We start from the raw sequence: 113,638 nt of genomic DNA, 5'->3' as shown, positions 1-113,638 counted from the left end.
AGCTCGCCGAGGTGGAGCGGGCCACGGCCACCGCGCTGCGGATCAGGGGCGCCCTGCGGCAGCACCGGCGCCGCGAGCTCCAGCTCACCGCACTGTTCGACACGGCGGGCGACCTGGCGGCCTCCCGCGATCTGGACGACGTGCTGAAGGCGATCGTGCGGCGGGCCAGGATGCTGCTGGGCACGGACACGGCCTATCTGACGCTTCCGGACGAGGAGGCGGGCGACACCTACATGCGGGTGACCGACGGGTCGGTGTCGGTCCTGTTCCAACGGTTGCGCCTGGAACTCGGCGAAGGGCTCGGCGGCCTGGTGGCACAGACCGCGAGCCCGTACGCGACACCGGACTACCGCACCGACGAACGCTTCCACCACACCCGCAACATCAACGCCGGAGTCCTGGACGAGGGCCTGGTCGCCATTCTGGGCGTGCCCCTGCTGCTCGGCTCCAGCCGCGGCGGTACGGGGAAGGTGATCGGCGTCCTCTTCGCGGCCGACCGGGCGCCCCGGGTCTTCAGCCCCGACGAGGTCGCCCTGCTCTGTTCACTGGCCGCGCACGCCGCCATCGCCATCGACACGGCCCGCGCACTCGCCGACACCACCGCGGCCCTGGCCGAGCTGGCGGAGGCGAACGCGGAGCTGGCCGAGGCCAACGCCTCCGTGCGGGCGCACTCGGCGGCCATGCAGCGGGCCGAGGAGTCGCACGACCGGCTGACGGACCTGGTCCTGCGGGGCAGGGACGTCAAGGACGTCGCGGCGGCCGTCGCCGGACTGCTCGACTCCCCGCTGACCATTCACGACCCGGGCGGCCGCCCGCTGGCCGCGGTGCGCCCGGACGGCAGCGGCTTCGCCGCCGACAGCATGGACGCCGGGTGGCTGGCGGAGGCGGCCGAGGAGTCCCGTACGGGGGCGCGTGCCGTGCACCGCGACGGGCGGGTGGTCTGCGCGGTGCTCGCCGGGCAGGAGCTGCTGGCCGGGCTCGTACTGCACCGCGGGCGGGCGCTGGACGACTCCGACCGCCGGCTGTTCGAACGTTCGGCGGTGGTCACGGGGCTGCTCCTGCTGCTGCGGCGCACGGTGGCCGAGACGGAGAACCGGATCCGCGGCGAGCTGATCGCCGACCTGCTGACGGACGCCGGACGCGATCCGGCGGGGCTGGCCGAGCGCGGCCGCCGCCTGGGCATCGACCTGGACCGCCCGCATCTGCTGCTGGTGGCGGAGACCGGGGCGCGGGAGCGGCTGGCCCCGGCCGCCATGCGCTATCTGTTCGGCGGGGACATCCACGGAGTGAGCGCCGAACACGCGGGCGCGGTGGTGCTGTTGATCGAGGGCGAGGGGGACGGCGCGGACGCGGGGCACGCGGCCCGCTCGGCGGCGGCCCAACTGGGCCAGCTGGCGCAGTCCCCGGTCACCGTGGCCGGCGCCGGGCCGGCCCGGGGCCCCCGGGAGCTGGCGGCGGCGTACGGCGAGGCGGCGCGGTGTCTGCGGGCGATGCGGGTGCTGGGGCGTACCGGCGAGGGCGCGTGCGTGGAGGAACTCGGCTTCCTGGGCGTGGTCCTGGGCAACGCCCAGGACGTCGACGGCTTCGTGTCGGCGGCGCTGGGGCCGCTGCTGGAGTACGACGCGCAGCGCGGCACGCATCTGGTGCGGACGCTGGGCGCGTACTTCGCCGCGGGCGGCAGCCTGATCCGGGCCAAGGACGAACTGCACGTGCACGTGAACACGGTGGTGCAGCGCCTCGACCGGATCCAGGTGCTGCTGGGCCGGGACTGGAACGAGCCGGACCGGGCGCTGGAACTGCAACTGGCGCTGCGGCTGCACCTGTTGTCTGGTACACGGCCCGCCGGCACCCGCTGAAGGCTGTCCGCACGGCGGGTGTCCTACACTCCGCTCCATGAAGATCGCGGCTGCTTCCGTCATCGAGGACCTGGCACCGGCCGGCGTGCTGAGGGCCTCGGTCAACCTCGGGAACCCGGTCCTGGCCCAGGGCACACCCGCCGACCCGGCCGGGGTCACGGTCGACCTCGCGCGCGAGATCGGCGCCCGTCTGGGCGTGCCGGTGGAGCTCCTCTGCTTCGACGCGGCCCGCAAGTCGTACGAGGCGATGGCCACCGGCCGGGCCGACATCTGCTTCCTGGCGATCGATCCGGCCCGGGAGGCGGAGGTCGCCTTCACCGCCCCCTACGTACTGATCGAGGGCGTCTACGCCGTGCCGTCCGGCTCGGCCCTCGTCTCCGTCGCGGACGTCGACCGGGAGGGCGTCCGGATCGGGGTGAAGCAGGGCTCCGCGTACGACCTGTTCCTGACCCGCACCCTCCGGCACGCGACGGTGGTGCGCGGCGCGGAGGGCGTCGACGTCTTCCGCGAGCAGGGACTGGAGGCCGCGGCGGGCATCCGGCAGCCGATGACGGAGTTCGTCGCGGCCGATCCGGACGGAGTGCGGCTGATCGAGGACCGGTTCATGGAGATCCGGCAGGCGGTGGGGACGCCCCGGAGCCGGACGCCGGAGACGGTGCAATTCCTGCGGGACGTCGTCGAGGACCTGAAGGCCTCCGGTTTCGTGGCCGAAGCACTGCGCCGCTCGCACCGGTCCGATTCACTGGTGGCCCCGCCCGCCTGAGGGGGCGGGGGTCCGCACCCCCGGCCCCCTCACTCCTCCGGCGGGAACACCACCTCACCCGAGTCGGCCAGCGCGACCGTGATGGCCTCGACCGGGCAGCCCTCGGCGGCGGCGAGGATCCGCTCGTTGGCGTCGGTCTCCGGGTCGACGGGATGGGACTGCCGGGCGGTGTCCAGCCGGAACCCGTCCGGCGCGTGGTTCACGCACATCCCCGACCCGATGCAGACGCCCCGGTCGACCTCGACGCTCCACCGGTCCCCCATCAGGCCTCGCCCCCGTACCCGGCGGGCAGGTGGATCATCTTGTGCTCGAAGTACTCCCCGTAGCCCTCGGGCCCGAACTCCCGGCCCAGGCCGGAGTTCTTGTAGCCGCCGAACGGGCCGAGCATGTCGAGGCTGAAGGTGTTCACGCTGTACGTGCCGGTCCTGACCCGGCGGGCGATGTCGATGCCGCGCTCGGTGTCGGCGGTCCAGACGCTGCCGCTGAGGCCGTACTCGGAGTCATTGGCGATCTTCACGGCCTCGTCCTCGTCGCCGTACGGCAGCAGGCAGATGACCGGGCCGAAGATCTCCTCGCGGGCGACGCGCATGGAGTTGTCGACGTCGCCGAAGAGGGTCGGCTCCACGTACCAGCCGCGCTCCTGCGACGCCGGACGGCCGCCCCCGGTCAGGACCTTCGCGCCCTCCTCCTGCCCGATCCGGATGTAGTCGAGGGAGCGCTGCTGCTGGCGCTGCGCGACGAGCGGGCCCAGTTCGGTGGCGGGGTCGAGGGGGTCGCCGATCTTCAGCGCGCCGGCGGCGGCGGCGAAGGCCTCGGCGGTCTCCTCGTAGCGGGAACGCGGCACGAGGATCCGGGTCTGGGCCACACAGGCCTGGCCGTTGATCATCCAGGCGAAGGGCACGATGCCGGCGACGGCGGCGTTCAGGTCGGCGTCGGGGAGGATCACGGCGGCGGACTTCCCGCCGAGTTCCAGGGTGACGCGGGTGAGGTTGCGCGAAGCGACCTCCATGACGCGCCGGCCGGCGGCGACGGACCCGGTGAAGGAGACCTTGTCGACGCCCGGGTGCCCGACGAGGCACTCGCTCACCTCGCGGTCGGCGGGCAGGATCGACAGGACGCCCTCGGGCAGCCCGGCCTCGGTGACGATCTCGGCCAGGATGTAGGCGTCGAGGGGTGATTCGGGCGAGACCTTGAGGACGGCCGAGCACCCGGCGAGCAGCGCGGGAGCGAGCTTGGCGGCGGCGGTGAACTGGGGCACGTTCCACGGCACGACGGCCGCGACGACCCCGACCGGCTCCCGCCTGACGAGCAGCGGGCCGAGCGCCCCGTCCCGGCGTTCCTCGTACGGGAAGGTGCGGGCGACGGTGATCGCCGCGTCCCACACCATCATCGCGGCGAGGGCCTGCACCATGACGCTGGAGGTGTACGGGGTGCCGTTCTCCGAGCTGATGACCCGGGCGATCTCCTCGTACCGTACGGCGAACGCGTCCTTGATCCGCGTGACGACGGCGATGCGCTCGTCCAGCGACATCCGCGGCCAGGGCCCGTGGTCGAACGCCTGCCGGGCGGCGGCGACGGCCCGGTCCACGTCCCCCTCCGCGGCATGCGGCACGCGGCCGATGACCTGCTCGGTGTGCGGGGAGATGACCTCGATGACATCCCGTCCGAGCGGATCCACCAACTCCCCGCCGATGAACAGTTTTCCGTGTTCGACAAGCTCGCTCATGGCTGCTGCCTCCCGCGACGCGGCACGTGACCCGACCGACTGGCTGACTTCACATCTGACGTCTGCATCTACTGAATACCTGACTGCGTGTCAGAACTGATACCAGTTCCAGTTCCAGGAGTCCACGGCTGGAGCAAGGCCGGTCGAGCCCGGGACCGGGCGCCCGCCCACATCGGACCGATGCGGATGGTCGACCGGGGCTACCACTGGAACAAGTTCTCGTTACAGTGGACACGGCGCGTCGTGGCCGTACCTGCACGCCGCCGAGACCGCGGAGAGATGGGGAGTTCATGACGCAGGTGATCAACCACGGTGGAGGCGTCCACAGCATCAAGGTCCCCATCCCGGACAACCCGTTGGGCCACACCCTGGTCCATCTGCTCGACACGGACCGCGGCCCGGTCCTGATCGACACGGGCTGGGACGACCCGGAGGCCTGGGAGACCCTGACGGCGGGGCTCGCCACCGTGGGCGTGGGCATCGCCGACATCCACGGCGTGGTCATCACGCACCACCACCCCGACCACCACGGCCTCTCCGGCCAGGTCCGCGAGGCGTCCGGGGCCTGGATCGCGATGCACGCCGCCGACACGGCGATCGTCCGCCGCACCCGGGAGTCGGAACCGGGCACCTGGCTGGCCTACCTGGCGGCGAAGCTGACGACGGTCGGCGCGCCCGAGGACCACATCGCCCCGCTGCTGGCCGCCCGCGAGAAGGGCGGCCGCATGCGCACGCTGCCCGGGCTGCGGGCGGCGATCCCGGACCGCGAGATCGTGCCGGGCGAACTCCTCGACCTGGCGGGCCGCGCCCTGCGCGCGATCTGGACACCGGGCCACACCCCGGGCCACGTCTGCCTGCACCTGGAGGAGGACCACCCGGCCAACCTCCCCGGCCGCGGCCGCCTCTTCTCCGGCGACCACCTGCTCCCCGGCATCAGCCCGCACGTCGGCCTCTACGAGGACCCGGACGACGCCACGGCCGCCACGGACCCGCTGGGCGACTACCTCGACTCCCTGGAACGCATCGGCCGCCTGGGCGTGGCCGAGGTCCTCCCGGCCCACCAGTACGCGTTCGCGGACGCGGCAGGCCGCGTACAGGAACTCCTGGACCACCACGAGGAGCGCCTGACGGGCCTCCTCGCCCTGCTCGCCGAGCCGCTCACGCCGTGGCAGCTGGCCGAGCGGATGGAGTGGAACCGGCCCTGGGAGCAGATCCCCTACGGCTCGCGGAACATCGCCGTCTCGGAGGCCGAGTCCCACCTGCGCCGGCTGGTGAAGCTGGGCCGCGCCGAGGCGCTGGCGGGGAGTGAACCGGTGACGTACGTGGCGGTGTGAGGGAGACGCCGGCCGGGGGTCACACCGCGGCGCCGGTGTCCTCGCGCGGCCCCGCGGGGGCGGCCTCGGGGGCCCGGCCGGCCGGGGGCACCGTGGGGCGGGCGGCCTGCCCGCCGTCGGGCTCCGCGGCCGCGCGGCGGCGCGCCGCCCAGGCGGTCGCCACGAGTGCGAGCGCGACCGTCCCGGCGAGCGCGGGCCAGTACACGTAACGGTAGTTGGACTCGGGAGCCGTCGGCAGGTACGCGAGGACGTAGAGGAGGGAACTGGCCCCCAGGAGTCGCAGTTCCCGGCTCCAGGGGCCGGCCCACCGGCGGCGCAGCACGAGCACCAGCGAGACGGCGAGCCAGAACCAGCCCTGGAAGAGCATCGGCAGGTCGCGGGCGGCCCCGGTCACGTAGTTCCGCAGGGCGAATCGCAGCGTGTCGTTCAGCGGCTGCTCGCGCACCTCGGGGTGCAGGCGGGCGCCCGCGTTGACACGGGTGCCGTCCCAGAAGGTCTGGTTGCTCCGGAAGAGCAGCTTGGTGAAGACCCGGGTCCGGTACTCCGCGTAACCCTTCCAGTGCTTGGGCATCTGCTGCGTCCACATCCGGACGAGGACGTCGGCGCGCCGGTCCAGATACGTCACGTCGAACGGCCGGCTCTGCGGGAAGCACTGCAGGTAACCGTCGGAGGTGATGCCGCGCTGCCGGCAGGTGGTGGCGGCGGTGACGAGGCGGTCGCGCAGGTCCGCGTCCGCACCGGCCCGGTCGGCGGCGGTGCGCACCTGGTCCGGGGTGAGGACGTGGATGAGGTCGTCCACCGGGATCACCGCGTACACGCGGGTGGTCAACGGGTGGGTGGCCGCGTTCACGGCCATGCTGCCGGCCATCACCACCGCGACGAAGACACCGGTGGCGGCCAGCCAGCGGCGCCGGCCCGGGGCCGGCCATGCCGCGAGGACCAGCAGGGCGAAGACGGGGATCGTGGCGGGGATGCCGTTCTTGCGGACGAGGGCGGCGTACGTGAGGAACAGCAGGCCCAGCACCAGCAGGGCCCAGCGGGTCCTCACCCGGTCCCGGGGCAGCTCGCGCACGGTGAGCGCGATCGCGAAGACGGCCAGGAGCGCGTACGCCAGGTGCACGTCCTTCCACACCACGCCGGTGAGGTTCATGATGTGCGGTGCGAAGCCGACGGCCAGCACCGCGAGGGAGAGTCCGCGACTGCCGGTCCCCTTCCACACCAGCCGGGCGAGGACCCACAGCGTGCCCCACAGCACAGCGGTCTGCAGGGCGGCCATGACCGAGAAGTCCCCGGTGATCCCGATGAGGATCCGCCACGCGAGGGCCATGACCGGTGGGTGCCAGTCGTTCACCGGCTCGTCCCCCAGCGCCTGCCACAGCTGGGTGTTGCTGTCCGCGCTGAGGTAGCCGGGGTGGAAGACGGTCGCCACGCCGTAACCGCAGGCCGCCGCGACGGCCGCCAGGCACCAGGGCCACAGCGTGCCGTCCCTCCAGGCTCCGCGCAGCACGACAGTCCACCGGCGATCAGTTCCGGACATGTGGGCGAGGCCCTCCCAGCCGATGGTGACGGGTCGCGTCGCCGCTCGGCTGCGGGCCGGGAGGCAGCAGTCGAGGGACGGCACGGCGGGAATCTATAGGTACCGGACTCTCAGGACAAACCGGAATGATTAGCCACCCGCGCGCGATACCGGCGCACCCGGAACACCACGGTCCGTTCGCCCGGCCCACTCCGGGTGACGGTGAGAGCGCACGCGCAACCGCCCCATCGGGGTCGGTAGTCTTCGTGTTCGACCCCGATAACCTGTACGTCATCTGGAGTTCCCCGCATGCCTCGTTTCAGTGTTGTGATCCCCGTGTTCAAGGTCCAGGGATACCTCCACGAGTGCCTGGACTCCGTCCTCGGGCAGTCGTTCCAGGACATCGAGGTGATCGCCGTCGACGACTGCTCGCCGGACTCCTGCGGCGACATCATCGACGAGTACGCCGCCCGTGACGCACGTGTCCAGGCCGTGCACCTGCCCCAGAACGTGGGGCTGGGCCGGGCGCGCAACGCCGGACTCCAGCGCGCGACGGGCGACTACGTCCTCTTCCTCGACAGTGACGACAGCTACACCCCCGGCCTGCTGCAGGCGCTGGCCGCCCGGCTCGACGCGGTCGGGGACCTGGACATCCTCGTCTTCGACCACGTCCGCACGTTCTGGCACGGCAGGGGCGGCCCGAGCCAGTCCACGGAGCTGTTCGAGCGGGCGGGCACGGACGTCTTCCGACTCCAGGACCGGCCCGAGTACATCCATCTCTTCCTGGTGGCCTGGAACAAGGCGTTCCGCCGCGAGTTCTTCCTGGAGCAGGGTTTCCAGTACGCGCCCGGCCTGTACGAGGACGCTCCGGTCACCCAGATGGCGATGGTCACGGCCGAGCGCATCGGCTGTCTGAACAGGGTCGGCGTCGAATACCGCCAGCGCCGCCACGGCGCGATCACGAAGACGCCGGGCCGCAAGCACTTCGACATCTTCGAGCAGTACGAGGGCCTGTTCGCCTTCCTCGACGAACGCCCCGAACTGGCCTGGTCCAAGCCGATGCTGTTCGAGCGTGCCATTCACCACATGCTGTTCTCGCTCAAGCGCTCCGAGCGTGTCAGGCCCGCCGACCGCAAGGACTACTTCGGCCGCACCGCGGACTTCTACGCCGCCCACATCCCCGCCGGCTTCACCCTGCCCGGCGGAACGATGGGGGTGCACATGCGCGCCCTGGCCAAGCGGTCCTTCCGCACCTATCAGGCGACGGAGTTCGCCGCCCGGGTCAAGCGGGCCGGACCGAGGAAGGTCCTCGGGGCCACCAGCCGGGTCGGCAAGCACGCGGCCACGAGCCTGTCCACCTTCCAGCGCCGGCGCCCGCTGGATCCGCACCTCGCCGTCTACACCTCGTACGACGGCCTGCTGCCCTCGTGCAACCCGGCCGCGGTCTTCGACAAGGCCAAGGAGCTGGCGCCGCAGGTGCACGGCGTCTGGGTGGTCCGTGAGGATCTCGCCGGCCAGGTGCCCGCCGGCATCGACTACGTCGTGCCCGGCTCGCGCCGCTACGGGGAGGTGACGGCCCGCGCCACGTACTTCGTCAGCAACGCCGCCTTCCCGGACGACATCGCCAAGCGCCCCGGGCAGGTGTATCTGCAGACGCACCACGGCACGCCGCTCAAGCGCATGGGCATGGACCAGCAGGCGTATCCCGCCGCCGCCCAGGGCATGGACTTCGGCCGTCTGCTGGAGCAGGTGAACCGCTGGGACCTCAGCGTCTCCTCCAACCGGCACTCCACGGAGCAGTGGGAGCGCGTGTACCCCGGCACGTTCGAGTCTCTCGACGCGGGCTACCCGCGCAATGACCGCTTCTTCACCTCGACCGCCGAGGACGTCGCCGCCATCCGCGACCGGCTGGGCATCGCGCCGGGCAGGACCGCGCTGCTGTACGCGCCGACCCACCGCGAACACCACAAGGAGTGGACCCCCACGTTCGACCTGGCGCGCGTGACCAAGGCCCTGGGCGACGACTTCGTCCTGCTGGTCCGCACCCACCACCTGGACCGGGCGAACCCGCAGCTGAGCGACCTCGCCGAACAGGGCAGCGTCATCGATGTGTCCGGTCACCCGTCCGTCGAGGACCTCTGCCTGGCGGCGGACGCGCTCATCGCGGACTACTCGTCCCTCATCTTCGACTACGCCAACCTCGACCGCCCGATCGTCATCGACGCCTCCGACTGGAAGGTCTACAACGCGGTCCGCGGTGTCACGTTCGACCTGGTCTCCGGCCGGCCGGGCGACACCCCCGGAACCGTCGCGACCACGGAGGACGAACTCATCGACGCCTTCCGCAGCGGCCGTTGGCGCGACGCGGAGGCCACCGCGCTGCGCGGCGCGTTCCGTGAGCGCTTCTGCCCGTACGACGACGGTCACGCCGCCGAGCGCGTCGTACGCCGCTTCTTCCTCGGCGAGGACCCCGCCCCGGCGATCGTCCCGCCGGCGCGGCGGACCCCGGCGCCCGAGCCGTCCCGGGGCTGACGCGCCGCGGGTGGTCGGGGGGTCAGTCCTTGCGTCCGGTGACGGCCACGGTGACGCCGAGGCCGATCATCGTGACGCCGCCGATTCCGCCGACGAGTGAGAGGCGCCGGGGCGAGCGGGCGAACCAGTCCCGGCCGGTCGCCGCGAGCAGGCCCCACAGGCTGTCCGAGGCCAACGCGATGATGTTGAAGACCAGCCCGAGCACCAGCATCTGCACCGCGATGTGTCCCTGGGCGCGGTCGACGAACTGCGGCAGCACGGCGGCGAAGAACACCATGGTCTTGGGGTTGGCCACACCGACGGCCAACCCGTCCCAGAACGTGCGCAGTCCTCCCTGCGCGGCCTTCTCCTCGCCGGTGAACGCGGCCCGCAGGGAACCTCGTTGCCGCCACGCCTTGACGCCCAGATACACCAGGTAGGCGGCACCGGCCAGTTTCAGCACCGTGAAGACGAGGACGGAACGCTCGACGATCGACCCGACTCCGAGGGCCACGGCGAAGACGAGCAGGAACGCGCCCGTCGTGTTGCCCACGACCGTCGTCAGCGCCGCGCGCCGGCCCTGCGCCAGCGCCCGCCCGATCACGAAAAGCACGCTGGGCCCCGGGATCACGATCAGCAGGAACGACATCGCCGCGAAGGCGAGCAAACGGTCGGTGGACACCATGGGGCTCATGCAAGCACGGCCTCCGGTCGGTCCTCATCCCCTTTTTCCGCGTACGGGCGTGCTGTCGCCGAGGGACGGACGAGGCGGATCAGGGCGACTTCGGCCACACGTAGAGCCTGCCGCTCACCGATACGTCGTCGAATGTCCCACCGTCCATGTGCTCGATCAGGGCCATGGAGACGGCGCCTCGGTCTGTTACGGAGCACACGGCCGCGCCTTCGACGAAACCCCGGGCTTCGCTCTCGCTTCCATCGGAGAGCTGAAGGCCTCCGAAACCGGTCCCGGACGCGGCCTTGCAGGACTCGAAGGTCTTGGGCATGCCGGTCTGCAGGAGTCCCACGCGGGTGTTGGGCAGGGCGCGCAGTTGATAGTCGCCGAAGTCGTCGATGCAGCTTTCGGACGGCCAGTAGAGGAGTTCCGCTCCGCGGGGGTCCTTCACCACGCCGTCGCCGGATTCCACCCGGCTCATGCCGTCGTCGAGGTCGACGATCTGCTGTTCGGAGTGTTCGCAGGAACCCGGCGCGAGGCCCCACATGGTCTCGGTCGCCTCTGCGTACCCGGCCGGCGCCGTGAGGTCGACATCCGAGGTGGCCGAAGGGCTCGCGGACACCGTGTCACTCGAAGTCGCCGTGGGCGACTCGCTCTCCCCCCAGGCTTGGTCCGGGCTCGGCAGTGTGCTCGGTCTGGTTCGCGCGCTGCTGGAGGCCGGGGCGGGTGCCGGGGCAGGAGCCGAGACGGGCTCCGGGTCGTTGCTGAAGATCACCGTCGCCAGGATGCCGGCCAGCGGAATGGCGATCCCGCCGACCCACCATGCCCACCGGGGAGGATCCGTCCGCGGTGGATGAGGCGGAGAAGGAGGAGGGGTAGGGGGCGGGCCCGGTGGCCGGGACGGAGGAGGCGGAGGGAATCCCCCCGGACCTGTTGTCATGCCCGCCCCGCCCTTTCAACCAGACTGATTCTTAAGCCGGTTGTAGTTTAACGATCACTCCTCGAAAGAGCCATGCGCGTTTCGGCGCCTCCGTGGGCGGCCCCGGCAGCGGCCACAGAGGGCCATGCCGTCGGATGCCGGGGCCGCCCACACCGAGGGGCCCCGGGACCCGCCCGGTAGAGTGGGCTGGTCGTCATCATGTCCGTTCAGGGGGAAGCCGGTGCGAATCCGGCGCTGACCCGCAGCCGTGACCGCCCAGCCGGGCGGGAGTCGGAATGCCCTGTCCGTGTCGTGACCGGCTCGTGCCGTCGGGACCCCCCGGTGGCCGGCACCGTCGAGGTATACGGAGCCGGAGCCTGGTGCCTGTGTGTGCCTGTGCCCGGTTCCCCCAGGAGAGGCCCCGCCCGCCATGACCGTACGCCGCAGCGCAGCCGCGCTCGCCGCCACCGCCACCGTGCTCTGTGTGGCCGCAGCCCCGGCCGCAGTCGCCGCGCCGTCCCCCTCCCCCTCGCCGTCCGTGTCTCTGCCCTCGGGGCTGTACGGCACGAAGGACCCGACGTACGACGGGGTGTGGCGGCAGTCGCTGGCCTTCGCCTCGCAGCGGGCCGTGGGTGTTTCGCCCGCCGACGAGGCCGTCGACTGGCTGATCGGCCAGCAGTGCGACAGCGGGGCGTTCCCCGCGTACCGGCCGGACCCGACCGTGCGCTGCGACGCCAAGACCATGGTCGACACCAATGCGACGGCTGCCGCCGTGCAGGCGCTGCACGAGGTCCGCGGGCACGAGGATCTCGTGCAGCACGGGGCCTCCTGGCTGAAGTCCGTGCAGAACAAGGACGGCGGCTGGGGCTACACCGCCGGCAGCCCGAGTGACGCGAACTCCACCTCGATCGTGATCGGCGCCCTCGCCCGGGCCGGCGAGAAGCTCGACGATGTGACGAACAGCGAGGGCAGGACGCCGTACGACGCGCTGCTCACCTTCGCCATTCCCTGCGGCGGCAAGGACGGCGGCGCGTTCGCGTACCAGCCCGACAAGGCCGGCAAGCTCGTCGCCAACGGCGACGCCACCGCGGCCGCCGTGCTCGGATCGCTCGGCAAGGGGCTCGTCGTCGGCAACAACGCCGCGGTGAAGGACCCCACCTGCACCGGGGGTGACACCGTCAAGCCCGAGCAGGCCGCCCAGAACGGCGCCTACTACCTCGCCGGGGCCCTCAAGAAGACCGGCCACCTCGACTCGCCGCCGATGCCCGGCGCCGAGGACAGCGCCCCGCAGCCCGACTTCGGCAACACCGCCGACGCGGTCGTCGCCCTGTCCGCGGCCGGCCACAAGGACAAGGCCGCCGCGTCCGTGAAGTGGCTCGAGAAGAACTCCGCGGACTGGGCGAAGGAGAACGGCCCCGCCGCCTACGCGCAGCTCGTCATGGCCGCCCACGCCACCGGCACCGACGTCCACGACTTCGGCGGCGCCGACCTCGTCGCCCAGCTGAACGCGACGGGTCCCGCGCCCTCCACCGACAAGAAGCCGACGGCGAGCGCCACCGAGGAGGAGAAGAAGGACAGCGGCGACGGGGACGGCATCGGCGGTGTCTGGTGGTTCGTCGGGATCGGACTCGCCGTCGGCGCCGGCGCCGGGTTCCTGATCAGCGGCCGCCGCAAGAACCAGCAGCTGTGAGGAGCCGTCGGGCGGCCTCGGGCCGGAAGAGCGCACGCGCCGGACGGGCCACCGTACTGCTGGTGGTCCTGGGCGCCGTCCTGGCCGTGCTCGGTACGGGCACGGCCCAGGCGGCGGGCTACCGCTACTGGTCGTTCTGGGAGGGCTCCGGCAGCGGGTGGGCGTATGCCACCCAGGGGCCGTCGCTGGTCCGGCCGGACGACGGTTCGGTGCAGGGCTTCCGGTTCGCCGTGAGCGCGGACTCGCAGGACGCGGCCAAGCCGCGCCACGCCCCCGACTTCGCGAAGATCTGCGCGGACACGCCCGCCGAGGACGGCCGCAAGCGGGTCGCTCTCGTCATCGATCCCGGTACGGCCGCCGACGCCCCGGACGGGGAGACTCCCCCCGCTCCGCGGACCGCGTGCGCGCAGGTCCCGGAGGACGCGAGCAGCGCGGAGGCCCTCGCCTCCGTGGCCAAGCCGCTGCGGTACGGCAGCGACGCGCTGCTCTGCGCGATCTCCGGCTATCCGGACTCCGGCTGCGGTGAGCAGGTGTCCCAGGACTCGGGTGGCGGCAGGACCGCCACGGCCGACGCCTCCGCGCCCACGTCGGCCGGTGTCACCACCGGCGGCGACGGTGCGGACGGCGGCGGGCCGTCCGCCGGGGTCCTCGTCGGGGTCGGCGCCGTCCTGCTCGTCGGCATCGCCGCAGTCGCGCAGGCCCGCCGCCGCCGCGGATGACCGGCTCGACGAGCGGTGCGCCTGCGGATACCGCGGGCGCACCGGTGGACCGGGTCCGTGCCTGGCGCGCGCCCGCAGCCACCCGGAGCAACGCACTGCCCGCAGGCGCCTGGTGGCTGTGGGCGCTCGGGCTCGCGACCGCCGCGTCCCGTACCACCAACCCGCTGCTGCTCGGCCTGCTGGTCGGCGTGGCGGGGTACGTCGTGGCCGCGCGCCGCACGGACGCTCCGTGGGCCCGCTCCTACGGGGCGTTCATCAGGATCGGGCTGTTCGTCATCGGTGTACGGCTGCTCTTCTCCGCCTTCCTCGGCTCCCCGATCCCCGGCACGCATGTCGTGTTCACGCTGCCCGAGGTGCCGCTGCCGGAGTGGGCGAAGGGCGTCCGCATCGGCGGCCGGGTCACCGCCGAGCAGTTGCTGTTCGCCCTGTACGACGGGGCGAAGCTGGCCGCTCTGCTGATCTGTGTCGGCGCGGCGAACTCCCTCGCGAACCCGGCCCGGCTGCTGAAGTCGCTGCCCGGGGCGCTGTACGAGGCCGGGGTCGCCGTCGTCGTCGCGATGACGTTCGCGCCGAACATGGTCGCCGACGTGATGCGGCTGCGCACCGCCCGGCGGCTGCGCGGCCGGCCGACCGGCGGGGTGCGGGCCGTCCTGCAGATCGGGCTGCCGGTGCTGGAGGGTGCGCTGGAGCGGTCGGTCGCGGTGGCGGCCTCGATGGACGCCCGCGGCTACGGTCGCACCGCACAGGTCCCGGCCGCCGTCCGGCACACCACGAACGTCCTCACGCTCGGCGGCCTCCTGGGCGTCTGCGCCGGTACGTACGGGCTGCTCGCCGCTGAGGGCGCGGTGTACGGGCTGCCGCTGCTGATCGCCGGGCTCGTCGCGGCGATGGCCGGGCTGCGGCTCGGCGGGGCGCGTTCGGTACGGACCCGCTACCGGCCCGACCGGTGGGGGGTGCGGGCCTGGCTGGTCGCGGGGTCCGGTGCGGCGGTCGCGGTGGCGATGATCTGGGCGGGCAGTGCGGATCCGGCGGCGCTGCACCCCGGTGTCGTACCGCTGACCGCGCCCGTGCTGCCGCTGTGGCCGGCCGCCGCGGTGCTGATCGGGCTGCTGCCGGCGGTGGTCGCGCCCGTCCCGCCCACTCCCACGGGCTCGCCCGTCCCGCCTTCCCCCACAGGCTTCGAGGAGCAGGTGTGATCCGGTTCGACGATGTTTCGGTGCAGTACGAGGGCGTGGACCGCCCCACCCTGTCGGGCGTCGACCTGACCGTTCCCGAGGGTGAGCTGGTGCTGCTCGTCGGGCCGTCCGGGGTCGGCAAGTCGACTTTGCTGGGTGCGGTGTCGGGGCTCGTGCCGCACTTCACCGGCGGCCGGCTGACCGGGCGGGTCACCGTCGGCGGTCGGGACACCCGCACCCACAAGCCCCGTGAGCTCGCCGACCTGGTCGGCACCGTGGGCCAGGACCCGCTCTCCCACTTCGTGACGGACACGGTCGAGGACGAGCTGGCGTACGGCATGGAGTCGCTCGGCCTCGCCCCCGACGTGATGCGGCGACGGGTCGAGGAGACCCTGGATCTGCTGGGGCTCGCCGGGCTGCGCGACCGGCCGATCGCCACCCTGTCCGGGGGCCAGCAGCAGCGCGTCGCGATCGGTTCGGTCCTGACGCCGCACCCCCGCGTCCTGGTGCTGGACGAGCCCACGTCCGCGCTGGACCCGGCGGCGGCGGAGGAGGTCCTCGCGGTGCTGCAGCGGCTGGTCCACGACCTCGGGACGACGGTCCTGATGGCGGAGCACCGGCTGGAGCGCGTGGTCCAGTACGCGGACCAGGTCGTCCTGCTGCCGACGCCGGGCGCCGCCCCGGTGATGGGGGCGCCCGCCGAGGTGATGGCCGTCTCTCCGGTGCATCCGCCGGTGGTGGCGCTGGGGCGGCTGGCCGGCTGGGAGCCGCTGCCGCTGTCGGTCCGCGACGCCCGGCGGCGGGCCGCGGGGATGCGGGAGCGGCTGGAGGGTGTGGCGCCCGGGCCGGTCGGCGGTGGCGGAACCGGGAAGCTTCCCCCGCCGGCGCCCGCTCACCACCCCGCGCCGCGGCGCTCCGCTCTGGCCCGGCTGTTCGCCCGGCCTCCGCAGGAGGCACCCGAGCCCGTCACCGACGCCACCACCCGGGTCGAGCGTCTCGGGGTGCGGCGCGGGCGCGTCGAGGCGCTGCGCCGGGTGACGCTCACCGTCGCGCCCGGGGAGACCGTCGCCCTGATGGGCCGCAACGGCGCGGGCAAGTCCACCCTGCTCTCCGCCCTCGTCGGCATGGTCGAGCCGACGTCCGGCACCGTGCTCGTCGGCGGCCGTACCCCGCACCGGACACCGCCGCGCGAGATGGTGCGCCGCGTCGGCCTCGTACCGCAGGAGCCGCGCGACCTGCTGTACGCGGACACCGTCGCCGCCGAGTGCGCCGCGGCCGACGCCGATGCGGGCGCCGCTCCTGGCAGCTGCCGGGCGCTGGTCTCCGAGCTGCTGCCCGGTGTGGCGGACGCCACCCATCCCCGTGATCTGTCCGAGGGGCAGCGGCTCGCCCTGGCGCTCGCGCTGGTGCTCACCGCCCGTCCCCCGCTGCTGCTGTTGGACGAACCGACCCGTGGTCTGGACTACGCGGCGAAGGCCCGGCTCGTCGGGGTGCTGCGCACGCTGGCGGCCGAGGGCCATGCGATCGTCCTGGCCACCCATGACGTGGAGCTGGCCGCCGAGCTGGCCCACCGGGTGGTGATCCTCGCCGACGGGGAGGTCGTGGCGGACGGACCGACCCGGGAGGTGGTGGTGTCCTCGCCCGCGTTCGCCCCGCAGACCGCCAAGATCCTCGCCCCGCAGGAGTGGCTCACCGTGTCGCAGGTGCGCGAGGCGCTGGGAGGTGTCGGGTGACCGGTACGACAGGGCGCGGTGCGCGGCCGGTGCGGCTCGGGCCGCGGGCGGTCGCCGCGCTGGTGCTGATCAGCGCGATCGGGGTGGGGGCCTTCGGCTGGCCGCTGCTGGCCGGGCCCGATTCCGGGCTGGCGCACTCCCAGGACGCGCCGTGGCTGTTCGCCGCGCTGCTTCCGCTGCTGGTCGGGGTGGTGGTCGCGATGATCGCGGACTCCGGGCTCGACGCGAAGGCGGTCGCGATGCTGGGGGTGCTGGCCGCGGTGGGGGCCGCGCTGCGCCCGCTGGGGGCCGGTACGGCCGGTCTGGAGCCGATGTTCTTCCTGATGGTGCTGAGCGGGCGGGTGCTCGGGCCGGGCTTCGGCTTCGTGCTGGGCTCGGTGACGATGTTCGCCTCCGCGCTGCTGACCGGCGGGGTGGGCCCGTGGATGCCCTTCCAGATGCTGTCGATGGGCTGGTTCGCGATGGGCGCCGGGATGCTGCCGGGACCGGACCGGCTGCGCGGGCGCGCGGAGCTGCTGATGCTCGCCGCTTACGGGGCGGTGGCCTCGTTCGCGTACGGGACGGTCATGAACCTCTACGGATGGACGATCGTGCCGGGGCTCGGCTCGGGCATCTCCTTCCGGCCCGGCGACGCGCTGGGCGACAACCTGGTGCGCTTCCTCGCCTACTGCACGGCCACCTCGCTGGGCTGGGACCTGGGCCGGGCCGTGCTCACCGTCGTCCTGACACTGACCGTCGGAAACGCGCTCCTGAAGGCGCTGCGACGGGCCACGAGGCGGGCCGCCTTCGAGGCCCAGGTCACATTCGGGGGTCCCGGGGAGTGAGGGCACCCACAGGACCTTGGTCCTGTACGAAGCGGCTTAGGAGTCTCACAGGGCGGTCGCCGGACCCCGTTCCACCCGCTCCGACCTGCTATCGAGCGGTTTGAGGTGGTTCGGGACCTTCGGCCCCGGGTGCGAGGCGGGGTCGTACCGGGGGTCGTTGCGGTCGCCGAACGGCGCGGCTAACACTTGAGACGTCGCCGAGCACCGCAGCGTCCACCGGAACGGACAGCGGTCAACGCGCAACGGTCCACGCAGGATTCGGACCGGAGCACGCGACTCCCCCGTACCCGACGTTAGGTTCCCTGTGTCGTTCGCCCGTAACATCCTCGCCCGTCGCAAGTCCGCCGTCGCCGGTGCAGCAGTGCTGCTGGGTGCCTCCGGTGTGGCCCTGGGCGTCTCCCCGGCCATGGCGGCCACCACCGCCGCGCCGACGTCCGCTGCCGCGAGTGCTCAGGACACGGCGAAGCAGATGATCGGTGACGACGCGCAGTTCCAGTGCTTCAGCAACATCGTCAGCCACGAGAGCGGCTGGAACCCGAGCGCGACCAACGCCTCCTCCGGTGCCTACGGCCTGGTCCAGGCGCTGCCCGGCTCGAAGATGGCGTCCGCCGGCTCCGACTGGCAGACCAACCCCACCACCCAGATCAAGTGGGGCATGGACTACATGAACTCCCGCTACGGCAGCCCCTGTGGTGCCTGGTCCTTCTGGCAGGCCAACAACTGGTACTGAGTCCACCCGGACCGGAGCCAGTAGCGACGAAGAGCCCCCGTACACCGCACCCGCGGTGTACGGGGGCTCTTCGTCATACGCTCGACCAGCCCCTGGGCCATCCGGCGGCCTGTCCGAAAGATGTTGGGGACCCGTTGTCGCGCCTGCGTCCCCCCATTAACGTGCGCCCCGCAGAATCCGGTTCACATCTGACGCACCATCCGTGGCGACGACCAAGGAGTGCTCGTGACGCAGTTGTCGAGACGTACGCTACTGACCTCGGCCGGAGCGGTGGGCATGTCCGCCGCCCTCGGCACGCGGATCCCGGCGGTGGCCGAGCCGGCCCGGGCGGCGGCGGCGACCGCGGCCGCGCGGGCGGCCCTGGGGCGCCTGGTGGGCGGGCACGCCGACCAGTTCCGGCTCACCCTCCTCGATCCGGCGGACGGCGGCGACCGCTTCCGGGTCGGCGGTTCGCGTGGGCGCGTCGAGGTCGCCGGGACCAGTCCGGCGGTGATCCTGACCGGGGTGCACTGGTACCTGAAGTACGTGTGCGACGCGGTGATCTCCTGGGCCGGCAGCCAACTCGGCCTGCCTGCCGTGCTGCCCGCGCCCCGGCAGCCGCTGGAACGCGCGGCGACGGTCCCGCACCGGTTCGCCTTCAACGACACGTACGACGGGTACACGGCCCCGTACGCCGACTGGGCACGCTGGGAGCGGACGCTCGACGTGCTGGCCCTGCACGGCTGCAACGAGATCTTCCTGACCGTGGGTCAGGAGGCGGTGTACCACCGCATGCTGCAGGAGTTCGGCTACAGCGACGCGGAGGCCAGGGCCTGGATCCCGGCGCCGACCCACCAGCCGTGGTGGCTGCTGCAGAACATGAGCGGGTACGGGGGCCCGGTCGGACCGGAGCTCATCGCCCGGCGGGCCGCGCTGGGCCGGCGGGCCGCCGACCGGATGCGCGAGCTCGGCATGTCCCCGGTCCTGCCCGGGTACTTCGGTACGGTCCCGGGCGAGTTCGCCGACCGCAACCCCGGCGCCTCCGTCGTCCCGCAGGGCCTCTGGTCCGGGTTCCGGCGCCCGGACTGGCTGGACCCGCGCACCGACACCTTCGCCCGGGTCGCCGAGTCCTTCTACCGGCACCAGCGGGTGCTGTTCGACGACGTGCCCTCGTACAAGATGGACATCCTCCACGAGGGAGGCAGCGCGGGCGGGGTGGACATCCCCGAGGCGGCGCGCGGGATCGAGCGCGCGTTGCAGACCGCCCGGCCCGGCGCCACCTGGGTGATCATGGGCTGGACCGGCAACCCGCGCCCCGAGATGCTGGCCGCGCTCGACAAGACGCATGTCCTGGTCGTGGACGGCCGTTCCGAGCTGGACGAGTCGACGGACCGCGAGAAGGAGTGGGGGAACACCCCGTACGCCTTCGGCGCGATCCCGAACTTCGGCGGCCGGACCACGCTGGGCGCGATGGCTCCGTCCTGGACGCAGAAGTTCCCGGCCTGGCGGGACAAGGAGGGCAGCGCCCTGACCGGCACCGCCTATCTGCCGGAGTCCACCGACCGTGATCCGGCCGCCTTCGAGCTGTTCACCGAGCTGGCCTGGCGCGAGGAGACCGTCGACCGGGCCGAGTGGTTCGCACGGTACGCGCAGTTCCGCTACGGCGGCCGGGACGGGCAGGCCACGGCGGCCTTCGCCGCGCTGCGTGACACCGCGTACGACGTCCAGAGCAGCGACGGCCGCCCGCACGACTCCCTGTTCGCGGCCCGACCCGATCTGGCGGCGGTCAACGCCACGTACTGGGGGACCACCCAGCTGTCGTTCGACTCGGCGGGCTTCGACCGCGCGTTCGCCGGCCTGCTCGCGGTACGGGAACCGCTGCGCCGGTCGGAGGCGTACCGCTTCGACCTGACCGACTTCGCCCGCCAGGCACTCGCCAACCGCTCCCGGCAACTGCTGCCGCAACTGCGCGCCGCCTACGACCGCAAGGACCGGGACGCGTTCGCCGCGCTGTCCTCGCTGTGGCTGAAACTGATGCGGCTGAGCGACGAAATGACCGGCGGCCACCGGGCGTTCATGCTCGGCCCGTGGCTGGACGAGGCACGGCGGTACGCCTCCTCGCCCGCCGAGGCGGATCAGCTGGAACACACGGCCCGCGCTCTGATCACCACCTGGGCGGACCGTCCCGCCGCGGACGTGGGGAAACTGGCCAACTACGCCAACCGTGACTGGCAGGGCCTGATCGGCGACTTCCATCTGCCGCAGTGGCAGAGCTATCTGGACGAGATGGCGGACGCACTCGCCCATGACCGGACACCGAGGACCTTCGACTGGTACGCCGTCGAGGAACCGTGGACGCACGAGAACAAGGCGTACCCGCTGCGGGAGCTGAACGCGAGCGCCGTGCACCGCGCCGCGCGCCGGGTGTACGAGACGCTGTCCACCGCCCCCTACCAGGGCACGGTCACCGTCGAGGCCGACCGGGCCACCGTGGAGCCGGGCGGCTCGGCGGTCGTCGAGGCCGGCTTCCGCAACGTCAACGGGCTGCGGCCGACCGGCCCCGTCCGCTTCGCCCTCGCCGTTCCCGGCCTGGAGAGCGAGGCGCAGGGTCCCGTCGAGCAGGCCGGTGTGGAAGCGGGCGGCAGCACCGGGGCGAGCTGGCGGGTCACCGCGCCGCCGGCCGCGCCGAAGGACCCGCTGGAGCCGCATCCGTTCGAGCTGCGCACGGAGTACGGGCCGCGCGGGGAACGACCGGTCACGGCGGTGGTCCAGGGGCGGATCTACGTGGCGGGGCCGCTCGGCGCGGGCTGGCTGACGCACAACGCGAACGACGCGTCGTTCGGCCAGGCCGCCGGCCGCTTCGCCATCGACGGGGCGGGGAGCGACCTGTGGGGCTCGACCGCCCAGTTCGGGACGGTGTACAGGGCGGCGGCGTTCATGGACGGCGGGTGCGCGACCGTACGCGTGGACTCCCAGGAGAACACCGGCAACTGGGCGCGGGCCGGGATCGTCGTCCGCAACGCGATGGCGACGACCGGGTCCAGGGGTTTCCTGAACCTGGCCCTGACCCCGGCCAACGGGGTCGTGCTCTCGTACGACGCGAACGGCGACGGCACGCTGGAGAAGCGGGACTCGCTCCCGGGCGTCACCGGGCCGGTACTGCTGCGGCTGACCCGGGCCGGCGCCTCGTACACGGGCTCCTGCTCGACGGACGGCGGGAGGACCTGGCGGACCCTGGGCGCGGCGACGGTACCGGGGGCGGCGGCCGTCCAGGACGTCGGGTTCTTCATGACGGCGGCGAACGGCGGGTCCGGCCGTCGGGGCCGGGCGGACTTCAGCGGCTGGTCGCTGGAGGGCTGACCCGGTGGCGGGGGCCGCTTCGGTCGCGGCCCCCGCAAGCCGGACAGCCCTCAGAGGCGCTGGATGATCGTGCCGGTCGCCAGCGCGCCGCCCGCGCACATGGTGATCAGCGCGAACTCCTTGTCCCGGCGCTCCAGTTCGTGCAGGGCCGTGGTGATCAGCCGGGCTCCGGTGGAGCCGACCGGGTGCCCGAGGGCGATCGCCCCGCCGTTGACGTTGACCTTCGACAGGTCCTGGTCGAAGACCTGCGCCCAGCTCAGCACCACGGACGCGAAGGCCTCGTTGATCTCCACGATGTCGATGTCCTTGAGCGACATCCCGGCCTTGCCGAGCACCGCGCGGGTCGCGTCGACGGGACCGTCGAGGTGGAAGTGCGGGTCGGAGCCGACCAGCGCCTGGGCGACGATCCGGGCCCGCGGCTTGAGCTTCAGGGCCCGCGCCATCCGCTTGGACGCCCACATGATCGCGCAGGCGCCGTCGGATATCTGCGAGGAGTTGCCCGCGGTGTGGATGGCGGTGGGCATCACGGGCTTGAGCCGGGCGAGTCCCTCCATCGTGGTGTCGCGCAGCCCCTCGTCACGGTCGACGAGCCGCCACATGCCCTGACCGGCGGCCTGTTCGGCCTCGGTGGTGGGCACCTGGACCGCGTACGTCTCCCGTTTGAAACGCTCCTCGGCCCAGGCGGCGGCTGCCCGCTCCTGGGAGATGAGGCCGAGCGCGTCGACGTTCTCCCGGGTGAGCCCGCGCTTGCGGGCGATGCGCTCGGCGGCCTCGAACTGGTTGGGCAGGTCGACGTTCCACTCGTCGGGCCACGGCTTGCCCGGCCCGTGCTTGGAGCCACTGCCCAGCGGTACGCGCGACATCGCCTCGACCCCGCAGCTGATCCCGACGTCGATCACCCCGGCCGCGACCATGTTGGCGACCATGTGGGAGGCCTGCTGCGAGGAACCGCACTGACAGTCCACGGTCGTCGCGGCGGTCTCGTACGGAAGTCCCACGGTGAGCCAGGCGTTGCGCGCGGGGTTCATGGACTGTTCGCCGGCGTGGGTGACGGTGCCCCCGACGATCTGTTCGACGCAGTCGGCGTGGATGCCGGTCCGGCCGAGAAGTTCACGGTAGGTCTCACCCAGCAGGTAGGCCGGGTGGAGATTGGCGAGCGCGCCTCCGCGCTTGCCGATGGGAGTGCGTACGGCTTCGACGATGACGGGTTCCGCGGCCATGAGCTCGTCCTCTCCTCGCACTTCCGCAGAGGCGTCCCGGCGCCCACGGAAGGAACTAGTACGCGTTCTAGTTCTTCATGCAGTCTTATGAGGCTTACCCCCGGTACGCAAGAGTCGTGCACGCACCTTGCCCGGCATTCACGACCGGCACCCATGGCAAACCGGCCTGATTCACCGATGCTTCACGCAACAGATCCGGCCATGCCCCTTGTCAGTTGTAGAACTCGTTACTACCTTGCGGGCAACTTCTGATGGGTCGTCAGACAACGTTCCGGCGCCTCTCGGACCGACCTGGAGTTCTTGACCTGGAGCTGCCGATGCCCTGCCCCCATCTGCCCGAAGGGTTCGACTTCACCGATCCCGACCTGCTCCACGCCCGGGTCCCGCACCCGGAGTTCACTCTCATGCGGGAGACGGCACCGGTCTGGTGGTGCACCCAGCCCACCGGCATTTCCGGTTTCGACGACTCGGGTTACTGGGTCGTCACCCGGCACACGGACGTCAAGTACGTCTCGACCCATCCCGAACTGTTCTCGTCGAACACCAACACCGCGGTGATCCGCTTCAACGAGTCGATCAGCCGGGACCAGATCGACGTCCAGAAGCTGATCATGCTGAACATGGACCCGCCCGAGCACACCCGGGTCCGCCAGATCGTCCAGCGCGGCTTCACCCCCCGCGCCATCCGGTCCCTGGAGGAGACGCTGCGCAACCGGGCACGCTCCATCGTCGAGACGGCGCTGGCCGGGGCCGACGACGACGGCTCGTTCGACTTCGTCACCAACATCGCCGTGGAGCTGCCGCTCCAGGCCATCGCCGAGCTCATCGGCGTACCGCAGGAGGACCGGGCCCGGATCTTCGACTGGTCGAACAAGATGGCCTCGTACGACGATCCGGAGTACGCGATCACCGAGGAGATCGGCGCCGAGGCGGCCATGGAGATCGTCTCCTACTCGATGAACCTCGCGGCGGCGCGCAAGGAGTGCCCGGCCAAGGACATCGTGTCGCAACTGGTCGCCGCCGAGGGCGAGGGCAACCTCTCCTCCGACGAGTTCGGCTTCTTCGTGATCCTGCTCGCCGTGGCCGGAAACGAGACCACGCGCAACGCCATCAGCCACGGCATGCACGCCTTCCTGACCCACCCCGAGCAGTGGGAGCTCTACAAGCGGGAGCGGCCGGAGACCACCGCGGAGGAGATCGTCCGCTGGGCGACACCCGTGGTCTCCTTCCAGCGGACCGCCACCCAGGACGTCGAACTGGGCGGCCAGCAGATCAAGAAGGGCGACCGGGTCGGCCTGTTCTACTCCTCGGCCAACAACGACCCCGAAGTGTTCGAGAACCCGGAGCGGTTCGACATCTCCCGCGACCCGAACCCGCACCTCGGCTTCGGCGGCGGCGGTCCGCACTTCTGCCTGGGCAAGTCCCTGGCCGTGATGGAGATCAACCTGATCTTCAACGCGATCGCGGACGTACTGCCGGACCTGCGGCTGACCGGCGACCCGCGGCGGCTGCGGTCCGCCTGGCTCAACGGCATCAAACAGCTCCAGGTGAGCACGACGTCTGCCTGAGCCACTTGATCCTCGTACCCCTGACCGTTGCACGGTCAGGGGTACGAGGATCATGGCGGCCATGCATGCGCTGCTCTCCGGCTTCGCCCCCATCTGGATCCTGACCGGCATCGGGTACGCGGCCGGTCGCGGCGGACTCCTCGGGGAGCAGGCGGAGTCGGTGCTCGGCCGGTTCGTCTTCCATGTGGCCATGCCCGCCGCCCTGTTCACCATGGTGTCCGGGTCCCGGCCGGCCGCCTTCGCCCATCCGTCGATGGTGGCCTTCGCCGCGGGCACGGCACTGGTGTCGGCGCTGGGATACGCGGTGAGCCGGCGCTTCTTCGGCCGCGAACGGGCCGAGGCGGCGGTCGGCGGCATGGCCTCGGGCTACGTCAACTCCGCCAATCTGGGCATCCCGGTGGCGGTGCACGTCCTCGGCGACGCCTCGTTCGTCGCCCAGGTCATCCTGTTCCAGGTGCTGTTCGTCTCGCCCGTGGTCCTGACGCTGCTCGACTCGGGCACGCGGGGCGGCGGGGCGGCCGTCGGCGGGCTGCGCCGGATGCTCACGATGCCGGTGCGCAATCCGGTCATCATGGCCTCGCTGCTCGGGGTGGCCGTCTCCGCGGCGGGGTGGCAGCCGCCTGCCGCCGTCACCCACTCGTGCGACGTGCTCGGGGCCGCGGCCGTGCCGACGGCACTGATCACGCTGGGCCTGTCCCTGTGCGGCGGCCCGGGCGGCCGGAAGGACCGGGGCGCGGGCGACGGGGCCGGGCGGGTCACGGGGCGTACGGAGGCCGCCGGTGTCACGGCCGCAGGGCGTACGGAGGCCGGTGCCGCGACAGCCGGGCGGCCGGAGGTCGGTGTCACGGCCGCAGGGCGTACGGGGGTCGGTGTCGCGATAGCCGGGCGTACGGAGGTCGGTGTCGCGGTCGCGCTCAAGACGGTGGTCCAGCCCCTGGTCGCCTTCCTCGTCGCCGGTCCGCTCCTGGGCCTGCCGGACCACCAGGTGCTGGCCGTGGTGCTCTGCTCGGCGCTGCCGACGGCGCAGAACGCCTATCTCTACGCCCGTGAGTACGGCCTGGACACCGGCCTCGCCCGCCATTGCGTGGTGGCCTCCACCGTGGTGTCGATGGGCACGCTGTCCTTCGGCGCCTGGGTGCTGGGGCCGTCCCGCTGACCCGTTGGAGTGGCGGGGCCCGCCGGACGGGCGGATGCTGGGTGGGCGACGATCCACATGCCGAAGGGGTGCCGGGCGTTTTTGCCGTCCGGCACCCCTTCGGCCACGCCCCGTCGTCAGGCGCTCTCGGTGACCCGCCCTCGCCCGACGGGTTTGGACAACGTCGTCGTCACGGTCCCGCCCCCCGGCTCTTCGGCTCCCGGCTCCTCGCCCCCCGGTTCCCGCAGCCTGCGCGGCCCGGAGAGCGCGTACGTGAGGCCGAAGCCGAGGGCCACCACCGCCGCCCCGCCGACCGCGTCGAGCACCCAGTGGTTGCCGGTCGCGACGATCGTCGAGACCGTGAACAACGGGTGCAGCACACCCAGCGCCTTCATCCAGATCTTCGGGGCCAGCATCACGATCACCACACCGCACCACAGGGACCAGCCGAAGTGCAGCGAGGGCATCGCCGCGTACTGGTTGGTCACCCCGGTCAGCGTGCCGTAGTCGGGCTTCGCGAAGTCCTGGACGCCGTGGACGGTGTCGATGAAGCCGAGCCCCGGCATCAGCCGCGGCGGGGCCAGCGGATAGAGCCAGAAACCGACCAGGGCCAGCAGCGTGGCGAAGCCGATGGAGCTGCGGACCCAGCGGTAGTCCGCGGGCCGGCGCACGTACAGCACGCCCAGGATGGCCAGCGGCACGATGAAGTGGAACGTCGAGTAGTAGTAGTCGAAGAAGTCCCGCAGCCAGCCGACCCTGACGACCGAGTGGTTGACCCAGTGCTCGATGTCGATGTGCAGCCACTGTTCGATCGAGTGGATCTGCCGGCCGTGGTGCTCAGCGGTCGCACGGCCGGCCGTCGCGGCCAGCCTGACCTGCTGGTACGCGGAGTACACGACCCTGATCAGCAGGAGTTCGAGCAGCAGGTTCGGCCGGCTGAGCACCCGCCGCCAGAACGGCACCAGCGGCACCCTGCTCCAGCGGGAGGCGACCGGGGCGGCGTACGCCGTGGGGACCGGATGCTGCCAGTACGGCGAGGTACGCGGCAGGAACGGGGCGACGCACGCGGCGGCGAGCGCGGCGATCAGCAGCACGTTGTCGCGGACCGGGAAGACCGCCTCGATGTTCGGCAGCAGCATCTTGCCCGGCAGCGTGACGACGAGGATCACGACGGCCGGCCACACCAGCCGGTCGGAGGCCCGCTTGCCGACCCGGCCGACCACGGCGAGCAGCACCCACAGCAGCTGGTGCTGCCAGGCGGTGGGCGCCACGGCGACGCAGACGCAGCCGGTCACGGCCACGGCGAGCAGCAACTGGCCGTCGCGCGCGTACTGGGCGGCGCGGCGCAGGCCGAGGAAGCAGACGGCCGCGGCCAGCACGACGAAGAGGGCGATCTCCAGCGGGCCCTCCAGGCCCAGCCGGAGCAGCGCACCGTGCAGCGACTGGTTGGCGAGGCTGTCGGCCTGGTCGCCGAGCCCGGCGCCCGCGACATGGTGCACCCAGTACGTCCACGAGTCGTGCGGCATCGCGGCCCAGGCCAGTGCCGTGCAGGCGGCGAAGGCCGCGCCGCCGGTCAGCGCGGCTCTGCGTCTGCCGGTCAGCCAGAGCAGGGCGGCGAAGAGCAGCACGGTCGGCTGGAGTGCCGCCGCGATCCCGATCAGAACGCCGGAGGCCCGTTCGCCGCGGACCGCGAACAGGCCGACGAGGACGAGGAGGACCGGCAGGATGCTGGTCTGGCCCAGGTGGAGGGCGTTGCGCACCGGCAGCGAGACCATCAGCAGGCTGATGGCGACGGGGGCGGCCAGCAGGGCGGTGCGACGGCTGACGGGCGCGGGCAGGGCCCGCGCCGCGATGATGCCGAGGGCGGCGACGAGCAGCAGCGAGCCGAAGGTCCAGGCGACGCCGAGGCTCTGTTCGGCCGTGCGGGTCAGTGGCTTGAGCACCAGGCCGGCGAAGGGGGTGCCGGTGAACCGGTCGGTGTCGTACAGCGAACCCGTCACATGAAGCACACCGTTCTCACCGATCCAGGTCTCCAGATCGGTGAGGCGTTCGCCGGGTGGCTGGCGCACCACCACCGCCATCTGCCGCACGGCCAATGCGGCGACCACCAGCCAGAGCACGGCGCGGGCAGCCCCGGTCCTCGCTCCCGTAGCCGCGTCTGTGCGCACACTGTGCTCCGCGTTCGCCACGTTGCGCCGACCCTCCCAACGTTTGGTGCCGGTTCTCCGACCGGCATGCTGTGAAACCTTCGCATTGCCCTATCAGGTAGACACAATCACCCCCTCTTCACCTGACTGTCATCCCGCTTTTGTCCGAAAGAATGCCCGGGCGAGCGGTGTGGACCGGCCGGAACGGCCGGAACCGGCGGGGCCGCCCGCACGTCTGAGCCCCTGATCGATGACCACGGGGAGGACCACGGAGCATGCGGTGTGCGGGGAGAGATCAAGAGGTGCGGAGTCGGCCGCACGGGTGGGCGCTGCGTGCGCTGTCCCTGGTCCTGATGGTGTTCTCACTGCAACTGGGGTCGCTGATCGCGCCGGCGTACGCCTGTGGCTGCGGGGCGATGGTGGTGGACCGAACGGCCCGGGTGTCGGTCGACCGGGAGACCTCGGTCGTCGACTGGGACGGCCGCACCGAGCAGATCGTGATGCGGCTGACCGTGCGCGGGGACGCCCCCGAGGCCGCCTGGATCATGCCCGTGCCGAACCGGGCCACGGTCGAGCTCGGTGACGCCTCGCTCTTCTCCGAGCTCCAAACCCTCACGGCCCCGGTGAGCGCCACCCGGCACTACTTCTGGCCACGGGCGAAGGACTGGCCGTTCGGCGGTTCGGGCGGCAGGTCCGGTGACGGCGCCGCCGCCCCTTCGGCCGCCAAGCCGGTCGAGGTCGTCGGCCGGGAGCGGCTCGGGCCGTTCGACGTGGCCCGGCTGGCCGCGAACGATCCCGCCGCGCTGGAAGGCTGGCTGAAGGAGAACGGCTTCGAGCTGCCCGACCGGCTCGCGACGGCGCTGCGCCCCTATGTCGAGCAGAAGTGGGAGTACGTGGCCGTGCGCCTGGCTCCCCAGGAGTCCGGAAGCCCGCTGAGCGGCACGCTCGACCCGCTGCGGCTGCGTTTCGCCAGCGACCGGCTGGTCTACCCGATGCGCCTGTCCCGGCTCGCCGCGACGCCGCAGTCGCTCGGCCTGTACGTGCTCGCGGCGCACCGCATGGAGCCGCGGGGCGCGATCGGCGGGGGCCGGCCCGAGGTGACGTACGCGGGGCGGGTCGACGCCGGGCAGGCGCGGGAGGCGTACCCGGCGCTGGGTGCCCTGACGGGTGGCAGGCCGGTGTTCGTCACGGCGATCGACCAGTCGTTCCCGCGGCCGGAGCTGATCGACGGCGACCATGAGCTGCGGGCGGCCGGCGCGGACACCGCGTACCGGACCACGTACTACCGCGACGAGCTGCTGACCGTGGGCGGCGTACCGGCCTGGGTGCTGTCGCTGCTCGGCGGAGCGGTGGTGGTGGTCACGGCCCTGCTGCTGGTTCTGCGGGCCCGGCGTCGGCGTCCGGTGACACCGCCGCCGCCGGTCACCGTGCCACCGCCGCTGGTGTGAGCACCGGGCCGGCGAGGTGGGGACATCTGTACGCAGGGTGAATCGCGGGACAGCGGTCCTCGCGTCACCTCCGCGCACCAAATTCGTTTCCCCCTACAGCCGGGTGCGCGGCAGACTGCCCCGATGACGTGGACCATGACGCCCGAACGCTTCGACACCCCCGATGCCGCGCTGCTGCGCCGGGACTACTACGACGAGGTGGCGAGCCGCTACTGGGGGCGCCCCGCGACGGCGGAGGAGATCGACGAGGGGCTCACGGACGACGGCTCCGAGAAGCTCGTGCCGCCGACCGGCGAGTTCGTCGTCGGCCGCATCGGGGGCGACGCGGCGGCCTGTGCCGGCCTGATCGTGACGGACCTGGGGATCGCGGACCTGACCCGGGTCTACGTACGCCCCGAGGTGCGCGGCACGGGCGGCGGCGGGCTGCTGCTCGCGACCGTCGAGGGCCTGGCACGGGCCATGGGCGTACGGCAGATCCGGCTCGACACCCGTAACGACCTCGTCGAGGCGCGCGGACTGTACGCCAAGCACGGCTACCGCGAGGTCCCGGCCTTCCACCGCAGGCAGTACGCCGAGCACTGGTTCGCCAAGGAGCTGTAGGCGCTGCGGAAGCCGTGGGAACTGCGGGGTACTACGGAGCAGGACGCTCGTGCGGGTGGCCGGCCGCGTGGTCCCGCTTGGGCTCCGGGCTGTGCGGGCGCTCCTTGCTCGAACCGCTCGTCTCCTCCGTCAGTTCCGACACCAGGGCGACCAGGTCGGTCGGCCGGTCCGGCCCCCACCAGTCGCCCAGCAGCTCGGCGAGGGACTCCTCCCGGGCCTGCGCGAGCTTCACCACGGCCTCGGCGCCCGTGTCGGTGAGCACCATCTCCACCCCGATCCGGCGGGCCAGGCCGCGTTCCTCCAGCTGCCGGGCGGCGTCGCTGATCACGCGCAGCGGTACGGGGGCGATGTCCGCGAGCCGGGCGGGTTCGACGGTGCCGTGCCGTTTGATGCGCAGCAGCATCCAGCTGGCGGCCGGCAACAGGTCGTAGCCGGCCCTCTCGGTGATCTTCACGTAGACCTCGCGGCGGCCCTCCCTGGTGGCGAGGACCGAGAGGGCGCGTGCGCATTCGTCGTACGAGGACCGCTCGACCGGGTTCGACGCCAGGGTCTCGGTGGTGTCGGGGGCGGTCACCGAACCGCGCAGCTTGTCCTCCTTGAGCAGCCAGGCGAAGAGGAAGGCGATCAGGACGACGGGGGCCGCGTACAGGAACACATCGGTGATCGACGTCGAGTACGCGTTGAGCACGGGCTGCTGGAGCGCCGGCGGCAGCTGGCCGATGGCGCGCGGGTCGGCGGCCAGCCCCTCGGCGCTGACGCCGGGCGGCAGCGGGCGGCCGGCGAGCGCGGAGCCGAGCTTGTCGGTGAGCCGGTTGGTGAAGATGGTGCCGAAGATCGCGACGCCGAACGAGGCGCCGATGGAGCGGAAGAACGTCGCGCCCGAGGTGGCCACGCCGAGGTCCTGGTACGAGACGGCGTTCTGCACGACGAGGACCAGCACCTGCATCACCAGGCCGAGTCCCGCACCGAAGACGAAGAAGTAGATGCTCATCTCCCAGGTGCTGCTGGACTCCGTCAGCCGGTGCAGGAGCAGCAGGCCGATCGTGGTGATGCCGGTACCGAGGACCGGGAAGACCTTCCAGCGGCCCGTGCGGCTGACGATCTGGCCGGACACGGTCGACGTGATGAGCAGGCCGAACACCATGGGGAGCATGTGGACGCCGGACATCGTCGGCGTGATGCCGTGCACCACCTGGAGGAACGTCGGCAGGTAGGTCATCGCGCCGAACATGGCGAAGCCGACGACGAAGCTGATCACCGCGACGAGGCTGAAGGTCCTGATCCGGAACAGTTTCAGCGGCAGGACGGGTTCGGCCGCGCGCCGCTCCACGAACACGAAGGCGACCAGGAGCACCACGCTGAGGACGGCGAGGCCGATGATCTTCGCGGAACCCCAGGCCCAGGTGGTACCGCCGAGCGAGGCCACGAGGACCAGGCAGGTGGCGACCGAGGCGATGAGGAAGGTGCCCAGGTAGTCGATGGTGTGCTTCGTGCGGCGGACCGGGATGTGCAGCACGGCGGCGATCACCACGAGGGCGACGACGCCGATGGGCAGGTTGATGTAGAAGACCCAGCGCCAGCTGAGGTGCTCGGTGAAGAAGCCGCCGAGGAGCGGTCCGAGCACGCTCGTCGCCCCGAAGACCGCACCGAAGAGGCCCTGGTACTTGCCGCGTTCGCGCGGGGGGACGAGGTCGCCGACGATCGCCATCGACAGCACCATCAGCCCGCCGCCGCCGAGCCCCTGGAGGGCACGGAAACCGATGAGCTGCGGCATGTTCTGGGCGATGCCGCAGAGGGCCGAGCCGATCAGGAAGATGATGATGGCGATCTGGAAGAGCCTTTTGCGCCCGTACTGGTCGCCGAGCTTGCCCCAGAGCGGGGTCGCGGCGGTCGAGGCCAGCAGATAGGCCGTGACCACCCACGACAGGTGCTCCAGTCCGCCCAGATCGCTGACGATCGTCGGCAGCGCGGTGGAGACGATCGTCTGGTCGAGTGCCGCGAGGAGCATGCCGAGAAGCAGTGCGCCGATCGCCACCAGAACCGACCGTGTGGAGCGTTCGGCGCCGGGGCCCGGGGCCGGGGTGCTCAACTGCTGGGCCATAGAACATCTCCTCGGGTCCGCTACACCCCCATCCTGTCCGTTCTGCACCGTTATGGCCTGCCGAGGAGCTCCATGATTGGGCTTCCCGGCGGCGGCCTGCATAATCTCAGGCAGTTCAAGGGGAGGGGACCCACAATGACCGGACATATATGCCCGGAGTGCGGTACGGACAACAGACCCGGCACGGGCCCGGGCTGCGCCTGCACGGCGCGCCCGGCCCACGGCGGCACCGCTTTCACGCGGCAGGCGGCCGGGCCGCACCACCTCAGTGACGAGGAGCGGGCCGCCGAACAGCAGCGCATCGCGGAACAGCACCACGCCGGACGGTCGGCGGACTTCGCGGCGGCGGAGGACTTCGACCCGCTGCGCATCCGGCCGTACGTGACCCTGGGCGGCGAGGACACGGCGACGGCCGCGGCCGGCCCGTCACAGGGACAGGAACAGCGGCACGCGCCGGGTGGGCAGCCGGGGGACGCCGCCACGACGATGCCGCTGTTCCTGGATCCGGCGGGGCCGGGCCCGCTGCCGGACCTGGCGGCCCCGGGCGGCGCGGCGGGCTTCACCGACGACACCGCGCTCCTCATGACCGGCCCGGACCCCGTACAGCCGCGCCGTCGCCGGCCCTTCGCGGCACTGGTCGCGGGGGCGGCCGTCGTCACGGTGGTCGGCACGGCGGCCTTCGTCGGCGGGCTGTTCAACGGGGACCGGGACCACGAGGCGGACCTGGACCAGGCGCTGCCCTCCACGGTGACCAGCCTCCCCGAGGAGAGCGTCGAGCCATCGGCCTCCGAATCGGCGTCCACCTCCCCCTCCCCCTCGCGTACGGCGTCCGGCTCCCCGTCCGCGTCGGCCTCGGCGACCCGTTCCGCGTCGCCGTCCGCGTCCGTACCGGCGTCCGCCTCCGCCTCCGCGTCGGCATCCGCGTCCCGGCCGGCCGCCGCCTCGTCCCCGGCGGCCACAGCGGGGAGCAGCGCCCCCGCGGCGGTGGCGCCGCCCGCACAGCCGCAGGGTGGTCCGACGCTGCGGCCGGGGGACAGCGGTCCGGAGGTGGTCGAGCTGCAGCGCAGGCTCCAGGAGGTCTGGGCACTGACGGACGACTCCCTCAGCAACGACTACACGGAGCGGGTCGAGAAGGCCGTACACAACTTCCAGATCTGGTGGAACGTCCAGGGGGACCCGGACGGGGTCTACGGCCCGCACACCCGGCGCCTGCTGGAAGGCGCCACGACGGGCCAGGGGCGCCACTGATCCGCACAGGGGGCGTCCGTCCTCGCAGGTCACAGGGGCACCCATGGCGGCGCAGGGGCGCCCCGGGGCCGGGATTGGCTTTCCCGGCCCCGTTTTTGTATCGTGGAGGAACAAAGTGGCCTCCGCGCGCACACCCTGACCGGCGAGCGGGGGCCACTTGTTCTCTCTCCCGCGCCGCACGCCTCCCCGCGGCGTTCTCTTCCCCCCCCCCCCCCCCCGCACTGGAGCCCGCCCATGCCGGCCACCGTCCTCACCGCCCGCGCACTCCTCCTCGACATGGACGGCACGCTGGTGAACTCCGACGCCGTCGTGGAGCGCTGCTGGCGGCGCTGGGCGCTGCGTCAGGGCCTGGACCCGGAGGCGGCCCTCAAGGTGGTCCACGGCCGGCAGGGCTACGCCACCATGGCGGTTCTCCTCCCGGACCGCCCGATGGAGGAGAACTACGCGGACAACCGGCTGATGCTCGCCGAGGAGACCGCAGACACCGACGGCGTCGTCCCGGTCGGCGGCGCCCCCGCCTTCATGGACGCGATCGCCCCGCTCCCGCACGCCCTGGTCACCTCGGCCGACCTCGCTCTGGCCCGGGCCCGGATGACCGCGGCCGGACTGCGGATGCCGGAGCTTCGCGTCACCGCCGAGAGCGTCGGCGCCAGCAAGCCCGACCCCGAGGGCTTCCTCAAGGGCGCGGCCGGACTCGGCTTCGCGCCGGCGGACTGCGTCGTCTTCGAGGACTCCGAGGCGGGCATCGCGGCCGGCCGGGCGGCGGGCATGCGCGTCGTGGGCGTCGGCCCGCGCGCGGCGGCACTGTCCCCCGACGCCCATGTCGACGACCTGACGCGGATCCGGGTGGAAGCGGCTGCGGACGGCTCGATCGTGCTCCACATCAGCTAGGGCCTCTCGTTTGGATCATGCCGGGCTCGCGGGCCCCGGCGGGCTCCTCCGCCGGGTCGCGGTGCAGCCGCCCCCGCGCCACCAGTTCCAGCACGGTCGCGACGGCCGCGGCCTGTACGGCCATCAGGGCCACCAGCACGAACAGCTGTACGGCGCCCGCCTGTACCGGTGAGGCGCCGCCCAGCAGCATGCCCACGAAAGCCCCGGGCAGCGTGACGAGCCCCACCGTGCGCGTCTGATCCAGCCCCGGCAGCAGCGCGTCCGACGCCGCGGGCCGGGCGATCTCCAGCCGTGCGTCACGGTCCGGGAAGCCGAGGGCCATCGCCGCCTCCACCTCCCCCCGCCGCGTGGACAGTTCGTCGAGCGCCCGCCGGCCGCCGAGCACCGTCGCGGTCAGCGCTCCCCCGATGAGGATGCCCGTCACCGGGATCAGCGCGATGCCCCGGACCGGCACGAGACCGGTGAGCAGCAGCACGAGGACCACCGGTGCGACCCCCGCCCCGATCGGCACGGCCACCCACCACCACGTGCGGTTTCCCGTGACCCGGCGGCCCGCGGTCCACACGGCCACCGCGTACATCAGCGCGATGAACGCGAACATCGGCGCCAGGGCGTGGACCACCCAGCCGATGAGCGAGGAGACCGCGGCGAGCTGGACCGCGGCCCGCAGCCCGGCCACGACGATCTCGCGCGAACGGCCGAGGGACCCGGCCGCGGCGACGACGGCGGCTGCCACGAGCAGCAGGGCCAGGACGACGCCGAGCGTGGTGTTGACCGGAAGCAGCACGCCGCCACCCTATGACCGGTCGGCACCCGGGGATCGCATCCCCGGCCCGCGCCCCGCCCCACCCCACGGAACTGCCGCTCCCTCAGTTCCGTACGTCCGCAACCCCGGTTCCGTACGCCCGCGCACTCACTCCGGTACGCCCCCGCGACCCGAAGCTCTTCGTCAGACCCCTTGATGTGACGTGCCCATGTCGCCACTCTGTTACCTGGCGCCCACCCCACGGAAACCCTGCGCCGCCACGATGGCCGGGCCGAACCGAACGGTCCCGTCCCATCGCCCCCCACATCAAGGGAGTTCGCATGTCAGGTGTCTACGCGCGTCGCATAGCCGTCCTCGCCGCATCCGCCGCCCTCGCCGCAACCACCGGACTGCTCACGGCCCCCAGCGCCCAGGCAGCCATGCCCACTCCGGTCTCGGCATCCACCGCCCGCACGTATCTGAGCGAGCTGACCGTGAAGGCGGAGGGCTCGTCGACCGGATACAGCAGGGACAAGTTCCCGCACTGGATCACGCAGTCGGGCGCCTGCAACACCCGTGAGGTCGTCCTGAAGCGGGACGGCACGAACGTCTCGCAGGACTCCAGCTGCGCGGCCGTGAGCGGCAGTTGGTACTCGCAGTACGACGGCGCCACCTGGACCGCCGCATCCGATCTGGACATCGACCACATGGTCCCGCTCGCCGAGGCCTGGCGTTCGGGCGCCTCCGGCTGGACCACGGCCCAACGCCAGTCGTACGCCAACGACCTGACGCGCCCCCAGCTCATCGCCGTCACGGACAACGTCAACCAGTCCAAGGGCGACCAGGATCCCGCGACGTGGCTCCCCTCCCGCACCGCGTACAAGTGCACGTACGTGCGCGCCTGGGTGCACGTGAAGCACTACTACGACCTGAGCGTCGACTCGGCCGAGAAGAGCGCCCTGCAGTCCGCGCTCAGCGGCTGCTGAGACCCGGCGGCCGGGTCCTCCCCGGCCCGGCCGCCTCCGTATCCGCCCCACCCGGTGGTGCGCCTGCCGGGGAAACACCTGCCCCGGAACCGCCCCGCACTCCCCCGTCGTTCCGTACGGTACGAACCCGCCGTACGCATCCGCCGTACGGCACCGTCCGCCGGGAACGTCCGGACCGTCCCGTACGGAACGACGCGAGGAGCTTCATATGGCCGGGCTGCGCCTGGGACCACTGCTGCGGTACGTCGACTGGGAGACCGCCTCCACCGCGACCGTCTGGGTCGAGGCGGACCGGCCCTGCACGGCCGAAGTCCGGTGCGCGGACGGGGCGTCGGGCTCGTCCCGCACCTTCGCGGTCGCCGGGCACCACTACGCCCTGGTGGTGGTGAGCGGGCTGACGCCCGGCTCCACGACCCCGTACGAGGTACTGCTCGACGACCGCACGGTGTGGCCGCCCGAGCAGTACGGGTTCCCGCCGAGCACGATCACCACGCCGTCCATATCCGGCGCGGCACAGGCCGCACCCCCGACGGTCCGGGTCGCCTTCGGCTCCTGCCGCTGGGCGGCGCCGCCCGGCGACGGCCATCTGCCGGGCCGGAGCGACCCCGTCGGCCCGGACGCCCTGGACACCCTCGCCGCCCGTCTCGCCGCCGACCCCGACGCCGAACGCCCCGACGTGCTGCTGCTCCTGGGCGACCAGGTGTACGCGGACGAGACCTCGGAGGCGACCCGGCGCAGGCTGGCGGCCCGGCGCGATCTGGACGAGCCGCCGGGGGCGGAGGTGGCCGACTACGACGAATACACCTGCCTGTACGACGAGTCGTGGCGCGACCCCGAGGTGCGGTGGCTGCTCTCGACGGTTCCCAGTTGCATGATCTTCGACGATCACGACGTCATCGACGACTGGAACACCAGCGCCGCCTGGCTGGCCGGCATCCGCGCCACCTCCTGGTGGCACGAGCGGATCGTCAGCGGACTGATGTCGTACTGGGTGTACCAGCACCTGGGCAACCTCGCCCCCGCCGAACTCGCCGCGGACCCGCTCCACGCGGCCGTCCACGCCACCCCGGACGGCACGGAGGCGGTGCGTCGCTTCGCCGCCGAGGCCGCCGCCGACCCCACCCGCACCCGCTGGAGCTACCGACGCATTTTCGGCCGAGTACGGCTGCTCATGGTGGACAGCCGAGCGGCCCGGGTGCTCGACGAACAGCAGCGGGCGATGCTCCACCCCCGGGAGGCGCGGTGGCTGCGGGAGGAGGCCCTGTCCGCCCCCGGTTCCTACGACCACCTCCTGATCGGCACCTCGCTGCCGTGGCTGCTGCCGCCCCTGATCCATGACGCCGAGCAGTGGAGCGCCGCCCTGTGCCGGGGCGAGCGGGGCGGGCCGGACGGCCGCTGGGCGCGGATCGGCGAGTCCCTGCGACAGCGCTCCGACCTGGAACATTGGGCGGCCTTCCCCGAATCGTTCGGGCAGCTGACGGAGCTGATCCGGGAGGTGGCCGAGGGACCGGAGGCTCCGGCGACGGTATGCGTGCTGTCGGGCGATGTGCACCACGCCTACATCGCGGAGCCCGCCCCGTCCGCTCCTTCCCCCGGCGGCACACCTGCCGCCCGTGTCCTGCAGCTGACCTGCTCTCCCGTGCACAACTCCATTCCCGCGCCGCTCAGAGCCGGCTTCCGTTTCGCCTGGAGCGGGGCGGGACGGCTGCTCGGCCGGCTGCTGGCGCGGCACGGACGCACCGGCCCGCCGTCGACTCGGTGGCACAGGACGGACGGACCATGGTTCGGCAATCAGCTGATGACGCTCACCTTGAGTGGCCGGAAAGCCGCGCTGTCATTGGTTCAGGCCAAATCGAGGAGGACGGGGACCGTGCTGGAGCTGGCCTTTGATCGCGTACTGACCGATGACACCCCGACAATTTTCAGCCAGTCGACAAAACGTTGAACTTGCAAGTATTGGTGAGGCCTACCTAATCTGTGGCGCTCAGTCGGTTCACGTCCCCACCAGACCGAAGGAGCCCTCCCCACATGTACACACGCCTGAATCAGGCACAGCCCTATGCCCTCGCGCTCTTCCGCATCGTCGTTGGCCTGCTCTTCGCGTGCCACGGTGCCGCGTCGCTCTTCGGCGTGCTCGGCGGCGCCATGGGCGGCGGTTCCATACCCGCCGGCACCTGGCCCGGCTGGTACGCCGCGGTCATCCAGCTCGTCGGCGGCGGCCTCGTGGTGCTGGGCCTCGGCACCCGTATCGCCGCGCTCGTCGCGTCCGGCTCCATGGCGTACGCGTACTTCAAGGTCCACCAGCCCGAGGCGCTCTTCCCGCTGGAGAACGGCGGCGAGCCCTCGGCCGTCTACTGCTGGGCCTTCCTGCTGCTCGTCTTCACCGGCCCCGGCGCCCTGGCCCTGGACCGGCTGTTCACCCCCCGCTCCACCGCCGGGAGCGAGCAGGACCGCGCACCGGAGCCGAGCACCCCGGTCGCCGCCTGACCGCTCCCCAGGCCCACCGCACCGGCCCGCGCCGACCGGGCCGACCGGGCTTGATCACCGGACCTCGTGCACGCCGGACCCGCTCTCTCCGGCGCGCACGAGGCACCGGCGCGCACGAGGCACATGGCGCCGCGCGGACGCCCGCCACGCGCACGGGGGTCCGCGGCCGCCCTCCCCGCTCACGTGAGATGCCCAACATCGCGCATATATATGGATCTCCAGGTGAACTGCAGGCGTACGCTGTACAGCTGGCCCTGCCGCTCCTGCCGCTCCCCTGCGACGTCGCGGCGTTGTTACTGATCGGGGAGTAGAAGGTGCTCGAGAGTGTGGGTGCGCTGACCGGCAGCCCATGGATCTACGCCGTGGTCGCCCTCTCCGTGCTGCTGGACGTTTTCCTCCCCGTGCTGCCGAGCGGGGTCCTCGTGATCACGGCCGCCACGGCCGCCGCTGCCGGCAGCACCACCGTGGCCGCCGACGCCGCGGGCGCCGCCCGTCACGTGACGGAGGTCCCCTCGGTCCTCGCCCTGATCCTCTGCGCGGCCACCGCCTCGGTCCTCGGCGACCTCGTCGCGTACCGGCTGGCCTGGCGCGGCGGCGAGCGTCTGGACCGCGCCATAGCCCGCTCGCGCCGTCTCACCTCGGCGCAGGAACGTCTCGGCGCCGCCCTGAGCCGCGGTGGCGGGGTCCTCGTCGTCATCGCACGCTTCGCACCGGCCGGCCGCTCGGTCGTCTCCCTGGGCGCGGGCGCCTCCCACCGGGACGTGAAGGAATTCCTGCCGTGGTCCGCCGTGGCAGGCGTGGCCTGGGCGGGCTACAGCGTGGGCCTCGGCTACTTCGGCGCCCACTGGCTCGGCGCGAGCTGGCTGGGCACGGCCCTCTCGGTCCTGGCCCTGTTCGTCGCGGGCGCCTTCGCCGCACTCCTGATGAAGCGCCCCGCGGCGGCCGCCGCCGCCGCCGCTGCCTCGGCCCCGGTCCCTACGGCGTCCTGACACCACCCCGCACTTCCAGACCGTCCAGCAGCCGGGCCGTCGCTTCGGCGATCTCGTCGACGGCCCGGTCGAAGACTTCCCTGTTGTGCGCGGCAGGGGCGCGGAAGCCGGACACCTTGCGGACGAACTGCAGGGCGGCGGCGCGGATGTCCTCCTCGGTGGCCTCTTCGGGGAGGGCCGGAGGGCGAAGGGTCTTGATGCTTCGGCACATGTCTCCAGTGTGGACCGCCCCACTGACAACGTCCCGCCCTCGCCTGCGGGACCGCGTCACGCCCGGCCGGCGTCCCCGACCCGTCGGACGGCGGGGATCCCGTAGCGCCCCTCCAGGGCCACCCGCTCCGGCATGTAGAGCCTGAGCATGGGCCGGAACTCCCCCTCCGGCGCCGGCAGCCAGTTCGCCGCGGCGGCCGGGTCGCCGGGCCGCTCCCTGCTGATGTGGAGGGTCAGCGATCCGTCGTCGGCGTACACGATCCCCGGGGTACGGTCCCCGATCGAGTACCGCCCCGCGGGATTGGCGACGAGGTAGTAGTCCGGGGTGTCGTACATGGTCACGGACCAGAACGCCTCGACCGGCGGCGGCTCCTCGAAGCGGAGCTCGTAGCGGTGGGCCCCGTCGAGCCGCGCACCGTCCGCGTCGTGGAAGGTCTGCGCGTACACCGCCTCGTACCCGTGGTTCCCCCACAGTCCGACCCGCGCCGCCAGGGCCCTGGTCAGGTAGGAGGCCTCCCGGTCCGCGATCTTCCATTCCGGCGAGTCGATGGTTCCGACACCGAACCAGTCGACGTTGTAGTCGAAGAGGTGGGGATCCATCGACCATCCCTGGACGCCCCCGGCCCTCGATCCGCCGGCCGCCTCCACCCGCTCCTTGCCCAGCGCCAGCCCGTCGGTCAGGGCGCGTACGAGCTCGGGCGCCGCGGCGGCGAAGGGCGAAGGCCCCTCCTCCAGGAGTCCCAGCGGCTGGAAGCGGTCCTGGTAGGCCCGGTCGCCCGCGGACGGCGGGAAGTCGGCCATCCAGACCCTGAGCTGCTCGAAGAAACGGAGCTCCACGGGCACTCCGGCGTCCGGCGCGGGCAGGCCGGTGGGGTGCTCGCCCGGTTCGAGGTGGCTGAGGGTGAACTGCTCCTGGAGCGGCGCGACCCGCTGCCTCAGATCCTCCGGGCCGTCGCAGGCGTTGCGGCCGACGACGGTGACGACGGTCGTCGGGGCGTCGATCACCCCGCGCACGTCATCGGGCGCGGTACCCGCCCACCCGGGCGGCACGACGAGCCAGTCGCCCGCCTCCGTTCCCGTGGCCCGGCGTCCGACGTAGGCGAAGTTGTTGGTCCAGGCATCGACGAACTGGAGGACGTAGTACGCCCCGTCGGTGTCCGGGACGTGCAGCCGGACCGGCCCGCCGGAGAGGTCGAGCTGGGCGATGGAGTAGACGGTGTCGTTGTTGACGGACACGAAACGCGTATCGGCGTCGGCCAGCCGGTCGGAGTGCGCGAACTCGTTGAAAGGCGCGGCCGCCAGCACGCCGAAGCCCTTGTGCAGACACGTCTCGACCATCGACAGGTCGAAGACGAGCGGATACCCGTAGACATACGCCTCGGCTGCCAGCTCCACGAGCTCGTTCGGTCGTTCGTCGGACATGGAGAATCTCCCCTTCAGCGACTGCGCAGTGAGCATCGGCATGAGCCGGTTCTTCCGTACGTGGCGGGGAACGGTCCGGCCCGGCGGCGGCAGGGACTGCCACCGCCGGGCCGGAACCATGGCCGGTGCCCGTCAGATGACGGCCTTGGAGCGGTCCGTGCACAGGGCCCAGATCACGAAGGTGTCGATGGCGAGGGAGACGACGGCCCAGATCGGCTGGTAGGGGAGCCACATGAAGTTGGCGATCATGTTGAGCGCCGCAAGCCCCACACCGATCCCGCGCGCCCAGCCCGCGCCCTTGAGGATGAACCAGCCGACGACGGCGATGACGACGCCGAGGACGAGATGGATCCATCCCCACGTCGTCACGTTGAACTCGAAGACGTAGTTGTTGATCCGTGCGTAGACGTCGTCGGAAGCGATCCCGGCGATGCCCTTGATCGCCCCCAGCACCCCGTCGACCATGAGCAGAACGCCGGCGAACATGACACCGCCGGCTGCCCAGGGGTTGATGCCCCCGGGGTGGGACGGGGGCGGGGACGAGGTGCCCGGCGTGGGCGCGGTCTGTGCCATGAGTACTCCTTGGCCGGTGGGAATGCACGTCAGACCGACCCTGCTCGGCCCGTTCGGGAGCGGCTACTCGACGCGGCCGAACGGGTGACACGGCCGGGCGCGGCCGTGCACTTTTCGGGCCGTGCGTGCGCCGCGCAGGGGGTGAGGAAAATCAATCCCCCGCACGGACGCCGGCGGCTAACCTTCGAACCGCACATGACCCCCTGAGGCAGGAGTGGGAGATGCCCGGTCGTCCGGGCACGCGCTGACGCCGTAGGTCGTGATCGACCCGTCATCGCGTGCCGCCCCTGTTCCGCGGCGCAGCGAGCCCTTCTCGCCGGAACCGCCGGCGCACTTCCCGGTGCACCGGCCGGCGAGCCCTGTCCTCCGCAGCTCAAGGGGCCCCCGTGCAACCGTTGCCGCACACCCGTACCTTTCCCCCGCCCACGCCCACCACCACTCCCTCCCCGGCCGGACACGACGACCTGCCCTCACGGGGCACGCGATGAAGGCGGCCGACGACAACCCGGCCGGGGCTCAGACGGGTCTGTGGCGGGACGCCGACTTCCGCAGGCTGTGGGTGGGCCAGACCGCGTCCCAGTTCGGGGCGCAGGCCACGCAGGTGGTCCTGCCGCTCATCGCCGTGGTGTCGCTCGACGCGGGCGCCGGTCAGTTGGGCGCCCTGCGTGCGGTGGAGCAGGCGCCGATCCTGTTGCTGTCGCTCTTCGCGGGCGCGTGGGTGGACCGCCGCCGCGCCCGTACGGTGATGGTGCTGGCGGACTGCGGCCGGGCCATCGCGCTGGGGGCGGTCCTCGCCGCGTATCTGCTCGGCGCTCTCGGGCTGCCCGTGCTGCTGGTGGTCGCGGTGCTCGTCGGCGTGCTGAGCGTCTTCTTCGACGTGGCGTACCAGGCCTCGCTCGTACGGCTGGTGGAGCGCGAGCGGCTGCTGCAGGGCAACAGTGCGCTGGAGGGCAGCAGATCAGCGGCACAGATCGGTGGCCCGGCGCTCGGTGGCACGCTGGTGTCGTTGTTCTCCGGCCCGGTCGCCGTCGTCGCCGGCGCGTTCTTCTTCGCGCTGTCGTCGCTCTCGATCCGGCGGATCCACAGGCGCGAACAGCTCCCCGCACGGGGTGACGGCCCGGTCCGCGTCCGCCGGCAGATCCAGGAGGGCCTGCGGTTCGTGGCCGGCAACGCCTCCCTGCGGGCGGTGGGTGTGGCGTCGGCGCTCTTCCAGTTCTGGTTCGCGGCGCTGATGACCGTCTATCTGCTGCACCTTCCGCGCGGACTTCACCTGTCGGGCACGGCCATCGGCCTGGCACTCGCCGCGATGGGACCGGGCGCGGTCGTGGGGTCGCTGCTGGCGGCGAAGCTGCCGGGACGATTCGGCTACGGCAAGGTCCTGGTGTGCTCGGCGGTCGTCGCGGACGGCGTGATGCTCTGCGTACCGGCGCTGCACGGCTCGTCGGCCGTCACGCTGCCCGTACTGATCGGCGTCAACTTCCTCTTCGGCGCGTTCGGCCAGCTGGTCAACGTCACGATGATGGCCGTGCGCCAGACCGTCACGCCCGCATGGATACAGGGCCGTGTCGTGGCGACGATCAACTTCGCAGGCATGGGCCTGACCCCGGTCGGTTCCCTGCTGGGCGGCTATCTGGCGGGCCACTGGGGGCTGCGTACGAGCCTGTTGGTGACCGCCGTCGCCCTTTCCCTGTCCCCGCTGTTCATGGCGTTCTCCCCACTGGCGCGCCTGGGCAGACAACTGCCGTACGAGCACCGGGAGGAACCCCTGAACGCCTTCCGGACGGGCTGACTCACGACGTGTCCGGATCCTCCGACGCGGCGGTTCGGCGGTTCACTGCTTCCGCAGCTGTTCGAGAACACGGGCCGTCATCTTCGGCTCGACCTTCCGCTCACTCATGGCCCTCCGCACGAGAGGAAGGTCGGCGCCGTGCACCCGCATGTGTGCGATCAGGGGTCCTATCCGGTCGGGGCGGTTGCGGACAAGCTCGGAGACCAGCCGCAGTTCGAGGCCGACGACGGGGACGACGTGCCTGCCGATTCCGGCATGTACCCAGTGCGTCCAGGGACCGCTCCCCGCGCACTCGAACGTATCGGTGTCCGCCGGATGCTCGACCGTACTGATCTCCACCTCCGTCCCGTCGACCCTGAACCGCGCGAAGTACTGCCTCGCGTCGGGCAACCAGGCCGGTGCGTCCAGGCACGGGAACCCGGACAGCCCGGCCGCGAATCCGTCGACGTCCTCCCGGCGGCGGACCAGGATGTCCACGTCACCCACCGGCAGCGGGACACCCTGTGCCAACGCGGCACCGGTCCCGACCAACCGGTAGGCGAGGCCCGACGTGCCGGGATCGACCTGGTCGAGGACGAGCGAGAGGACGCTCCGTAGCTCGACCTGGCTCCGTAACGCTCCTGCCCTGCCCTGACGGCTCATCACTCGATTGTGCCCTCCGGGGGCGGCGTTGCCGAGCCTCGTCGGCACCTGCGGAAGCTCGCGGGCGGTGTCCGGAACGACCGCCACCAACCCGCCCGTGCGCGAGCGCCGTTGGGCCTACAGCCCCCGAAGCGCCTCGTGGAGATCGGAATATGCGGTCCAGCAGTCGATGCTGCCGTCCTCGTACAGGCTGCCCATGTACCAGTCCTCGTCGTCGACCGGCTTCACCAGGCAGAGACCATGGAACCCCAGGACGATTTCGGGATGGAGTCGCTCATTCTCCGCGTAACAGCCGAACGTCACCACCGACTTCACCGGACGATCGGCATCGAGAGCCACCGCCTCCCGATCGCCGGAGACACGGCGGATCTCCTCCAGAGTCCAGCCCGCCGGCAGCTTCCCGCGTGTCATCCGGCGATTATGGCCCATCGCGCCGGCCCATCGCGGCGCCACCGACTGACGTCAGCCCTCACACGGCGCTCCGCGGCCGGGCCGGGTCGAGGTAGTGCACGGCCGTCTGCTCCGCGTGTGGGGCCAGGAGCTCCCGCAGTTCGAGCGCCGCGGTCTTCAGGAGATCGCCGTCGCGGACGGCGTGGAGGGTTTCGAGGAGGAAGGCGACGTGGGCGGAGTCCTCGGTGACACGGGTGCGGTGGGCGTCGCGGTGGTTCCAGTGCCGGGTCAGGACGCCGCCGGCGTCCGTGTAGATGATCTCGCCCGGCTTGGGGGTCTCGACGGTGTCGGGTTCGCCGAGCGGGGTGAACTCCTCGGTGCCGTCCGCATGGCGGATGTCGATGTCGCCGGTGACCCGGTCGAGGTCGAAGGCACCGGCCGGCAGACCGTGACGGACCGAGACGGAGTTGTAGGAGTCGACGGGCGGGTTGATACGCGGCCAGTGTGCGCCCGCGGACGGCTCAGGCACGAACCACGCCGCAAAGCCTGTCCCGCCCCGCGGGGAAACCCCTCAGCCCGTCCCGGAAGCCGGCGCGAAGCCGGGCCGATCCGCCACCTCGGCATCTCCCACGCCACAGCCGGCCAGACGGCCGAGGGTCGGCCATCGCCCCGGTCGTCCGCGTACAGAGCCCCTACGCGATCGGCGTGTCGACGCCGGGCGGCCGCCTTCGACGGCGGCACCCCCATGCCTGCCGCGGCACCGGCCCCGAGGCCTGCCGCCCGGCCCGGCTTGCACCGCCCGACAACCGCGCCGGCGGACCCGGGGTCAGGACACGGTGCCGCCGGTGTTCCGTATCATCTGCTGGAGCACTTTCAACGCGGTGACGTAGTCGGCGTCGTCGACGTCCTCGTGGATCCGGGCCCGGACGTCCGGCGCGTGCCGCTTGAGACCGACGCGAGCCTCCTCGCCCGACTCGGTGATCCACAGCCGCCCCTCGACGTCGAGACTGAGCCACCCGCGCTCCAGCAGAACGTCCGCTTCCGCCTTCAGGTCGTCCTCGGGCCTGATGTAGGTGCTCATGGCTTCCTGCAGGCCGGGGATGGTCATACCGCGGCCGTCGGGTGAGATGTCGTTCTCCGAGAGGTTTCGCAGAAGCCAGAACTGAGGCTGGGTGAAACCCAGTTCAGCCTGCTGTGCCCGCGTGAACGAGATGAGGGCCTCATAGGCCACCCCGGTCCAGTACGCGGCCGGCTGCGCGGCGAGTTCGGCGTCGGAACCGTGCTGCGTCGTCATGTGCGGTGCCCCCTGATTGATCGCTGGTGAAAGCACCGTAAAACCTCGAGCGAAGTTGAGGTCAAGAGCGATCCGATACGGGGCGGCCGCGCTCGGCGCTACGCCCCGACCGCGTAACCGGGCACCGACGGCCATCGCACCGTCAGCACCACCGATTCTTCCTCCGCGACCCAGGAGTGGTCGACTCCGCGCCCCCACACGACGTAATCGCCCTGCTCCTCCAGAAGGACGCTGCGGCCGGGGAGTTCCACGCGGAAGCGACCGCTGATGAGGACCAGGAGAGCGGTACGGTGCTCGCCCTTCACCCACTCCAGGCGCTCGTCACCCGGAGGGTGAACACCCCATTTGATCTCTACGTCCTCGCTGTGGCGCGGGTCGCCCGCGTCCTTGAAATGCCCGAGGAGCCACCCCCGGTCCAGTGCCGCATCCTTGCCCGCCTTGCCCACATACACGCTGTCGTTCACGAGGCCGGAGGTTAGCAGCCGACCCGAACACCTCAGGGCAACAGGCCCCCGCATCACGGCACACAACAGAACGACCACCGGCGGGCGACGGGCACACCGGCGGCCACGGGCCCCGGACGTCGACCCGCAGCTCACACCGCTGCGCCCGGCCCGGAACGCGTCCGCCCCCGACTCCGACCACGGCCGTACGCCGCAAGCGCATGGAAGGCGGCTTTGGGCTCCCACGGCAGGCCCGGGTACGCAGTACCGGTGCGGCCGCCGCCGAGGACCCTGACCACCCCGAAGGACGCTTTGTCGAAGTCGTGGTCGTCGTCGGCACCCGCGTGCGGAAGGTCATAGCGGGCGAAGGTGTTGACGAAAGCAGCATCGACGTCGGACGCGTCGAAGACCGCGATGAGCTCACGCAGGTAGTCGGCCTGCTCCTGTTCATCGCGCACGACAGGGCCCGCGAACCGCACCGGACGGGCGCGGTCGTCCCACTCGATGACGGCATCTCCCCGGCCGCCGGCGTCCGCGGCCCCGCGGTAGGTGGTGCAGCCGAACTCCGTGACGGCGGCCGGTTTGCCGTGGGCGGTCAAGGCCCGCAGACCGTCGGCGAGCCGGTCGGCGGTCCGGGCGTCGCGGTAACCGGCGTCGGTGGCGACGACGTCGAACGGCGCCCAGTCGACACCCTCGAACGGAAGTGAGGCGTACCCGATCCGGCCACCGAACCGGCTGCGCACCGCAGCGACCGCCTCGCCGAGGAAGGCGTTGACCTGAGCGGGGAGCCCGGGCAACGCGGCTCTCAGCCGCTGCGGGTCGGCGAGGAGGGCGGCACGCTCCTCGAAGGTGTCACCGGGGAGCATGCCGACCGTGAAGAGGGAGATCTCCGATCCGGTGAGGAAGACGACCTCGGCACCTTCGCGCCGCAGCCGCTCGGCACGCCCGGCACTGTCGGCAAGGAAGTCGAGAAGCTCTCCGGCGGTGAGTCCATTGGTGAACGGCGAGTACCACACCTCCAGTTGGGCATCGGCTGCACAGCGCGCGGCCGTCTCGAGCCGGTCGCGGTCGCCGCCGGTGACACGTACGGCGTCACAGCCCAGCTCATCGCGGATGATCTGCATTTCGCGGCGGACGACGGCGGGATCGAAGGGCTCGCGGGTGGTGGTCCCCGCGGTGGTGAAGCCGGTGTCGTAGGTGATGCCGAAGGTACGCACGACGGGACGCTCTCCTCACGCTCTACGGTACGAGTCGTACCGTATGGGGTACGCACCGTACCTTAAATGATTCCTGGAATGGGGCGCAAGGACGTCCGGAAAGTACGATGCGTACCGCAGATCCAGCGGCGGTGCGGGGCAAGAGAGGACGACCGGTGGCACAAGCGAAGGAACCGCGGCGGACCGCGGCGACGCGGCGACGCGGGGCCGAACTGGAGGAGGCCATCCTCCAGGCAGCCGCCGAGGTGCTGAAGGAATCCGGCGTCCCGTCCCTGACCATGGACGAGGTGGCCCGGCGAGCCGGGACCAACAAGAACGCCCTGTACCGGCGTTGGCCCAACCGCGTCGCGCTGGGCGTGGCGGCGTACCGCCGACTGGCCGCGACCGAGACCGTGCTGCCGGACACCGGCTCGCTGCGCGGCGACACCCTGGAGATGCTGCGGCGCGCCAACAGCACCTGGTCATCACCGTACGGCGAGATCCTGCGCGGCCTGATCGCGGCCGCCGGCAGCACTCCGGACCTCCTGTCCGAGCTCCGCGACCCGGCGACGGACGGCGCGCACGAGGCGGCCTGGCTGACCCTGCTCGGCCGAGCAGTGGCCCGCGGCGACGCCGCACCCGAGGCCCTGCACCCCCGAGTCGCCGGCACACCCATGGCGCTTCTGCGCAACGAGTACGTGATGCTCGGCATCCCGTCCGTACCCGATGCCGTCCTCATCGAGATCACCGACGAGGTGTTCCTGCCCCTGGTCCACGGCCGCCGCCCGCACGGCACCGCATCAGCCGTCCAGGGCCCGCGCCGGTCCTGACCGCATGACTGGACGTTTACCGCGGGGGCGGACCGCGGCGAACACTCTTCTACGATGACGGCAGGGCGGAGCCGTAGCGCAGAGGTCGTCGCGCGCGGTCTCCAAAACCGCGAGGACGCCGGTTCGACTCCGGCCGGTTCCGTCCGCTGCCTCCTGGCGCATCCCCGACGAGAAAGCAGTGGTCGGGCCGGCCCGTGACGGATAGGGTCCGTCGGGCCATGCGTCGTCCAGCGGCCCAGGACACCGCACTCGGGTTCGCCCCGATGCGGAAACCCCGGTTCAAATCCGGGCGATGGCCTACCGTCCCACCCCCGCCCCGCACCACCGGCGCGGCGACAAGCCCACCTCGCTTCGTCGCCCTCCACCGCAGCGGGCGACGTTTGAAGACCAGTCACCTTGTTTCACACCCAGAAGCGGCGGCCACCTGATGAAGCTGCGAGACGAGCGCCGCTACCCCAAACTCCTCCTGCGGGTCCCCCGGGTGCCGGATGACGCCTTGCTGTCCCAGCCCGAGGCCGCCCGCCAACTGGGCATCGCCCTCTTCCGCATCGGCGTACTCATCGCCTGCGACCACTTGGTGCCTGCGGAGACTTCGGCCGGGAAGGCGGGCGTCACGATCATCAGCGTGGAGGCGGAGAGGACGTGGCGCGAGAGCGCCACACGCCGCGCAAAAGCTCGTCGCCTCCTGAAGGACACGATCGGCTTCTTCTGATCAACCGGCGCCCAGGACTGGACGATTACTCCGGTTCGGTCGCGCTGTAGACCGGGGACCACTGACCAAGCCACTGCTCGGCATCCCAGGCCCGACAGCGCTCCACCTCCGTGAATCCCAGCTTTGCCGCAAGGCGCATCGAGTCGACGTTGGCGGTCTGGGTAGTCAGCACCACCGGCTCGCCGGGAAGGACGCCCTCGATCCAGTCGAGCGCCGCCGCGCACGCCTCGGAGGCGTACCCGATTCCCCACGCTCGCGGCAGAAACAGATAGCCGAGATCCACCTTCCCCGCGGCAGCCGAACGACGGCTCTCAGGCGCTCTCCTGAGCAGAATCTGCCCGATCATCGCCCCGTCGAGATCAACGACGAAACTCCCGGGCCACCGCTCGGGAACCTCGGGCATCACGCGCTCAAGTTCTTCACGAGGGCGGGGACCACCAAGGTAGGTGTGCACCTCTGGCGACGCCAACAATTCGATGAACGCCGCACGATCCCGGGCTTGGGCCTCACGGAGCACAAGCCTCTCGGTCCTGATCGGAGCAGGCGGCCAGGCGACGGGTCCGAGTTCGGTCATACCCGCCACCCAATCAGCGGCTCCGGAAGCGATCAAGACCTGCCCGATCCAGCCTTCCGCTCGGACTCACCGCTTGTTCCTTGTGGTCGCCGGTGGCTGCTCCCGGGTGAGCGCGTCCGTACTAGCCATGCCAAACGGCGATGGTGAAGAGCAGTGCGACGACTGCCAGGATCAGTTGGACCGCACCGGCGAACGGATGTGCCGAGTACAGGAAGAGCACGGCGACCACCAGCACGCCCAGCGTGAACCCGCCGAACCAGAAGACCGGGACCCAGTCCATCGCCGGGGCCGCAGTTTGCTCGTCCGCATCAACCCACCCACGGAGGACGGACGTCAGGCCCAGCAGAAAGGCGACCGGGATTTCGATGAGCAGCACGATCAGGCTTACGCAACCACCCGCGAACCCGTCGCCTCGCGCGTTCGAGGACCGCCCGGGACCGTTATCGCTCTCCGGCAAGCGCGGGACACGCGAACTGGGTTCGAAGGGCATCGTCACACACTGGAGCGTGACGTCGTGCGCCGCATCACGCTTCACCAGGCCGAGACCGACTCGTGGCCAATCCGAGCACCCGGAGGGCCCTGCCTCGGAACTGCGACGTGAACGCAGGCGCTCGTCCAAGGATCCCGGGGAACACGAACACGACCTCCGTCAAATCCTGCGCTCCGATCAAAGAAGCGCCTGACCAGCACGAGCCGTGGGAGAACGAGGGTTGAGTCAGCCGCCCGCCGCCCGCCGCAAAGGTACGCATCGCCGCATGCCCGTGGTTGCCCTCCGTGAGGATCCATACGATCATCGCCGGATGTGGAAAGAGTTGATCGCTCGGCATGCAGGCGAGGTCGAGGTCGAGTTCACCACTCCGGCCACGGACGACGCGCTGAGCGGGGCTGCAGAGATCCTGGGGCACCCGTTGCCGGCCGAATTGATCTCCGTGCTGCGGGAGAGCAACGGCATCGTGGGCGAGTACGGCTACGACCTGGTGTCGCCACTCGAAACAATCACCCAGAGGAACTTGGAGCTCCGGAGTTCCTTCTCCGATCTGTACATGGCCTTCGATCAACTGCTCTTCTTCTCCGACGTGCCGGGCAATGGCGATCTCTTCGGCATCGTCCTCGTACCCGGGCAATCCGATCAGGTCTTCCTCTGGGACCACGAGACGGACAGCCGCAGGTGGGCGGCCTCTTCGGTCCAGGAATTCGTGGAGCGATGGCTGAACGGTGTGATCCAGGAGCAGCTCGGCTGTGAGGCCTAGGACACGTTGGGTCTCGCCATGAATCCGTCACGCGGGACCGACGCCCCGACGCCTCAGGCCAGGCGACCGGCGTCTGGCACCTTCCCCGACGGCCGAATTCCTCCCTCCCGGAGCAACTCGCGCAGGGTCAGCGCTGCCGGCAGCGGGGTGGCGGGCAGGGCGATGTGCAGGGTCCGGCGCAGGGCCGGATCGGTGAGGCGAGCCAGCACAAGCCCTTCCGGAACCGCCCATGCGGCCAGCGACGGGACCAGTGCGACGCCGAGACCCGCGGCCACGTAACCGAACTTTCCCGTCCACTCCGCGATCCGGATGATCTTCCTGGGAGCGAAGCCCGCCCGGCCGCAGGCGTCGGCAAGTATCGTGGGGCGATCCCCGTACGCGTCCTGCAGCCATGCCTCGTCGCGCAGTTCGAGCAGATCGATCACGTCGGCTCCGGCCAGGCGGTGCTCTCGGGGCAGAGCGACGAGCAGCTCGTCCTCGCACAGCGGCGTCGTGGCGACTCCGTTGGCAGAGCACAGCCCGGAGGGGAAGCAACTGTTCCTATTTCTTTCAGTGGATATGCGGTGTTCTCTGCGAATACCGTGGTGTTGTGAAGCTTTCTGAGTGGGCGGCGCGTAACGGTGTGCATTATCAGACTGCGTGGACGTGGGCGAAGGAGGGCCGGATGCCGGTTCCAGTCGTTCAGACGCCGTCGGGTACGTGGCTGGTGACGGAGCCTGTCCGGGAGTCGGCGGGCCGGGTGGTGGTGTATTGCCGTGTGTCGTCGGGTGATCAGAAGGCGGATCTGGAGCGGCAGGTGGCGCGGGCGGTTCAGGGGGCGACCGCTCGGGGCTTGGCGGTCTCGGAGGTGGTGACGGAGATCGGGTCTGCTCTGGACGGGCGCCGCCGTAAGCTGCACGGGCTTCTGGCCGATCCGGGGGTGGGGACGGTTGTGGTCGAGCATCGGGACCGTCTCGCCCGGTTCGGCGTCGAGCACCTCGAAGCGGCCTTTTCGGCCTCGGGGCGTCGCCTGCTGGTCCTTGACCCGAGTGAGAGCGCGGATGACCTGGTGCGGGACGTCACCGAAGTCCTCACCTCGATGTGTGCCCGCCTGTACGGCCGACGCTCGGCAAAGAACCGGGCCGCTCGCGCTGTCGCCGCCGCCACATCCCCGCAGGACGTGGCCGGATGAAGAGGTTCGTCCCGCAGTCGGGCTTCACTGTGTCCGCGCACAGGCTGGCTCTGGACCCGAATGCCACGGCTGGAGCCCGTCTGCATTCGCATGCGGGTGCGGCGCGGGCTGCGTACAACTGGGCGGTCGGGTATGTCACGGCGGTGTGGCGGCAGCGCAAGGCCGAGGAGTCGTACGGGATTCCCGAAGACCAGTTGACGCCGTGGCGGTCGTGGTCGCTGCCGTCGTTACGGAAGGCGTTCAACGAGGCGAAGCGGTCCGATCCGCGGTTTGCGGGGTGGTGGGAAGAGAACTCCAAGGAGGCCTACAACACCGGTCTCGCCAACGCGTCGGCCGCGTTCGACAACTACGCGAAATCCAGGAGCGGGAAGCGTAAGGGTGCGCGGGTGGGTGTTCCGCGTTTCAAGTCGAAGCGGAAGGCCCGTCGATCGTGCCGGTTCACGACCGGGGCGATGCGTATCGAGGCGGACGGCAGGCATGTCACCCTGCCCAGGATCGGAACGGTCCGTCTCCACGAGCACCGTCCCGACCTGCGCGCCCGTATCGACGCCGGCACCATGCGGATCCTGTCCGCGACGGTGCGTCTGGACCGGGGGCGCTGGTTCGTCTCCTTCCAGGTCGAGGAACAACAACCTCTGCTGAAGGTCGCCCGCCCGGATGCCGCGGTCGGGATCGACCTGGGCATCAAGACCCTCGCCGTCCTGGCCGACAGCGACGGGAATGTGACCGAGGAGCCCAACCCCCGCCACCTCGACCACGCACAGAAACAGCTGCGCCGTGCGAGCCGGGTCGTGTCCCGAAGGCAGGGTCCGGACCGGCGCACGGGGCGGAAGCCTTCGCGGCGGTGGGAGAAGGCGAACCGGGTCCGGAACAAGGTGCATCACCGGGTGGCGAACCTGCGTGAGGACACCCTCCACAAACTGACGACCCGCCTCACCGCCGAGTACGGCACGATCGTGGTCGAGGACCTCAACGTGGCCGGGATGGGCCGCAACCGGCGGCTGTCGCGCCGGGTCGCGGATGCGGCGTTCGGTGAGATCCGCCGCCAGCTCACCTACAAGACCCGCCGGCACGGAACACGCCTGGTCATGGCCGACCGGTGGTATCCCTCGTCGAAGACGTGCTCACGCTGTGGTGCGGTGAAAGCCAAGCTGCCCCTGAGCGTGCGCGTCTTCGAATGCGACACCTGCGGACTCGTCCAGGACCGGGACGCAAACGCCGGACACAACCTGCTCACCCTCGCAACCCGCAACACCCATACGACCTGCCTCACAGGTACCGGAGTGGCCGGAGACCTGGACCCCACCGTGGTGGGGTCGAAGCCCCGTGGAGCCGACCGCAAGACCCGCACCACCCGCCCCCGCCACACGGCGCGGACGGGGCGGGCAGGTGGCACAATCCCCAGCCCCAGAGCCGGGACAGAAACGGGAGACCGTCAACAGGACAGCAGAGCACAACTCGCACTCTGGTGACACCGTCACGGACCATTCCGGCAGAAACGCCGGAATTGCTGAGATCTACTGATACTCAAAGCAACGGTAGTCGCTGACCACGGCCAGGTCCAGCGCCCCGTCCTCGATCCGGGCCGTCAGCGTGCCGCTGCGGCCTTCGACGGCGACGACCTCGACATCCGGCCGGACGTGACGGAACGCGCGCAGGGCGGCGGGCACCAACGCGATGTTGGCGGTGGGAAACGCCCCTACGTGCAACAGCCCACCGTGTCCCCTGTGTAGCACCGCCAACTCCTGCTCCGCACGGGCCAGGCGGTCAAGGACGTCCACAGCGTGGCGGTGCAGGGCTCGGCCCGCCGGGTTCAGTCGTACGCCCCTCGGAAGCCTCTCGACATGTACTGGAATCGCTGTTGTCCGGTGATGACGACGCGTCCGTGATCGCTCTGGCCACCCTCCGCAACGGCGCCACCTACTGAGTGGCAGGCCAGGCACGACCCGCAGGCCAGCATGCCGGAGTCTTCAAGCAGCGACTGCGTCGCATGCGGATGCGCGGACTCGAACCTCTTGGGCTGGAACGAGCAGTGCAGCTCGTCCGCGAGCATGGCCGGCCCGTGCGCACAGGGCTGATCGATGCCGCTGATCGGACATGGACCACTCTGCTCTTCCTCACCGAGGACGGCAGCACACTGGTGGCCTGCGCCGGCTGGCCACTGCCGCCGGCCGCCCGGAACCCCCCGCTCTAGAGGTCACTCCTCTTGGTCACCTGTCCTGCGATCACCCGAGCAAACGGCCTTGCTGCTGCTTCAAGCCCGCGAACCCGTGCCGCGCGTATGCGGCTATCTCCTCACTGGGGAAGGGCACCACGGACAGGTGCTCCTCGTAGTTTCCCTGCTCCCACCGGGCGGCTGTGATCTCGTAGCCGGAGACGTGTGCGCACAGTTGAAGCAGAATCGGCGGCATCGCCGGTTCGCTCAGGAGGTCAGCGCGCTTGATGACAAGGTCACGCATCGCCTGAATGTTCGGGAGGAAAACGGTCCGCACCCACAAGCGCCACTCGGCGAGTTCCTCCTCGGAAGGAGCTGTCTCATGCACGAAGGGGGACCTGCCGTCAGGACGAGCGTTGCGCTCCATGAACGCGCTGAAGATGCGGCTGTTGGCTTCCGTGAGGGCGAACAGCGGCCCATAGAAGTCACTGAGCTGCCGATTCAAGCGAGCGAGGCGTTCTTGACGCTGTGACAGGCGCAAGCCGTTGAGGTACGTGACTACATAGCCGGCGAACGCCAGCGCGATGGTAACGACGACGGTGATCACGGGAGGCGATGCTAGCGAGCACCACGTCCTTTGGTCAGCTTGCGGCAGCAGTCCCGTTCGTTCGTACTGGCCGTGGCTCTAGGTCTGCGACGCGGGGAAGTTCTTGGACTCCGCTGGTCGGACATCGACTTGGAACGCCGCACGCTCACCGTGCGGAATCAGATCCAGCGGGTGCAGAAGGAGCTGTACGCGGACTCCACCAAGAACCGCCGCACGCGTGCCATCCCCGTACCGCTCATGTGCGTGTCGTGGCGCTGCGCTGGCAGCGTCTCCGTCAAGCCGCGCAGCGCCACGACGCGGGGCAGACCTGGCATGACAGCGACTAGGTGTTCACGACCAGGACCGGGCGAACGATCGAGCCGAGAAACCTCAGCCGGTCGTTCGAGCGCATCACGGAGGACGCGGGACTGCGCCGCATTCGTCTGCACGACGCTCGGCACGGATGCGCCACGCTTCTGTTCGCCGCTGGTGTGCCGGCGCGGGTCGTAATGGAGATCCTGGGGCACTCGCAGATCGCCGTCACGATGAACATCTACACCCACGTATCCGACGACAACCGGCGGGAGGCGATGGGACACATGGACCGACTGCTGCGACGGCGTCGACCGGAGTGAGGGACTGCCGTCAAGTACTACCGTCAACGCCCCCGCAGCGGCTCGCTGCGGGGGCGTTCTGGCTGGTGGGCACGGACGGTTTCGAACCGCCGACATCTGCTTTGTAAGAGCAGCGCTCTACCCCTGAGCTACGCACCCGTGGATGAAGGAACAGATTACATGCCCGACGGCACCCCTAGACAATCGGTTGCCCGCCCCCGGGCCGCCCGCCCCCAAGGCCGTACGGGGGATATCCCCACCCCCGAGACGGTAGCCGTCCGGATCGTCCCGGCGGCGGGTGCTGCATACGGTGGAGGCACATCGGCAGCACCAGCCAGGGGGACTCCATCGCCATGACCATCCGTACTCGTACCCGCACCCGTGCCCGCATCCGCACCAACGCCCTCGTGGCCTCCGGGGGCGCCGTTCTGCTCGTCGGTGTGCTCAGTGGGTGTGGGAGTACGGACGTGGAGGGCGCTCCGGCCGAGCACAAGTCGTTCGCGTACGGCGGGAAGGCGCTGACCATCGATGCGGAGAACTCCACCGTGGAGGTCGTGCCCGCCGATGTCGAGCAGATCGAGGTGACGCGCAAGGTCGACGGCTGGGTGGTGCTGGGGAGCGGGCCGGATCCCGTGTGGAAGCTGGAGGGCGACACGCTGACGCTTCGGGTGGAGTGCGACGCGTTGATCAGTGACTGCGGCGCGCATCACCAGGTCAAGGTGCCTCGCGGGCTCGAGCTGACCGTGGATGCGGACAACGGGAAGGTCACCGCGTCCGGGTTCGGTACGCCGCTCAAGCTGTACTCCGACAACGGCGGGGTCGTCGTGCGGGATGTCACCGGGCCGCTGGAGCTGAAGAGTGACAACGGCTCCGTGCGGGGCGAGCGGCTCTCGGGGGCTTCCGTGGTGGCCCGCTCGGACAACGGTTCCGTGAAGCTCGACTTCAGCCGGGTTCCGGATCTTGTGGACACCGTCAGTGACAACGGGAGCATCACCATCGACCTGCCCGCGGGCAAGAACCGGTACGCCGTGTCCGCGTCGGCCGACAACGGGGACGTCTCCGTGGCCGTGCCCCGCAGTGACGACAGCCCGCATGCGGTGAAGGCGCACAGCGACAACGGCGAAGTCACGGTGCGAACCGCGAACTAACAGGCCCGTGTGTTCGTCCTTACCTGGTGGGAGAATGTACCGGGCAGGGCGAAACAGCACGGGAGAGGGATGTGACGGCGACACACGCGAAGCCGCAGGCGAGAGCGGGTGCGAATTCCGCCGTCAGTGATGTCCCTGTCAGCCGGTACGGTCGCGGACGCGGTGTTCGTGATGCGCTCCTGTTGATGTCGCTGCCCGTGCCCCTGCTCGCCGCAGCCCTGCCCGCCGCCTTCGCCGGGGGCGGTACGCGGCGTTGGTTCGGTGGGCGCGGGGAGGGCCAGCGGGCCGAGGCCCAGGCCGCGAAGGATGCCGCCGCCGAGGCCTTCTACGAGCTCGACACCGCCCAGCGCGATCTGCAGATCTCCATCGAGACCATCACGGCCGTGGACAGTTCGCCCGCCGCCCGCAAGGCCGTCGATGACTTCGCCGCGCTGGGGCGGCGCATCGACGAGGCCAGCCATGCCTACATCACGGCCGTCGACGCGCACGATCTCGACCGGGATGATCTTGAGCCCTCCGTCGCCTCCCGTGCTCGGAGCGAACTGTCCGCCGCCAAGGACGAGCTCGTACGCGTCAAGGGTGAGCTCGACCGGTTCGCCGCCGGGCTCGGTCCGCTGCTGGGGACCGCCGAGACCCAGCTCGCCCGGCTCGCGCCCGCCGTGGAGCGGGCGCGACAGGCGCTCCTGGCCGCGAGCAATGCTCTCGACGCGGTGCGGGCGTCCGGACTGCGGGCGGACGATCTCGCCGCGCGGCTCGCCGCTCTCGCCCCCGAGCTGACCAAGCTGAACCAGGGTGCCGGCCGGCACGGTGTGCCCGAGACCCTCCAGCGCGCCGATCAGGTGCTGCGCGATGCCGAGGCCGTACGCGCCGAGGCGTCGCAGCTGCCCGAGCGGGCCGCCGAGATCGACAAGCGGCTGGTGACGCTGCGTACGCGGGCCCAGGCGCTGACCACCCGGTCGGCCTCTGTCGAGCCCGTGCTCAGCGAGCTGCGGCGGCGGTTCTCGGCGGCCTGCTGGCAGGACCTCCAGCCGGTTCCGGAGCAGGCGGCCGTCAATGTGCGCCAGGCCGAGGAGAAGCTCAAGGAGGCCGCGAAGGCGCGTGACGAGCAGCGCTGGGCGGATGCCACGTCGCGGCTGAGTACGGTACGGGCGCTGCTCAACGCCACGGACGAAGCCGTGTCAGCGGCCGGTGACCGGCTGCAGCGGCTCGACTCCGTCGCCAAGGATCCGCAGCAGGAGATCCAGCGGACCCGGTTCGCGATCCGCGATGCCCAGCGCCTGGCCATGGCCGGGCGTCACACCCCCGAGCCGCGCCATGCCCGGCCGCTCGACGACGCGGTGGCCCGGCTCGATCAGGCCGTCACCGCCCTCGATGGGCGCCACCCCGACTACTGGCACTTCCTGACCGTGACGGAGGGCGTCCGGCAGACCGCCGCGCGCGTCGTCTCCGACATCCGTGAGGAGCGCGGCGCCGGCGCCTGACGGGGCGGCGAGGGAAACATGGGACGGGGGGTGGTCGCGTACACGTCCCCCGGCCGACGGCCGCCCTGACGTGCGGGGCGTCCTGCCCGGCGGGATCCTGGTAGTAGGTGACCGAGTACGTCAAGGAGTACGTGAAGGAGGCCCCATGGCCACGCATGTACTGCGCCCGGCACGGCGGTCCGCCGCGCACCGCAAGGCCGCCCGTCTCGACGAGCACCTGCCCGTGGACCACCGGCTCAGCCGCGTCTACCGGGTCGGCGCCGGGCTGATGGGGCTGGTGCTGCTCGCCTTCGGCATCCTCGGGCTGATCGACAAGGTCGGCTTCTTCGACACCGGCGGCGACACCGTCGCGGGCCTGAGCACCAACGGCGCGCTCAGCGTGCTGTCGATCTGCGTCGGGCTGCTGCTGTTCATCGGGATGGTCATCGGGGGCAACTTCGCCTCGACGCTCAACATGGTGCTGGGCATCGCCTTCGTCCTCAGCGGCTTCGTCAACCTGGCCCTGCTGGACACCGGGCTCAACTTCCTCGCCTTCGAGATGCAGAACGTGATCTTCAGTTTCCTGGTCGGGCTGATGCTGATGATGTTCGGGATGTACGGGCGCGTCAGCGGCGGGCTTCCCCATGACAACCCGTACTGGCGGGCCCGCCACCCGGAGGAGGCCGAGCGCGAGCAACGGCTCGCGCGACGGCGTGCGATCTCGGAGATGCCCGTCAGCCGACCCGGCCGATAGTCGGACAGCCGCGAGCGGGAGACGAGGTCCCTGCCCGGCCGGGAGCCGGGCAGGGACCTGGGAGCTGCTCATTGCCCGTCCCGGCCGATAGCCTGGGCGCATGCCTCGTTACGAGTACCGCTGCCGCTCCTGCGGAGACACCTTCGAGCTCAGCCGTCCGATGGCCGAGTCCTCGGCTCCCGCCTCCTGCCCCGCCGGGCACGAGGACACCGTGAAGCTCCTCTCGGCCGTCGCCGTGGGCGGTTCCGCCGGTTCCGCGCCCTCAGCAGGTGGCGGCGGCGGTGGCGGGGGTTGCTGTGGTGGGGGCTGCTGCGGCTGAGCCGCCGTCACGGTCCCAACCCCCGACAGCTCCGCTACGGCTACCGCTTGCGCGACAGCGTCAGTCCGTCCGACACCGTGAGCATCACGCTGTCCATCCGCGGGTCGGCGGACACGTGGTTGTTGAACTCCTGGATGGCCGCCGCTCCCCCGGTCGCCCGTGGGTCTGTCACGCCGCCGTGGAAGAGCACGTTGTCCGTGGTGATGACGCCGCCCTGGCGCATCCGGGGAACCAGCTCCTCCCAGTACGCGATGTAGTTGCCCTTGTCCGCGTCCAGGTAGGCGAAGTCGATGTGCGGCTCCGCGGGCATCGCCCGCAGGGTGTCCAGGGCCGGGGCGATCCGCAGCTCGATGCGGTCGGCGACGCCTGCCTTCGCCCAGGCCTCACGGCCGTAGGCGGTCCACTCCTCCGAGACGTCGCACGCGATCAGCCGGCCGCCCGCGGGCAGCGCCTGGGCCATCGCCAGGGCGGAGAACCCGGTGAAGGTCCCGACCTCGACGATGTGCCGGGCCCCGGTCAGCCGTACGAGGAAGGCGAGCAGCGGGCCCTGTTCCTCGGCCGACTGCATGCCCGCGTAGTCGGGCAGCCGGGCGTACGTGGTCTCCACGAGTTCGCGCTGCACCGCGTCCAGCGGCGGATTGTGGGCGAGCATGTACGCGTACAGCTCGTCCGTGATCTTGGTTTCGTTGCCCTTGGTCATCGCACCACTCCCCGCTCGCGCCCGGCTGCTCCGCCGACGGGCGGGAACGCGGCGACTGTAGTCGTCCAACCTCCGCGGTTCGAGCAGATTTCGGTGGCGCGCGCCAGAAAGTTGACGTCCTGTACCGGGCTGCCCCGGCGCCGGGGCAGCCCGCCTCAGGCCGCCCGGCGCAGGGCCGACGCGTCGAGGAACCGTCGCAGGATCTCCTCGCCCGCGGCCACCCCGCTCTCGGCGGTCGCCTCCACATGCGGGGCGCTCCAGCCCGCGTCGGCCAGTTCGCCGTGGCCGGGGCGCCAGCCGCGGTCGGCGGCGAGCAGCAGGTCGGCGTCGAGGAGGGAGTCGCCGGCGGCCAGGGTGAGCGAGGCGCCGGTGCGGCGGGCGACCTCGCGCATCGCCGCGCTCTTGGTGAGCGGACGCGGTACGACGTAGATCTTGCGGCCCTGCAGCGAGACCGTCCAGCCGCGCGGTTCCGCCCACGCGGCGAGTTCCTTCGTCCATTCCGCGGGCAGGAGGGTCCGGTCGACGACGAGGTACGCGAAGAGGTCCTCGGCGACCCGTTCCTTGAGCAGCCAGGCGGGGTCGGCGGCGGAGACCAGGTGGGCGCGGACCTCGTCGAGCGAGGCGCATTCCTCAGCCAGCCGGCCGGCCACGGTGCGCTGCCAGTCGTGGTCGGAGACGCCGTTCACCAGGATGTGTCCGCCATTGGCGCAGATCGCGAACTCGGCTGCCGAGCCCGGGAGATGGATGCGGTGGTACTGCTCGCGGGTGCGGGTCGTCGTCGGTACGAAGACCGTGGACGGGGAGCGGGTCAGCTCGTCGAGCAGGGCCGCCGCCGTCTCCGTGACGTACGAGAGGGGCTTCTTGTCGTACACCTCGACGCACAGGAGACGGGGGGCCTCGGCGTCCGGCATCGGGAGGTCGAGGGCCGCCGCGGAGTAGATGAGGGTGCGGTCGAGGTCGCTGGCGACCAGCGTCGGGGCCGAGGTCACTTGGAGTCCACCGCCCTGCCGTCGGCACCGGTCGCCCCGCGCGTGTACTTCGGGTGGATCAACCCGACGCAGGTGTACGGGAGTTCGTCGACCTCCTCGACCGGGACGCCGCGCTGCTGTGCGAGCAGCCTGATGTGTTCCAGGTCCGCGCCCGCGCCGCGCTTGGCGAGGATCTTCCACGGGACACGGCGCAGCAGGACGCGGGTGGTCTCGCCGACGCCCGGCTTGACCAGGTTCACGTCGTGGATGCCCTGCTCCTCGCTGATCCGTTCCACCGCGGCCCAGCCCTCCCAGGTCGGGGCGCGGTCCGCGGCGAGCAGTTCCTTGACCTCGGCGTCCACGGCGTCGGCGACCTCGCCGAACCGGTCGGTGACGGTGTCGAGGAAGTGGCCGGAGACATCGGATCCGGCGAGTTCCCGGTAGAACTTCGCGCCGTGGAAGTCGTCGGGCCCGACGAGGTCGGAGCGCAGGACCGTACGGGAGATCAGTCCGGACACCGTGGAGTTGAGGCAGGCCGAGGGGATCAGGAAGTCCTCGCGGGTGCCGTACGTACGGACGCAGCCGCCCGGGTCGGCCAGGACCGCGATCTCCGGGTTGAAGCCCTCGGTGCCGTCCGACTCCTCGAACTCGGCGATCGCCGCGGCCAGTTCGCGGGTGATGGCACCCTTGCCGGTCCAGCCGTCGACGAAGACGACGTCGGCCGGGTTGTGATGGGCCGCCAGCCAGCGCAGGGCGTTGGCGTCGATGCCCCGGCCGCGCACGATCGAGACGGCGTAGTGCGGGAGCTCGACGCCGTGCCTCAGTCGGGCCCAGCGGCGCATCAGTACGCCGACGGGGGTGCCGGCCCGGGCGAGCGAGACGAACACGGGGCGGGGGCCGCGCTCGGCGAGGACCGTTTCGGTGACCGTGCCGACGGCGCGGGCGATGCGGGCGGCCGACAGGTCCAGGGCCGCCTTGAACAGGTCCTGGTACTCCTCGGACGGCTGGTACTCGACCGGCAGCGACTCGGCGTAGTGCGCGCCACCGCTCTGTATCGCCTCCTCGCGCTCCTCGGTGGGCGCCTCCAGCTCGGCGTCCGACAGGTCCTGGAGCAGCCAGCCGACCTCGTCCGGCGCGTAGGAGGAGAAGGCGGGGCCGCGGAGGGGCTCGGGCAGCATGGAGGGTTCTTCCTGCCGATGGGGCCGGTGGGGCCGGTGGGGGATGTGCGAGGGTGACGGCCCGGCGGCACGGGCCCCGGGCGGTACGTACGAGGGGACGACCGCCAGGAGCAGGTGGGCGGTGTGCGGGGTGAGCTGCCGCATCAGGCCGCGGGGGCCGTGCAGTGCGTGGGTGTCGGCGGTGGAGTCGACGACGAGGACCACGGCGTCGAAGCCGCCGCCCGCGACGTTGTACGCGTAGCGGTCGCCCGGGCCGTCGGCCGGGTCGTCGTGGGCGGGGAAGACCAGCCGGGTGCGTATCGCATAGCCGGGGTCGTCCACGGCCAGGACCGGGGAACGGGTCGTGGTCGAGTAGCGGACCTCGGCGCCGGTGCGCTCCTCCAGGGCGGTGCCCAGGCGCAGCGGCGCGTACATCAGCTCCTCGAAGCCGAGGACCAGGACCTTGCGGGCGTGCTCGCCCAGGGCCGCCGCGATGCGGTCCGCCATGGCGGGGAGCGCGGGTTCCAGGAGGGCGCGGTGGGCGGGGGTGAAGCCGTGCCGGCCGCCGTCGGGCACTCCGGCGGGCCACTGGAGGTCGATCCGGGTGTGGGGGCGGGGAAGGTTGCACAGCGGCTCGGGCTTTCCCCCGGGCCACCCCACGCGGGGCCGCGCCGCCGCCTGGGCCGCTTCCTGCTCGGCGACCAGGGCCTGCCCCTTCTCCAGGACACCTTCCGGAAGGCGGACCGTGCCGGTGTTCCTCGCCACCAGATCGACGCGGGCGCCGATCTCCTCGGCGAACTCGGTGAGCCGGCCACGGTCGGCCGGTGAGCGCATGTCGACCAGGGCCACGATGACGTACCGCTTGCGGGGGTAGCGCTCGTGCAGGGCACGGATGGTGTTGAGGACGGTGTTGCCGGTGGAGAACTCGTCGTCGACGAGGACGAGGGTCGTGTCCGCCTCTCCGCCCCGTTCGGCTGCCAGCAGGTCCGGGTCCTCCGGCAGCAGCAGGTGCGAGGTGGCGTGCGAGTGCGACTCCTCGAAGCCGCCCGCCCGTGCCACTCCCTCGACGGGGCGTCGCGTCGAGTGGAGGTAGGGCGCCTGTCCGAGCCCGTCGGCGACGGCGTGACCGAGGCCGGTGGCCGTCTCCGCGTAGCCCAGCACGACCGCGTGCTGTGCGCCGTCCTCGCCGAGCAGATCGCGCACCCGGCGGCCGAGCTCCACGCCTGCGCCGTATACGACCGAGGGGCGCTGCGGCACGTGCTTGCCGAGGACGTTGGACACGAGCAGGTGTGCCCGCTTGGGGTTGCGCCGCAGGGCGAGGCCCAGCAGCTCACGGAGCTCCCCGTCGCCCACCAGCTCGACGCCCAGTCGTTCCGCGACCCAGCTACCCGACCACACCACGTTCGCCGTTTCCTTCCGTTGGCCTGTCACGCGCGCCCCGCTCGCCCGGGCCCGTCGTCTGTCACGCGCGCCCGCTCAGCCGGGCCCGTCGTCCGTCATACGCGCCCGCTCACCGGGCCCCGTCCATCAAGCATCGCCCGCGCACCCGTGCGCACGCGCACCGCTCATTCCGCGAGGCTCGCCGCCAGCAGTTCCACGAAGCCGACGTCCGCCTTGGCCACGCCGAAGACCTCGGCGCGCCGCAGAGTGCGTTCGGCCCAGGCCCGGTGCGGTTTCACCTCGTTCATCTTGTTCGTGTACGAGGAGCGCAGCACCCCGCCGCCGTCGCGCTCCGGCCGCAGGATGTCCTGTGCGTCGCTGAACTCCTCGTGGCTGACCACGGACAGTGCGTGCACGGGCGCGACATGCGACGGGTGGATGCAGGTCTTGCCGAGCAGGCCGTTGGCCCGGTCCAGCTCGATCTCCCGCAGCAGTCCGTCCAGGTCGTGCTCGATCAGGGCGGTACGAAGCTCCTCCGCCCGGCCCTCCAGGAAGGGGCTGCGGCGCAGCTGTGGCTTGAACATGCGCTCCTGGAGCCGGAAGTACTCCCAGACGGGACCGGTGATGGTGAAGCCCGTCCCGTCCGCCCGGCCCAGCACGTTGACGACGTCGGCGATGACGTCGCCGACGATCCGGACGTCGTACGCCGTCATGTCGGGCGCGCGGCGCAGTCCGTACGCCGAGCAGAAGTCGGTGACGCCGAGGCGCAGCGCGAGCACCCGGTCACGGTAGGTGTCGACCGTGCCGGCGATCTTCTGGAGGGACTCGCGGCGGGTCTCCAGGTGCAGCAGCTCGGGGGATTCGAGAACGGGCATGGCGAAGAGCCGCTGTCCGGCCGCGGACTCCGCCTTGGTGAGCGCTTCCATGAACGGGACGCCACGCTCCTGCGTGAACTTGGGAAGTACGAAACCGGACAACAATCGGACGGATGCGCCGAGCCGGCGCACGAGGTCCGTGATCTGGTGCGGTTCGCGGACGCGGATGAACAGCAGCGGGAGCTCGCCGCCACGTTCCGCGAGGTCGGCGAACTGCCTGACCAGGTTCTCCTCGGCGCCCGGCACCTCGGAGTCGTCGATCGAATCCTCCAGGCACAACACCATGGAGACGACTCCTCGGCGGGCCTGCTTGATGACGTCGTCGGCGAGCCGGGGACGGGTGGCGGGGCTGTAGAGCGTGGCCCCCAGGGCCGCCGCGAGGACGGGGGCCGGGGAGCCGGCGTCGAAGTCGCACGGCTCACGGAAGAACAGATCGCCTCTCGCAGCAGGTGCGATATGCCCGAAATGACGCATGTGATTCCCCCCGTACTACCTGACCGACCGGACAACGTGTGGCCGGTAATAGTACGTACGGACGGGTGTCGGCAGTTCCCGGCCCACATGAATTCCGGGTAACTCGTCCATTTAGCGGTGGTTCCCCAGAGCGCGGACCGGCTCGTTCCGATGTTCCCGCACGACACGGCTTGCGACCCCCGCGTTGTCCGCACGGGCAGCCAGCAGGCAGGATGACCGGCATGACGCACGCGATGGTGAAAGGTTCGAACGTCCCTCTCGACGCCATGGCCGTACGGGCCGTGCTGTGCTGGACCCCGGGCACCGGGGTCCCCGATGTGGACGCCTCGGCCCTGCTGCTCGGTTCCGGCGGCCGCGTGCGCTCCGACGAGGACTTCGTCTTCTACAACCAGCCCCGTCACCCGTCCGGCCTGGTACGACGGCTGCCGAAGCGAAGTCTGCCCGAAGGTCTGACGGACACCATCGAGGCCGACCTGAACGCGCTCGACCCCTCGGTCGATCAGGTCGTCATCGCGGCATCCTCCGACGGGGCCGCCTTCGAGCGCGTGCGCGATCTGCGCATCCTGCTCTACGACGCCGCGGCGTCGGGCGGCGAGCCGCTCGCCGTCTTCGACGTGCGGCCGGAGACGGGCGAGGAAACCGCGATCATCTGCGGCGAGCTGTACCGGCGCGGCGATGGCTGGAAATTCCGGGCCGTGGGGCAGGGGTACCCGACCGGCCTCATCGGTCTCGCGACCGCCTTCGGCATCTCGGTGGACGAGTCCGAGGCCGCCGCCGGACCCGGCCCCACACCGCCGCCCGCCCCCGCGTTCCCGCCGGCGCCCGGACCCGACGCACAGGTCACGGTCCAGCACCAGCAGCCCGCGTACGGCTACCCGCAGCCCGCTGTGGCTCCTGCGGCACCCGCCCCCGGCCCGGCCTACGGCTACCCCCAGCCGGCGTCCGCACAGCCCGCCTACGGCTACCCGCAGCCCGCGGCGGCGGCAGCGCACGCGCCGGACCCGAACTTCGTCCTGCCACCGCAGGGGCCGCAGTTCATACGGCCCTGAACGACGCAACCGCCGCACGGCCTACGCCCGGGTCTTGTAGCCGCGCCCCCACTGCATGCCGTACCCGTACAGCCGGTCCAGTTCCGACTGGAAGCCGTACACGAACTTCACCTCGCGCCGCACGGTCAGCTCACCCTTCTCGTTCTCCACGGTGAACACGGCGCACGAGCGGGCCTGCGGGGCCCGTTCGTCCAGCTCGATCTCGATGCGCGGCCCGTTGCCCGGGTAGAGCGTCACCTTCGCGTGCGTACGGTCGAAGGCGGGGGTCTGGTCGTAGATGTAGACGAAGAACAGCATCCGCTTGATCTGGTCGCGCTGGTCGAGGTTGACGTAGACGGTCTCCCCCGACGGCGCCCCGAAGCGGTCGTCGCCGCTGAGCCTGATGTACGGCGGCCCGTTGAGATCACCGATCAGGTTGCCGAGCGGCTGCACCACGCCCTTGGTGCCGTCCGTCAGCTCGTACATGCAGCCCAGGTCCAGGTCCACGTTGACCACTCCCTGGGTGTGCGCCTGGACCACATCGGGCTGGAAGAGCTTCAGCGGCCGCAGCAGCCGGCCGCTCTGCCGTGACCGGCCCTCGATGTCGGACGAACGCATCCGCCAGGAGAGGTTGACCCGGAGGTTGCCGGTCAGCGCGCCCTGCTTGGTCAGCGAGACCGTGGCGTGCCGCCTGGAGAGCACGATGGAGTTGCTGGCCGCGCTGCCCGACTCGAACTGAGCTTCCCGCCCCGGCCACAGGCTGTTCCAGAACGCCATCCCGAACCCCCACACATATCGGCCCCACCTGTCGCACGCGGCACATGCGACGCACGCACCGCTACGGGGCGGCTCCGGGCCGGATCCGGGTGTTCCCGGAACCGTTGCCGTACGAGCCGCCCCGCAGAGAGCGTTCCTCATTCCCTACCGGGTCACACCCCGGCGGAGACTTCCGTACTTTCTTCGCCTCCCGCGGCCTCGATCGCCTTGTTGCGCCGGACCGAGGACCAGAAGGACCAGCCGATCAGGATGACGCCGACGGAGCCGGTGATGAGCTCGTTGATCTCGTACTGGATCGTGACGAGCAGGATGACGGCCAGGGCGCCGATCGCGTAGTGCGCGCCGTGCTCCAGGTAGACGTAGTCGTCCAGGGTGCCCTGGCGGACCAGGTAGACCGTGAGCGAACGGACGTACATGGCGCCGATACCGAGGCCCAGGGCCATCAGCACGATCTCGTTGGTGATGGCGAAGGCGCCGATGACACCGTCGAACGAGAAGGACGCGTCAAGCACTTCCAGGTAGAGGAACATGAAGAACGCGGCCTTGCCGGAGAGGGCGATCGCGGAGACCTTCTTGCCCGCGCGCTTGGCCTCTTCCTCCGCCTCGTGCTCGCGTTCCTCCTCCTCTTCGAGCTTGTTCTCGAAGTAGCCGGAGAGACCGCCGACGACGAGGTACGTGATCAGACCCGCGATGCCGGCGAGCATGACCGTCTCCGCCTTGTCCGCGTGTCCGCCGCCGTGCTGGTGCGCGTGGGTCGCGAAGGTCATGGCCGAGATCAGCAGGACGATCAGCGCGATGCAGACCGACAGCATGTCGACCTTGCCGAGCTTGGCGAGCGGGCGCTCGATCCAGCGCAGCCACTGGATGTCACGGTCCTCGAAGATGAAGTCGAGGAAGATCATGAGCAGGAACATGCCACCGAACGCGGCGATCGCCGGGTGGGCGTCGGTGACGAGTTCCTTGTACTGGTCCGGGTCGTTGAAGGAGAGATCGATCGCCTCGATCGGTCCCAGCCCTGCGGTGACGGCCACGATCACGACGGGGAACACCAGCCGCATACCGAAGACCGCGATGAGCACACCGATCGTGAGGAAGATCTTCTGCCAGAAGGCACTCATCTTCTTCAGGATTCCGGCGTTGATCACCGCATTGTCGAAGGACAGCGAGATCTCCAGGACGGAAAGGATCGCCACCACTCCGAAGGCTTCCCACCCCCCGTAGAACCACGCTGCGACCAGACCGATCACGGTAATCGCGAACGACCAGCCGAAGGTTTTCAGAACCACTGGCTACCCCATCATGTATGTAACGGGTCTCCCCCGAAGAGCACGGGGCTCCCCCGCGCCGTGCGCGGCTTTACGAAACGTTGACCCCGAAGTCTAGAGCGATGCCCCGCAGCCCCGACGCGTACCCCTGTCCTACTGCACGGAACTTCCACTCACCGTTGTAGCGGTACAGCTCGCCGAAGATCATCGCGGTCTCCGTGGAAGCGTCCTCGCTGAGGTCGTAACGCGCGAGTTCCTGGCCGTCGGCCTGGTTGACCACGCGAATGAACGCATTGCTGACCTGGCCGAACGTCTGCCCGCGATTGTCGGCCTCATGGATGGAGACCGGAAATACGATCTTGTCGCAGTGGGCCGGCACCTCGTTGAGATTCACGATGACCGACTCGTCGTCGCCCTCGCCCTCACCCGTGAGGTTGTCACCGGTGTGCTCGACGGAGCCATCGGGGCTCTTGAGGTTGTTGTAGAACACGAACCATTCGTCGCCGAGCACGCGGCCCGACTGGCACAGCAGTGCGCTGGCGTCGAGGTCGAAGTCCGCCCCCGTCGTGGATCGTGCGTCCCAGCCGAGTCCGATGAGCACCTGGGTGAGATTGGGTGCGGCCTTGGAGAGGGAGACATTGCCTCCCTTGGCGAGCGTGACGCCCATGGTGTGTCCTCCCCGAGTCGATGAACCGGTTGATGAACCGGTGAATCCGTCTGTTGAGCGCGTCCGGCGCCGCACAGGGTGCGGCGCCGGACGGGACGTGCTGAAGGCGCGCCCGGGGCCACGGCCCCGGACTGCCTGCCAGGACCTCTAGACGTTGACGCCGAAGTCCTGCGCGATGCCGCGCAGACCCGAGGCGTAGCCCTGGCCGATGGCGCGGAACTTCCACTCCGCACCGTTGCGGTACAGCTCGCCGAAGACCATGGCGGTCTCCGTCGAGGCGTCCTCGCTGAGGTCGTAGCGCGCGAGCTCGGTGTTGTCGGCCTGGTTGACCACGCGGATGTACGCGTTGCGCACCTGGCCGAAGCTCTGCTGGCGGGACTCGGCCTCGTAGATCGAGACCGGGAAGACGATCTTGTCGACGTCGGCCGGGACACCGGCCAGGTTCACCTTGATGACCTCGTCGTCGCCCTCGCCCTCACCGGTGAGGTTGTCACCGGTGTGCTCGACGGAGCCGTCGGGGCTCTTGAGGTTGTTGAAGAAGACGAAGTTGCCGTCGTTGCCGACCTTGCCCTCTGCGTTCGTCAACAGGGCGCTGGCGTCGAGGTCGAAGTCTCCGCCGGTGGTGGTACGAGCGTCCCAGCCCAGACCCACGATGACCGCGGTCAGGTTGGGCGCGGCCTTGGTCAGCGAGACGTTGCCGCCCTTGCTGAGGCTGACTCCCACGAGTCCTCCCATTGGTTTCTTTGGGGGCCGGCCGGTGCCGGCGCCTCCACGTCGTGTTGGCATCCGATCAACGAGTGGATCCTAGTGACCGGTTCCCTGCCAAAACAGGCTTTTGGCCGGGGGTCGCCGCGAGATCCACCGGATCTCGGATCAGAGGGCGCCGAGCGCCTTGATGTACTCGTTGAGGTCGCGCGCGTCGGGCAGGCCGTTGACGACCGTCCAGCGCACCACGCCCTCCCTGTCGATGATGAAGGTCCCCCGCACCGCGCAGCCCTTGTCCTCGTCGAAGACGCCGTACGCGCGCGAGGTCTCGCCGTGCGGCCAGAAGTCCGAGACGAGCGGGTACTCGAGACCCTCCTGCTCGGCGAAGACGCGCAGCGTGTGGATGGAGTCGTTGGAGACGGCGATCAGCTGGGTGTCGTCGTTCTCGAAGGTGGGCAGCTCGTCGCGGAGCGCGCAGAGCTCGCCCGTGCACACGCCGGTGAAGGCGAACGGGTAGAACAGCAGCACCACGTTCTTCTCGCCGCGGAAGTCGGAGAGCTTCACGGTCCGGCCGTGATTGTCCTTCAGCTCGAAATCCGGGGCCTTGGTGCCGACCTCGATCGCCATGAAACGCGTCCCTTCGCTACGTCACCGGGCTGGGCTGTCCGGGTGACTCCCACCCTACGCAGAGCCGCCGGGCGGCCGTGCGGCACCCGGGAAAGCTTCCTGCGGACGTGCCGCGAACGTCCGGGGGAACGGACGTGCCGGGAATGGACGTGCGGGGAATGTACGAAGGCCCCGGACGGCGTGATGCCGTCGGGGGCCTTCAGGGGCGAGTGCGGTTCAGCGCTTGGCCTTGGCCGCCTTCGGCGTGACCAGACGGCTGCCCGTCCAGTCCTTGCCCGCACTGATGCTCTTGGTCTGGGCGAGACCGGCTGTCTGGGCAGCCTCGTTGATGTCGCTCGGCTCGACGTATCCGTCACGGCCGGTCTTCGGCGTCATCAGCCAGACCGTACCGCCGTCCTCGAGCAGACCAATGGCATCCACCAGCGCGTCCGTAAGGTCGCCGTCCTCGTCGCGGAACCAGAGCAGGACGACGTCTGCGACGTCGTCGTACTCCTCATCGACGAGATCCTGGCCGGTAGTGGCCTCAATGCCCTCACGGAGCTCCAGCTCGACGTCGTCGTCGTAGCCGATCTCCTGGACCACCTGTCCGGGCTCGAACCCCAGGCGTGCTGCCGGGTTGGTCCGCTCCTCCGCGTGGTCCGCGGTCGCGCTCACGGGTTGCCTCCTGATCATGTTTCGGAAAATGCTGCAGCCACGCGCGTGCGCGGGGCGTTGGCCGTAGTCCACACGGGAGCGGCGGATCGCGCAAGTACCCAGCGTACGAGACCGCCTAAACGGTGACGTTCCCTGCCACGTCGCCGCACTGTCGGCGGGTCCCCTGCGGGAGCCGGCGCTGCCGTCCACACCCTTTACGTCCTTGAACAGCTTATGCCGTATCGGTCCGGCAAACAGATTCGAACAGCATTCGGGAACGTTGGGAACCCTTGGGCGTATGGTTGCGGTTTGGCCCGACCCATCCTGCCCGATGGCTCCCGACCGGCCGTATACCCGCTCCGGCGCGGCCCGTGCACCCGTCCGGGAGACGGCTGGCGCGACGCCTGCGGTTACCTCCCGGTAGAGATGACGTTTGCGTCCTCGCGGTACACGATGGGATGGCGTACGCGCAGACACAGCGGGGGGACGCCTCCGTGACCAGGCCCCGTAGAGCAGCACCGAACAGCGAAGGAACAGCGTGGCTTCCGGATCCGATCGCAACCCGATCATCATTGGCGGCCTTCCGAGTCAGGTCCCGGATTTCGATCCCGAAGAGACCCAGGAATGGCTCGACTCCCTCGACGCCGCCGTCGACGAGCGAGGCCGTGAGCGGGCCCGCTACCTCATGCTCCGGCTCATCGAGCGCGCGCGCGAGAAGCGTGTCGCCGTGCCGGAGATGCGCAGTACGGACTACGTGAACACGATCGCCACGAAGGACGAGCCGTTCTTCCCCGGCGACGAGGAGATCGAGCGCAAGGTCCTCAACGCGACCCGCTGGAACGCGGCCGTGATGGTGTCGAGGGCGCAGCGTCCGGGGATCGGCGTGGGCGGTCACATCGCCACGTTCGCGTCCTCCGCCTCGCTTTACGACGTGGGTTTCAACCACTTCTTCCGCGGCAAGGACGACGGCCGGGGCGGCGACCAGATCTTCTTCCAGGGGCACGCCTCCCCCGGGATCTACGCCCGCGCCTTCCTGCTGGACCGGCTGAGCGAGGCGCAGCTCGACGCGTTCCGCCAGGAGAAGTCGAAGGCGCCGAACGGGCTGTCCAGCTATCCGCACCCGCGGCTGATGCCGGACTTCTGGGAGTTCCCGACCGTGTCGATGGGTCTCGGCCCGCTCGGTGCGATCTACCAGGCACGGATGAACCGCTACATGGAGGCGCGCGGCATCGCCGACACCTCCGATTCGCACGTGTGGGCGTATCTCGGTGACGGCGAGATGGACGAGCCGGAGTCGCTCGGCCAGCTCTCCATCGCCGCCCGCGAGGGCCTCGACAACCTGACCTTCGTCGTCAACTGCAACCTGCAGCGCCTCGACGGGCCGGTTCGCGGCAACGGCAAGGTCATCCAGGAGCTGGAGTCGCAGTTCCGCGGTGCCGGATGGAACGTCATCAAGCTGGTCTGGGACCGCTCCTGGGACCCGCTGCTCGCGCAGGACCGCACGGGCATCCTGGTCAACAAGCTGAACACGACGCCGGACGGCCAGTTCCAGACGTACGCCACCGAAACGGGTGCGTACATCCGTGACCACTTCTTCGGTGACGACCCGCGGCTGCGCGACATGGTCAAGGACATGTCCGACCAGCAGATCCTGCACCTCGGGCGTGGCGGGCACGACCACAAGAAGGTCTACGCGGCGTACGCGGCGGCCAAGGCCCACAAGGGTCAGCCCACCGTGATCCTGGCGCAGACGGTCAAGGGCTGGACGCTGGGGCCCAACTTCGAGGGCCGCAACGCGACCCACCAGATGAAGAAGCTCACGGCCGAGGACCTCAAGCGTTTCCGGGACCGGCTGCACATCCCGATCGCGGACAAGGATCTGGAGGACGGCAACCCGCCGTACTACCACCCGGGCCGCGAATCGGAGGAGATCCAGTACATGCACGACCGCCGCAAGGGTCTGGGCGGATACGTCCCGACCCGTGTGGTGCGGGCGAAGCCCCTGTTGCTGCCCGAGGACAAGGCGTACGCGACCGCGAAGAAGGGTTCGGGTCAGCAGTCGATCGCCACCACCATGGCGTTCGTCCGCATCCTGAAGGAACTCATGCGGGACAAGGAGATCGGCAAGCGTTTCGTGCTGATCGCGCCCGACGAGTACCGCACCTTCGGCATGGACGCGTTCTTCCCGAGCGCGAAGATCTACAACCCGCTCGGCCAGCAGTACGAGTCGGTGGACCGCGACCTGCTGCTCGCGTACAAGGAGTCGCCGACCGGGCAGATGCTCCACGACGGCATCTCCGAGGCGGGCTGCACGGCCTCCCTGATCGCCGCGGGTTCGGCGTACGCCACGCACGGCGAGCCGCTGATCCCGGTGTACGTCTTCTACTCGATGTTCGGTTTCCAGCGCACCGGTGACCAGTTCTGGCAGATGGCCGACCAGCTCGCGCGCGGCTTCGTGCTGGGCGCGACCGCCGGCCGTACGACGCTGACGGGCGAGGGCCTCCAGCACGCGGACGGCCACTCGCAGCTGCTCGCCTCGACGAACCCGGGCTGTGTCGCGTACGACCCGGCGTTCGGGTTCGAGATCGCGCACATCGTCAAGGACGGTCTGCGCAGGATGTACGGCGGGACGCCCGACGAGAACGAGGACGTCTTCTACTACCTCACCGTGTACAACGAGCCGATCCAGCACCCGGCCGAGCCCGCGGACGTGGACGTGGAGGGCATCCTGGCGGGCGTCCACCGCTACAGCCGGGGCGAGAAGGGCGAGATCCCGGCCCAGATCATGGCGTCCGGCGTGGCGGTCCCCTGGGCGGTCGAGGCGCAGCGCATCCTCGCCGACGAGTGGAACGTGAAGGCGGACGTCTGGTCGGCGACCTCCTGGAACGAGCTGCGGCGCGAGGCCGTGGACGTGGAGCGGTACAACCTGCTGCACCCGGAGGAGGAGCAGCGCGTTCCGTACGTGACGCGCAAGCTCTCCGGAGCGCAGGGGCCGTTCGTGGCGGTCTCGGACTGGATGCGGTCCGTGCCGGACCAGATCGCGCGCTGGGTGCCCGGTGCGTACCAGTCGCTGGGCGCGGACGGGTTCGGCTTCGCGGACACGCGCGGAGCCGCTCGCCGGTTCTTCCACATCGACGCGCAGTCGATCGTCCTGGCGGTGCTCACGGAGCTCGCGAAGGAGGGGAAGGTCGACCGTTCGGCGCTGAAGACCGCGGTCGACCGTTACGACCTCCTGGACGTGACCGCCGCCGATCCCGGTGCGGCCGGCGGCGACGCGTAGGGACGCTGACGCACGACGCGGGGCGGCAGGACCTGAAGGGTCCGGCCGCCCCGCGGTGCTGTGCGGGGTGCCGCGCGGGTCAGTTCTCCCAGATCTTGAAGGCGCGTACCTGATACGGGGTGCGCGGGGTCCAGGTGCCGCCGCCCGGGTAGGTCTCGAACTCGCCGGTCTCCTCGCACTCCGCCGACTGGTAGGTGGTGACGGGCCTGCCGGTGCGGTTGGCCAGCGACTGGACGGTGGCACCCGGTTTCAGCGGTACGCAGCTCTCGATGTCGATGGTGGACAGCTCGTGGACCTGCCGGGTGCCGGTGAAGTCGGGCTTGGCCCAGAGGCAGAGCTGGCCGGCCCGGCAGTCCCCGAGCCGGCCGGACACGGCCTGGACCGGGGCCTGTGGGACCAGGGCGGTGGCGGCCAGGGCGGCCGCGACAACGGTCGTACGCATATGAATCAACCCCCGTGCTGATGTGGATCTTCCGCCACCCACCCTGAGCCGCTCGGCAGCGGCACGGGAAGGGGCCGGGGGCCGGACCACCCTGATAGGCGACAGCCCCGCCGGAACGTTCCGGCGGGGCTGTTGGACGCGCTGTGTTGACGCCGTGAGGCGCCCACGAGGACCGGTCAGATGTGACCGGCGCCCGCGCCCGCCTCGGCGTTCTCGCCGCGCTTGGTCAGGGTGGCGACCAGTGCGGCGATGACCGCGACGATGCCGGCGACCATGAACGCCGTGCTCATGCCCGAGACGAAGGTGTCGTGGGCGACGTTCACGATCTTGCCCGCGACCTCCGGCGGGGTTCCCTCGGCGACCGGCGGCATGCCGACCTTGATCGCGGAGGACGCCTGGTCGAGCTGCTCGGGCGACAGTGGCGGAAGCTTCGCTTCCGTCCAGTTGCCGGGGAGCTCGGAGTCGACCCGGGCGGCCATGATCGCGCCCAGAACGGCGGTGCCGAGGCTGCCGCCGACCTGCATGGCGGCCTGCTGCAGTCCACCGGCGACACCGGAGAGCTCCATCGGGGCGTTGCCCACGATGACCTCGGTGGCGCCGACCATGACCGGCGCGAGGCCGAGGCCGAGCAGGGCGAACCAGATCGACATGGTGAGGGTGGCGGTGCCGACGGTCAGCTGGGACATGCCGAACATCGCGACCGCGGTGCACACCATGCCGCCGACGAGCGGAACCCGCGGACCGAACTTGGTGATCATGGCGCCCGCGATCGGCGAGGCGACGATCATCATCGCGGTCAGCGGCAGCAGGTGGAGACCGCTGTCGACGGGGCTCAGTCCGTGCACGTTCTGGAGGTAGAAGGTGACGAAGAACAGGCCGCCCATGAACCCGAAGGCCATCAGCACCATCAGGACCGTGCCCGCGGACAGCGGTACGGAGCGGAACATCGCCAGCGGGATCAGCGGTTCCCTGACGCGCTGCTGGACGAGGGCGAAGGCGACGAACAGAGCGACGGCGGCCACCAGGAAGCCGACCGTCTTCGGGTCGCCCCAGCCCCACTCCGCGCCCTTGATGAGCGCCCAGATCAGGCAGAACATCGCCGTCGACAGCAGCACGATGCCGCCGATGTCGAAGGAACGGGGCGCGTTCTCGGCGCGGTGGTCCTTGAGGATCACGACGCCCATGACGAGGGCGATCACACCGACCGGCACGTTGATGAAGAAGACGGACTGCCAGCTGACGTGCTCGACGAGCACGCCGCCCAGGATCGGACCGCCCGCGGTCGAGGCGCCGATCACCATGCCCCAGATGCCGATCGCCATGTTCAGCTTCTCGGCCGGGAAGGTGGCGCGCAGCAGGCCGAGCGCGGCCGGCATCAGCAGGGCGCCGAAGAGGCCCTGCAGCACGCGGAACGTGATCACCAGGACCACGCTGCTGGAGAAGCCGATGGCTCCCGACGCCGCGGCGAAGCCGACGACGCCTATGAGGAAGGTCTGCCGGTGGCCGAACCGGTCACCGAGCTTGCCCGCGGTGATCAGGGAGACGGCGAGGGCGAGCATGTAGCCGTTGGTGATCCACTGGACGTCGGCGAGCGAGGCGCCGAGGTCCTGCTGGATCGCGGGGTTGGCGATCGCGACGATCGTGCCGTCGAGCGCGACCATCATCACGCCGATGGCCACGGAGAAGAGCGTCAGCCAGGGGTGGCCGCGCAGCCCCTTGACCGGTGCGGGGCCGAGAGGGTCCTGGGGTTCCTGCGACGCCTTTTCGACGGTGGTCTGACTAGTCATACGCGGGAGATTAGTGTCAGTCACTGACAGTTGACAAACCAATTCACAAGTCGGTAACTGTCACGTAGCTCACACGTAGCCCGCAGGTAGGCTGAGCTGGACAAAGCAGGGAAAAGAGGACCACTTCAGTGATCGACGGGCAGCAAGCCGCAGGCAGGCCGGCCGGGCTGCGCGAACGCAAGAAGCGACGCACCCGGGACGCCCTGCTCCGTGCCGCCCTCGGCCTCTTCACCACTCGGGGTTACGAGGAGACCACCGTCGACGAGATCGTCGACGCGGTCGAGGTCTCCCAGCGCACCTTCTTCCGCTACTTCGCGGGCAAGGAAGCGGTCGTCTTCGCCGTCCAGGACATGGTGGAGTCGCGCTTCATCCTCGAACTGCGTCAACGTCCCGCCACCGAAACCCCTTTCGAGGCCATGCGCCGCGCCGTCCTGTGCGCCTGGAACAGTATCGGAGAGGCCATTGAGGCCATCATCCCGGTCGAACTCCACATGCGGACCTATCAGATGATCGAATCGACGCCCTCCCTGCTCGCCGCGCACATGCGGCGCAGCGTCGCCCTGGAGGAGCAGATCGCCGCGCTGATCGCCGAGCGCGAGGGCCTGGACATGACGCGGGACCCTCGGCCGCGCGTGGCCGTCGCCGCGTTCTCCGGGGTGATGCGGGTGACGGGGCAGCTGTGGGGGCGGGGCTGCGACGGCAGCATGGACTCGCTGCGGACGCTGACCGAGACCTACCTGGACCAGTTGGGACCGGCTCTGGCCGGAGACTGGCGTGCGCATCCCGCCGGAACGGCGCACCTCAGCTGAGGTGGTGTGCCGCACGCCTCAGATACCGGACATGACCGACCTCACAACAGGCGGGCAGCGACGCCCCGATGGGGCGCTCCGACGGCACCCGGCGCGGCGCAGTGTCACGCAAGGCCGTACACAGCGTGAGGAAAACGGGGTTTCATTCCCCCTGCCCAGGTGATGTGCGTCACCCGCTTAACGACTCCTTACGCGCGTCTCCTAATGTGTGGCGCAGTGACTTCCTTCGACTCCTCCCCCACGCTCACCGCCTGGCGCGCTCTTCTCGCCGTCGCGGTCGTGTTCGTGATGCTGGCGACCACCGGTTGGACCGCCGTGCGTCATCAGCACTCCGACGCCCCACGCACCGTCGCACTCGCCTCCTGGGCCAAGGGGTCGATAGCGGGGCGCGCGCTCCCCGCGGCGGATGCGCCTCCGTACAAGCTGGCGCACTTCTTCGCCGCTCTCACGGACGCGCAGCAGGCCGGTCTGGCCCGCAAGTACCCCCTCGTGGTGGGAAATCTGAACGGCGCCCCCGTCACCCTGCGCTACCGGGCGAACCGGCTGGCGCTGGAACAGGCGCGCACGGCCGAGCAGACCCGGGTGCACGACTCCAGGCTCTCCCCCGACGGCCGCGCCGACGCGCAGCACCGGGTGGACCGCTTCCGGTCGATGCTGGCCGAGGGCCGCCACTTCCTCGCGTTCGACCCGTCGGGCCGCGGCCACGCCGCCGAGGTGTTCGGCGATCTGGACCGGGCCGAGCGGGTCTCGGTGGTCGTCCCGGGCGTCGACACGAACCTGCTGACGCTGGAGCGCACCGGGTCCAAGACGAACGCCGCCCCCGTCGGCATGGCCAAGTCCCTGTACGCGGCCGAGCACTCAGCGCATCCCGGCGTGCGGACCGCGGTGATCGCCTGGGCCGACTACACCGCACCGGCCGGCATCGGCATGGACGCGGCCCTGGGCAACCTCGCCGAGCGCGGGGCCGTCCGGCTCGACGCACTCGTGAAGTCGCTTCCGGGAGCCGCTCCCGTCTCGCTGTTCTGCCACAGCTACGGCTCCGTCCTGTGCGGCGTCGCCGCGGACGAACTGCCCGGCCGGGTGACGGACATCGCGGTCGCGGGAAGCCCCGGCATGCGCGTCGACAACGCCGGTCAGCTGCACACCCGGGCCAACGTCTGGGCGATGCGGGACCACGACGACTGGATCGAGGACGTGCCGAACCTGGAGGTCGGGGGCCTGGGCCACGGGGCCGACCCGGTCGATCCGGACTTCGGCGCACGGATCGCGTCGGCGGGCGACGCGGTCGGTCACAGCGGCTATTTCGAGCCGGGAACCGAGAGCCTCGGCAACTTCGCCGCGATCGGCGCGGGCGCCTACGCCTCCGTGACCTGTGCCCCGTCCGACAGCAGCTGCCACGAACAGATTTCCGGCCACGCGACGGTCTGACGCGCACAAATATCCGTGGATACGGCTCCGACGCGCGTAGAGAACCGCGACCGGCCACGAATTGCGAGGGCCTCCGAGGGGGGACGAGCGGGCAAGTGCCGCATACGATGAGGCACATGGGTGATGTGCTGGCCGGAATTCATGCCACCTGGGAGTTCGACACCGACTCCGTGCTCATCCGCTTCGAACGGGGTATCCGCACGCCGAGGCTCTTCCAGAGCCTCCGTGAGCGCCGCGTCCCGCACGCGGCGCTGTCGTCGGTGACGCTCACCCCGGGCAAGCGGGGCACGGTGGTGCTGCGTGCGGTCCCGAGACCCGGTGCCGATCCGCTCCTGGAGGCGGCGGCCGGGCAGCTGAAGGACGGCTGCGATCCGTACCGCCTGGTGCTCCCCGCCGAACGGGAGACGCTCGCCGAGTACTACGCGGACGAGCTGCGCGCGCGGCTGGGCCCCGAGGCGGACGAACCCGCCGACCGGTTCCTGGTCGCGGCCCCCGAGGCGCCGATGCGCTTCAAGGCGTACGACGGCAGGGCCAGCTTCGACGGCGACCGGATCTCGTTCCGGTGGTTCTGGACGGGTGCCTCCTCGGAGAAGTGGAAGGCGGGCGACCAGACGTTCCCGGTCACGGAACTGAGCGGGGTCGAGTGGCGTTCGCCCGAGGCCTTCGAGGGCTATCTGCGGCTCGTACCGCGGGGAGCGGTGCCCGTGGCACCGGCCGCCGGCCCGGCAGTCACCGGCCCGGGCGCGGGCCTGCTGACGAGCGCCGCCCCGAGTGCGGAGCCGATGGCGGGGCGCCCGACCCGGGCCGATCAGGACCCGGCCGCGGTGATCTTCGGCCTCGGCTACGGCCCGGTGCACGAGTCGCTGCCGTTCGCCGCGGCCGTCCTGGAATCCGTCCGCAGGAAGCAGTCCACGCCGGCCGCGGCCGCGTTGTCGAGTGCGGGACGCCGGGACCCGGCGGACATCGCGGAGCGGATCCGCCATCTCGGCGAGCTGCACCAGGCGGGTCTGGTGACGGACGACGAGTTCAGCGCGAAGAAGGCCCAGCTGCTCGCCGAGCTGTAGCGCGTACCGGCGGGTCATACCCCCGTACGAGAACGGCGGCGGCGGATCGGAACCCCGGTATGACGCCGACGGCCGGCTTCGCTGCCTACCCTGATCAGGCCATGCCCACTTCCTCCCCGCCCCCGCCGTCATCGCCGCCGCCCGCTCCCCCGCACCCGCCGGCGGACGGTCTGCTGAGCGCCGCCCGCCGCAATCTGCGCGAGACCGGCCACGCGCTGTCCCACCCCTCCCACCCCCCGACACCGCTCCTGGCCGGTGCGCCGAAGCGGTGGCAGCGCCTGCTGCCGTACGTCGTCGTCCTGGCACTCGCCGCGATCTTCATCCCGGTCACGATCAACGTCCTGACCGCCCAGTACGAATTGGACGCCGGCATCGCGGGAGCGCTCGCGGTCGCGCAGGCCGCACCTCTGCTGATGCTGGCGCACCGCCCGCTGCAGGCCTGGTGGATCATCTTCCCGGCCCAGATCCTGGGTGCGGTCGTGCTGCTCGGGCAGGACGGCAAGCAGGACCATGCCTGGCCGTGGACACCGCCCGGCCTCGTCGGCTACCTCTTCCTGCTCCTGGCGCTGGGGCTGCGCGAGCGTCGGCGGACCCTGGTCGCCGTCTGGCTGGCGACCGGTGCCTCCGGGCTCGTCCTGTATGTCATCTCGTCGCACCGCGGCACCGACAACTCGCTCCTGATGTTCATCCTCGGCGCCGTCGTGCTGGTGGTCGGCGCGACGGTACGGGAACGGGGTGACGCCCAGCGCCGGCTCGCCGAGCAGGAGACCATCAGCGAGGCCGAGCGGGCCCAGCGGACGCTGCTGGAGGAACGGACCAGGATCGCCCGCGAGCTGCACGACGTGGTCGCGCACCACATGTCGGTGATCACGGTCCAGGCCGACTCCGCCCCGTACCGGCTGCAGGGGCTGTCCGACGAGGCGCGTGAGGAGTTCGGCTCGATCGCCGCGAGTGCGCGGGAGTCCCTCACGGAGATGCGGCGGCTGCTGGTGGTGCTGCGCAGCGAGGGTACGGAGGGCGAGCGGGCGCCCCAGCCTGGGCTCGACCGGGTGCAGCAGCTGGTGGAGGCGACGGTACGGGCCGGGCTGCCGGCCGAACTGTCGCTGCCCGCCGGGCTGTCGCTGCCCGCCGGGCTGGAGGGTGTTCCGCCGGCGGTGGACCTGTCCGCGTACCGGATCGTTCAGGAGGCCCTGGCGAACGTGGTCCGGCACGCGCCGGGTGCCCGGACCCGGGTGTCGGTCAGCTCCGACGGTGCGCATCTGACGGTGCTGGTCGTCAACGACCCGCCGCCGCAGACGGGTTCGTCGCTCGCTCCGCGTACTCCCGTGGAGACGACGGGGACGGGACACGGGCTGGTCGGCATGCGCGAACGCGTACGGTTGACCGGCGGAACGCTGGACACCGGGCCGCTGCCGGACGGCGGCTTCCGCGTCGCCGCACGGCTCCCGCTGCCACCGGCTTCGGCTCCTTCTTCCTCTTCCGCCCCGCCCCCGACTCCGGAGGACTCGTGACCATCCGTGTGATCATCGTCGACGACCAGGCCATGGTGCGGGCGGGATTCGCGGCACTGCTCGCGGCGCAGGCCGACATCGACGTGGTCGGTGAGGCGCCGGACGGGCGCCAGGGCGTCGACGTCAGCCGCCACACCCATCCGGACGTGGTCCTGATGGATGTGCGGATGCCCGAGATGGACGGCCTGGCGGCGGCCCGTGAGCTGCTGAACCCGCCGGTGGGCGTGGTGCACGTGCCGAAGGTGCTGATGCTCACCACCTTCGACGTGGACGACTACGTGTACGAGGCGCTGCGCGCCGGCGCGTCCGGATTCCTGCTGAAGGACGCCCCGCCGGCGGACCTGATCTCGGCGGTCCGGGTGGTGGCGGCCGGCGACGCGCTGCTGGCGCCGTCCGTGACGCGGCGTCTGATCGCGGACTTCGCCCGGCAGCGGCCGTCCGGGACCTCCCGCAGCGGGCCCGCGCTGCGGCTGAACGGGCTGACCCCGCGCGAGACGGAGGTGCTGGAGCTGATCGCGCGGGGGCTGTCGAACCAGGAGATCGCGGGACAGCTGGTGCTCGCGGAGCAGACCGTGAAGACCCACATCGGGCGAGTGCTGGCCAAGCTGGACCTGCGCGACCGCGCCCAGGCGGTGATCTTCGCGTACGAGGCGGGGCTGGTGGTGCCGGGCGCACCCGGACCGTCCGGCGGCTGAGGACACCTCCCAGCCCGTGGCGCCTCACCCCGTACACCCCCTACCCGGGTATCACCCCGCGGTTGGCCCTCCGGTGTGACGCCCCCGCACCCACCCTCTTCCTACCTTCCTCTCCGACGCGCCGAACGGCGTGCAGGAGCCGGTTCAGCCGGAGAGGGAGGGTCGGATGCGCCGCTATGCGAGGACCTTGGTCGCGGTCGCCCTGGCGACCACCGTCGTGTCAGGGACCGCCGGCTGGGCGTCGGGAAACGCCCAGCAGGCACTGACGGGGCCGCCTCCCGGCACCGCCGCCTGGCGGTCGGATCACGTACTGGGGCGGGAGCTGCCCGATCCGGCGCGGGACACGCCCGCCGAAGTGGCGGGGTTCTTCGCCGGGTTGGGCGAGAGGGACCAGGAGTCCCTGGTCGCACGGCATCCGCTCGTCGTCGGAAACCTCGACGGCGCACCCGTCGAACTCCGCTACCGGGCCAACGCCCTGGCCCTGAAGTCCGATCCCGACCCCCGTTACGCAAGTCTGGCCGCGGACCCGCACCGCCGGATCCTCGCGTTCGATCCGCGCGGCCGCGGCCAGGTCGCCGAGGTCTTCGGGGACCTGGCCGCGGCGGACCACGTGTCGGTCGTGGTGCCGGGTTCGGACATCGACGCCGGGACCTTCGACCGTACGAGCGATGTGTACGGAACCCCGGCCGGCATGGCCAGGTCGCTGTACGCGCAGACCGGTCCGGGCAGTGCGGTGATCGCCTGGGCCGGGTACACCACGCCCGTCGGCGTCGGCGTGGACGCCGCGACCGGCTCGCTCGCCGAGGCCGGCGCGGACCGCCTGACCCGGTTCACGGACGGGCTCGCCGCCACCGGCGTGCCCGAGCCCACGGTGTTCTGCCACAGCTACGGCTCCGTCGTCTGCGGCCTCGCCGCGCCCCGGCTGCACGCCGGCGACCTGGTCGTCCTCGGCTCGCCCGGGATGCGCGCGGACGACGTCGGCGATCTGCACACCGATGCCCGGGTGTGGGCCGCCAAGGATCCCGACGACTGGATCGACAACGTCCCGAACGTCGAGTTCGCGGGGCTCGGCCACGGTGCCGACCCGACCTCCCCGGAGTTCGGCGCCCGTCGGGTGCCCGCCGGTGACGCCCATGGCCACACGGGCTACTTCGCCCCCGGCACCGAGTCCCTCCACGCCTTCGCCGCGATCGCAGAAGGCACCTTCACGGACGGGGATGTCCGATGAGCCTGCCCGCCCTCGCCTCCCGTATCGAGGCCCGCACCCCGGACCACCGCGACCGCGCCCTCGACGGTCTGCGCGCCCTGGCCCTGCTCGCCGTCCCCACCGGCCACTGGCTGCTCGGCGGATTCCGGCTCGACGGCGGTGGCGCCCTGCACAACGCCAGTCCGCTCTCGGCCTTCGGCGCACTCGCCCCGATCAGCTGGGTGCTCCAGATGCTGGGCGTCTTCTTCCTGGTCGGCGGGTACGCCTCGGTGCTCTCCTACCGACGGAGGAAGTCGACGACGGGCGCCTGGCTGCGCGGGCGGATGGCCCGTCTCGGCCGGCCGGTGCTCGGGGTGACGGCCGTCTGGGCGGTGCTGATCCCGGTGCTGCACGCGTTCGGGGTGCCGGGCGACACGCTGCGGACCGGGTCGACGCTGGTGATCCAGCCGCTCTGGTTCGTCGGCGTGTACGCGGTGGTCACCGCGCTGACGCCGTACTGCGTCCGCACGTCGAGAAGGCTCGGCGGCTGGGCCGCGGCCCCGTTGCTCGGCGCGGTCGCCGCCGTCGACCTGCTGCGTTACGGGCCGCTCGGTGACTCCATGCCCTCCTGGCTGAGCCTGCTCAACATCGTTCCCGGCTGGCTCTTCGCGTACCAGCTCGGTGTCTCCTGGGCCGAGGGGCGAATCGGGAAGCGGGGCGCCCGGTTGCTGCTCGTCGGCGGTGGCGTGCTGTTCGCCGCCCTGCTGCTGCTCTTCCACTACCCGGCGTCGATGGTCGGGGTACCGGGCGAGGCGCGTACCAACTCGCATCCCCCGTCGCTGCTGGTCCTCGCGCTGGGCGCCGCGCAGAGCGGTGCCGCGATCCTGCTGCACGGCCGGATCGGCCGGCTACTGCGCAGGCCGCTGGTGTGGGCGCCGGTCGTCGTCGTCAACCTGTCGGCGATGACGATTCTGTGCTGGCACCAGACGGCGATGCTGGCCGCTGCGGTCCCGGTGTCCTTCGCGGGGTCGGTGCCGGGGCTGACGACCGGTCCGGACACGGTCGGCTGGATCCTGGCCCGGCTGGCCTGGATGCCGGTGTTCGCGGGGCTGCTGGTGCTGATCGCCCGGTACGCGCGGAGGTTCGAGGCACCGTGGAAGGCGGGGACGCGGGCCGCGAACGCCCGCCGCGCGATGGCGGGGGTGCTCGCGGCGGGGTTCGCGGTGTTCGCGCTGGGGCTGGCGTGAGGGCGGGCGCGCCAAGCCCGGAGCGCTCCAAACATGTGGCGCGCGCACTCCATCAGATGTGGTGAACCCCGCAGCTCAGAGGGGGTGTTCGGGCAAATCGCCGCGCATGATGGCGTCGTTCCACCCCCCTTCCTCCGAGGAGTACACGCATGTCCGAGACGACCGAGCCCGACGTCGGTTCGTTCACCGTCAGCGCTCACCCGGCCGCCGAGCCGGTCGAGGTGCCCGAGCACGCCGAATGGCCTCTGCCGAACGGCTTCGCCTGGGTCTTCCCCGGGGAGGGAAACAACGGCAGCCTCGTTCGGCCCGTCATCATGGCCGACGGGTTCAACCTCGGCCGGAGCAAGCTCGACACGCTCTACCAGGGGCTGGAGGGCGGCGACTTCGCACTCGTCAGCGAGCTGCGCCGCCGCGGCAGGGACGTCATCCTCCTCGGCTTCGAGGAGCGCAGCGCGTCGATCCTGGACAACGCGGAGACGGCCATCGCCGCCATCCTGCGGACCAGGGCCGAGCAGGCGGGCGACACCCCGCTGGTCGTCGGCGGTTTCAGCATGGGCGGCATCGTCACCCGCTACGCGCTCGCCAAGCTCGAGATGCGGCGGATGGACCACCGGACCGCCCTGTACTTCTCCTACGACAGCCCGCACCGTGGCGCTTCCATCCCGGTCGGGGTGCAGGCGTTCTCGCACTTCATCCCGTTCGCGAACGACTTCGCGAAGCAGATGGACAGCCCGGCCGCGCGCCAGATGCTGTGGCGCCACTACGACAAGGACAGCGGCACGATCGGGGTCGCCCCGGAGCGCACGGAGTTCCTGGCCGCGCTGGACCGGGTCGGCGGCTGGCCGCGCATCCCGAGGACGCTGGCCCTGGCGAACGGCCGCGCCGACGGGGTCGGCCTGCCGGAGGTGACGCCCGGCGACATCGCGCTGAAGATCGACCGGATCTACCCGGGCACCACCTTCTACGCCCAGGCCCAGGGCAACGACGTGACGGCCGCCCAGCTGAACCGCAGGTTCCCCAAGGACGAGCAGACCGTCACCACCAACGGCTTCCCGGAGATCGACGGCGCGCCGGGCGGAACGCTGCACACGTACAAGATCCTCGCCGACACCATCAAGAAGCTCGGCGGCACGACGGACCTCCGGTACGAGAACGTGTGCTTCGTCCCCTCGGTCAGCGCGGTCGCGATCCGCGATGTCGAGAAGCAGGACGACCTGTACGTGAACATCGACAAGCTCGAAGCTCAGGAGAGCGAGGTGGACGAGTTCCTCTGCTCGTCCACGACGACCGGGCACACGATCATCACCGAGGAGCTGTGCACCTGGCTCCTGGACCGCCTGCCCGGCTGATCCCGCTCACGCGCCTGTCCGGTGCGGCCGCCCGCCGCACCGGACAGGCGCTGCGCGCTACTCGCGGGCGGTGGCCGTCGAGCTCATGTCCGGGTAGCGGTCCCCCGCCACCTGGCCCGCGATGGGCTCCAGGAGCGCCAGTTCGCCGGCCGTCAGGGTGAGCCGGGTCGCGCCGACGTTCTCCAGCAGGCGGCTGCTCTTGCGCGTACCGGGGATCGGCACCACGGCGAGCCCGTGCACCTGGGCCCTCTGCTGCACCCAGGCGAGCGCCACCTGGGCGGCGGTCGCCCCGTGCGCGGCGGCGATCTTGTGGACCGGCTCCAGGAGCGCGGCGTTCGTCTTCGCGTTGTCGCCGGTGAAGCGCGGCTGGAACTGCCGGAAGTCGTTCTTCGCCAGGTCCTTGCCCGCGTCCGCGAACGCCCCGGTCAGGAACCCCCGGCCGAGCGGCGAGTACGGCACGAACGTCACGCCCAGCTCCACGGCGGCGGGCACGGCGCTGTGCTCGACGTCCCGGCTGAAGAGCGACCACTCCGACTGGAGGGCGGCGATGGGGTGCACGGCGTGCGCCTCGCGCAGCTCCGCGCCCGTCACCTCACTCAGCCCGAGTTGCTTGACCTTGCCCTGCTGCACCAGCTCGGCCATCGCACCGACGGACTCCGCCAGCGGTACGGACGGGTCGCGGCGGTGCATGTAGTAGAGGTCGATGACGTCGGTGTTCAGCCGGCGAAGGCTGTTCTCGACGGCCTGACGGATGTAGGCGGGGTCGTTGCGCACACCCCGGTAGTGCGGGTCGTCGTCGCGCCGCTCGATGGCGAACTTGGTGGCGAGGGTGATCTCGTCCCGGTGCGCGCCGACGAAGGGCGCGATGAACGTCTCGTTGGCGCCGCTTCCGTAGATGTCGGCGGTGTCGAAGAGCGTGACGCCGGCCGCGAGAGCCGTCTCCAGCGTTTCGTGGGCGGCGGCCTCGTCGGTGTCGCCGTAGAACTCGCTCATGCCCATGCAGCCGAGGCCCTGGACGCCGACCTGCGGGCCGTTCTTGCCGAGTTCCGCGGTCTCGATCTTCTTGTCACTCATCAGGCACTGGGCCTTTCCGGCGCCCGCTGGGCGCCTGCGTAGAACTCGATCTTGTAGTCGAGGACGGCGAGGGTGTCCTGGAGCTCCGCGATCCGCGTCCTCACGTCGCGGCGGGTCGCCTCCAGCAGTTCCTTGCGCTCGTCGAAGGTGTGGTCGCCCTCGCGCAGCAGCTCCGCGTACCGGACCATGTCGGCGACCGGCATGCCGGTCAGCCGCAGCTTGCCCACGAAGCCGAGCCAGTCCAGGTCGGCGTTGGTGAAGCGGCGCTGTCCCGTGTGCGAGCGGTCGACGTGCGACATCAGCCCGATCCGCTCGTACCAGCGCAGCGTGTGGGCGCTCAGCCCGGTGAAGGCGGCCACCTCGCTGATGGTGTAGCGGTCCTGTCCTTCGGGTCGCGGGTGGGGCCGGGGGCCCGACGCGCAGGTGTCCACCCCTGCCGAAGTGGTCTCCGTCGCCGTCACCGTCTCCGTCACCGTCATGCCCTCCACGCTAGAACCCTGGAGTGCACTCTAAGCAAGTGTCGCCGGATGCGAGTTTCGGCCATTGACTCCGACGGCTAACACCGATAGCTTTTAGCTAACAACATTAGCTCCGACCCTGGAGGACGTCATGACCGAACACCTTGCTGTCGACGGTGGCACGATCGCTTACGAGGTGGCGGGGTCCGGTCCGCTGATCGTCCTCGCGCACGGCATGGGTGACAGCCGCGCCGCGTACCGCACGGTGGTCCCTTCGCTCGTGGCGGCGGGCTACCGGGTCGCCTCGGTCGACCTGCGCGGCTGCGGCGAGTCCAGCACCGTCTGGCCGGACTGGAGCCGCACCGCCATCGCCGGTGATCTGCTCGCGGTGATCCGCCACCTGGGCGGCCCGGCCGTGCTCGTCGGACACTCGATCTCCGGCGGTGCCGCCACGATCGCCGCGGCGCGGGAACCCTCGCTGGTCACCGCGGTCGTCGAGTTGGCACCGTTCACGCGCAAGCAGTCGGTCCGCCTCGGCGACCTGCGGGTGAAGCGCTTCCGGCAGGGCATGCTGCGCCTGCTCGGCGCGGGCGTGCTCGGCAGCGTGCCGCTGTGGCGCGCGTACCTCGACGTGGCCTACCCCGGGGTGAAGCCGGCCGACTGGGACGAGCGGCTCGACCGCGTCGGCTCACTGCTGCGCGAGCCCGGCCGGATGAAGGCGCTGCAGGGCATGGGCCGCTCCGCCCCGACCGACGCCGGCGCGCAACTCGGCAACGTCCGCTGCCCGGTCCTGGTCGTGATGGGCACGCTCGACCCCGACTGGACCGACCCGCACGCCGAGGGCTCGGCGGTCATCGGCGACCTGCCGTCCGGTCTCGGCCGCCTGGAGATGATCGAGGGTGCCGGGCACTACCCGCACGACCAGTTCCCCGACCAGGTGGTCTCCCTCATGCTCTCCTTCCTCGGCTCGGACGCCTCCCGTGCCTAGGGCGGGCCTGGACCCGACGGCCGTGGTCGCGGCCGGTGCGGCCCTCGCCGACGAGGTGGGCCTCGGCAACCTGACGATGGGAGCGCTGGCCCAGCGCGTGGGCGTGCGCACCCCCTCCCTGTACAAACACGTGAGCGGCCAGGAAGACCTCAACCGCCGCATCGCGGTACTGGCGTTGAGCGAGGCGGCCGATGCCGTCGGCGGGGCGATCCAGGGGTATGCGGGCCGCGACGCCCTGGCGGCCGCCGCGCGCGCCTTCCGCGCCTTCGTGGTGGAGCACCCCGGCCGGTACGCCGCGACGATCGGCGTGGAGGCGTCCGGCGTGGAGGCGTCCGGCCCGGACGATCCGCTGGCCGGCGCCGGACGACGGCTGCTCGACGCGTTCTCGGCGGTGCTGCGCGGCTACGGGATCGCGGAACCGGACACGGACCACGCCCTGCGCATGCTCCGCAGCTTCTTCCACGGATTCGCCACGCTGGAAGCGGGGGGCGGCTTCCGGTGGAGCACCGACATCGACGAAAGCCTGGAGTGGCTGATCGCCTTCACCGACCGGGGCCTGCGCACTCTGTGAGCAGGCGGAAGGGCACTAACCTCTCAGGTATGCAGAGCCTGGCGATGATCGAGAACTGGCCCGTCCCCACCGCGGCGGCGGCCGTCGTACGAGCGGACGGGACGGTGGCCGGTACGCACGGTCCGACCGCGCACCGCTTCCCGCTCGCCTCCGTCACCAAGCCGCTTGCGGCGTACGCGGCACTGGTGGCGTACGAGGAGGGCGCGGTCGAGCTCGACGAACCGGCCGGCCCCGAGGGTTCCACGGTCCGGCACCTGCTCGCCCACACCAGCGGCCTCGCCTTCGACGAGCACCGGGTCACGGCCCCGCCCGGCACCCGGCGGCTGTACTCCAACGCGGGCTTCGAGGTTCTCGGCGACCACATCGCGAAGGCCACCGACATCCCGTTCGCGGAGTACCTGCGCCAGGCGGTACTGGAGCCGCTGGGCATGACCGCGACCACGCTGGACGGCTCCCCGGCCCGCGACGGAGTCTCGACGGTCGGGGACCTCGCGCGTTTCGCCGCCGAGGTCCAGACCCCGCGCCTGCTCGACCCGCGCACGGTGCTGGAGGCGCAGAGCGTCGTCCACCCCGGCCTGAAGGGCGTCCTGCCGGGATACGGCCACCAGAACCCCAACGACTGGGGCCTCGGCTTCGAGATCCGGGACCACAAGTCGCCTCACTGGACCGGTGGTTCGTCCTCCCCCGCGACCTTCGGACACTTCGGCCAGTCGGGCACGTTCCTGTGGATCGACCCGGCGGCGGGCGCGGCCTGCGTGGCACTCACCGACCGCGCGTTCGGCCCGTGGGCGGCCGAGGTGTGGCCGCCGTTCACGGACGCGGTGCTGGCGGAGCTGGCGGCGTAACCGGGTCGGCCGCGGGTCTCGGCGAGCCGGCCAGGCACTCGAACCACACCGCCTTGCCGCCGTCGCGGCGCACCTCCACACCTCACTTGTCGACGACGGCGCCTCATCGTCATCGGGGCCGGTGCGCGGCGCGACTTCGTGGAGGACCTCCGCGCGAAGTGACCATGTCCGGCCCCGCAGAGGACCACGCACTCAGAAAGCCGCCCCGCGCTCCAGTGCCTCGGCAACGTCACGGCGTGCCTGCATTGCAGGCCTTCGCTGGCTACGGTGCGACCACCAGGCATCGACGCGCGCTCGCCCGGTCGACGTATCCTGATCCGCTCGCAGTCGGTTGATCATGGGGGATGTATGTCGAAGTTCAGAGTGACGGTATGTCTGCCTGCGACTGCCACGGCCGATCCCGTTGCCGCCATTGCGGCTTCGATGCGTCCCTTCGACATGAACTTCGACCCCGCCACCGGGGATGACGGCTTCAACCCGCACGGCGAGTGGGACTCGTACCACATGTCGAGCTACGAAAACCTCGTCGCCCGCCCGGAGTACGACGGAGATACGCGCCTGCTGCATCAGCCGGTCTCACCGAATGGCGAGACACGTCCGCGAGGATCATTGCGCTGCGACGGGGGGCCACGCGGGCTCCTCGATCTGGAGGGCATGCGTGCGATCAGCGCTGCGGAAGCAGCAGCAACCTGGGCGGTCTGGGCCCGCTTCAGCGCCGAGTACCCGCCCGCCGAGCCTCTGTCGGCGTTTCTCGACCGCTACGGTGCATCCCTCGACGCCCCCTCCCCCGACCTGGACCGGGCCAAGCACGAGCACCTGGCCCAACCCTTGGTGCAGGCCCTTGCCCAGTACGCGGTCACCGCGGGGGACAGGCACTATCCGAACAGTCTCGTCATGCGGGACCCTGTCGACTTGTTCGCCTGTGGCAAGCACGACTACGTGGAGGGCGTGGCTGCTCTGGCTGTGCCCACTTTCGCACTGCTGACTCTCGACGGGCAGTGGACCGATTCCTGGAACGCGGGTCCGCTGGGGCGGTTCCGGCCGCGCGAGTCCGAGGCCGAGGCGTACTGGCGCCTTGCCGACACCTACCTGCGGAACCTGCCCGAGGACGCTCTGATCGTCCAACTCCTCTGCCATTCCTGAATGGTTGTGGCGCCAGAAAGGCGTGCCGACGGAAGGCGACCACGCTGCAGCCACGCAACTATTGAACGCGTTCAGTACCGAGCGTAGGGTGTCGTCAGTGGACGCCCTCACGGCGCGTGGAGGCATGTGCCCGGGGGCCGGGGGCGAGATGGCGCAACTGCGGGACAGGCGTGCGGCGAACCGGCAGGGCGCGGCACCGTCGTCGGTGTCGATGGCCGTCATGTGTGTGGTCATCGCCGCACTCGTGCCGGCATGGACCGCACGGTCCGGCGACGGCCCCTCGCCCGGAGTCGCCACGCTCCCCCTCGCACTGGCGCTCGGACTGCCGGCCCTGCTGGGTGCGAGCGCGTTGCTGACAGCCGTGTACGTTCTGCCGACCGTGGCCCTGGGGCATTGGTTCGGGCGGCTCGCAGGCCAGGGAAGACGGTGGTGGTGGGTGGCGGCGAGCACCGCACTGGGGATGCTGCCCGCGGCCGCCCTGACCGTGATGGTCCGTGTGCTGCAGAGCGGAAGCCTCGCTTGGCAGCAACTCGCCCTGGACGGTCGGCTGTTCGCCGGCGCAGTCGGGGCGGCTTCGACACCGGCCTCCGTCGCCGTCCACATGACCATGCTGCGTGAAGACGCAGGAAGCCCGGTCCGGCCGGTCGGCGGCATCCTCCTCTGGGGGACCCTTGCGCTGTCCGCCGAGGTCACGGTGTGCCTGGCGTACCTATGAGCTGCCACCTACCCGTCAGCGACTCGAACCCGACGAGGACGGCGAGCCATGAACATTACTCACGATGACTGGCGCCAGGGGGGCCCGTGGTGGCTCATGCGATGTCTGGGCAGGTACCTCCTGGCGTTCCTCCTCCTGGCGCCGGCGCTCAGCCTGCTGTTTCCGGCCAAGGACTCCACGGGACCGGACGGCGCCCCGCCGTATAGACAAGGCGTCGCCGCTGCGATCTTCGTGACCTGGATCATGCTGACAGTGGTGGGTATCTGGACAGTGATCGTCCTGCTGGTCCTCGTCGGCCTCAGGCGTCGCATGGAACCGCCCCCGTTCCGTGGCCTGGCCGGCTTCCTGCTCTGTCTGCCGCTGTTCCTGATGCCGCTGCTCGGAGGGCCCTCGGTCACGCTGATCTATTTCACCGTGCATGTACTGTTTGCCGCCCTGTTCATGCCGACTGCCGGCGCGGTCCGGTCGTGAATTCGTCGTGCCCGAGCCGGGTCGAACCCGCATCCGCGCAAGGGGAGCCGGGCAGGCCCCAGGGCCAACGGTGCCGGCTCTTGCAGTCGGTTCCGGGTGGGAGATACTTCCGATCCACCGCCTGATCACCGGACGGCGGCGGGTCCTGAAAGGCTCATCATGCGACTCACCAAGCGGCACCGCGCCGCGCTTGCGGCAGCCCTGCTCGGCACCGCTCTCGGCGTCACCCCGCTGACCACGGCCAACGCCGCCGCTGTCGCGATGACTCTGCGCACCTCGGACACCATCGACACGGTCGGCACCGCCGAGGACATCGACATCACCCTCACCACGCCGCCCACCGCCGACAGCTTCGTAGAACTCACTCTTGGCACCGAGAACGCGGCCCACCTGACCGTCACCGACGACGACGGGACCGTCCTGGCCCATGAGCCCGTGTACGCCTCCGACTCCCTGGCCACCTTCCGCTTCGGCGAGGAGGACAGCGACCACGACGGCATACCCGGTGCCGCCCTCGCTCCGGGCACCCTCCATGTGCGGGTCACGGCGGACGGGCATGTGGGGCCCAGCCTCAATATCAACGCCAATTACATCGACGGCGCCAAGGGCAATCGACTGCCGATCAATCCCGCCCATGCCCTGATCAACATCAAGCAGCCGTATCTCGGTGCGTTCTGGAGCAGGCCCCGCGGGTCCACGGTCTCCGTCGGGATGGCCGATCCCGCTGAGTGCCGCCTGGACACGCGGATGGATCTGAGTGCCCCACCGGCTTCCACGCGCACCCGGCTGACGTTCACCGCACAGCAGATCGCCAAGACCGGGTACACCGCCGCCCAGCTGGCCCGGGACGTGCACGTTCAGGGCTCCGGCGACGGAGTCACCTACACCGATCGCCCTTGGACCATCGGCAGCGACGGCTCCCTCAGCCTGGACGTCTCCGAGCACACCTGGGCGGCAGACACCGTCAAGACGAGCGACTACCTGCGTGTCACGGCGGTCCGGGGACTGCCCATCGGATATCTCAAGGGCGCCTTCCAGGCCTTCGCCCCGGACGGAACCCAGGTCAGCCAGAGCCCGGAGACCCTCGAGTTCATCGACCAGGCGGCGTTCTACGGCCGGGACAGTTCCGGCGTCCTCTGGCAGTACCAGTCCGACGACTCCCGCTACTCCGCCTACCCCACCGCACGTGCCCGAGTCGGGGGCGGCTGGAACGCCTACGACGCGCTCACCAAGCTCTCCACTCTCAAGGCCGACGGCACCGGCGATCTCGTCGCCCGTGACAAGGCCGGCGTCCTCTGGCTCTACAAGGCCACCGGCAGGACCAGCGTGCCCTTCGCCTCTCGCAGCAGGGTCGGTGACGGCTGGAACGCCTACACCCGGCTCGCCGGGCCCGGCGACCTCACCGGCGACGGCAAGGCCGACTTGCTCGCCCGCGACAAGACCGGCGTCCTCTGGCTCTACCGCGGCACCGGCACGACCAGCACCCCCTTCGCCCACCGCACCCGTGTGGGTGGGGGCTGGAACACGTACACCCAGCTCGTGGGCGGGACCGACCTCACCGGTGACGACAGGGCCGATCTGGTCGCCCGCGACAGCGGTGGCGTGCTGTGGCTCTACCCCGGCACCGGCGGCGCAGGCGCCCCCTTCGCCGCCCGCACCCGCATCGGCGGGGGCTGGAACGCGTACACGCACCTCGTCAGCACCGGCGACCTCACCGCGGACGGCGTCAACGACCTGATCGCCACCGATCCCGACGGCGCCCTGTGGCTCTACACGGGCACCGGCGACGCCAAGGCACCGTTCACTGCCCGGACCCGGATCGGCAGGGGCTGGACCATCTACAACACCCTTACCTGATCCGGGCCCGGCGACCTCAGACCGTCGCCACCCGCCCCGCGTACCGCTGGGTCCAGCCGGTGCCGGTGTCGGCGGTGAGCACCACGTCGTAGTAGCCGTGCTCGGTCGGCCAGTGAACGACCCTGGAGGCGCCGCCGGGGACGGTGTACTTGCGGGTGCCGCCGGCGTAGTCGTTGGCCTTCAGGGTGTAGCGGACGGGGTGCTTGCCGTCGTTGCGCAGGCGGAGCGCGACCACCGCGCGCCTGCCCCTGACCAGTTGCGCCTCGACGCGCGGAACGCCGATGTGCTTCGTGCTCGCGCTCTCGGGAATGACCTGCCCGGCGAACGAGCGCAGGAAGCCGTCGGGCCCGTAGACGGAGAAGGCGTACTTGCCGTCGGTCGTGTTCGTGTCCCAGGCGTACGAGCGGGGGGACGACTCGCTGACCGTGTACGGGGTGTTGGCGAACGGGAGGTACTGGTCGGGGAAGACCTGGAGGCTCACCGCCTTGCCCTCGGGGCCGCCGGCCAGCGTCATGGACGCGGTCACCGTGCCGGTGGCGCGGTCCTCGGTGAACGTGGCGTGCGGGTGGAAGGAGAGGCCTCGGGGTTCCATCCGGTCACGCGGCGGCTTCGGCGGGGTGCCGGTCACCGGGTCGGCGATGACGACCGGGCCCGGGCGCGGGTGCGCGAAGTCGATCGCGCTGGTCAGGTCGCCGGCGATCGAGCGGCGCCACTCCGTGATGTTCGGGCAGGTGAACGGCTTGCCCAGGTGGGCGGCCCAGGTCTCCAGGAACTTCACCGTCGAGGTGTGGTCGAACACCTCCGACGCGACGTAACCGCCCCGGGTCCACGGCGAGACCAGCAGCATCGGTACGCGGGGGCCGAACCCGTACGGAGTGGCGCCGGAGAACTCGCCAGGTGTGCCCTCCTCCGGGCGCGGGGGCAGGACGTGGTCGAACTTTCCGTCGTTCTCGTCGTAGGTGATGATCACCAGGGTGTGGTTCCAGATGTCCTCGTTGCTCTGGAGCGTCTTGAGGATCTTGTTCATGTAGCGCTCGCCGTGCACCGTGTCGAAGCCCGGGTGCTCGCTCCACGCGGCGGGCATCACCACCCAGGAGACCTCGGGGAGAGGGTGCTCGGCGCCCGGTTCGCAGGCGGCGATCAGGTCGCGGAGCACCGCGTCCAGGTTCGCCTCGGAGTCGTCGTTGGGCGTCGTGGCGCCTTCGTAGACGAAGGAGTTGGCCTTCCAGATCTTGCCGGTGCCGGGTTCGAGGTCGGCCTCGTCCGCCGTGCGGGGGTCGAACGCGGCGAAGCTGTTGGTGACGTTGCAGCCGTACTCGCCGACGTAACCGTTCTGGAGACTGCCGCCGACGCCGTTGCCGCTGTTGTCGGAGTAGACCCGCCAGTCGATGCCTGCCTGCTGGAGCTGCGCGGGGACCGTGGCCCAGGTACGGGAGTAGTTGTTCTGGCCGGCGTTGGTGACCTCGCCGCCGCCCGAACCGGTCATCAGGTAGTAGCGGTTCGGGATGGTCGGCCCGTGCATGGAGCAGAAGTTCATGTCGCAGACGGTGTAGTGGGAGGCCAGCGAGTACATCCACGGCATGTAGTCGGGGGTGTAGTACCACATGCAGTGGTCGCCCTTGTCCTTCACCCAGGTGTCCCACCGACCGCCGTTGGCACCGTAGAAGTTGTGCTTGTCGCTCCAGGTGGCGGTCGACACGGCGGGCGTCACGATGGCGCCGGTGGCGTCGCGTTGCTGGAAGACGGTGGTGCCGTCCTGGAACTTCAGGACCTGCTTGTCGTCGTGTCCGCGCACACCGCGCAGCTGACCGAGGTAGTGGTCGAAGGACCGGTTCTCCTGCATCAGGATCACGACGTGCTTCAGATCGGATATGTCGCCTTTGAAGCCCTTGGGAAGGTGGTACTCGGCCGCACTGGCCTGCGCCCCGCCGACCGCCTCGGCGACCGGGCCGGCGGCGATCGCACCGAGGCCGACGGCGGCCGTCTGGAGCATCCGGCGCCGCGTGATGCGGAATTCGCCTGTGTTCTCGCCGGTGGCACTGTTCTCGGTGTCGGGACTCGGGGACTCGGCGGTGTGGAGGATCATCAGGGGCACCTCTGGGGGAGAGTGATTCGGGGGGGAACTTCGGCGCGTGCCTGCGAAAACTAGGCCGCCGGAGAGAACGGCGGGCGAACCGTGGACGTATTCCTGAGGCACCGGCAGATTTCCACGGCCCTCGGCGCCGGGTCGAGACGCTGCACGGTGATAGCCGAAACTCGCGCCCTGTTGGCTTGTTGATCCGCCATGCCGCACCGGTAGTCGCTGATCACCGATGACCGCTACGCTGCCCGGCCATGGCCGACACAGTCCGCGCAACCACCTCCGACGTCCCGGCGCTCGCCGACGTCCTCGCCAGTGCGTACGCCGAGGACCCCGTCTGGTCCTGGCTGATGCCGCACGACCGGGACCGGAGGCTACGGCTGCTGTTCACCGCGCACCTCGCCCAGCAGGTCCCGGCGGGCCGGGTGTGGACGGACGAGGACCGCACGGTGGCGGCGGTGTGGGCGGAGCCCGGGCAGTGGAAGCTGCCGGTGAGCTACCTGCTGCGCAACGCGGGGACGCTGCTGCGGGCATCCCGCTCCCAACTCCCCAGGACCGGGATGCGATTGCTCGCGATGGAGCACCGCCACCCGGCCGGTCCCGCGCACTGGTACGTCGAGTACGTCGGCACCCACGCGGACGCGCGCGGCACGGGGCGTGGCTCGCAGGTGCTGGGCGCGCTGCTGGAACAGGCCGACGCGGACGGGCGGCCGGTGTTCCTGGAGTCGAGCAACCGGCGCAATCTGACGTTCTACGAGCGGCACGGGTTCGCCCTGCACGAGGAGATGACGTTCCGGTCAGGGCCGCCGATGTGGTCGATGTGGCGACGGGAGCCCGGACGGTAAATGCTTTTGCGCCGGCGCCGACTTCGCGCACCCTGAGGAATGCATCCCGGTCGCGCTCAGGTCAGGGACCGGTTCGGAGCAGAAGGGTCCCATCCATGGGTGTGTACGACCGGCTGTTCGTGCCGGCACCGTCTCCGTGTTGCCAGTGCGGTGCGCAGGGGGACCTGGTCATCCAGTTCCACTTCGGGGACGTGTACCTGCACAGGTTCCGCGTCGGCGACACGATCGCCTGGTCGGACAGGGCCAAGGGGTCCCCTCGGACCGGCCGTTTCGAGATGCCCGGCTATCCGGAATGGTGCACGCGGTGCGGGTTCGACCCCGAGGAGCACTACCTCGTGCAGTTCGACGGTAACGTGATCGTCGGCTACCGCGAAGCGACCGAGGAGGACATGGAGAGATTCGACTGGTGACGGCGGCGAAGGACGGCGCGCCTCAGTCCGGCAGCTCCCACATCAGCACCTCCACCGCCCCGCCTCCGCCGACCAGTTCCAGCCCCGCCTCTCCACTGATCCGGGCCGCGTCGCCCGCCGCCAGTTCCTCCTCGCCGAGCGCGACCCCGCCTCGCACCACGTGCACGTACACCCGTGGCGCGTCCGGCACCGCCGTGCGCTCGCCCTCGGCCAGCCGGCGCACATGGAGCATCGCGCCGGCCTCAGGCAGGGCGTACGGGGTGGAGTCGGCGATGCCGGGGACGGTCGTGTACGAGGGGTCGCCGCCCGGCTCCAGGGGCGCGAGCCACATCTGGAGGAACGTCAACGGGCCTTCGCCGTCGTTGCGTTCGACGTGGCGGACGCCGGAGGCCGCGCTGAGGTGCTGGACGTCCCCGGGCCGTACCACGGTGGCGTGACCGGCCGAGTCCCGGTGGGTCAGCTCGCCCTCCACGACCCAGGTGACGATCTCGGTATGGCTGTGCGGGTGCTCCTCGAAACCGGCACCGGGGGCGAGGAGCTCCTCGTTGCAGGCCAGGATCGGGCCGAAGCGCAGGTTGTCGGGGTCGTAGAACGTGCCGAAGGAGAAGGAGTGCCGGGACTCGATGCCGGCCGCCCCGTCCCCGCCCCTGAAGCGGTCGCCCGAGCGACGTACGGAAATCACCCGTCCCACGGTAGCCCGGACGGGCGGGACGGGCGCCCGGCTCCCGTCTGCTACCCGGCGGTACGACCCGCCACCCGCCCCGCCCCTTCGGGCACGCGTCCGGATAGGGCAGTCTTGTCCCCGTGCCCCGACCCGATCCTGAGCAGCCCGCTGCGAACGCCGCCCATCTCCATGCCGCGACCCTGAAACGGCTGGAGCAGTCCTCCGGCCGGCTGGCCGCGAACGCGATCGCCCGCATGGACGAGTCGCTGCCTTGGTACCGGGCGATGCCACCGGAGAACCGGTCCTGGATCGGCCTGGTGGCCCAGGCCGGTATCGCCGCCTTCACCGAGTGGTTCCGGCATCCGGAGACCCCGCAGGCCATCTCGACCGATGTCTTCGGTACGGCTCCGCGTGAGCTGACCCGGGCGATCACGCTGCGGCAGACCGTCGAGATGGTGCGGACGACCATCGAGGTCATGGAGGCGGCGATCGACGAAGTCGCCGCGCCCGGCGACGAGTCGGTGCTGCGTGAGGCGCTGCTCGTCTACGCGCGGGAGATCGCCTTCGCGACCGCACAGGTGTACGCGCAGGCCGCCGAGGCCCGTGGCGCGTGGGACGCCCGGCTGGAATCGCTCGTCGTCAACGCGGTGCTGTCCGGCGAGGCCGACGAGGGCGCCGTGTCCCGGGCCGCCGCGCTCGGCTGGAACTCCCCCGAGCATGTGTGCGTGCTCCTCGGCACCGCCCCCGACGGGGACAGCGAGCTCACGGTGGAGGCGATCCGCCGCGCCGCCCGGCACGCCAAGCTCCAGGTCCTGACCGGGGTGCTGGGCAACCGCCTGGTCGTGATCGCCGGCGGCAGCGACAACCCGCTCCAGGTCGCGAAGGCGCTGATCGGCCCGTACGCGGCGGGCCCGGTCGTCGCCGGGCCCGTGGTGCCGGACCTGCTGGCCGCCACCCGGTCCGCGCAGGCGGCGGCCGCCGGGCTCAAGGCGTGCGGTGCCTGGCAGGACGCCCCGCGGCCGGTCCTCGCGGACGATCTGCTGCCGGAGCGCGCGATGGCGGGCGACCCGGCGGCACGGGATCAGTTGGTGGAGGAGATCTACAGACCGCTGGAAGAAGCAGGTTCTGCCCTCCTGGAGACGCTGAGTGTGTATCTGGAACAGGCGAGCAGCCTCGAAGGCGCCGCCAGGATGCTCTTCGTGCATCCCAACACCGTGCGCTACCGGCTCCGACGTGTGACAGACGTCACCGGCTGGTCCCCGTCCGATGTCCGTTCGGCGTTCACTCTGCGGATCGCCCTGATTCTGGGGCGTCTGGCCGACAGGGATCTCCAGTCCTAGACTTTTGTCGGTAATCAACAATTCCCCCTACGGTTCTTCGTCCCTGTCCCCACGGGCGTTCCGTACCGTTCACAAGAGAGAGTGTGAGGGTGCTCGTACTCGTCGCTCCCGGCCAAGGCGCTCAGACGCCCGGCTTCCTGACTCCCTGGCTCGACCTCCCCGGTGCCACCGACCGCATCGCGGCCTGGTCCGACGCCATCGGGCTCGACCTTGCCCACTACGGCACCAAGGCTGACGCGGACGAGATCCGCGACACCGCGGTGGCTCAGCCGCTGCTGGTGGCCGCAGGTCTGCTGTCCGCCGCCGCGCTGAACGCTTCACCGGCTGTCGTCGCAGGTCACAGCGTGGGTGAAATCACCGCAGCCGCTCTCGCCGGGGTCATCGGCGACGAGGCGGCGCTGCGTTTCGTCCGCACCCGTGGGCTCGGCATGGCCGAGGCCGCCGCGGTCACCGAGACCGGCATGGCGGCACTGCTCGGCGGTGACCCCGAGGTCACCGTCCCGCACCTGGAGAAGCTCGGCCTGACACCCGCGAACGTCAACGGGGCCGGTCAGATCGTCGCCGCCGGCACCGCCGCGCAGATCGCCGCGCTCGCCGAGGACAAGCCCGAGGGTGTGCGCCGGGTGGTCCCGCTCAAGGTCGCCGGCGCGTTCCACACGCACCACATGGCTCCCGCGGTCGAGCGTCTCCGTGAGGCCGCCGCGGCTCTGGAGGTCTCCGACCCGGCCGTGACATATGTCTCGAACGCCGACGGGCAGACCGTCGCCACCGGCGCGGAGGTCATCTCCCGGCTGGTCGGCCAGGTCGCCAACCCGGTCCGCTGGGACCTGTGCATGGAGACGTTCAAGGCCCTGGGCGTCACGGCGATCGTCGAGGCCTGCCCCGGCGGCACGCTGACCGGTCTGGCCAAGCGCGCGCTGCCCGGCGTGCAGACCCTCGCGCTCAAGACCCCCGACGACCTCGACGCGGCCCGCGCGCTCATCGCTGAGCACGCAGGCGCCTAAGGAGCCCGAGAGCATGTCGAAGATCAAGCCCAGCCAGGGCGCCCCGTACGCACGGATCATGGGTGTCGGCGGCTACCGCCCGACCCGTGTCGTGCCCAACGAGGTGATCCTCGAGACGATCGACTCGTCCGACGAGTGGATCCGCTCCCGGTCCGGCATCGCCACCCGCCACTGGGCCTCCGAGCAGGAGACCGTGGCCGCGATGTCCGTCGAGGCGTCCGGCAAGGCCATCGCCGACGCCGGGATCACGCCGGAGCAGATCGGCGCGGTCATCGTCTCCACCGTCTCGCACTTCAAGCAGACCCCGGCCATCGCGACCGAGATCGCCCACAAGGTCGGTGCGGGCAAGCCCGCCGCCTTCGACATCTCGGCCGGCTGCGCGGGCTTCGGCTACGGCCTGACGCTCGCCAAGGGCATGATCGTCGAGGGCTCGGCCGAGTACGTACTCGTCATCGGCGTGGAGCGGCTGAGCGACCTCACCGACCTGAGCGACCGCGCGACGGCGTTCCTGTTCGGTGACGGCGCCGGTGCGGTCATCGTCGGCCCCTCCAAGGTGCCCGCCATAGGCCCGACGGTCTGGGGCTCCGAGGGCGACAAGTCCGACACGATCAAGCAGACCGTGGCGTGGGACACCTTCCACGCCGACCGTCCGGAGAAGTTCCCGGCCATCACGCAGGAGGGCCAGGCGGTCTTCCGCTGGGCCGTCTTCGAGATGGCGAAGGTCGCCCAGCAGGCGCTGGACGCGGCCGGGATCTCCCCGGAAGACCTGGACGTCTTCATTCCGCACCAGGCCAACATGCGGATCATCGACTCGATGGTGAAGACACTGAAGCTGCCCGAGCACGTCACGGTCGCCCGTGACGTGGAAACCACCGGCAACACCTCCGCCGCCTCGATCCCGCTCGCAATGGAGCGGCTCCTGGCGACCGGTCAGGCGAAGAGCGGCGACACCGCGCTCGTCATCGGCTTCGGGGCGGGTCTCGTCTACGCCGCGACGGTCGTTACCCTCCCCTAGGCACACCGGGTCTTTTCGCCCGGTCGCCCGAACCCAGCAGATATACACCGAAGGAGCGCCGACATGGCCGCCACGCAGGAAGAGATCGTCAAGGGTCTCGCCGAGATCGTCAACGAGATCGCCGGTATCCCGGTCGAGGACGTCGAGCTGGACAAGTCCTTCACCGATGACCTGGACGTCGACTCGCTGTCCATGGTCGAGGTCGTCGTCGCCGCCGAGGAGCGCTTCGACGTCAAGATCCCCGACGAGGACGTCAAGAACCTCAAGACGGTCGGCGACGCCGCCGAGTACATCCTCAAGCACCAGGGCTGATCCCAGCCGAGCTGTGTCGCCACCCGGCGGTGGCGCCGCTGATTCACGACCCTCTACACGTGGAGAAGATTTTCCAGTGAGCTCGACCAATCGCACCGTGGTCGTCACCGGTATCGGCGCAACCACTCCGCTGGGTGGCGATTCCGCATCGACCTGGGAAGGTCTGATGGCCGGCCGTTCCGGCGTCAAGCCTCTTGAGGGCGAACGTTTCGCCGAACTGCCTGTCCGGATCGCGGCCCTCGCGGCCGTGGACCCGGGCGACGTCCTGCCCCGCCCGCTCGCCCGCAAGCTGGACCGCTCGGCGCAGTTCGCGCTGATCGCGTCCCGTGAGGCGTGGGCGGACGCGGGCTTCACCGGCCCTGCCGGCGAGGACGAGAAGATCCGCCCCGAGCGGCTGGGGTCGGTCATCGCCTCCGGCATCGGTGGCGTGATCACCCTGCTCGACCAGTACGACGTGCTGAAGGAGAAGGGCGTACGCCGCGTCTCCCCGCACACCGTGCCCATGCTCATGCCCAACGGCCCGGCCGCCAACGTGGGTATCGAGGTGAACGCCCAGGCGGGCGTCCACACCCCGGTCTCCGCCTGTGCGTCGGGTGCCGAGGCCATCGGGTACGCCGTCGAGATGATCCGCACCGGCCGTGCCGACGTGGTCCTCGCCGGTGGCACCGAGGCGGCGATCCACCCGCTGCCGATCGCCGCGTTCGCCAACATGATGGCGATGTCCAAGAGCAACGACGAGCCCGAGAAGGCCTCGCGTCCGTACGACACGGGCCGTGACGGCTTCGTCCTCGGCGAGGGTGCCGGTGTCGTCGTCCTGGAGTCCGCGGAGCACGCCGCCGCGCGCGGCGCCCGGGTCTACTGCGAGGTCCTCGGCCAGGGACTGTCCGCGGACGCCCACCACATCGCCCAGCCCGAACCGACCGGGCGCGGTATCGCCACGGCGATGCAGAACCTGCTGGACCAGACGGACCTCAAGCCGTCCGAGGTCGTGCACCTCAACGCGCACGCCACGTCCACGCCGCAGGGTGACATTGCGGAGCTGAAGGCACTGCGCAAGGTCCTGGGCGATGACCTGGACCACGTCGCGATCTCGGCGACGAAGTCGATGACGGGGCACCTGCTCGGTGGCGCGGGCGGTATCGAGACCGTGGCGACCGTGCTGGCCCTGCACCACCGGATGGCTCCGCCGACCATCAACGTCGAGCACCTCGACGAGGCGGTCGAGGCGGACATCGTGCGGGACAGTCCGCGGGCGCTGCCGGAGGGGCCGATCGCGGCGATCAACAACTCGTTCGGCTTCGGCGGCCACAACGTGGTGCTGGCGTTCCGTAGCGTGTGACGTCGCGCACCTGAGGCCCGCTTCCCCGCGTGCGGGGAGGCGGGCTTCACGCTTGCTTTCAAGCCCCTCAGGCGATTGAGGAGCGAGGTCCGGGGCGGAGCCCCGGAACAGTCACACCACCTGGTGCAGCCACCGCACCGGCGCGCCCTCGCCCGCGTGGCGGAAGGACTCCAGTTCGTCGTCCCACGGCTTGCCCAGGAGCTTGGCGATCTCGCCCTCCAGGTCGCTCTCGCCGCTCAACGACCGTGCCAGCGCGGCGCGCAGCCGGTCCTCGGGGACCAGGATGTCGCCGTGCATGCCGGTGACGGCGTGGAAGATGCCGAGCTCGGGCGTGGAGCTGTAGCGCTCGCCCTCCGCGGTCGGCGAGGGTTCCGCCGTCACCTCGAAGCGCAGCAGATCCCAGCCGCGCAGCGCGGAGGCCAGTTTCGACGCCGTGCCCGGGCTGGCCTGCCAGGAGAATTCGGAGCGCCAGGTGCCGGGTGCGGCCGGCTGTCTGATCCAGTCGAGCTGGACCCGCACGCCGAGTACGCCCCCCACCGCCCATTCGACATGGGGGCAGAGCGCGCGCGGGGCTGAGTGGACGTACAGGACTCCACGTGTCGTCACCGGGACCTCCAGTGTGGGACGAGGTTCGCCTTCCCCAGCGGCCTCGCGCCCGTACTGCCTCTTTTCGGCCGACTTCCCGAAGCTGTCATCAGTAAACAGTATCGGGAGTTAATGTCCGGAGAAGGGAGGGTATGTGACGTGATGTGATGTTCGAGGGTCACCCGAGTGGAGCCGGGCGGCCGAAGGAACCACTGGTTCGACGTGGAAAAGCTACCGTGCGGCGGCGTCCGAGGTGTGACGTACCGTCGGTCCCGGGCCCATGATTCGCTCAGCATTCACCCTGCGGAGCGCGCGGGCCCGCCGACCGGTGCCGCACGGGTGTGCCGGAGGCATGGGACAGGAACAGGAGGGGACGAGGGCAATGCCGGATCGCTCCGTACGGCACCGTTCGCGCACCGCACTGGCCGCACTGGCCGCCATGTCGTTCCTCGGCACGGCCGTCCTGACGGGCTGTGACTCCGGGCCCGACAGGACGACGAAGGGCGCGAAGGCGGACGCGGGCCGGAAACCGGCCGCCGCGCCGCTCTGGGACCGCAGTCCGGAGTCGGTCGCCGCGGTCGGGGACTCCATCACCCGCGGCTTCGACGCCTGTTCGGTGCTGGCCGACTGCCCCGAGGCCTCCTGGGCCACCGGTACGGACAGCTCGGTGCGCAGCCTGGCGGTACGCCTCCTCGGCGCCTCGGGTGCCGCCGACCGCAGCTGGAACCACGCCGAGACGGGGGCCAGGATCGCCCAGTTGCCGGAGCAGATGGCGCTGGCCGCGCAGGAGGACCCCGATCTGGTGACGGTGATGATCGGTGCGAACGACGCCTGCCGGGACTCGGTGCGGACGATGACTCCGGTGGCGGACTTCCGGGCGTCGTTCGAGGCGTCACTGCGTCAGCTGCGCAGCGCGGCGCCGAAGACACAGGTGTACGTGTCGAGCGTGCCGGACCTCAAGCGGCTCTGGTCGACGGGCCGGGTCAATCAGCTGGGCAAGCAGATCTGGAAGCTGGGCATCTGCAAGTCGATGCTGGGTGACGCGGACAACATGGGGGCCTCCGCGGTGGCCCGGCGCACGGCGGTGCAGGACCGCGTCATCGCGTACAACGAGGTGCTGCGCGAGGTGTGCGCGAAGGACCGGCGCTGCCGCTACGACGGCGGGGCGGTGTTCGACTACCGGTTCACCGGCAAGCAGCTCAGCCAGTGGGACTGGTTCCATCCGGGGCGCAACGGGCAGGCCCGGCTCGCCGAGATCGCCTACCGCAATGTCACGGCGGCACGGCCTCCGGGCTAAAGTCCGTGATCATGGACACGGGTTCGAACACGGTGATGCGTACGGAACACTTCGGCACCCTCGGGGACGGCACCGCCGTGGACCGCTGGACGCTGGAACGCGGTGGCACGCGGGTTCGGGTGCTGACGTACGGCGCCGTCGTGCAGTCGGTCGAGGTGCCGGACCGGGACGGTACGCGGGCCGGGGTGGCGCTCGGGCTGCCGGATCTCGCCTCGTACCAGCAGTACACCGGGCCCTACTTCGGCGCCCTGGTCGGGCGGTACGCGAACCGGATCGGCGGGGCGGCGTTCGTTCTCGACGGGCGGACGTACGACGTCACGCGCAACGAGGGCCGCAACCATGTGCACGGCGGGACCGTCGGCTTCGACAAGCGCGTGTGGGACGCCCGCGAGATCGCCGGCGGGGTGGAGTTGTCCCTGGTCGCGGCGGACGGCGAGGAGGGCTTCCCGGGGCGGCTGGAGGTCTCGGTGGCGTACACCCTGGACGAGGACGGGGCGCTGCGGATCGCGTACCGGGCGACGACGGACGCGCCGACCGTGCTGAACCTGACCAACCACACGTACTGGAACCTGGCGGGCGCCGACTCCGGCAGCGCGCTCGGCCAGCGGCTGCGGATCGCGGCCGGGCGGATCACCCCGGCCGACGCGGAGTCCCTGCCGACGGGCGAGTTCCTGCCGGTGGACGGGACACGGTTCGACTTCCGGGAGCCGCAGCCGGTCTCCAAGGAGTACGACCACAACTTCGTGCTGGACGAGGGCGTGACGGGCCCGGTGGCCGAGCTGTACGACGACGCGTCGGGACGGGTCCTGACCGTGACGACGACGGAGCCGGGCCTGCAGCTGTACACGGCGGACCACTTCGAGGGACGGCCGTTCGGCCCCTGTGCCGGAATCGCCCTGGAGACGCAGCACTTCCCGGACTCGCCGAACCGGCCGGAGTTCCCGAGCACGGTGCTGCGGCCGGGCGAGGAGTTCGTGTCGACGACGGTGTACGGCTTCTCGGTCCGCTGAGGCGGGGGGCGGGTGCGGGGCAGGGGCCGCGAAGACCGAGCTGACCTGCGGGGATACCGATATTACAAGATCGTTAAGCGGCACCTGCGGGTGATTCCGGATGATCTACGCGCGTCCGCGTAATGCGCCCCGTCCCACGCCCCCCAGGGTGACCGCATGACTTCCAAGCCTGCCGAACCGACCTCCGGCCTGCCCTCCAGGCGCACCATGATCGCGGGTGCCGCCGCAGGTGCAGCCACTCTTGCCACCACCGCCGCGACCAGGGCCGACGCCGCCTCACCCGGCTCCCTCACGGCCCCGGCCGCGGCCCCCGGCTCCGACTGGGACGCCTGCCTGACCGTCGCCCGCGCCATCCTCGTCTACGACGAGCAGGACAAGTCGCTGGTGCCGCACTATCGTGACGTCCTGCTCTCCAAGGGGCTGCCGCGCAGCCGCAAGGCCCCGAAGAAGGTGCTGGTCATCGGCGCGGGCCCGGCCGGGCTCACCGCCGCCCATCTGCTCCGCGAGGCCGGTCACACCGTCACCGTGATCGAGGCCAACGGCAACCGCGTCGGCGGCCGGATCAAGACCTTCCGCAACGGCGGCCACGAGAACGCCAAGTCGCCCTTCGCCGACCCCGAGCAGTACGCCGAGGCCGGGGCGATGCGCATCCCCGACAGCCACCCGCTCGTCACCGGGCTCATGGACGGCTTCGAGCTGAAGCGCCGCCGCTTCTTCCTCGTCGACGTCGACGCCGAGGGCAAGCCCGTCAACCACACCTGGATCCACGTCAACGGCATCCGGGTCCGCAAGGCGGACTACGCGCAGAAGCCGCAGGCCGTCAACCGGTCCTTCGGCGTTCCCGCCGCGTTCGAGGACAAGACCGCCTCGACCATCGTGCGGGAGGCCTTCGCCCCCGTACGCAAGGAGTTCGAGGGCAAGGAGGGCTCGGAGCTCGTCCAGGGCTGGGCCCGGGTCATCGAGCGGTACGGCCACTGGTCGATGTTCCGCTTCCTGACCGAGGCCGCCAAGCTGGACGAGCGCACCATCGACCTCATCGGCACGGTCGAGAACCTCACCTCGCGGCTCCCTCTCGCCTTTGTGCACAGCTTCATCGGGGCTTCCCTGATCAGCCCGGACACCGCGTTCTACGAGCTGCCCGACGGTACGGCGACGCTGGCCGATGCCATGTACGCGCGGGTGAAGGACCTGGTGCGGCTGGACCGCCGGGCCGCCAGGATCAGTTACGGGGAGGACGGCGTCCGGGTCGAGACGGTGTCGGAGGGCCGTGACGGCAAGGTCGTGCGGGAGACCTTCACCGGGGACCGGGCGATCGTCACCGTGCCGTTCTCCGGCCTGCGGCACGTCCCGGTCACGCCGCCGCTCTCGTACGGCAAGCGGCGGGCCATCACCGAGGTCCACTACGACTCGGCCACCAAGGTGCTGCTCGAATTCAGCCGCCGCTGGTGGGAGTTCGAGGAGAAGGACTGGAAGGAGGAGCTGGAGAAGGTCCGGCCCGGTCTGTACGACGCGTACCGGCTCGGCAAGGCGCCGGCCGACGGATCGCTGCTGGGCGCGCACCCCTCCGTACCGTCCGGACACATTCCGCCCAACCAGCGCGTGCACTACGCGGCGTACCGCGCGACCGCCCGCAACCAGCCCGAGGCGGCCCATGTGATCGGCGGCGGATCGGTCACCGACAACGCCAACCGCTTCATGTACCAGCCCTCCCACCCGGTCGAGGGCAGCAGGGGCGGGGTCCTGCTCGCCTCGTACAGCTGGGCCGACGACGCCCTGAAGTGGGACTCCCTGGACGACGACGAGCGCTACCCGCACGCCCTGGGCGGGGTCCAGGACGTGTACGGGCAGCGCGTCGAGGTCTTCTACACGGGGGCCGGCGCCACCCAGTCGTGGATGCGCGACCCGTACGCGTACGGGGAGGCGTCCGTCCTGCTGCCCGGCCAGCACACCGAACTGCTCGCCGACGTGCGGTCGGTCGAGGGGCCGTTGCACTTCGCGGGCTGCCACACGTCCGTCAAGCCCGCCTGGATCGAGGGGGCGTTGGAGTCCGCCGTCCGCACCGCGCTCGAGGTGCACGGGAGCTGACCGGCAGGTCCTAGGGGCGTGGGGGCGGCGTCGCCGTCCCCACGCGCTCGTCCCCCACCAGGTCGCGCGCCAGCAGCGTCGCCCCCGCGACGGCCCCCGGCATCAGGAACACGGCGACGAACGGGACGAGGAACGCGAGCCCGAGCGGGACGCCGAAGCCGAGGATCAGCAGCCGGCGGCCGCGCAGCAGGACGAGCCGGTCCTTCAGCACCATGCCTCGGCGCTGGAGCGCGACGGCGGTCAGTTCCTCGGCGAGGAAGTACCCCGTGACGCAGAACCCGAGGAGCGGGACGACGGTCTGGCCCGCGACCGGGACGAAGCCGAGGGCGAAGAGCAGGACGGCGTACAGCGCGACGCGCGCCAGGATGCGCACGCTGTCACGGGCGGAGATCCACAGCTCCCGCCACAGCGGCAGTCCCGACTCGGGGGCCTTGCCACCCTCGGCGCGGTCCACCTCCTCGGAGAGCGACTCGTAGAAGGGCTGTCCGACGAGGAGGGTCACCGCCGTGAACGTGATGACGGCGAGGAGGAGGCCGAGGGCGAAGACCAGCACGGTCAGGGTGTTGCGGAGCAGGCCGAGCCAGGGCGAGGACCAGTCGTCGGCGAACGGGGTCGCCCACTGCGCCAGGTCGTCGGCCCCGTAGCCGAGGCCGACGAGGGCGCCCGCGTACAGGACGAGGGTGATCAGGCCGGGCAGCAGCCCGAGGCCGAACCATCTGCCGTGCCGGACGACCCAGCGCTGTCCTTTGATCAGATGGCCGAGGCCCGCCCCGAGATCACGCATGGCGTCAGCGTAACGGGACCGGGGGCGGGCCCTCGTGCGGAGGTCAGACGAGGCGGATCATGTTCCAGGACATCGGCTCCAGCGTGGCCCGCAGGATTCCCCCGTCGAGCACCGTGCCCTCGGCCGCGTGCGGGGCGACCCGGCCCGGTTCGGTGAGGGTGTTGCGGGCGTCCGGGTCCGCGTCGGCGAGGACCTGGTGCTCGGCGATCCCCGTCAGGTCGAGGCCGTGCAGGGCGACTTCGAGCGGGAGGGGGTCGGACTGGCCGCGGTTGACCGCGAAGACGGTGACCGCGCCGGTCTCCGGGTCGCGGACGGCGGTGGCGTGCAGCAGGTCCGTCTCGCCGTACCTGGCCGTCCCGTACGTGGGCGAGTCGACCCGTACGTCCAGGACCTGGCCCCGTCCGTGCCGTGCGGCCTGGGCGAACGGGAAGAAGGTGGTCTGCCGCCAGGCGGGTCCGCCGGGCTCGGTCATGATCGGGGCGATCACGTTGACCAGCTGGGCCAGGCAGGCCACGGTCACCCGGTCGGCGTGGCGCAGCAGGGCGATGAGCAGGGTGCCGAAGACGACGGCGTCGGTGACGGAGTAGTTGTCCTCCAGCAGGCGGGGCGCCTCGGGCCAGTCGAGAGGGTTCGCCTCGGCCTCCTGCTGGCTGCGGGCCATGTACCAGACGTTCCACTCGTCGAAGGAGAGGTTGATCTTCTTGGTGGACTTCAGCCGTGCCCCGACGTGGTCGCAGGTGGCGACGACGTCCTCGATGAAGGACTCCATGTCGACGGCGGATGCCAGAAACGAGTCGCGGTCGCCGCCGAGTTCCTCGTAGTAGGCGTGCAGCGAGACGTAGTCGACGAGGTCGTAGGTCTCGGCGAGGACCGTGGCCTCCCAGGCGGCGAACGTGGACATGGACCGGCCCGACGACCCGCAGGCGACGAGTTCGACGGAGGGGTCGATCTGCCGCATCGCGCGGGCGGTCTCGGCGGCGATCCGGCCGTACTCCTCGGCGGTCTTGTGCCCGGTCTGCCAGGGACCGTCCATCTCGTTGCCCAGGCACCACAGCTTGATGCCGAAGGGGTCCTTGTCCCCGTGGGAGATGCGGCATTCGGAGAGTTCGGTGCCGGCCGGGTGGTTGGCGTACTCCTGGAGTTCGATGGCTTCCTGGACGCCCCGGGTGCCGAGGTTCACGGCCATCATGGGCTCGGCCTGCGGGCCGATCTTCTTGCAGAAGGCGATGAACTCGGAGAGCCCGAAGCGGTTCGTCTCGGTGGAGCGCCAGGCGAGGTCGAGGCGGCGCGGCCGCTCGTCGGCGGGGCCGACGCTGTCCTCCCAGCGGTAGCCGGAGACGAAGTTGCCGCCGGGGTAGCGGATGGCGGTGACGCCGAGTTCGCGGATCAGTTCCAGGACGTCGGTCCGCAGGCCGGCTTCGTCGGCCGAGGGGTGGCCGGGCTCGTATATGCCGTCGTAGACGCAGCGGCCGAGGTGTTCCACGAACGAGCCGAAGAGGCGGGGGTCGACATCGCCGACGGTGAAGGCCGGGTCGAGGGTGAAGCGGGCGGTGCGGGTCATGACTTCCTTCGGGGTGGTGTCGGTACGTGTCTCGGTACGGGTCACTGGCCTGCGAGGCCGGTGTGGGCGACGCCGCTGACGATCTGGCGCTGGAAGAAGACGAAGACGATGATCAGCGGCAGCCCCGCCATCAGCCCGCCGGCCATGAGCTGGGCCCACTGGATGCCGTAGGAGTTCATGACGGTCGCGATGCCGTTCGGCATGGTCATCAGGTCGGGGTTGTTGGTCACCATGTACGGCCACAGGAAGTTGTTCCAGGACGCGATGAAGGTGAAGATGCCGACCGCGGAGAGGGAGGGGCGGGACAGCGGCACGATGATGGTGAAGAACACCCGCCAGCGGCCGGCGCCGTCGATGTACGCGGCCTCCTCCAGCTCCTTCGGGATGCTCTGGAAGAACTTGTAGAGGATGTAGACCATCGCGGCGGGCGCGCACTGCGGCAGGATCATGCCCCAGTAGGTGTCGACCATGCCCATCTGCTGGACGGTGGTGAACAGGGGGACGCCGAGGACGGCGGGCGAGACCATCAGGCCCGCCATCACCACGCCCATCAGGACGGTCTTGCCCCTGAACTCGGTGCGGGCGAAGCCGTATCCGGCGAGCGCGCTCACGAGCAGCACGACGGCTGTGACGCAGACGGAGACGACGAGCGAGTTCACGAACCAGTTGGTGATGTTGCCGGTCTCGAAGAGGGCCTTCCACGCCTGGCCCGTCCAGTCCTCCGGCAGCCAGTGCGTCGGCACCTCGACGGCCTCGGTCTCCGACTTGAGGGAGGTGAACAGGGCCCAGGCGAGCGGCGCCAGGAAGACGGCGGAGACGGCGGTGCCGATGAGGGTGAGCACGATCTGGCTCGGCGTCCAGGGCGTGCGGGTACGGGACTTGATACGTGTCTGTGCGGCGTCGGTGGTCATCGGCCGCCCTCCTCACGGTTGCGCAGCAGCCACATCCGCGCGAGGGCGACGGCCGCGATGATCACGAAGAAGATGATGGAGATGGCGGAGGCGTATCCCACGCGGTAGCTGGTGAAGCCCTCTTCGAGCGTGTACTGCACGAAGGTGCGGGTCGATCCCTCCGGTCCCGGGCCGAAGTCCTGCATCACGACGGCCTGGTCGAAGACCTGGAGCGAGGCGAGGATCTGCAGCGCGATCACGAGGCCCGTGATGTTGCGCAGCAGGGGCAGGGTGATGTGGACCATGCGGTGCCAGGCGTTCGCTCCGTCCAGCTTCGCGGCCTCGTAGAGGTGCGCGGGGATGCCCTGGAGCGCGGCGAGGTAGAGCAGGAAACTGAAGCCGACCGTCCACCACAGGGTGGTGAGGACGACGGCGAGCATCGCGTACGACTTGTCGGTCAGCCATGGCGTGTCGAGGCCGAAGACGTGGTTGACCATGCCCGTACCGGGGTTGAACAGCCACTGCCACAGGTTGCCCGCGACGGTCGACGGCAGCAGGAACGGGATGAAGAAGCACAGCCGCCACAGCCACTGGGCGCGCTGGATGTGGTGGGCGAGCATCGCGAGGAGGAAGGCGAGGACCGTGATGCACGGCACGACGAGCAGCGTGAAGTAGGCGCTGTGGCCGAGCGCGTCCCACATCAGCTGGTCGTGGAGGGCCTCGCGGTAGTTGTCGAGGCCGATGAAGCCCGCGCCGTCGCCGGAGATGTTGGCGTCCGTGAAGCTGAGGTAGATGCCGCGCAGCAGCGGCCAGATCACGAAGAGGGCGAACAGGACGAGGAACGGGGCGACGAACCATCCCCCGTGCTGGAGGCCCTGCTTGCGGCGGGCCGTGGCGCTGTCGGTGGCGGTCCTCGCGCGGGTGGGTGCGAGGACGGTCTGCGGTGTGGTCGTCGTCATGCGGCCGCACCTGCCTGCGCCGCGGTCCGGCCGTCCATGGGGTTCTTCATGGCGAGGAGCTCGGCGAGTGTGCTCTTCATGCGGCGGGCGGCGGCCTCCGGCTTGGCGGAGCCCAGCATCGAGGACGCGGCGATCGGTCCGACGCGCTGGGCGAGGATGCCGGTGGATCCCGCGAACCACACCTTCGGCTCGGTGGCCTGGTGGTCCATCGCGCCGGCGTACTCGTTCTGCGGTTCGAGGTGCTGGTACGCGGCCGTGGAAAGCGTCGGGGTGTAGGCGGGGATGTGGCCGCCGGCGGCCCACTGCTGTGCGTGCTTGACGACGTAGGCGGCGAGTTCGTGGGCGGCCTCGTTGGCGTCGCCGCCGCGGCCGGACTGGTGCGGCAGGACGAAGGAGTGCGATTCGGCGTGGGTTGCCTGCTTGCCGAAGACGGGCGGCAGCGGAGTCGCGCCGTACTCGATCTTCGCCCCGGAGAACACCGGCACCGACCAGTTGCCCTCCCAGCAGAACGGGGAGCCGTTGAGGAACTGTTCGGCGCCGGCGGCGCCCGCGAAGCCCGGGTCGGAGTACCCGTCGGTGATGTGCCGGCGCATGAACTCCAGGACCTGGGTGGCCTTGTCGGTGTCGAAGGTGACGTCGGAGTCGACGGCGTCGAACCAGGTGCCGCCGAGCTGGGTGTAGAAGGCGACGAAGAACCACCACTGGAAGTTCTGGTCGTTGGCCCACAGGCCGATGGTCTGCAGCCCCTTCTTCGTGGCCTTCTTCGCCTCCTTGAGCACGTCGAACCACTCGTCGGTGGACGTGACCGGCACGATCCGCCCGTCGTCGCCGAGCAGTCCGGCCTTGCCCAGTACGTCCTTGCGGTAGAAGCAGAGCTGGACGTGGATGTCGAGCGGGAGGGCGTACAGCTTGCCGTCGATGGCGGCGCGCTTCCACAGCGCGGGGTTGAAGTCGGCTTCCTTCACGCCGTACTTGGCGAGCAGGCCGACGTCCCAGGGGTCCAGGAGGCGGCCGGGCGAGAACCCGGTGACGCGGCCCAGGTGCATGACACCGAGGTCGGGTGCGCGGTTGCCCGCCGCCGCCATGGCGAGCTTGGTGTAGAAGGGGCTGCCCCACTGGAGGGTGGAGTCCTTCACGTCGATGTCGGGGTGCTCCTTACGGAACGCGTCCAGCATCGCGATCATGTTGTAGCCGTCACCGCCGCTGAAGAGGTTCCAGTAGCGGACGCGGGTGGCCGCGCTCGACGCGAGGGCGTCCGCACCGCTTCCCAGCGCTGCGAAGCCGAAGCTGCCGGCGACGGCCGCACCGCCCAGCCCCGTGATCAGTTGCCTGCGATTCAGGCCAGGTCGTCCCATGACCGCCCTCACTATTCGAAATATCGAATGCTGCCCGTAACTTCGAACGGACCGTAAAATCGAAGCGCTTGCGCGTCAATGGGTCGCGCAAGAATTCCGAACAATGTCCGGAATACCGAACAGCAGAGGTCGGGCGGGAGTGCCGAAACGGCCGAGGGCCGCACCCTCACGGGGTGCGGCCCTCGGCTGCGTACGGGCGGTGCGGACGGTCAGACGACCGAGAGCGCCACCTTGATGTTGCCGCGCGTGGCGTTCGAGTACGGGCAGACCTGGTGGGCCTTCTCGATGAGCGCCTGCGCGGTCGCCGTGTCGACGTTCGGGATGGTCGCGGTGATCGCGACCTCCAGACCGAAGCCACCGGCCTCGGTCTTGCCGATGGAGACCGCGGCGGTGACCGTGGATCCGGAGATGTCGGCCTTCTCCTGGCGCGCCACGACACCCAGCGCGCCCTGGAAGCAGGCACTGTAACCGGCTGCGAAGAGCTGCTCCGGGTTGGTGCCCGCGCCGCTGCCGCCCATCTCCTTCGGCGGGTTGACGACTACGTCGAGCTTGCCGTCGTCCGAGGCGACCCGGCCGTCACGACCGTTCTCTGCGGTGGCGACGGCGGTGTAAGCGACGGCTATGTCCTGAATGGTCATGCTTGAGGATTCCTCCTGCTGATGCGCCGCGACTCGCGCCCACGATCGCGACGGCCTGGGACGAGCCTAACGGGTGCCCGGAGCGGCGGTTCAGCCGAGGGAGACGATCATCTTTCCGGTGTTCTCGCCGCGGAGCAGACCGAGGAACGCGTCGAAGCCGTTCTCGATGCCCTCGACGACCGTCTCGCGGTACTTCAGCTCACCCGAGGCCAGCCAGCCGGCCACTTCCTGGACGAACTGCCCCTGAAGATCGGTGTGATCGTTGACGAGCATGCCCTGCAGGCGCAGCCGCTTGCCGATGACGAGGGCGAGGTTGCGCGGGCCGGGGGTCGGCTCCGTCGCGTTGTACTGGGCGATCATGCCGCAGATCGTCGCGCGGCCGTGCACGTTGAACGAGGAGATCGCGGCTTCGAGGTGCTCGCCGCCGACGTTGTCGAAGTAGACGTCGATGCCGTCGGGTGCGGCCTCGCGCAGCTGCTCCGCGACGGGGCCGTTCTTGTAGTTGAACGCGGCGTCGAAGCCGTACTCCTCGACGAGCAGCTTGACCTTCTCGTCGGAGCCGGCGGAGCCGATGACGCGCGAGGCGCCCTTGAGCTTGGCCATCTGGCCGACCTGGCTGCCGACCGCACCGGCGGCGCCGGACACGAAGACCGCGTCGCCCTCCTTGAAGGAGGCCACGTCGAA

103 protein-coding genes, 3 tRNA genes, 4 pseudogenes and 1 riboswitch (2 of these 111 only partly in view) are annotated in these 113,638 nt (G+C 70.7%); of the genes and pseudogenes, 62 read left to right on the top strand and 48 right to left on the bottom strand.

Annotated elements, in window-relative coordinates; all coding sequences use genetic code 11:
- Positions 1 to 1,856: the 3' portion of a helix-turn-helix domain-containing protein gene (locus OG959_RS27430; protein ID WP_326662678.1), read on the top strand. It extends 130 nt beyond the left edge of the window; the window shows 1,856 of its 1,986 coding nt (coding positions 131–1,986); the start codon falls outside the window, past its left edge; its stop codon occupies positions 1,854 to 1,856.
- Between the two features lie 37 nt (positions 1,857 to 1,893).
- A complete protein-coding gene (locus tag OG959_RS27425) occupies positions 1,894 to 2,619 on the top strand; it encodes a transporter substrate-binding domain-containing protein (protein ID WP_326662676.1) in 726 nt (241 codons plus the stop codon).
- Between the two features lie 29 nt (positions 2,620 to 2,648).
- Here the strand turns inward: OG959_RS27425 and OG959_RS27420 are convergent, their stop codons facing one another.
- Complete coding sequence (locus tag OG959_RS27420; RefSeq protein WP_326662673.1) at positions 2,649 to 2,882, bottom strand: ferredoxin; 234 nt, start codon at positions 2,880 to 2,882, stop codon at positions 2,649 to 2,651.
- Positions 2,882 to 4,345 carry an aldehyde dehydrogenase gene (locus OG959_RS27415; protein ID WP_326662672.1) on the bottom strand — a complete coding sequence of 488 codons (1,464 nt, stop codon included), beginning with the start codon at positions 4,343 to 4,345 and terminating at the stop codon, positions 2,882 to 2,884. The genes OG959_RS27420 and OG959_RS27415 overlap by 1 nt, the downstream gene beginning before the upstream one ends.
- A 290-nt stretch (positions 4,346 to 4,635) precedes the next feature.
- Here OG959_RS27415 and OG959_RS27410 point away from each other — a divergent pair, with 290 nt between their 5' ends.
- On the top strand, positions 4,636 to 5,679 hold the full coding sequence (locus OG959_RS27410) for an MBL fold metallo-hydrolase (RefSeq protein WP_326662670.1): 1,044 nt from the start codon (positions 4,636 to 4,638) through the stop codon (positions 5,677 to 5,679).
- Between the two features lie 19 nt (positions 5,680 to 5,698).
- Here OG959_RS27410 and OG959_RS27405 read toward each other — a convergent pair whose 3' ends face one another.
- A complete protein-coding gene (locus OG959_RS27405; protein ID WP_326662668.1) occupies positions 5,699 to 7,300 on the bottom strand; it encodes a hypothetical protein in 1,602 nt (533 codons plus the stop codon).
- 204 nt (positions 7,301 to 7,504) lie between these two features.
- Here OG959_RS27405 and OG959_RS27400 point away from each other — a divergent pair, with 204 nt between their 5' ends.
- Positions 7,505 to 9,727 carry a bifunctional glycosyltransferase/CDP-glycerol:glycerophosphate glycerophosphotransferase gene (locus OG959_RS27400; protein WP_326662666.1) on the top strand — a complete coding sequence of 741 codons (2,223 nt, stop codon included), beginning with the start codon at positions 7,505 to 7,507 and terminating at the stop codon, positions 9,725 to 9,727.
- 22 nt (positions 9,728 to 9,749) lie between these two features.
- On the opposite strand, the gene OG959_RS27395 is transcribed toward OG959_RS27400, so the two are convergent.
- Both OG959_RS27395 and OG959_RS27390 read right to left on the bottom strand, forming a co-directional pair.
- Positions 9,750 to 10,391: a LysE family translocator gene (locus tag OG959_RS27395; protein ID WP_326662665.1), complete on the bottom strand. Its 642-nt coding sequence runs from the start codon at positions 10,389 to 10,391 to the stop codon at positions 9,750 to 9,752.
- 88 nt (positions 10,392 to 10,479) lie between these two features.
- Positions 10,480 to 11,001, bottom strand: coding sequence for a hypothetical protein (locus OG959_RS27390; RefSeq protein WP_326662663.1), 522 nt, complete (start codon positions 10,999 to 11,001; stop codon positions 10,480 to 10,482).
- Between the two features lies 1 nt (position 11,002).
- Between OG959_RS27390 and OG959_RS27385 the strand changes: the two genes are divergently transcribed.
- From OG959_RS27385 to OG959_RS27350, 8 genes are all read left to right on the top strand, one after another.
- On the top strand, positions 11,003 to 11,236 hold the full coding sequence (locus OG959_RS27385) for a hypothetical protein (RefSeq protein WP_326662661.1): 234 nt from the start codon (positions 11,003 to 11,005) through the stop codon (positions 11,234 to 11,236).
- Between the two features lie 256 nt (positions 11,237 to 11,492).
- Positions 11,493 to 11,614: riboswitch (cobalamin riboswitch) on the top strand.
- Between the two features lie 114 nt (positions 11,615 to 11,728).
- Complete coding sequence (locus tag OG959_RS27380) at positions 11,729 to 12,988, top strand: prenyltransferase/squalene oxidase repeat-containing protein (RefSeq protein ID WP_326662659.1); 1,260 nt, start codon at positions 11,729 to 11,731, stop codon at positions 12,986 to 12,988.
- A gap of 56 nt (positions 12,989 to 13,044) precedes the next feature.
- Positions 13,045 to 13,707: an SCO2322 family protein gene (locus tag OG959_RS27375; protein ID WP_326666636.1), complete on the top strand. Its 663-nt coding sequence runs from the start codon at positions 13,045 to 13,047 to the stop codon at positions 13,705 to 13,707.
- Positions 13,704 to 14,903 carry an energy-coupling factor transporter transmembrane component T gene (locus tag OG959_RS27370; protein ID WP_326662657.1) on the top strand — a complete coding sequence of 400 codons (1,200 nt, stop codon included), beginning with the start codon at positions 13,704 to 13,706 and terminating at the stop codon, positions 14,901 to 14,903. The genes OG959_RS27375 and OG959_RS27370 overlap by 4 nt, the downstream gene beginning before the upstream one ends.
- Positions 14,900 to 16,615 carry an ABC transporter ATP-binding protein gene (locus tag OG959_RS27365; RefSeq protein ID WP_326662655.1) on the top strand — a complete coding sequence of 572 codons (1,716 nt, stop codon included), beginning with the start codon at positions 14,900 to 14,902 and terminating at the stop codon, positions 16,613 to 16,615. Before OG959_RS27370 ends, OG959_RS27365 begins: the two co-directional genes overlap by 4 nt.
- A complete protein-coding gene (locus tag OG959_RS27360; protein WP_326662653.1) occupies positions 16,612 to 17,439 on the top strand; it encodes an ECF transporter S component in 828 nt (275 codons plus the stop codon). Before OG959_RS27365 ends, OG959_RS27360 begins: the two co-directional genes overlap by 4 nt.
- Positions 17,440 to 17,743: 304 nt before the next feature.
- Positions 17,744 to 18,169: a transglycosylase SLT domain-containing protein gene (locus OG959_RS27355; protein WP_148017500.1), complete on the top strand. Its 426-nt coding sequence runs from the start codon at positions 17,744 to 17,746 to the stop codon at positions 18,167 to 18,169.
- 225 nt (positions 18,170 to 18,394) lie between these two features.
- On the top strand, positions 18,395 to 21,508 hold the full coding sequence (locus OG959_RS27350) for an alpha-N-acetylglucosaminidase (RefSeq protein ID WP_326662649.1): 3,114 nt from the start codon (positions 18,395 to 18,397) through the stop codon (positions 21,506 to 21,508).
- A gap of 50 nt (positions 21,509 to 21,558) precedes the next feature.
- On the opposite strand, the gene OG959_RS27345 is transcribed toward OG959_RS27350, so the two are convergent.
- Positions 21,559 to 22,728, bottom strand: a complete 1,170-nt coding sequence (locus OG959_RS27345) for a steroid 3-ketoacyl-CoA thiolase (protein WP_326662647.1) — start codon at positions 22,726 to 22,728, stop codon at positions 21,559 to 21,561.
- Positions 22,729 to 23,045: 317 nt separating this feature from the next.
- Here OG959_RS27345 and OG959_RS27340 point away from each other — a divergent pair, with 317 nt between their 5' ends.
- Complete coding sequence (locus OG959_RS27340; protein WP_326662645.1) at positions 23,046 to 24,296, top strand: cytochrome P450; 1,251 nt, start codon at positions 23,046 to 23,048, stop codon at positions 24,294 to 24,296.
- 52 nt (positions 24,297 to 24,348) lie between these two features.
- On the top strand, positions 24,349 to 25,452 hold the full coding sequence (locus OG959_RS27335) for an AEC family transporter (protein WP_326662644.1): 1,104 nt from the start codon (positions 24,349 to 24,351) through the stop codon (positions 25,450 to 25,452).
- Between the two features lie 116 nt (positions 25,453 to 25,568).
- Here the strand turns inward: OG959_RS27335 and OG959_RS27330 are convergent, their stop codons facing one another.
- A complete protein-coding gene (locus OG959_RS27330) occupies positions 25,569 to 27,599 on the bottom strand; it encodes a bifunctional glycosyltransferase 87/phosphatase PAP2 family protein (RefSeq protein WP_326662642.1) in 2,031 nt (676 codons plus the stop codon).
- A 332-nt stretch (positions 27,600 to 27,931) separates the two neighbouring features.
- On the opposite strand from OG959_RS27330, the gene OG959_RS27325 reads away from it, so the two are divergent.
- The gene (locus OG959_RS27325) at positions 27,932 to 29,026 is read left to right on the top strand and encodes a DUF2330 domain-containing protein (protein WP_326666634.1); all 1,095 of its coding nucleotides are present in this window, start codon (positions 27,932 to 27,934) and stop codon (positions 29,024 to 29,026) included.
- A gap of 123 nt (positions 29,027 to 29,149) precedes the next feature.
- Positions 29,150 to 29,626 carry a GNAT family N-acetyltransferase gene (locus OG959_RS27320; protein WP_326662641.1) on the top strand — a complete coding sequence of 159 codons (477 nt, stop codon included), beginning with the start codon at positions 29,150 to 29,152 and terminating at the stop codon, positions 29,624 to 29,626.
- 31 nt (positions 29,627 to 29,657) lie between these two features.
- Here the strand turns inward: OG959_RS27320 and OG959_RS27315 are convergent, their stop codons facing one another.
- Positions 29,658 to 31,727, bottom strand: coding sequence for an MDR family MFS transporter (locus tag OG959_RS27315; RefSeq protein WP_326662640.1), 2,070 nt, complete (start codon positions 31,725 to 31,727; stop codon positions 29,658 to 29,660).
- A 135-nt stretch (positions 31,728 to 31,862) separates the two neighbouring features.
- Here OG959_RS27315 and OG959_RS27310 point away from each other — a divergent pair, with 135 nt between their 5' ends.
- The gene (locus tag OG959_RS27310) at positions 31,863 to 32,975 is read left to right on the top strand and encodes a peptidoglycan-binding protein (protein ID WP_326662638.1); all 1,113 of its coding nucleotides are present in this window, start codon (positions 31,863 to 31,865) and stop codon (positions 32,973 to 32,975) included.
- A 234-nt stretch (positions 32,976 to 33,209) separates the two neighbouring features.
- Entirely contained in the window at positions 33,210 to 33,866 is a 657-nt protein-coding gene (locus OG959_RS27305; RefSeq protein WP_326662636.1) for an HAD-IA family hydrolase, read from the top strand.
- On the opposite strand, the gene OG959_RS27300 is transcribed toward OG959_RS27305, so the two are convergent.
- Positions 33,859 to 34,653 carry an ABC transporter permease gene (locus OG959_RS27300; RefSeq protein WP_326662634.1) on the bottom strand — a complete coding sequence of 265 codons (795 nt, stop codon included), beginning with the start codon at positions 34,651 to 34,653 and terminating at the stop codon, positions 33,859 to 33,861. The genes OG959_RS27305 and OG959_RS27300 overlap by 8 nt on opposite strands.
- Positions 34,654 to 34,952: 299 nt before the next feature.
- Here OG959_RS27300 and OG959_RS27295 point away from each other — a divergent pair, with 299 nt between their 5' ends.
- The 4 genes from OG959_RS27295 to OG959_RS27280 all read left to right on the top strand — a co-directional run bounded on the left by OG959_RS27295 (position 34,953) and on the right by OG959_RS27280 (position 39,073).
- Complete coding sequence (locus tag OG959_RS27295; protein WP_326662632.1) at positions 34,953 to 35,597, top strand: HNH endonuclease family protein; 645 nt, start codon at positions 34,953 to 34,955, stop codon at positions 35,595 to 35,597.
- 208 nt (positions 35,598 to 35,805) lie between these two features.
- Entirely contained in the window at positions 35,806 to 37,542 is a 1,737-nt protein-coding gene (locus OG959_RS27290; protein ID WP_326662630.1) for an alkaline phosphatase D family protein, read from the top strand.
- Between the two features lie 83 nt (positions 37,543 to 37,625).
- A complete protein-coding gene (locus OG959_RS27285; protein ID WP_326662628.1) occupies positions 37,626 to 38,084 on the top strand; it encodes a DoxX family protein in 459 nt (152 codons plus the stop codon).
- Between the two features lie 314 nt (positions 38,085 to 38,398).
- A complete protein-coding gene (locus OG959_RS27280; RefSeq protein WP_326662626.1) occupies positions 38,399 to 39,073 on the top strand; it encodes a DedA family protein in 675 nt (224 codons plus the stop codon).
- Here OG959_RS27280 and OG959_RS27275 read toward each other — a convergent pair.
- The 3 genes from OG959_RS27275 to OG959_RS27265 all read right to left on the bottom strand — a co-directional run bounded on the left by OG959_RS27275 (position 39,060) and on the right by OG959_RS27265 (position 41,278).
- Complete coding sequence (locus tag OG959_RS27275) at positions 39,060 to 39,284, bottom strand: DUF2277 domain-containing protein (protein WP_326662624.1); 225 nt, start codon at positions 39,282 to 39,284, stop codon at positions 39,060 to 39,062. The two genes, OG959_RS27280 and OG959_RS27275, sit on opposite strands and share 14 nt — an antisense overlap.
- A 56-nt stretch (positions 39,285 to 39,340) precedes the next feature.
- Positions 39,341 to 40,705, bottom strand: coding sequence for a DUF1254 domain-containing protein (locus tag OG959_RS27270; RefSeq protein ID WP_326662622.1), 1,365 nt, complete (start codon positions 40,703 to 40,705; stop codon positions 39,341 to 39,343).
- 132 nt (positions 40,706 to 40,837) lie between these two features.
- On the bottom strand, positions 40,838 to 41,278 hold the full coding sequence (locus OG959_RS27265; protein ID WP_326662620.1) for a DUF7144 family membrane protein: 441 nt from the start codon (positions 41,276 to 41,278) through the stop codon (positions 40,838 to 40,840).
- Between the two features lie 484 nt (positions 41,279 to 41,762).
- Here OG959_RS27265 and OG959_RS27260 point away from each other — a divergent pair, with 484 nt between their 5' ends.
- On the top strand, positions 41,763 to 43,067 hold the full coding sequence (locus tag OG959_RS27260) for an MFS transporter (RefSeq protein ID WP_326662618.1): 1,305 nt from the start codon (positions 41,763 to 41,765) through the stop codon (positions 43,065 to 43,067).
- A 42-nt stretch (positions 43,068 to 43,109) separates the two neighbouring features.
- Here OG959_RS27260 and OG959_RS27255 read toward each other — a convergent pair whose 3' ends face one another.
- From OG959_RS27255 to OG959_RS27230, 6 genes and pseudogenes are all read right to left on the bottom strand, one after another.
- On the bottom strand, positions 43,110 to 43,709 hold the full coding sequence (locus OG959_RS27255) for a hypothetical protein (protein WP_326662616.1): 600 nt from the start codon (positions 43,707 to 43,709) through the stop codon (positions 43,110 to 43,112).
- 117 nt (positions 43,710 to 43,826) lie between these two features.
- Positions 43,827 to 44,120, bottom strand: coding sequence for a hypothetical protein (locus OG959_RS27250; protein WP_326662614.1), 294 nt, complete (start codon positions 44,118 to 44,120; stop codon positions 43,827 to 43,829).
- A gap of 58 nt (positions 44,121 to 44,178) precedes the next feature.
- A pseudogene (locus tag OG959_RS27245) lies at positions 44,179 to 44,598 on the bottom strand (B3/B4 domain-containing protein); the annotation flags it as partial.
- A 327-nt stretch (positions 44,599 to 44,925) separates the two neighbouring features.
- Positions 44,926 to 45,393, bottom strand: a complete 468-nt coding sequence (locus OG959_RS27240; protein ID WP_326662612.1) for a MarR family transcriptional regulator — start codon at positions 45,391 to 45,393, stop codon at positions 44,926 to 44,928.
- Between the two features lie 98 nt (positions 45,394 to 45,491).
- Positions 45,492 to 45,911: a signal peptidase I gene (locus tag OG959_RS27235; protein ID WP_326662611.1), complete on the bottom strand. Its 420-nt coding sequence runs from the start codon at positions 45,909 to 45,911 to the stop codon at positions 45,492 to 45,494.
- 77 nt (positions 45,912 to 45,988) lie between these two features.
- Positions 45,989 to 47,053, bottom strand: coding sequence for a hypothetical protein (locus tag OG959_RS27230; protein ID WP_326662610.1), 1,065 nt, complete (start codon positions 47,051 to 47,053; stop codon positions 45,989 to 45,991).
- Positions 47,054 to 47,208: 155 nt separating this feature from the next.
- On the opposite strand from OG959_RS27230, the gene OG959_RS27225 reads away from it, so the two are divergent.
- The 4 genes from OG959_RS27225 (at position 47,209) to OG959_RS27210 (ending at position 48,574) form a co-directional block, all read left to right on the top strand.
- Positions 47,209 to 47,862 carry a TetR/AcrR family transcriptional regulator gene (locus OG959_RS27225; RefSeq protein WP_326662608.1) on the top strand — a complete coding sequence of 218 codons (654 nt, stop codon included), beginning with the start codon at positions 47,209 to 47,211 and terminating at the stop codon, positions 47,860 to 47,862.
- A gap of 67 nt (positions 47,863 to 47,929) precedes the next feature.
- A tRNA-Trp gene (locus tag OG959_RS27220) sits at positions 47,930 to 48,004 on the top strand.
- 72 nt (positions 48,005 to 48,076) lie between these two features.
- A tRNA-OTHER gene (locus OG959_RS27215) sits at positions 48,077 to 48,161 on the top strand.
- Between the two features lie 128 nt (positions 48,162 to 48,289).
- The gene (locus OG959_RS27210) at positions 48,290 to 48,574 is read left to right on the top strand and encodes a DNA-binding protein (protein WP_326662606.1); all 285 of its coding nucleotides are present in this window, start codon (positions 48,290 to 48,292) and stop codon (positions 48,572 to 48,574) included.
- Between the two features lie 25 nt (positions 48,575 to 48,599).
- On the opposite strand, the gene OG959_RS27205 is transcribed toward OG959_RS27210, so the two are convergent.
- Positions 48,600 to 49,148 (bottom strand): GNAT family N-acetyltransferase, encoded by a 549-nt coding sequence (locus OG959_RS27205; protein WP_326662605.1) that lies wholly within the window; start codon positions 49,146 to 49,148, stop codon positions 48,600 to 48,602.
- 121 nt (positions 49,149 to 49,269) lie between these two features.
- Positions 49,270 to 49,644: a hypothetical protein gene (locus tag OG959_RS27200; RefSeq protein ID WP_442805637.1), complete on the bottom strand. Its 375-nt coding sequence runs from the start codon at positions 49,642 to 49,644 to the stop codon at positions 49,270 to 49,272.
- Positions 49,645 to 49,903: 259 nt separating this feature from the next.
- Between OG959_RS27200 and OG959_RS27195 the strand changes: the two genes are divergently transcribed.
- Positions 49,904 to 50,398, top strand: coding sequence for an SMI1/KNR4 family protein (locus OG959_RS27195; RefSeq protein ID WP_326662604.1), 495 nt, complete (start codon positions 49,904 to 49,906; stop codon positions 50,396 to 50,398).
- 53 nt (positions 50,399 to 50,451) lie between these two features.
- On the opposite strand, the pseudogene OG959_RS27190 reads toward OG959_RS27195, so the two are convergent.
- Positions 50,452 to 50,934: pseudogene (locus tag OG959_RS27190) on the bottom strand (LysR substrate-binding domain-containing protein); the annotation flags it as partial.
- A 53-nt stretch (positions 50,935 to 50,987) separates the two neighbouring features.
- On the opposite strand from OG959_RS27190, the gene OG959_RS27185 reads away from it, so the two are divergent.
- Together OG959_RS27185 and tnpB are read left to right on the top strand one after the other, a co-directional pair.
- The gene (locus OG959_RS27185; RefSeq protein WP_326662602.1) at positions 50,988 to 51,569 is read left to right on the top strand and encodes an IS607 family transposase; all 582 of its coding nucleotides are present in this window, start codon (positions 50,988 to 50,990) and stop codon (positions 51,567 to 51,569) included.
- The gene (tnpB, locus tag OG959_RS27180; RefSeq protein WP_326662600.1) at positions 51,566 to 53,041 is read left to right on the top strand and encodes an IS607 family element RNA-guided endonuclease TnpB; all 1,476 of its coding nucleotides are present in this window, start codon (positions 51,566 to 51,568) and stop codon (positions 53,039 to 53,041) included. Before OG959_RS27185 ends, tnpB begins: the two co-directional genes overlap by 4 nt.
- A gap of 66 nt (positions 53,042 to 53,107) precedes the next feature.
- Here the strand turns inward: tnpB and OG959_RS27175 are convergent.
- Both OG959_RS27175 and OG959_RS27170 read right to left on the bottom strand, forming a co-directional pair.
- A pseudogene (locus OG959_RS27175) lies at positions 53,108 to 53,410 on the bottom strand (LysR substrate-binding domain-containing protein); the annotation flags it as partial.
- A gap of 384 nt (positions 53,411 to 53,794) precedes the next feature.
- Positions 53,795 to 54,331, bottom strand: coding sequence for a hypothetical protein (locus OG959_RS27170; RefSeq protein ID WP_326662598.1), 537 nt, complete (start codon positions 54,329 to 54,331; stop codon positions 53,795 to 53,797).
- A 57-nt stretch (positions 54,332 to 54,388) separates the two neighbouring features.
- On the opposite strand from OG959_RS27170, the pseudogene OG959_RS27165 reads away from it, so the two are divergent.
- Positions 54,389 to 54,945, top strand: a pseudogene (locus OG959_RS27165) (site-specific integrase); the annotation flags it as partial.
- Positions 54,946 to 55,008: 63 nt separating this feature from the next.
- Here OG959_RS27165 and OG959_RS27160 read toward each other — a convergent pair.
- Positions 55,009 to 55,083 (bottom strand) — tRNA-Val (locus OG959_RS27160).
- Between the two features lie 194 nt (positions 55,084 to 55,277).
- Between OG959_RS27160 and OG959_RS27155 the strand changes: the two genes are divergently transcribed.
- From OG959_RS27155 to OG959_RS27140, 4 genes are all read left to right on the top strand, one after another.
- Positions 55,278 to 56,072, top strand: coding sequence for a DUF4097 family beta strand repeat-containing protein (locus OG959_RS27155; protein ID WP_326662596.1), 795 nt, complete (start codon positions 55,278 to 55,280; stop codon positions 56,070 to 56,072).
- 71 nt (positions 56,073 to 56,143) lie between these two features.
- The gene (locus tag OG959_RS27150) at positions 56,144 to 57,553 is read left to right on the top strand and encodes a hypothetical protein (RefSeq protein WP_326662595.1); all 1,410 of its coding nucleotides are present in this window, start codon (positions 56,144 to 56,146) and stop codon (positions 57,551 to 57,553) included.
- Positions 57,554 to 57,698: 145 nt separating this feature from the next.
- Complete coding sequence (locus OG959_RS27145; protein ID WP_326662593.1) at positions 57,699 to 58,286, top strand: DUF4383 domain-containing protein; 588 nt, start codon at positions 57,699 to 57,701, stop codon at positions 58,284 to 58,286.
- 100 nt (positions 58,287 to 58,386) lie between these two features.
- Positions 58,387 to 58,605, top strand: coding sequence for an FmdB family zinc ribbon protein (locus OG959_RS27140; protein WP_326662591.1), 219 nt, complete (start codon positions 58,387 to 58,389; stop codon positions 58,603 to 58,605).
- A gap of 40 nt (positions 58,606 to 58,645) precedes the next feature.
- Here OG959_RS27140 and OG959_RS27135 read toward each other — a convergent pair whose 3' ends face one another.
- The 4 genes from OG959_RS27135 to OG959_RS27120 all read right to left on the bottom strand — a co-directional run bounded on the left by OG959_RS27135 (position 58,646) and on the right by OG959_RS27120 (position 64,159).
- Positions 58,646 to 59,305, bottom strand: coding sequence for an O-methyltransferase (locus OG959_RS27135; protein WP_326662589.1), 660 nt, complete (start codon positions 59,303 to 59,305; stop codon positions 58,646 to 58,648).
- Between the two features lie 155 nt (positions 59,306 to 59,460).
- A complete protein-coding gene (locus OG959_RS27130; RefSeq protein ID WP_326662587.1) occupies positions 59,461 to 60,294 on the bottom strand; it encodes an HAD family hydrolase in 834 nt (277 codons plus the stop codon).
- Positions 60,291 to 62,831 (bottom strand): phosphoribosyltransferase, encoded by a 2,541-nt coding sequence (locus tag OG959_RS27125; RefSeq protein ID WP_326662585.1) that lies wholly within the window; start codon positions 62,829 to 62,831, stop codon positions 60,291 to 60,293. Before OG959_RS27125 ends, OG959_RS27130 begins: the two co-directional genes overlap by 4 nt.
- A gap of 164 nt (positions 62,832 to 62,995) precedes the next feature.
- Positions 62,996 to 64,159, bottom strand: coding sequence for an HpcH/HpaI aldolase/citrate lyase family protein (locus tag OG959_RS27120; protein WP_326662583.1), 1,164 nt, complete (start codon positions 64,157 to 64,159; stop codon positions 62,996 to 62,998).
- Positions 64,160 to 64,380: 221 nt separating this feature from the next.
- Here OG959_RS27120 and OG959_RS27115 point away from each other — a divergent pair, with 221 nt between their 5' ends.
- On the top strand, positions 64,381 to 65,208 hold the full coding sequence (locus OG959_RS27115; RefSeq protein WP_326662581.1) for a TerD family protein: 828 nt from the start codon (positions 64,381 to 64,383) through the stop codon (positions 65,206 to 65,208).
- A gap of 21 nt (positions 65,209 to 65,229) precedes the next feature.
- Here the strand turns inward: OG959_RS27115 and OG959_RS27110 are convergent, their stop codons facing one another.
- The 6 genes from OG959_RS27110 to OG959_RS27085 form a co-directional block, all read right to left on the bottom strand.
- Complete coding sequence (locus OG959_RS27110; RefSeq protein ID WP_326662579.1) at positions 65,230 to 65,964, bottom strand: TerD family protein; 735 nt, start codon at positions 65,962 to 65,964, stop codon at positions 65,230 to 65,232.
- 152 nt (positions 65,965 to 66,116) lie between these two features.
- Positions 66,117 to 67,250, bottom strand: a complete 1,134-nt coding sequence (locus OG959_RS27105; protein WP_326662577.1) for a DUF475 domain-containing protein — start codon at positions 67,248 to 67,250, stop codon at positions 66,117 to 66,119.
- A 70-nt stretch (positions 67,251 to 67,320) separates the two neighbouring features.
- Positions 67,321 to 67,896, bottom strand: a complete 576-nt coding sequence (locus OG959_RS27100) for a TerD family protein (RefSeq protein WP_326662575.1) — start codon at positions 67,894 to 67,896, stop codon at positions 67,321 to 67,323.
- A 147-nt stretch (positions 67,897 to 68,043) separates the two neighbouring features.
- The gene (locus OG959_RS27095) at positions 68,044 to 68,619 is read right to left on the bottom strand and encodes a TerD family protein (protein ID WP_219572022.1); all 576 of its coding nucleotides are present in this window, start codon (positions 68,617 to 68,619) and stop codon (positions 68,044 to 68,046) included.
- 150 nt (positions 68,620 to 68,769) lie between these two features.
- On the bottom strand, positions 68,770 to 69,228 hold the full coding sequence (locus tag OG959_RS27090) for a peroxiredoxin (protein ID WP_326662572.1): 459 nt from the start codon (positions 69,226 to 69,228) through the stop codon (positions 68,770 to 68,772).
- Between the two features lie 216 nt (positions 69,229 to 69,444).
- Complete coding sequence (locus OG959_RS27085) at positions 69,445 to 69,882, bottom strand: DUF3052 domain-containing protein (protein WP_148017457.1); 438 nt, start codon at positions 69,880 to 69,882, stop codon at positions 69,445 to 69,447.
- Between the two features lie 517 nt (positions 69,883 to 70,399).
- Here OG959_RS27085 and aceE point away from each other — a divergent pair.
- Positions 70,400 to 73,141 (top strand): pyruvate dehydrogenase (acetyl-transferring), homodimeric type, encoded by a 2,742-nt coding sequence (aceE, locus tag OG959_RS27080; protein WP_326662569.1) that lies wholly within the window; start codon positions 70,400 to 70,402, stop codon positions 73,139 to 73,141.
- A gap of 79 nt (positions 73,142 to 73,220) precedes the next feature.
- Here aceE and OG959_RS27075 read toward each other — a convergent pair whose 3' ends face one another.
- Together OG959_RS27075 and OG959_RS27070 are read right to left on the bottom strand one after the other, a co-directional pair.
- Positions 73,221 to 73,583: a peptidase inhibitor family I36 protein gene (locus OG959_RS27075; RefSeq protein WP_326662567.1), complete on the bottom strand. Its 363-nt coding sequence runs from the start codon at positions 73,581 to 73,583 to the stop codon at positions 73,221 to 73,223.
- Between the two features lie 176 nt (positions 73,584 to 73,759).
- Positions 73,760 to 75,370: an MFS transporter gene (locus OG959_RS27070; RefSeq protein ID WP_326662565.1), complete on the bottom strand. Its 1,611-nt coding sequence runs from the start codon at positions 75,368 to 75,370 to the stop codon at positions 73,760 to 73,762.
- A gap of 128 nt (positions 75,371 to 75,498) precedes the next feature.
- Here OG959_RS27070 and OG959_RS27065 point away from each other — a divergent pair, with 128 nt between their 5' ends.
- The 8 genes from OG959_RS27065 (at position 75,499) to OG959_RS27030 (ending at position 84,659) form a co-directional block, all read left to right on the top strand.
- Positions 75,499 to 76,179, top strand: a complete 681-nt coding sequence (locus OG959_RS27065; RefSeq protein WP_326662562.1) for a TetR family transcriptional regulator — start codon at positions 75,499 to 75,501, stop codon at positions 76,177 to 76,179.
- A gap of 216 nt (positions 76,180 to 76,395) precedes the next feature.
- The gene (locus OG959_RS27060) at positions 76,396 to 77,607 is read left to right on the top strand and encodes an alpha/beta hydrolase (protein ID WP_326662560.1); all 1,212 of its coding nucleotides are present in this window, start codon (positions 76,396 to 76,398) and stop codon (positions 77,605 to 77,607) included.
- Between the two features lie 116 nt (positions 77,608 to 77,723).
- Positions 77,724 to 78,671, top strand: a complete 948-nt coding sequence (locus OG959_RS27055; protein ID WP_326662558.1) for a DUF4429 domain-containing protein — start codon at positions 77,724 to 77,726, stop codon at positions 78,669 to 78,671.
- Between the two features lie 101 nt (positions 78,672 to 78,772).
- Positions 78,773 to 80,182 (top strand): sensor histidine kinase, encoded by a 1,410-nt coding sequence (locus tag OG959_RS27050; protein ID WP_326662556.1) that lies wholly within the window; start codon positions 78,773 to 78,775, stop codon positions 80,180 to 80,182.
- Positions 80,179 to 80,877 (top strand): response regulator transcription factor, encoded by a 699-nt coding sequence (locus OG959_RS27045; protein WP_326662554.1) that lies wholly within the window; start codon positions 80,179 to 80,181, stop codon positions 80,875 to 80,877. Before OG959_RS27050 ends, OG959_RS27045 begins: the two co-directional genes overlap by 4 nt.
- Positions 80,878 to 81,043: 166 nt before the next feature.
- Positions 81,044 to 82,105 carry an alpha/beta hydrolase gene (locus OG959_RS27040; protein WP_326662552.1) on the top strand — a complete coding sequence of 354 codons (1,062 nt, stop codon included), beginning with the start codon at positions 81,044 to 81,046 and terminating at the stop codon, positions 82,103 to 82,105.
- Complete coding sequence (locus OG959_RS27035) at positions 82,102 to 83,310, top strand: acyltransferase family protein (RefSeq protein WP_326662550.1); 1,209 nt, start codon at positions 82,102 to 82,104, stop codon at positions 83,308 to 83,310. Before OG959_RS27040 ends, OG959_RS27035 begins: the two co-directional genes overlap by 4 nt.
- A gap of 149 nt (positions 83,311 to 83,459) precedes the next feature.
- The gene (locus tag OG959_RS27030; RefSeq protein WP_326662548.1) at positions 83,460 to 84,659 is read left to right on the top strand and encodes an esterase/lipase family protein; all 1,200 of its coding nucleotides are present in this window, start codon (positions 83,460 to 83,462) and stop codon (positions 84,657 to 84,659) included.
- Between the two features lie 57 nt (positions 84,660 to 84,716).
- Here OG959_RS27030 and OG959_RS27025 read toward each other — a convergent pair whose 3' ends face one another.
- Both OG959_RS27025 and OG959_RS27020 read right to left on the bottom strand, forming a co-directional pair.
- Positions 84,717 to 85,733, bottom strand: a complete 1,017-nt coding sequence (locus OG959_RS27025) for an aldo/keto reductase (RefSeq protein ID WP_326662546.1) — start codon at positions 85,731 to 85,733, stop codon at positions 84,717 to 84,719.
- Positions 85,733 to 86,212: a MerR family transcriptional regulator gene (locus OG959_RS27020; protein ID WP_326662544.1), complete on the bottom strand. Its 480-nt coding sequence runs from the start codon at positions 86,210 to 86,212 to the stop codon at positions 85,733 to 85,735. Before OG959_RS27020 ends, OG959_RS27025 begins: the two co-directional genes overlap by 1 nt.
- A 130-nt stretch (positions 86,213 to 86,342) precedes the next feature.
- Here OG959_RS27020 and OG959_RS27015 point away from each other — a divergent pair, with 130 nt between their 5' ends.
- The 7 genes from OG959_RS27015 to OG959_RS26985 all read left to right on the top strand — a co-directional run bounded on the left by OG959_RS27015 (position 86,343) and on the right by OG959_RS26985 (position 92,781).
- Positions 86,343 to 87,179 (top strand): alpha/beta fold hydrolase, encoded by an 837-nt coding sequence (locus OG959_RS27015; RefSeq protein ID WP_326662542.1) that lies wholly within the window; start codon positions 86,343 to 86,345, stop codon positions 87,177 to 87,179.
- Between the two features lie 22 nt (positions 87,180 to 87,201).
- Complete coding sequence (locus OG959_RS27010) at positions 87,202 to 87,750, top strand: TetR/AcrR family transcriptional regulator (protein WP_326666630.1); 549 nt, start codon at positions 87,202 to 87,204, stop codon at positions 87,748 to 87,750.
- Positions 87,751 to 87,779: 29 nt separating this feature from the next.
- Positions 87,780 to 88,595, top strand: a complete 816-nt coding sequence (locus OG959_RS27005) for a serine hydrolase domain-containing protein (RefSeq protein WP_326662540.1) — start codon at positions 87,780 to 87,782, stop codon at positions 88,593 to 88,595.
- 348 nt (positions 88,596 to 88,943) lie between these two features.
- Positions 88,944 to 89,738: a hypothetical protein gene (locus OG959_RS27000; protein ID WP_326662538.1), complete on the top strand. Its 795-nt coding sequence runs from the start codon at positions 88,944 to 88,946 to the stop codon at positions 89,736 to 89,738.
- 97 nt (positions 89,739 to 89,835) lie between these two features.
- Complete coding sequence (locus tag OG959_RS26995; protein ID WP_326662536.1) at positions 89,836 to 90,453, top strand: hypothetical protein; 618 nt, start codon at positions 89,836 to 89,838, stop codon at positions 90,451 to 90,453.
- A gap of 48 nt (positions 90,454 to 90,501) precedes the next feature.
- Positions 90,502 to 90,924: a hypothetical protein gene (locus tag OG959_RS26990; RefSeq protein ID WP_326662534.1), complete on the top strand. Its 423-nt coding sequence runs from the start codon at positions 90,502 to 90,504 to the stop codon at positions 90,922 to 90,924.
- A 159-nt stretch (positions 90,925 to 91,083) separates the two neighbouring features.
- Complete coding sequence (locus tag OG959_RS26985; protein WP_326662531.1) at positions 91,084 to 92,781, top strand: FG-GAP-like repeat-containing protein; 1,698 nt, start codon at positions 91,084 to 91,086, stop codon at positions 92,779 to 92,781.
- A 16-nt stretch (positions 92,782 to 92,797) separates the two neighbouring features.
- Here the strand turns inward: OG959_RS26985 and OG959_RS26980 are convergent, their stop codons facing one another.
- Positions 92,798 to 94,867: an alkaline phosphatase family protein gene (locus OG959_RS26980; RefSeq protein ID WP_326662529.1), complete on the bottom strand. Its 2,070-nt coding sequence runs from the start codon at positions 94,865 to 94,867 to the stop codon at positions 92,798 to 92,800.
- A gap of 248 nt (positions 94,868 to 95,115) precedes the next feature.
- Between OG959_RS26980 and OG959_RS26975 the strand changes: the two genes are divergently transcribed.
- A complete protein-coding gene (locus OG959_RS26975) occupies positions 95,116 to 95,706 on the top strand; it encodes a GNAT family N-acetyltransferase (RefSeq protein ID WP_326662527.1) in 591 nt (196 codons plus the stop codon).
- Positions 95,707 to 95,801: 95 nt separating this feature from the next.
- Positions 95,802 to 96,116, top strand: a complete 315-nt coding sequence (locus OG959_RS26970) for a hypothetical protein (protein ID WP_326662525.1) — start codon at positions 95,802 to 95,804, stop codon at positions 96,114 to 96,116.
- 22 nt (positions 96,117 to 96,138) lie between these two features.
- On the opposite strand, the gene OG959_RS26965 is transcribed toward OG959_RS26970, so the two are convergent.
- Positions 96,139 to 96,798 carry a pirin family protein gene (locus tag OG959_RS26965; RefSeq protein WP_326662524.1) on the bottom strand — a complete coding sequence of 220 codons (660 nt, stop codon included), beginning with the start codon at positions 96,796 to 96,798 and terminating at the stop codon, positions 96,139 to 96,141.
- Positions 96,799 to 96,920: 122 nt separating this feature from the next.
- On the opposite strand from OG959_RS26965, the gene OG959_RS26960 reads away from it, so the two are divergent.
- The 5 genes from OG959_RS26960 to fabF all read left to right on the top strand — a co-directional run bounded on the left by OG959_RS26960 (position 96,921) and on the right by fabF (position 101,790).
- Positions 96,921 to 98,120 carry a PucR family transcriptional regulator gene (locus OG959_RS26960; RefSeq protein WP_148017432.1) on the top strand — a complete coding sequence of 400 codons (1,200 nt, stop codon included), beginning with the start codon at positions 96,921 to 96,923 and terminating at the stop codon, positions 98,118 to 98,120.
- An 89-nt stretch (positions 98,121 to 98,209) separates the two neighbouring features.
- Complete coding sequence (locus OG959_RS26955) at positions 98,210 to 99,124, top strand: ACP S-malonyltransferase (RefSeq protein WP_326662520.1); 915 nt, start codon at positions 98,210 to 98,212, stop codon at positions 99,122 to 99,124.
- A gap of 13 nt (positions 99,125 to 99,137) precedes the next feature.
- Positions 99,138 to 100,139 (top strand): ketoacyl-ACP synthase III, encoded by a 1,002-nt coding sequence (locus OG959_RS26950; protein WP_326662517.1) that lies wholly within the window; start codon positions 99,138 to 99,140, stop codon positions 100,137 to 100,139.
- A 63-nt stretch (positions 100,140 to 100,202) separates the two neighbouring features.
- Positions 100,203 to 100,451 carry an acyl carrier protein gene (locus OG959_RS26945; protein WP_148017430.1) on the top strand — a complete coding sequence of 83 codons (249 nt, stop codon included), beginning with the start codon at positions 100,203 to 100,205 and terminating at the stop codon, positions 100,449 to 100,451.
- A gap of 76 nt (positions 100,452 to 100,527) precedes the next feature.
- Positions 100,528 to 101,790, top strand: a complete 1,263-nt coding sequence (gene fabF / locus OG959_RS26940) for a beta-ketoacyl-ACP synthase II (protein ID WP_326662513.1) — start codon at positions 100,528 to 100,530, stop codon at positions 101,788 to 101,790.
- A 111-nt stretch (positions 101,791 to 101,901) separates the two neighbouring features.
- On the opposite strand, the gene OG959_RS26935 is transcribed toward fabF, so the two are convergent.
- Positions 101,902 to 102,396, bottom strand: coding sequence for a DUF3145 domain-containing protein (locus OG959_RS26935; RefSeq protein WP_326662512.1), 495 nt, complete (start codon positions 102,394 to 102,396; stop codon positions 101,902 to 101,904).
- A 361-nt stretch (positions 102,397 to 102,757) separates the two neighbouring features.
- On the opposite strand from OG959_RS26935, the gene OG959_RS26930 reads away from it, so the two are divergent.
- The 3 genes from OG959_RS26930 to OG959_RS26920 all read left to right on the top strand — a co-directional run bounded on the left by OG959_RS26930 (position 102,758) and on the right by OG959_RS26920 (position 106,767).
- Complete coding sequence (locus OG959_RS26930) at positions 102,758 to 103,672, top strand: SGNH/GDSL hydrolase family protein (protein ID WP_326662510.1); 915 nt, start codon at positions 102,758 to 102,760, stop codon at positions 103,670 to 103,672.
- Positions 103,673 to 103,683: 11 nt separating this feature from the next.
- Complete coding sequence (locus OG959_RS26925; protein ID WP_326662508.1) at positions 103,684 to 104,682, top strand: aldose epimerase family protein; 999 nt, start codon at positions 103,684 to 103,686, stop codon at positions 104,680 to 104,682.
- A 156-nt stretch (positions 104,683 to 104,838) separates the two neighbouring features.
- Positions 104,839 to 106,767, top strand: a complete 1,929-nt coding sequence (locus OG959_RS26920; protein WP_326662506.1) for a flavin monoamine oxidase family protein — start codon at positions 104,839 to 104,841, stop codon at positions 106,765 to 106,767.
- 10 nt (positions 106,768 to 106,777) lie between these two features.
- Here OG959_RS26920 and OG959_RS26915 read toward each other — a convergent pair whose 3' ends face one another.
- The 7 genes from OG959_RS26915 to OG959_RS26885 all read right to left on the bottom strand — a co-directional run.
- A complete protein-coding gene (locus OG959_RS26915; protein WP_326662504.1) occupies positions 106,778 to 107,551 on the bottom strand; it encodes an EI24 domain-containing protein in 774 nt (257 codons plus the stop codon).
- 43 nt (positions 107,552 to 107,594) lie between these two features.
- Positions 107,595 to 109,112: an arabinosylfuranosidase ArfA gene (gene arfA, locus OG959_RS26910; RefSeq protein WP_326662502.1), complete on the bottom strand. Its 1,518-nt coding sequence runs from the start codon at positions 109,110 to 109,112 to the stop codon at positions 107,595 to 107,597.
- A gap of 41 nt (positions 109,113 to 109,153) precedes the next feature.
- On the bottom strand, positions 109,154 to 110,023 hold the full coding sequence (locus tag OG959_RS26905) for a carbohydrate ABC transporter permease (protein ID WP_326662500.1): 870 nt from the start codon (positions 110,021 to 110,023) through the stop codon (positions 109,154 to 109,156).
- Positions 110,020 to 110,961 carry a carbohydrate ABC transporter permease gene (locus OG959_RS26900; protein ID WP_326662498.1) on the bottom strand — a complete coding sequence of 314 codons (942 nt, stop codon included), beginning with the start codon at positions 110,959 to 110,961 and terminating at the stop codon, positions 110,020 to 110,022. The genes OG959_RS26905 and OG959_RS26900 overlap by 4 nt, the downstream gene beginning before the upstream one ends.
- Positions 110,958 to 112,316, bottom strand: a complete 1,359-nt coding sequence (locus tag OG959_RS26895; protein WP_326662496.1) for an extracellular solute-binding protein — start codon at positions 112,314 to 112,316, stop codon at positions 110,958 to 110,960. The genes OG959_RS26900 and OG959_RS26895 overlap by 4 nt, the downstream gene beginning before the upstream one ends.
- Before the next feature lie 209 nt (positions 112,317 to 112,525).
- Positions 112,526 to 112,954, bottom strand: a complete 429-nt coding sequence (locus OG959_RS26890) for an organic hydroperoxide resistance protein (protein WP_326662494.1) — start codon at positions 112,952 to 112,954, stop codon at positions 112,526 to 112,528.
- A 90-nt stretch (positions 112,955 to 113,044) separates the two neighbouring features.
- A protein-coding gene (locus OG959_RS26885) for an NADP-dependent oxidoreductase (protein WP_326662492.1) crosses the window boundary here: on the bottom strand, positions 113,045 to 113,638 show its 3' portion. The gene runs 426 nt beyond the window's last position; the window shows 594 of its 1,020 coding nt (coding positions 427–1,020); its start codon lies beyond the right edge, outside the window; it ends in the stop codon at positions 113,045 to 113,047.

It is taken from the genome of Streptomyces sp. NBC_00385, from assembly GCF_035917155.1.
GTDB classification, from domain to species: Bacteria; Actinomycetota; Actinomycetes; order Streptomycetales; family Streptomycetaceae; genus Streptomyces; species Streptomyces poriferorum.
Note: the sequence above shows the minus strand (reverse complement) of the source record. Positions and strands in the feature narration are given on the sequence as shown.

Excerpts from the sequence above, each read along its gene's own strand:
- OG959_RS27425 (WP_326662676.1), top strand. The coding sequence starts at position 1,894 with ATGAAGATCGCGGCTGCTTCCGTCATCGAGGACCTGGCACCGGCCGGC.
- OG959_RS27420 (WP_326662673.1), bottom strand. The coding sequence starts at position 2,882 with ATGGGGGACCGGTGGAGCGTCGAGGTCGACCGGGGCGTCTGCATCGGG.
- OG959_RS27415 (WP_326662672.1), bottom strand. The coding sequence starts at position 4,345 with ATGAGCGAGCTTGTCGAACACGGAAAACTGTTCATCGGCGGGGAGTTG.
- OG959_RS27410 (WP_326662670.1), top strand. The coding sequence starts at position 4,636 with ATGACGCAGGTGATCAACCACGGTGGAGGCGTCCACAGCATCAAGGTC.
- OG959_RS27400 (WP_326662666.1), top strand. The coding sequence starts at position 7,505 with ATGCCTCGTTTCAGTGTTGTGATCCCCGTGTTCAAGGTCCAGGGATAC.
- OG959_RS27395 (WP_326662665.1), bottom strand. The coding sequence starts at position 10,391 with ATGGTGTCCACCGACCGTTTGCTCGCCTTCGCGGCGATGTCGTTCCTG.
- OG959_RS27380 (WP_326662659.1), top strand. The coding sequence starts at position 11,729 with ATGACCGTACGCCGCAGCGCAGCCGCGCTCGCCGCCACCGCCACCGTG.
- OG959_RS27370 (WP_326662657.1), top strand. The coding sequence starts at position 13,704 with ATGACCGGCTCGACGAGCGGTGCGCCTGCGGATACCGCGGGCGCACCG.
- OG959_RS27345 (WP_326662647.1), bottom strand. The coding sequence starts at position 22,728 with ATGGCCGCGGAACCCGTCATCGTCGAAGCCGTACGCACTCCCATCGGC.
- OG959_RS27340 (WP_326662645.1), top strand. The coding sequence starts at position 23,046 with ATGCCCTGCCCCCATCTGCCCGAAGGGTTCGACTTCACCGATCCCGAC.
- OG959_RS27335 (WP_326662644.1), top strand. The coding sequence starts at position 24,349 with ATGGCGGCCATGCATGCGCTGCTCTCCGGCTTCGCCCCCATCTGGATC.
- OG959_RS27325 (WP_326666634.1), top strand. The coding sequence starts at position 27,932 with ATGGTGTTCTCACTGCAACTGGGGTCGCTGATCGCGCCGGCGTACGCC.
- OG959_RS27320 (WP_326662641.1), top strand. The coding sequence starts at position 29,150 with ATGACGTGGACCATGACGCCCGAACGCTTCGACACCCCCGATGCCGCG.
- OG959_RS27315 (WP_326662640.1), bottom strand. The coding sequence starts at position 31,727 with ATGGCCCAGCAGTTGAGCACCCCGGCCCCGGGCCCCGGCGCCGAACGC.
- OG959_RS27310 (WP_326662638.1), top strand. The coding sequence starts at position 31,863 with ATGACCGGACATATATGCCCGGAGTGCGGTACGGACAACAGACCCGGC.
- OG959_RS27305 (WP_326662636.1), top strand. The coding sequence starts at position 33,210 with ATGCCGGCCACCGTCCTCACCGCCCGCGCACTCCTCCTCGACATGGAC.
- OG959_RS27295 (WP_326662632.1), top strand. The coding sequence starts at position 34,953 with ATGTCAGGTGTCTACGCGCGTCGCATAGCCGTCCTCGCCGCATCCGCC.
- OG959_RS27290 (WP_326662630.1), top strand. The coding sequence starts at position 35,806 with ATGGCCGGGCTGCGCCTGGGACCACTGCTGCGGTACGTCGACTGGGAG.
- OG959_RS27285 (WP_326662628.1), top strand. The coding sequence starts at position 37,626 with ATGTACACACGCCTGAATCAGGCACAGCCCTATGCCCTCGCGCTCTTC.
- OG959_RS27275 (WP_326662624.1), bottom strand. The coding sequence starts at position 39,284 with ATGTGCCGAAGCATCAAGACCCTTCGCCCTCCGGCCCTCCCCGAAGAG.
- OG959_RS27270 (WP_326662622.1), bottom strand. The coding sequence starts at position 40,705 with ATGTCCGACGAACGACCGAACGAGCTCGTGGAGCTGGCAGCCGAGGCG.
- OG959_RS27265 (WP_326662620.1), bottom strand. The coding sequence starts at position 41,278 with ATGGCACAGACCGCGCCCACGCCGGGCACCTCGTCCCCGCCCCCGTCC.
- OG959_RS27260 (WP_326662618.1), top strand. The coding sequence starts at position 41,763 with ATGAAGGCGGCCGACGACAACCCGGCCGGGGCTCAGACGGGTCTGTGG.
- OG959_RS27255 (WP_326662616.1), bottom strand. The coding sequence starts at position 43,709 with ATGAGCCGTCAGGGCAGGGCAGGAGCGTTACGGAGCCAGGTCGAGCTA.
- OG959_RS27250 (WP_326662614.1), bottom strand. The coding sequence starts at position 44,120 with ATGACACGCGGGAAGCTGCCGGCGGGCTGGACTCTGGAGGAGATCCGC.
- OG959_RS27240 (WP_326662612.1), bottom strand. The coding sequence starts at position 45,393 with ATGACGACGCAGCACGGTTCCGACGCCGAACTCGCCGCGCAGCCGGCC.
- OG959_RS27235 (WP_326662611.1), bottom strand. The coding sequence starts at position 45,911 with ATGCGGGGGCCTGTTGCCCTGAGGTGTTCGGGTCGGCTGCTAACCTCC.
- OG959_RS27210 (WP_326662606.1), top strand. The coding sequence starts at position 48,290 with ATGAAGCTGCGAGACGAGCGCCGCTACCCCAAACTCCTCCTGCGGGTC.
- OG959_RS27205 (WP_326662605.1), bottom strand. The coding sequence starts at position 49,148 with ATGACCGAACTCGGACCCGTCGCCTGGCCGCCTGCTCCGATCAGGACC.
- OG959_RS27195 (WP_326662604.1), top strand. The coding sequence starts at position 49,904 with ATGCCCGTGGTTGCCCTCCGTGAGGATCCATACGATCATCGCCGGATG.
- tnpB (WP_326662600.1), top strand. The coding sequence starts at position 51,566 with ATGAAGAGGTTCGTCCCGCAGTCGGGCTTCACTGTGTCCGCGCACAGG.
- OG959_RS27155 (WP_326662596.1), top strand. The coding sequence starts at position 55,278 with ATGACCATCCGTACTCGTACCCGCACCCGTGCCCGCATCCGCACCAAC.
- OG959_RS27145 (WP_326662593.1), top strand. The coding sequence starts at position 57,699 with ATGGCCACGCATGTACTGCGCCCGGCACGGCGGTCCGCCGCGCACCGC.
- OG959_RS27140 (WP_326662591.1), top strand. The coding sequence starts at position 58,387 with ATGCCTCGTTACGAGTACCGCTGCCGCTCCTGCGGAGACACCTTCGAG.
- OG959_RS27135 (WP_326662589.1), bottom strand. The coding sequence starts at position 59,305 with ATGACCAAGGGCAACGAAACCAAGATCACGGACGAGCTGTACGCGTAC.
- OG959_RS27120 (WP_326662583.1), bottom strand. The coding sequence starts at position 64,159 with ATGCGTCATTTCGGGCATATCGCACCTGCTGCGAGAGGCGATCTGTTC.
- OG959_RS27115 (WP_326662581.1), top strand. The coding sequence starts at position 64,381 with ATGACGCACGCGATGGTGAAAGGTTCGAACGTCCCTCTCGACGCCATG.
- OG959_RS27110 (WP_326662579.1), bottom strand. The coding sequence starts at position 65,964 with ATGGCGTTCTGGAACAGCCTGTGGCCGGGGCGGGAAGCTCAGTTCGAG.
- OG959_RS27100 (WP_326662575.1), bottom strand. The coding sequence starts at position 67,896 with ATGGGCGTCACGCTCGCCAAGGGAGGCAATGTCTCCCTCTCCAAGGCC.
- OG959_RS27090 (WP_326662572.1), bottom strand. The coding sequence starts at position 69,228 with ATGGCGATCGAGGTCGGCACCAAGGCCCCGGATTTCGAGCTGAAGGAC.
- OG959_RS27075 (WP_326662567.1), bottom strand. The coding sequence starts at position 73,583 with ATGCGTACGACCGTTGTCGCGGCCGCCCTGGCCGCCACCGCCCTGGTC.
- OG959_RS27070 (WP_326662565.1), bottom strand. The coding sequence starts at position 75,370 with ATGACTAGTCAGACCACCGTCGAAAAGGCGTCGCAGGAACCCCAGGAC.
- OG959_RS27055 (WP_326662558.1), top strand. The coding sequence starts at position 77,724 with ATGGGTGATGTGCTGGCCGGAATTCATGCCACCTGGGAGTTCGACACC.
- OG959_RS27050 (WP_326662556.1), top strand. The coding sequence starts at position 78,773 with ATGCCCACTTCCTCCCCGCCCCCGCCGTCATCGCCGCCGCCCGCTCCC.
- OG959_RS27040 (WP_326662552.1), top strand. The coding sequence starts at position 81,044 with ATGCGCCGCTATGCGAGGACCTTGGTCGCGGTCGCCCTGGCGACCACC.
- OG959_RS27035 (WP_326662550.1), top strand. The coding sequence starts at position 82,102 with ATGAGCCTGCCCGCCCTCGCCTCCCGTATCGAGGCCCGCACCCCGGAC.
- OG959_RS27030 (WP_326662548.1), top strand. The coding sequence starts at position 83,460 with ATGTCCGAGACGACCGAGCCCGACGTCGGTTCGTTCACCGTCAGCGCT.
- OG959_RS27025 (WP_326662546.1), bottom strand. The coding sequence starts at position 85,733 with ATGAGTGACAAGAAGATCGAGACCGCGGAACTCGGCAAGAACGGCCCG.
- OG959_RS27020 (WP_326662544.1), bottom strand. The coding sequence starts at position 86,212 with ATGACGGTGACGGAGACGGTGACGGCGACGGAGACCACTTCGGCAGGG.
- OG959_RS27015 (WP_326662542.1), top strand. The coding sequence starts at position 86,343 with ATGACCGAACACCTTGCTGTCGACGGTGGCACGATCGCTTACGAGGTG.
- OG959_RS27005 (WP_326662540.1), top strand. The coding sequence starts at position 87,780 with ATGCAGAGCCTGGCGATGATCGAGAACTGGCCCGTCCCCACCGCGGCG.
- OG959_RS27000 (WP_326662538.1), top strand. The coding sequence starts at position 88,944 with ATGTCGAAGTTCAGAGTGACGGTATGTCTGCCTGCGACTGCCACGGCC.
- OG959_RS26990 (WP_326662534.1), top strand. The coding sequence starts at position 90,502 with ATGAACATTACTCACGATGACTGGCGCCAGGGGGGCCCGTGGTGGCTC.
- OG959_RS26985 (WP_326662531.1), top strand. The coding sequence starts at position 91,084 with ATGCGACTCACCAAGCGGCACCGCGCCGCGCTTGCGGCAGCCCTGCTC.
- OG959_RS26980 (WP_326662529.1), bottom strand. The coding sequence starts at position 94,867 with ATGATCCTCCACACCGCCGAGTCCCCGAGTCCCGACACCGAGAACAGT.
- OG959_RS26975 (WP_326662527.1), top strand. The coding sequence starts at position 95,116 with ATGGCCGACACAGTCCGCGCAACCACCTCCGACGTCCCGGCGCTCGCC.
- OG959_RS26970 (WP_326662525.1), top strand. The coding sequence starts at position 95,802 with ATGGGTGTGTACGACCGGCTGTTCGTGCCGGCACCGTCTCCGTGTTGC.
- OG959_RS26950 (WP_326662517.1), top strand. The coding sequence starts at position 99,138 with ATGTCGAAGATCAAGCCCAGCCAGGGCGCCCCGTACGCACGGATCATG.
- OG959_RS26945 (WP_148017430.1), top strand. The coding sequence starts at position 100,203 with ATGGCCGCCACGCAGGAAGAGATCGTCAAGGGTCTCGCCGAGATCGTC.
- OG959_RS26930 (WP_326662510.1), top strand. The coding sequence starts at position 102,758 with ATGCCGGATCGCTCCGTACGGCACCGTTCGCGCACCGCACTGGCCGCA.
- OG959_RS26925 (WP_326662508.1), top strand. The coding sequence starts at position 103,684 with ATGGACACGGGTTCGAACACGGTGATGCGTACGGAACACTTCGGCACC.
- OG959_RS26920 (WP_326662506.1), top strand. The coding sequence starts at position 104,839 with ATGACTTCCAAGCCTGCCGAACCGACCTCCGGCCTGCCCTCCAGGCGC.
- OG959_RS26915 (WP_326662504.1), bottom strand. The coding sequence starts at position 107,551 with ATGCGTGATCTCGGGGCGGGCCTCGGCCATCTGATCAAAGGACAGCGC.
- arfA (WP_326662502.1), bottom strand. The coding sequence starts at position 109,112 with ATGACCCGCACCGCCCGCTTCACCCTCGACCCGGCCTTCACCGTCGGC.
- OG959_RS26905 (WP_326662500.1), bottom strand. The coding sequence starts at position 110,023 with ATGACCACCGACGCCGCACAGACACGTATCAAGTCCCGTACCCGCACG.
- OG959_RS26900 (WP_326662498.1), bottom strand. The coding sequence starts at position 110,961 with ATGACGACGACCACACCGCAGACCGTCCTCGCACCCACCCGCGCGAGG.
- OG959_RS26895 (WP_326662496.1), bottom strand. The coding sequence starts at position 112,316 with ATGGGACGACCTGGCCTGAATCGCAGGCAACTGATCACGGGGCTGGGC.
- OG959_RS26890 (WP_326662494.1), bottom strand. The coding sequence starts at position 112,954 with ATGACCATTCAGGACATAGCCGTCGCTTACACCGCCGTCGCCACCGCA.